The following is a 115,343-nucleotide window of genomic DNA, read 5'->3' as shown; positions in this document are numbered from 1 at the left end:
ACGTCTCCGCCCGCCGTCATCCACGCGCTGCGCACCGGCCAGCCCTTCCTGCGCGCGGACGTCACCGACTTCATGCTGCGCGAGCACGGCCACGGCCCGGAGTATGTCGAGCGCCTGCGCGAGCTGGGCTCACAGGCGGCCATGCACGTGCCGCTCATCGCCGGAGGCAGGACGCTGGGCGTCGCGACGTTCGTCTCCGGCACGCCCGGCCGCCGCTACAGCGAGGTGGACCTGGGCCTGGCGCAGGAGCTGGCCCGCCGCGCCGCCGTCTGCATCGACAACGCCCGCCTCTACCGCGAGTCCCAGGACGCCATCCGCCTGCGCGACGAGTTCCTCAGCGTCGCCTCCCATGAGCTGAACACCCCGCTCACGTCGCTGCGCCTCATGGTGCAGACGCTCTTGCGTCACACGCCCCAGGGGCTGCCGCCCGTCGCCATCCGCGGACTCAAGACGCTCGACAGCCAGAGCCTGAAGCTGGCCACGCTGGTGGAGGAGATGCTCGACATCTCCCGCCTCCAGGCGGGGCGCCTGGATTTGCACCTGTCGCGGGTCGACCTCGTGGAGGTCCTCGACGCTGTCACCCGGCGCATGCAAGAGCCCCTGAAGCGCGCCGACTGCGAGCTGGCGCTTCATGTCGCGGGAGGAGCGCTGGTCGGCCGCTGGGACGCGGCGCGGCTCCAGCAGGTGTTCGTCCACCTCGTCTCCAACGCGCTCAAGTTCGGCGCCGGCAAACCCATCACCCTGCGGGCCTGGGGCGACGCGGACGTCATCCACGTGAGCGTCCGGGACGCGGGCATCGGAATCGCCGCCGACCGGCTCGCCTACATCTTCGAGCGCTTCGAGCGCGCCGTCTCCGTGCGCGCCTATGGGGGGCTCGGGCTCGGGCTCCACCTGGTGCGGGAGCTGGTCACCGCGCTCGGGGGCACCATCCGCGTGGAGAGCACGCCCGGCGAGGGCAGCACCTTCACCGTCGAGCTGCCCCGCGAAGGACCTCCGGACACGCCCGCGTGACGGGAGGGCTGGCGGACAGGTGCCGCCCCAAAAAGACAGCACCCGGGTGGCCGCCACGAAGGCCCCCCGGGTGCTTGCTTCAGACCTGCGATGTGACGTGAAGGACTAGTACGCGCCCTTCAGCGTGACACCGGTGTAGGCCGAGTAGCCACGCACCATCACGTAGTACTTGCCCGCCGTGGTGTTCGTCAGGGCGCACGTCTCGACGTTGCCCGACAGGTACGGACGGCAGTTGTACGTGGTGGTGGTGGGGGCCGCGTTGAAGCGAACGTACAGGTCCGCGTCGCCCGTGCCGCCCGTGGTGGTGAACGTCACCCGGGTGTTGGCCGGCACGTCCATCGTGTAGTTCACGGAGGAGCTGGCGGCGCCCGCCAGGCCCGTCACCGGCACGTTGTTCTGCAGCACGTTCGGCGGAGGACCGCCCGTGGTGAACGAGCCCGTCAGCGTCGCGCCGGAGTAGGTGGCGTACGCGCTGATGAGCACGTGGTAGACGCCCGCCTGGGCGGTGGTGATGGTGCACGTCTCCGTGTTGCTGCTGCTCTCCGACTTGCAGTCGTAGGTGGAGGAGCTCGGCTGCGAGCCGAACCGGACGAACAGGTCCGCGTCACCCGTGCCACCGGCGAGCGTGAACTTGAGGTTCGTGGCGCCGGCCGGGACGGTCAGGTTGAAGAACTTCTGGTTGCCCGTGGCACCGCCCAGGTTGTTCACCGGGATGCCGTTGGTCAGCACGACGGACGGCTGGGGAGGCAGGGTGACGCCCACGCCCACCGCTTCCCACGCGGCCTTCACGGCATCCTGCGTGGCCTGGTCATAGCCGAGGTCCAGCGCGGCCTGGATGGTCCACGTCTTCGCCTGAACGAAGGTGGTGGAGGCCGTGTAGATGTCGGTGTTGGCCTTGTACCAGATGCGGGCGGCCTTCTCGACGCCGATGGCCGGCACGGAGATGGTGGAGCGGCCGCGCGGGTGCGTGCCACCCTTGGAGAGCAGCGCGAACGCCAGGTTCGGGATGCCCGAGCTGTAGTGCACGTCCGTGCTGGAGGTGAAGTCGGAGGCGAAGTCCAGCGAGGCGCCGTCCTTCTTCGGGTCATCCATGTAGCGAAGGGCGTCGTTCGCCGTGCCCGGCGTCCACACGTCCTCGCCAATCATCCAGATGGCGGGCGTGGTGGCCCAGGAGCCGGAGGCCCAGCTCTCGCAGATGGCGGAGAAGGTGTCCGACATCGCCTCGTTCAGACCGCCAGACTGGCCGGAGTACGTGAGGTTGGACTCGTTCTCCGTCACGGCGTGGGTCAGCTCGTGGACGGTGACGTCCGCGTCCTTGCCCAGTTCGATGGAGTTCACGCCGTCGCCGTCGCCGTACACCATCTGGGTGCCGTCCCAGTACGCGTTCACGTAGTTGCTGCCGTAGTGAACGGTGCTGATGAGGGTGGCGCCCGCGTTGTTGATGGAGTCGCGGCCGAACAGCGTCTGGTAGCAGTTGTACGTGTACCCGAGCTGGTCGTAGTTCATGTCAACGTGGGCGTCGCCGATGGCGGCCTGGCCCTCGCTGCGCTTCAGCGTCCCCGGCGTGGTGCTGCCGTTGTTGGCGCTGTACACGCGGCGGTTGAGCGCGGAGTGGATGCGCGGGTGACGCGCGACCACGCCGGCCTGGCCACGGGCGTCGACGAACACGTCGTCCACCAGCGGGATGCCCTCGACCTGGGTGCCGACGACGCGCACCTGCCACGCCAGGAAGAGCTGCTCGTTCACGTCACGCACATAGACGAGCCGGGGCTCGCCCTCGGTGGAGATGCCGGTGCCGGCCGTGGCGCGGGCCGCCGCACGGGCCGCCGCGGACCCATCCACGCGGGGAACCGCGGGCAGGTCCTGGCCGTCACGCGCGGAGCTGTTGGCCGCGTACACCTGGCCGTCCGGGCGAACGTGCAGCACGAGCTCGCCGTTGACGACCTCCAGGCCGTTCTTCGTCTGCCGGTAGCGCAGGTGCTGGTTGCCCTGGGCGTCGGTGCGGGCCTTGTTGAGGAACATGTCGTCCGCGCTCAGGCGGAAGATGGGGGCGATGCCCGACAGCGCGGGAGCCGCGGCGAAGGCCGCGTGGCCCACGGAGAGCGCGGACAGCGTGCGCTCCACCTTGCCCAGCTCACCGACCACCGTGAAGGGGATGCCGTCGGAGTGCACGCCCGCCACGCCCGCACCCGGCAGCTTCCCGAGGGAGCCCTGGATGTCGCCGCCGGACTTCGCTTCAGGAGCCTTCGTCTCGTCTCCCGTGGAATCCACGGTGCCGCACGCAGTGAGCGCTACTCCCAGCCAAGCCGCACCAATCGTCTTCAGGACTCGATGAGCCAAACGCACTACCTCCGGTAGAAAGACGGGATAGTCGTGACACACCTGGAATCAGGATTTCAAATACAAAATCGAAAATTCATGTTTCCGATTATTTCCTGACATGATTTGTAAAGCATATTTACGCGTTTTTCCTTGTTGAGCAAGAAACGTCCAGACCGGGTGCGGGGTAGCAGCTCGCAGGGAGAAGCGGGCGGTAGAAGTCGACCCTGCCTGAAACACGGGCGCGTCTGTGAGGAATTCGAACGTTTTTGAGAGACATTGATGTCGAAGAAATGAGCCGATGTGACGACGGGGGGAGGCGGGCCGGCCTCGCGGAGGTGGGTGGCCTGCTACAGTGACGTACTTGTCCGGCGCGAGGGCTTCGCGCCTGGTGCCTGGGGGGCGCGCGCCATGGGGCATCCCGCCGTCGAGAACGAGACTCCGTTCGCCTTTGACCTGATGGGGCTCTGCGACGAGGAGGCGCGTCCGTTGCTCCTGCTCGTGGTGAAGGCGACGTATGGATTCGGCGAGACGGGGCTGACGGGGGTGAAGGAGCAGCCGAAGGTGAGCTGGCAGGGGCAGCCCTGGGGCGAGCCCGGGGAGTCCAGCTACCGGTACGAGGTGGAGGGCGCGTTCATCAAGCCCGCGACGGACGTGGTGTTGCTGGGCCATGCGCATGCGCGGCGCAAGGGGGACACGGAGGTGCTGGTGGCGCTCCAGGTGGGGCCGCTGACGAAGGCGGTGCGGGTGTTGGGGGAGCGCACGTGGTTCCGGAGCCTGGGGCGGGTGTCGGCGACGAAGCCGCTGCCGTTCGAGCGGATGGCGTTGCAGTGGGAGCGGGCCTTCGGTGGGTGGGACAGGACGGATGCGGGGAGGCCGGCGTTCGAGCCGCGCAACCCGGTGGGCACGGGCTTTCGCGCCAGCGCGAGGCACTTCGAGGAGGGGTTGCGGTTGCCCAACCTGGAGGACCCGGCGGAGCCGCTGCGGGAGTTGGGGCAGCGGGTGACGCCGGTGGGGTTCGGCTTCACGTCACCGGACTGGCAGCCTCGGGCGAGGTACGCGGGGACGTATGACGAGGCGTGGAGCAAGACGCGCAAGCCGCTGTTGCCCAAGGACTTCGACCGGCGCTTCTTCAACGCGGCCGCGCCGGGGCTCGTGGCGCCGGGGTACTTGAAGGGGGACGAGGCGGTCATCATCGCCGGGGCCTCGCCGAAGGGACGGCTGGCCTTCTCGCTGCCCGGGCAGACGCCGCCGGTCGTCACGGTGGAGCTGGCGGGCACCGAGGACGCGAAGCCCGCGATGCACCTGGACACCGTCATCCTGGATGCCGACGCGGAACAGGTGACGCTGCTGTGGCGAGGGCATGTCCTCCTGGGGGACGGCCTGCACGACGTGCGGGGACTGCGTGTCACGGCGGAAGGTGTGTCGAAGCCCACATCGGATTGAGGGGCCGCGCTGGCCGATTCCGCGCACGGCGAGGGCCCTCCGGCACCTGTCAGGCGGCCTCTCGCATGAATGCGCTATCATTCGTCGTCAGCCTGGTCGCGGCTGAGAGCTTTCGTCTTCATCCACCTCGTTCGCCAGGGCCTTCCGCATGAGCTCACACCCCGCCAGCAAGTCGAGCCAGCCCGGCCCCCAGGTGCGGGAGCCCATCCTCGGGAGTCGTTCCGGACAGCTCGTGGGACTCGAGGCCTCGGGAGCACCGCTCGTGGATTTTCCTGGCAACTCCACGGGCCCCGTCACCGCGCGACTGGCGGTGGCCCTGGAGCCCCGGGGCCTCCAGGAGGCCGTGGCCCGACGCCAGAAGGTGGTCCTCCTGTTCGAGAACGGAGACCCGGCGCTGCCCTTCATCATGGGCCTCATCCACGAGCCCAGCCCCACGCCCTTGCTGGATGCCTTGCTGGAGACCGCCGAGCCAGCGCCACCGCCTACCGAGGCACACGTCGACGGCAAGCGGGTGGTCATCGAGGGCCAGGACGAAGTCGTCCTCAAGTGTGGCGAAGCCAGCATCACCCTGCGCCGCAATGGCAAGGTCATCATCAAGGGGACCTATCTGGAGTCGCGAGCCACGGGCACCCACCGCATCAAGGGTGGCTCGGTGGAGATCAACTAGACGACATCCAGCGCGCCCCAGGACGCTCTCTGGGGAGGGGGACTCGAACCCAGACTCACGCGCAGTGTATCCTTGACGGACCTGGAGGTGGGGCCATGGCCGTCAACACAGGCGTCAACAAGATGTCCGTCGTCACCAAGGACAGTGGGGGCGTGACCACGGCCTTCCCGGATGTGTGCAAGACGCCCAGCCCTGCGGGGCCCGTCCCCATTCCCTATCCCAACGTGGCCCAGTCCTCCGACACCGACAAGGGCACGAAGAAGGTGTCTGTCGCGGGCAATCCCGTGTGCGTGAAGGACTCCAACTTCAAGACGAGCACGGGTGACGAGGCGGGCACGGCCGGTGGCGGCGTGGCCTCCAGCAAGACAAAGGGCAAGGCGGAGTTCATCAACTTCTCCTTCGACGTGAAGTTCGAGGGGAAGAACGTGGCCCGCGCCTTCGACCTCATGCTCCACAACGACAAGAACACGCCGCCGTTTCCTCTCATGCAGGGACCAGTGGTCGCGGGCGCGGGGAGCAAGGAGGAACCCAAGTGCCTCGTCTGCAAGAAACACCTCTAGCAGAGTCCACCCCGCCGAATTGTCTGTGGATTCAAAGGGCCTCAACTTCAAGAGCAGCCATATGTGGCCCTGGGGAGATCCCCACCGCCCACGTCAGACAGCGCCCCATCACTCATGAGCTCCTCATCTCTTTTGAAGCCCGCGCGGTGGGATATCTACGAAGAGCATCTCGGCGAAGCGGCCTTCCGGTGGAGCCAGTGGGAGAAGGCGCTCGACTCGCCTGACTACTCACTCGCGGAGCTGGCCGAGCTCGAAGAGTCGGGTGCGGCCCATCTCGATGCCCTGGTGTTGGGCGGCGAGCCCGTGGCCCATCGGCTGCTCATCCCCGCGCTCGCCGATGAGCCCGAGCACATCCTCGCCGGGGCACTCGCCCTGCTTCGCGCGGAGTCACCTCCCGGCCCTTCCGCCGTGCTCACGGCGCTCGCCGCCGCGGAACCCGATGCACTGGCTCCCTTCCAGCGGGCGCTCGAGCTGGCACCCACCCCCTGCATCCCACCGGAGTTCGCTTCGCTGCTGAAGAAGGCGGATGCGGCGCCTGAGCTGTGGGCCTCGGTGGTCGACGTGCTTGGCACCCATGGTCGGGCCACGGCGGCGCTGTGCGCTCCGCTCCTGTCGCACCCCGAGCCCCACGTGGTCGCCGCCGCCCTGCGCACCCTGAGCCGCGCACGCCTCCACGTGGAACCCTCCGTGCTCCAGCGGGCGCTCGGCTCGGACGCACCCGTCCTCCGGGATGTCGCGCAGACCGTGGGACTGATGAACGGACACCTGGGCGCCTGGGCTGCCTGCCAGTCGGCGGTGGACTCACCCGCGCCAGGCAATCGACACCCCCTGCTCCTGCTCGGACTGAGCGGTGATGAGCGGGCCGTGACGCGGCTGGTGGGCTTGCTGTCTCACGAGAAGCTTCGGCCCGATGTGCTGTGGGCGCTCGGCTTCTCTGGGCGCATCCAGGCTGCGGACGCGTGCGTGGAACTGATGCGCCACAAGCCCGTGGCAGCACTCGCCGCAGAGGCTTTCAGTGCCATCACCGGGCTCACCATCGAAGGTGGCTTCGCCGCCGCGAAGGAGGACGCAGCGGACGAAGCCCTGACGCCATTGGAGGAAGACCTCGAACGAGACCTCTCCCCCAAGCCCGAGGACGACCTGCCCCAGCCCATGGCCGAACAGGTCGCGGCATGGTGGAAGGAGACACGGCCTCGCATGGACCCGAAGCAGCGCCATCTCTCCGGCCAGCCCTTCACTCCGCAGGGGCTCGTCGAGGCGTTGCTCAACGCCCCCCTCCGCAGGCGTCATGCGCTGGCATTGGAGCTGGCACTGCGCAGCCGAGGGCTGCATCAGGTCCCGACACGCGCTCCCGTGGAGCAACAAGTGCTCGCGTGGAAGAGTGTCCGCGCGGCCCCTGCGTCCAGCTTCAATAGGCCCTTCGCGGAAGGACTTCGGGGCTGAGACTGCTCCGCGAGGGTTGCTTCACGGACCCGACGCCGCTCCGTCTTCCACGTCGCCGTGGATGAGCCAGTGACGCGCGGGAGCGTCTTCCCAGAAGCGGCGCAGAATCTTGTCCGTGTGGCTGTTCTCGGCGACCCGGTTGAGCTGGAGCGCGACAATCTCGCTCTCCACCAGCTCCGCGACTCGCACCACGCCAGAGCGCAGTCCGTACTCCTGCACCCGGCGAATCATGTTCGTCGCCTCCGGTGACGCGGGACGGAACGTTCTCAGGTCCGCCTTGATTTTGATGTCGCGCCCCGCAAGCGAGTCTGTCGCCGCCTCCAGCTCCGACACGAACACTTCCATCTCCTGGACCCGGATGTAGCCCTCCAGGACGAACTCCACGATGGAATGCTCGACATCCACCCCGATTCGGAACACCGGGCGCTCCTTCGCCACACGGACACACGGAGGCACTTCTCTCCGACGTCCTACAGCGTAGGGGTCACCTCGACGGGTGCCCAGACACCCGGGAGTGCGGGGTGAACGTCCAGTTCAAGATTCGACGTTCAACCGCGCCAGCAACAACACCAGCGCACGTCGCGCCACCGCGTGCCGCACTTCACTCCGATTCCCCTCGAAGACGTGGCGCTCCACCGTGGCCGTCCCGCCTCGACGCAGCACCGCGATGAAGGCCAGTCCCACGGGCTTCAGCGGCGTGCCTCCGCTCGGCCCCGCGATGCCTGTCTCCGCCACCGCCCAGTCCGCGCGCGAGTGCGCAAGCGCCCCATGCGCCATGGCCTCCACCGCCTCCGCGCTCACCGAGCCGTGCTCTTGGAGCAGCGCCAGCGACACACCCAACTGCTCCACCTTGGACTCATGCGAGTACGGCACGAAGCCGCGCTCCACCACCGCGGATGCGCCCGGTACGTCCGTCAGTTGCGCGCAAATCAGGCCCCCGGTGCACGCCTCCGCCAACACCAGCCGGCCCCCCGCGCGTCGACAGCGCTCCAGCACCTGACCGGCCAGGTCCTCACGTCCCTCGTCCGTCACCTGTGCTCCTCCGACTCCATGACCTCGACCTCACGTGGCCCCGACGTTCATGCCGCGCGCGTCACATCTTCGCGAAGCCTCGGTTCCCACGCTCAACGCACCCCATCCTCGCACGACCCGGACGCCCAGGCCTCGCCGGACCACGGCCTCACGAAGCACTCGCACCACGCGCCGCGCCCTCACGCACGTGCCCCCTCCGGCCTCACCCCCATCACCGCCACCAGCACTTCGTTCTTCCAGCTCAAGCCCACCAGCCCTGGCTCCCGCCGCAACTCCAGCACCGGATGCACGCCTTCGGGCTCCACCTGCTCCAGCAACTCCAGCGGCACGAAGCCCGCGCGCTTCAGCCTCGCCATCCACGTCTCCGCCAGCTCGTGTCGCTCGCAGCGCGCCGACTCATCCACCGTCCCCACCACGTCCTCCACCTCCCTCCCGAAGAAGCGCTTGATGGCGGCTCGCTCCTCGCGAGGAACCTCCAGCGTGTCCAGCAGGTGGAAGACCTGCGTGAAGTGCTTCCACGCGTTCAGGAAGCGCTCCAGCGGCGGCGCGCGGAAGTGGTCCGTATTCGGCTCGCACAACACCACCCCCGACGGCTCCAACGCTCGCAGCCGCCGCAGCACCGCGTCTCGCACCGCTCCCACGCTCCCGGGCTCCTCCGCCACATGGTGCAGCGCGAAGGCCGCGTTCACCACCCTCGGCCCCGGCAACCCTCGCAACACCGACCAGGTCGACTCGGACAGGCTCTCCACCGGCGCCTCCACCCCCACGAAGCGCACCGACGCTCCCACCTCACGCGCCACCTTCGCCGTCGACTCCTCCGCCTGCGCGAGGCTCGCTCCGCTCGGGTCCACGCCCACCAGCGTCAACCTGCGCGGCAGCGCCCCCTGCTCCGACAGCGCCTTCAACAACCGCCCCTCCTGCCGCCCCTGGCCGATTCCCACGTCCACCAACGTCGCCTCGTCCCGCTTCCCCAACAACTCCACCAACACCGCGTTCGCCAACGCATCGGCGGCGGAGGCCAGCGGCATGTGCGTCATCAACAGCCGGAACAAATCAATCTGCCGCGCCCCCTCTTCGGGATGCGGATACAGATAGGGATTGCGCGCCCCCACCCCCACGCCCTCCAGGCGATGCGACACCGCCGTGGCGAAGAGCAGGTAGCCCAGGTCCTCCGGCACCGAGTCCACATCCAGCAACGTCTCCAGCGACGCCAACTCGTGCGCCGCCTCGATGGGCTGGCCCGACAGGGTGTGCTCCACCGCTCGGAAGAGCAGCTCATCCTTCACCGTGCGCATCGCCCCACGACTCCTTCCCCCAGAGACCCCTGCTCGACTCAACGGTAGTGGTGCCCTCCAGGGACCTCCACCCGGTCAGCCCGCCTGCACGCGCTCTTCGTGAAGCGCCATACACGCGAGCAGACGAACGGACAGGCCAACGTCCTGGCGCTTACGCCTCGCTTGTACCTTTCGCACAGACAGCCGCAGGTCCCGTTTCCGGGACCCCGGGCCATTCGTGCAATCCCATGTCGAGAACAGTGGACGCCCGTGCCCGGGGAGGTGAGGCTGCGCGGCGTGAGAGCACACCGGCCGGGGTGACAGTTCTCTGCCCATCCGGTGTTGAAGGGTTCCCATGCGTCTTGAGCGCAGCTCTCTCCTGCCACTGCTCGTCCTGGCGGCAGTGCCCTTCCTCGTACGAGCGCAGGGCCTCCCCGCCCCCTCCGCCGAGTCCCGCACCGTCGAAGTCGAACTCCAGTCCACCGACGGCGGCACCTCCGTGTCCGCCGAGGACGCCACACGACTGGGCCTCACCACCGATGGCGGTGAAGCCACGCTCGTGCCACCGACCCTCGTCGCTGACGCACCCGCCGCATGGCCCGTGGGCCTGGAGGGCACTCCCGGTGAAGTGACCCTGGAGCTGCTCGTGGACGAACAGGGCGCGGTGGCCGAGGTGAAGGTCGTCGACGCACCGCACGAGCCCCGCCTCACCGAGGCCGCGCTCCAGGCCGCACCGGGTCTGCGCTTCACTCCCGCCACCCTCGCCGGAGTGCCCGTGGCGGTGCGCCTGCCCTTCGTCTACCGCTTCGTGCCTCCAGCCGCGCCCGTCCCCGTCTCCACCGCGCGACTCACCGGCGAGGTGCGCGCGCGAGGCACGCGCCGTCCCCTCGCCGATGCGCTCCTCTTCGTGGACGGGAGCACGGAGCCCGCGGGCACCGTGGACGCACAAGGGCGCTTCACCCTGGAGCTGCGCCCCGGCACCCACCGCGTGGAAGCGCGCGCCCCCGGACACACGCCGAGCACCTTCGAGGAGACGCTCTCCGAGGGCCAGTCGCTCCAGGTCATCTACCGCTTGCAGCCCGGGCGCGTGAATCCCTACGAGACGGTGGTGCGGGACGACCGCCCCCGCACGGAGGTGACGCGCATCACCCTGCACGAGCAGGAGCTCCGCGAGGTGCCCGGCACGCTGGGAGACCCGTTCCGTGTCGTCATGTTGATGCCCGGCGTGGGCAGCCTCGCCTCGGGCATCAGCTACCCCGTGGTGCGTGGCAGCCAGCCCGCCGCCACCGGCTTCTTCCTCGACGGCGTGCGCATCCCCATGCTGTACCACCTGATGCTCGGGCCCGCGGTGATTCACCCGGACTTCATCGACACCGTCGACTTCTTCCCGGGCTCGCCGCCAGTGCAGTACGGACGGCTGCTGGGCGGCGCGGTGGAGGGACGGCTGAGCCGACCGCGCGAGGACCGGCTGCACGTCACCGCCTACGCGGACCTGCTCAACAGCGGCGGCTTCATCGAGTACCCCTTCGAGAGCACCGGCACCTCCGTCAGCGTCGCCGGCCGCGTCAGCTACTCGGCGTTGTTGATCTCCCTGGGGTCCAAGCTCCTCAGTGGGTCCGACGCGGAGAAGGTGCACGCGAACTTCTGGGACTACCAGGCGCGCATCGAGCAGAAGGTCGGCGAGGGCCGCGTGCGCCTGTTCGCGCTGGGCAGCTCGGACGACGTGGGCTCCAGCCCTTCGACCTATTACATCGGCTCCACCGGCGGCAGCATCGTGTCCCGCTTCCACCGGGTGGACCTGCGCGGAACCCATCCGCTCGCGGGGGGTGATGCGGAAGTGGGCCTCACCGTGGGCTCGGACGCGCTGGGCCTCGACGGAGAGGAGTCGGAGCGCCTGCCGAGCGGCGCCATCTCCTTCCGCAAGGTGGGCGAGTACGCCCTGCGCCAGACGACGTTCGCGATGCGGGCCGGCTGGAAGCGCCGCCTGGACTCCACGCTGGAGCTCGCCGTGGGCGGCGACGTGGAGCACCGGCGCGCCGCCACCGACATCACCGGCACCGGCATCCCCCCGGGCACCAACCCCGACGACCCGGTGGACCCCATCAAGAGCCCCTCCTCGCTGGCGACCTTCTCCGGCGTCTACGCGGCGGTGACGTGGGTTCCCGCCGAAAAGTGGGTGCTCCAGCCGGGCGTGCGCGTGGACAACTACCACCTGTCCCCCGGCATCAATCACGCCGTGGTGGAGCCTCGGCTCACCGTGCGCCACCAGCTCACGGACGCGCTCGTGCTCAAGGGCGGCGCGGGCGTCTTCCACCAATCGCCCACCGTGCTGGTGCACCTGCCCGCCGTGGACACCTCCAGCCTCCGCTACGGACTCCAGGAGGGCCTCCAGTTCGACGTGGGCGCCGAGTGGAAGGCGATGGACGGCCTGGAGCTGAGCGGCGACGCCTTCTACAACCCGCTCACCCGCGCGGTGGAATTGGACCTGCAGCAGGTGGTGGAGAACCGACGACGCCGGGGACTCGCGACACCGGACCCCTCCACGAGCGGCTACGCGTATGGCTTCGAGCTGATGGCCCGGCACCCGCTGGGCCGCGACTGGTTCGGCTGGGTCTCCTACAGCTTCCTCCAGAGCAAGCGCCGCGTGCTCATCGACCGCTACGGCGACGATGACCACGTGGTGAGTACTCAGAAGGGCACGCTGCCCTTCGCCTTCGAGCAAGCCCATGTCATCAACGCCGCGCTCAGCTACAAGTTCGGCAACAACTGGACGGTGGGCACGGTGGTGCACTTCAACACCGGCCGCCCCGAGTCCGGCGAAATCACCACCCTCACCCAACGCATCGTGACGACGCCGGAGGGGGAAGCGCACTGGGTGCGACAGGACCGGGACAAGTCCGAGCGACTGGACGCGTTCTTCCGCGTGGACCTGCGCGTCGCCAAATCATGGGCCATGGAGGACTTCACGCTCGACGCCTACCTGGACGTCCTCAACGTGTCGGCCCGGCAGGAGGTGATTGCCTATGACTATGGCTTCGACCGCCAGGGAACTCCCCAGCGCAAACCCCAGAGCCTGCCCATCATCCTCCCGCTCCTCGGCGTGAAGGGGACCTACTGACATGCGCCACCTGCTCCGCTCCCTGCCCCTGCTCGCGCTCGTCGCCGCGGGCTGCGACCGCAAGCCCGAAGACCCCATCTTCGTCTATGGCCGGCTGCAACACCTGGACGGCTCTCCGAACTCCGACACGACGGTGACCGTGGAGCGCAAGGTCCACACGCGCTCCGGCTTCGTCGACCCCACGGTTGGCGAGTTCGAGCGCTACGGAGAGAGCCGCAGTGAGCGCTCGGGGGCCTTCACGCTGGAGGTCCTCTACGGCGACTCCATCGACGAGCGCCTCTCCGACTTCACCCAGTATCGCTTTCGCGTGGCGGCGCCGCTGGAGGAAGGCCACGGCGTCTTCAGCTCGTTCGTCTTCTACGACGACGCGGAGCTGCCACCGCTGCGGCCCTGGGCCCCCCAGCTCGCGCTGGCCCTGGGCGCGGAGGGCCCCGAGTTCTCCTTCGCCTCGGCGCCTCCACCGCCCGCGCTGCCGGCCTCCGCGGAGCTTCCGGAAATCTACTTCCAGGACAACGGCGACCCGACGCCCGTGGAGCCCCTCACCCCGTACCCCGTGCTGCAGCTCCATGGTCCCGGAGGCCGCGTGTGGGAAGTGCACGACCCCACGTCGCCCTGGCATGCCAATCCCTATCTTCTGGAGGACTTCCCGGGCGTGGAGGCGCAGGTCCGCGCCGTGACACTGGGCTCGTGGCTCTTCTATCCCCTGGCCGCCAACAGCAGCAGCGTGTCGTTCCGGGTGGAATGGCGTGGCCCTTGGCTGCCCGTTCCCAGCGGAAGCCTGCGCCCCATCAGCCGCGGCGCCTCGTGCGTCCCGACTCCCACGGGAGCGCCGTGCCCGTACACGGATGGCTCACTGCTGACCGTGCGGACGGACCTGACTCGCGAAACGTCGGGCGTGAACAACGTGACGCTCCAGTGGGAGACCGCCGTGCGGCCCCGGCGCGCCGTCATTCGCGACCTGCAGATGGTGACGGGGTTCGACCCCATCATTCAGGTGCGCGTGGAGGGCAGCGCGGATGGCGCCACCTGGTCGACGCTCGCCGAGGTGCCCTACGTGAACCACGACCCCTCGAGCCCGTTCGACCCGGTGTTCTCCACCACCATCGAATCGACGGGGGAGGACAGCCCCTATGGGGATGGTCCGCTGGACATGGAGCGCAAGGCGCGCTTCCTCGACGTGCCGCTCACGGGTGACGCGCCGGTTCGTCAGGTGCGGCTGCAGGTGAGGGCGGGGAACGCGGGAGGACCCGTCCTCATCTACGCGCTCTCCGAGTTGTCCATTTTCGAGTAGCGCCAGCGCCCCCAATCACCCTGGAGAGCAGGTTGCTGCGCGGGGGACACGTGCCGACGTTTCCGCGAGGAAAGCCACACTGCCTTGAAGGAGCAGGCCCTTGCGTACGATTCCCTCGAAGAAGATGTCCCTGTTGTCGGAAACCGAAGCCAGGCTCGTGTTGTCGAGCGCCCCGCGCAACCTCACGGAGCTGTCGACCCGGGAGCTGCGCGGTCGCGTCCTGCGCGCGCGGCGATTGATGACCAAGTACGAGAGCCTGGCGCGCCGTCAGCGGCGTGAGGCCCTGGGCCGGCGGCAGCCGACCCGTGCCCGTCGCGCCGAGGGCAACGCCAACACCCTGCGCAAGGCGACGTACTTCCGTCAGGCCCTGATGCGCTTCGAGAAGCGCCTGGCCATGATGGAGCGCCGCGAGGCGGTGGCGGCCAAGCGGGCTCGCACCGTGCGAAAGGTGAGCAGCACGCGGAGGACTCGCGCCTCGGCGCCGGCCCGTCGGGCGACGAGGACCGTGGGTGGGCGCAAGCCCGTGCGCCGCGCGCGCACCGCCGGACGCACCGCCACCACGTCCGTGCGAGCGACGCGGGCCCAGCGCCGCAAGGGCGGTGCGCGCAAGCAGCAGCGCTTCGGCGCCGTCCGTCGCAACGCGCACACCACCTCTCGCAACCGTCGCACCCAGGCCCGGAGCGACCAGCGGCGCTGAAGCACGGCGGACCACGGGGCGGGCGGTCATCCACGCCCGCGCTTGAGGCGAACTCCAGCGACATCCCGTTGCCCCGACACCGGATGGAATGTCTCCATCTGGAGGTCTGGGGCGCGTCATGTCTCGTTGGAGTGTCCACAAGCGCCGGGCGTTGTCCCGCCCTGCTCCCAGCCCCTTGAGCCGAGCCCCTTGCCTCAGGCCCGGCGACGCCGCGTCAGCGCGGTGAGTCCCGCGAGCGCCAGCATCAGCCACACCGCCATCGCGCCGGGGCCCGAGGCGCTGCACCCGCCGCCACTGACACGCGGCGCCTCCGAGTCCCCCGCATCCGGCACGAACGGGCCCGCATCCGGTTCGCCCGAGCCCGCGTCCGGCTCACCCGAACCCGCGTCCGGCGGTTTCGACAGCGTGCTCTCATCCAGGTACGCGCCACACGCCGGGTCCGCCGTGCCGTCCGCGCGGTGCGCCAGCGCGAGCGCGTACGCCCCCGCGCCAAAGCCCACCATGGGCGAGTTGAACTTGTACGTGCCGTTCAGCTCGTCATACGTCTCCGACACCGCCAGGTAGTTCTTCAGCGACTGGTCCGTCACCCACTTGAGCACCCGCTCCGCGCGCTCCGAGTCCCCCGCCATCCGCTTCACCATCGCGCCGCGCAGGCTCACGATGACCCACTCCGCGCTGTCGTACTCGCTGCCCCACGGGCTCATGTCCGCGCCACCCGTGTGGTCATAGCGGTCATCGTTGCGCGACCAGCCCGCGCCCGCCGGAGACGACAGCCTCAAGTCCAATCCGCGAATCGTCTCCCGGGCAATCTTCCCCGCCGGGTCGAACAGCTCGAACGCGAACGCGTCGAACACCGCCGTGTCCCAGTACCCCCGGCCCGACTTCAACTCCTCCAGGTTGGAGGCCAGCGCGAAGTTGCCGTCCGTCAGCTTCTCCGCCATCGCCCGGCGGATGGACTCGCCCGCGGCGCGGTAGCGCGTCGCACGCTCGGCGTCACCCACGCGCTCGGCCAGCACCGCCGCGTCACACAGGCCGCGCGCCGCCGTCAGGCTCGTGTACGCCCACGCGCGCTGCCGCCCGTTCCAGTGCGTCTCCCAGATGGACGAGTCCGGCCGGATGAGCCCCGTCTCCGGGTCGATGAGCGCCACCAGCGCGTCGCCCACCTTCGTCGACACCGTCTGCCAGTGCTGGTCCACCAGCGTGACGTCCCCCGTGGTGCGCTCGTAGTGCCGCAGCGCCCAGAGGAAGAGCCCGAAGCCGTCGAACTCGAGGTTGGGCCCCGCCTCGTTGAAGTCCGTCTCCTCCACACCGAAGCCGTGGTAGCGCGTGAGCGTGATGAGGTACGGCGGCATCGAGTACGGCTGCAGCTCGCGCCAGTTCTGGAACCGCCCGCTGTCCGCGTTCAGGTAGTACGTCAGCGCCTCGCGTGCGTCGCTCCGCATGCCCAGCGTGGCCATCGCCGCCGCCGCGTAGGCGCCGTCTCGAATCCACGCATACGTCCACTGGCCCGGCGGAAGGCTCGCCAGCACCGCGCCCTTGCCCGCGTGTTTCACCATGCCCGGCAGCGTCGCCGGCGCGCCGTTGGGCGCCTTGAAGCGAGTCAGGCGCGTCTCGCCATCCCGGCTCAGCGACTCGCGCATGAACGACTCACCCTCGCGGACCTGCGCCATGTGCAGCACCACCGCCGAGTGGCGCACCAGTGATTCCTCGTTCTCCACCGTGCCCGTCGGCACCTTCACGGTGTCCGTCTGGAAGGCCGCCCAGCGCGCGACCTCCGCCTCCACCAGCGCCTTCGCATCCAACGCGCCCACGTAGTCCGTCAGCCACTGCCGCGCCGTGGCCGTCCCCTCCGGATTGCCGAAGTGAACGAAGGCCACGCCGGCCCACTTCTCCGCGCCCGCCGCGATGTCCCCCAGGTTGAACTGATACGCCGTGGCCCAGCCCGTCCCCGCCGACGGCTGCGCCGTGAACTCCTGCAGGTCCTGCTGCCCGCCCCCCTGCACCACGTTGAACCCGTTGCCCGCCCCCGTCGCCCCCGACAGCCACGCCGCCTTCCGAGTCACCGTGCCCAACGGCCGCCCCACCACCACGCCCGCGAAGCCCTTCTCCACGAAGTCGCTGCCGCTGACCTCCACCGTCTCGCCGTTCTCATCCAGGTCCGCCAGCACGCCGGGCCGACCGAAGCCGACATGGAAGTTGTGGAGCGAGAACACGCTCACACCCGTGGACGCCGTCGCGCCCGTGTTGCGCACCCGCACCGCCATCACGAACGATGCGTGCGGCACGGACTGGGGCGCGAAGACATACGTCGTCACCTCCAGCGTCCCCACCCGCTGCACCATCGTCGCCAGCCCCGTGCCGCCCGTCTTCCCCGGCGCCCACGTCGCGTAGCCGCTGGCGTCCAGGTCCGCGTCCTGCGTGCTCAACCAGCGCTGCGTCCCGCCCGAGCGCAGGCCGAAGAACGCGTCGAACAACACGTCACGCGAGTGCACCACCTGCGGCTGCCCGCGCACGAAGACGTCGTTGCCCAGCGCATCGATGACGGGCTCCTCCGTCGCGAAGCTGTGCTCGCGGAAGTGCGACACCTTCTTCTGCTCCAAATCCAACATCACCGCGCCATGCCCATTGGAGGACGGCAGCTTCAGGAAGGTGCGCCGGACGGCGACCTCCGCGTGCGCGTCCGACGCCAGGCCACACAGCAGGGAGGTCAGGAAGAGGGCCACGGCACGCGCGACACTCGAGGTCGCCCGGCCAGGGCCCAGACACAGGTGGGGGAAACGCTTCATCCGGCGGATTCTGGAGTGCTTCCCTCCCCGGGCCAACGGGGACCTCCCAACCCGGTGACGCCCAAGGGTGCCCGAGGACCCCTCGCCCCCTTCCGCGACCCGAGTCAGCCGCTCGTGTTACAGGTCCATATTTGTCAGAATAATCTGACTTAACAGACTTAGTGGAATTCTCCATCCAGAGCGAGCCGGGTGCTCGAAGCCAGGGGGTCCCATGTCCGTTGTCCGCAGGGTGCTGGTCGCGTTGTTGCCGTGCCTCGTGCTGCTGGCGAGCGCGTCCCGGGCGCAGTCGCCGGGCGCGTTCGTGAACTGGGAGCATCCGCATGTCCATCCGCTGGAGCTGACGCCGGATGGCACCCGTCTGCTCGCGGTGAACACGGCGGACAATCGGCTCCTGGTGTTCTCCGTGTCGAGCGGCACGCCCGTGCTCACCGCCTCCATCCCCGTGGGCCTGGACCCCGTGTCCGTGCGAGCCCGGAGCAACACCGAGGCGTGGGTGGTCAACCATGTCTCCGACAGCGTCAGCATCGTCGACCTCACCACGCTCAACGTGAAGGTCACGGTGCCCACGGATGACGAGCCCGCCGACGTCATCTTCGCGGGCTCGCCGCAGCGCGCGTTCATCTCCTGCTCGCAGGTCAACCGCGTGCTGGTGGTGGACCCGTCCACACCGCTCGCCGCGCCCACGCGCATCGCGCTGCAAGGCGAGGAGCCTCGCGCGCTGGCCGTCAACGCCGCGGGCACGCAGGTGTATGTGGCCTTCTTCGAGTCTGGCAATCGCAGCACGGTGCTCGGGGGTGGCAACGCGATGGGAGGCGGGGGCTTTCCGCCCAACGTGGTGAGCAGCAGCGTGGGGCCCTATGGGGGCGTCAATCCTCCGCCCAACTCGGGCAGCACGTTCAAGCCGCCGAGGAAGAGTGGCAACCCGGCGCCTCCTCCCGTGGCCCTCATCGTGAAGAAGGACGCCAGTGGCCGGTGGATGGATGACAACAGCCGTGACTGGTCGAGCGTCGTCTCGGGGAGCAACGCCGCCGCGTCGGGGCGCCGCGCGGGTTGGGATTTGCCGGACCGGGACGTGGCCATCATCAACGCATCCACGCTGGCTGTGACGTATGCCAGCGGGTTGATGAACCTGGACATGGCGCTGGCGGTCCACCCGGGAGGCCATGTCGTCGTGGTGGGCACGGACGCGGTGAACGAGGTCCGCTTCGAGCCCAACCTCCAGGGCCGCTTCCTGCGCGTCATGGCCGCGTCGTTCGACCCGGCGATTCCGTCCGTCGTCTCCCGTTTCGACCTCAATCCGCACCTGACGTACACCACGGGCACGGTGCCGCAGGCGACGCGGCAGTTGGCGCTCGGAGACCCTCGGGGGCTTGCGTGGAACGCGGAGGGGAGCCGCGTCTACATCACGGGCATGGGCTCCAACAACGTCGCGGTCATGGACGACGCGGGCGGCCGGATTACCCAGGTGGCGGTGGGTGAGGGGCCCACGGGCGTGGTGCTCTCCGGGACGCGGCTCTACGTGCTCAACAAGTTCGCGGCGAGCGTGTCCGTGGTGGATACGGTTTCGAATACCGAGGTGGCGCGGGTGCCGTTCTTCGACCCGTCCCCGGGTGCCATCAAGGTCGGCCGCAAGCATCTGTATGACACGCACCGGAGCTCGGGCCTGGGGCATGTGTCGTGCGCGTCGTGCCACATCGACGGACGGCTGGACCGGCTCGCGTGGGATTTGGGAGACCCGGCGGGGGACCTCAAGTCCGTGACGGGGCAGAACCTGGGCATGGGTATTCCCGGACTGACGGGGGGCTTCCAGCCGTGGCACTCGATGAAGGGGCCCATGACGACGCAGACGCTCCAGGACATCATCGGCAAGGAGCCGCTGCACTGGCGTGGAGACCGCGCGGGCATCGAGGAGTTCAACGGTGCGTTCCTCAGCCTCCAGGGTGATGACACGCAGCTCACCGTCATCGAGATGCAACAGTTCGAGGACTTCCTCGCCACGCTGACGTTCGCGCCGAATCCGTTCCGGAACCTCGACAACTCGCTGCCCACGAGCCTGCCGCTGCCGGGGCACGTCACGACGGGACGGTTTGGCACGGCGGGGTTGCCGCTGCCCAACGGGAACGCGGTGAACGGGCTGCAGATGTATCGGCCGCCGCGCTTGCTGGACTCGGGGGCGTTCGCCTGTTCGACGTGTCACACGCTGCCCACGGGTTTGGGCGCGGACGTGCGGTGGACTGGGAGCCAGTTCGTCACCGTCTCCGCGGGCCCGAGCGGCGAGCGTCACACGGGGCTGGTCTCCGTGGATGGGTTCACCAATGTGACGATGAAGATTTCCCAGTTGCGCAACCTCTACGAGAAGGTGGGCATGGACTTCACGCAGACGTCGAACCTGGCGGGCTTCGGGTTCTCGCATGACGGCAGCGTGGACACGATTGCGCGCTTCCTCACCGAGCCGGTGTTCACGCTCCAGAGCAACCAGGAGGTCGCGGACATGGTGGCGTTCATGCTGGCGTTCTCGGGCTCGGATTTGCCCAAGGGCTCGGCGACGACGGTGGGAGAGCCGCCGGGGCCGGACAGCAAGGACACTCATGCGGCGGTGGGGAGGCAGGTGACGCTGACCACGGCGAGCCCCACTCCGGCGCAGCTGAGTACGCTGTCCACGTTCCAGGCGCTGGCGGACAGCGGCAAGGTGGGCCTGGTGGTGAAGGGGAACCAGGGAGGCATCGCGCGTGGGGCCACATACATGGGCGGCGGGTTGTTCCAGACGGACCGCGCGGCGGAGACCGTCACTGCGTCACTGCTCCAGACGCTGGCGCTCGCGGGGAGTGAGCTGACGTACACGGTGGTGCCCAAGGGCTCGGAGGTGCGCATCGGCATCGACCGGGATTTGGACGGCGCGCTGGACCGCGATGAGCTGGACCGTGGCACCCGACCGGATGACGCGACGAGCCGGTAGGGCTGCGTGAGGTGTGACCGTGGACCTGGAGTGATGGGGTCCACGGTGCTGCCTCGGAGGGACCTGGGGGGCCTGGCTTTCCTTCGTGCGCGTGACGGTGCCAACATCGTTGGCGCAGTGCATTCGCGCAGGGGGGGACATGCAACGACCGGAAGAGGATGAGAGCGTCGAGGCGGCCGAGGACTCTGGGCCGCGCATGGTCCGCTTCCAGGACATGGATACGGGTGCGGTGACGGAGATGGGCCCCGTTTCCGAAGATTTCGCCACGCTGCTTGGACGCGCGGCCCAGCTCTCCGTGGCTACCGATGATCGCCCCTCTGCGCTGTCCCTCAGCGCTGCTCGAGCCCACATATCCTTCGCATCATTGATGGGCGCCGTTGGCAGATCAGATGACCCAGTGTCTACCTGGATGAAGCGGGTTGCTGAGCAGCCCAGCGCCGGCGGCATGCCTCGCCTCCTATCTACCGCACACTTGGCTTCCCCTCAGATTTCGCATCTCGAATCCATGGAACATCCCATGGAGATGCTGAAGGCTCCCCTGACGTGGACTGCCTCGGCACGACGCGCCTTGCATGAGGCCGAAAAGCTCCGCACCAGAGTCCCTCATAGTCCTCAACAGTTTCTGGATGTGCGCCATCTCGTAGCGGCGTTCCTGTGGCTACCAAAATTCCACGACAGCGACTTCTACGAGATGCAACTGGACAGACAGCAACTCCGCAGCCAGTTCGCCGAGTTCGTATCCACGTTGCATCCCGAGGAGACGACGTTCTGGATGGGGATAATCCCTCTCAAATTCTCCAGAGGACACCCACAGACAGAACCACCGCCCACACCAGCCTCGCCCCTGAGCTGGCTGGACAACGACACTCAGCGCACTCTCTATTCTCCTCGCTACGACGCCGACGGGCGGGAGAACGAAGACCTCCTGGACATCGACCGCGACGTCGATGCGCTCAGTGCGCTGATTGCCTCGCGCACCATGGCGCCGCCGCTGTCCATCGGTGTGTTCGGAGACTGGGGCTCGGGCAAGTCGTTCTTCATGCACCACCTGCGCAAGCGGGTGGAGGAACTCGCTGGCCGGGCCGTGAAGTCCCAGCGTCCCCAGCGGGAAGTGGCCTTCTACAAGAACATCATCCAGATCGAATTCAACGCCTGGCACTACGCGGAAGGCAACCTGTGGGCCAGCCTCGTCGAACACATCTTCCGCAACCTCCGGAAGCGACAGGACGAGCCCGAGGCCGAAATCGGCAAACGCCGGGATGACCTGCTGACACGGCTCGCCCAGCGGGAAGCGGAGCTGCTCAAGAAGCAGGCCGAGGTCACCGCGAAGGAAGCCGAGGTCGCGCTGGCGCAGCAGAAAGTCGGCGAACTGGAGCAACAGAAGGAATCAAAGCGCGTCGAGCTGGAGCAAGCCCTCTCCGAAAAGCGCACCCTGCTCGAGTTGATGCCCGCCACATTGAAGCTTGAGGAGGGTGTCCAGCAGAGGGCCACCGCATGGCTCGCTGAAACAGGCTTCAGCTCCCTGGGACGCACGGCCTTCGATTTGCGGGATGCCCTCGGCAATGCCCAGGCCGAGCTGAGACAGACCGGCGGATTCGTCGCATCCCTCTTGGATACGCGGAGCGCGAACAAACGACTGCGTCCTCCCGCCATCATCTTGATCGTCTCTCTCGCCGTGAGCCTGGCGCTTCCGTTCGTGCTCGACGAGTTCGGTAAGCAGGACCTCGCGGGCCTGATGGCTGGACTCACGACGCTGACAGGCCTCGTGGGCTCCGTGACGCTCTGGCTTCAGCGGCAGACCGCGTGGCTGAGAGAGCGGCGGGAGCAGAACGAGAAGCGACTGCGCGAAGTCGAGCAGGCCATCGAAACCGAACTCCAGAATCGACTCAAGCCGCTCGATGAAGCCGCACAGGTCGCTCGGGAGCAGGTCGCCTCACTGGCCCAGGCGGAGGAACAGCAACGCGCGTCCATGGCCAAGGCCCAGGACGAAGTCCTCCAACTGAAGCAAGCCATCGCCGAGCTCTCCAGCGCGCGGCTGCTGGACAAGTTCATCGAGAACCGCACCGGCAGCGACGACTACCGCAAGCACCTGGGACTCGTCGCCCTCATCCGCAGGGACTTCGAGGAGCTGTCCCGACTGATGGAGGCGGTCAACCGCGACGAACAGACGGACCCGAACGTCCCCGCCATCAATCGCATCGTCCTCTACATCGATGACCTGGACCGCTGCTCGCAAGACACCGTGGTGAAGGTGCTCCAGGCCGTGCACCTGCTCCTCGCCTTCCCTCTGTTCGTCGTCGTCGTGGGTGTGGACTCGCGCTGGGTGGCGCGCTGTCTGAACCACACCTTCAAGGACCTGCTGAAGATGGAGGACCCGAAGGCTCTGCCCCTGGATGCGATGACCCCGGGTGCCACGGCCTACGACTATCTGGAGAAGATCTTCCAGATTCCCATCTGGCTGCGGCCCGTGAGCAGCGACCATCGCACGAGCATGTTGCGCGGGTTGCTGGCCCGTCCTTCCGCGGAAGAGCACTCGCAAGAGGCCACGGTCCTGAAGCTGAAGCCCAGGTTCGTCGTCGACACCCCAGACACCGTCGACCCGATGGAAGAGTGGGACTACAAAAAGGGCTCACCGACCTTGGTGAACGTCGCTCGGGCCGCACGCACCGAACCGCAAGCAGCAGTCGCCGGACACGGCAAGCCGAAGTCCTCCGCATCCTCCAGCCACGCCCAGGTCGCGTCGAATGAACAGGAGGAGCTCAATCCTCCCGGCCTCGTCATCAGCGAGAGAGAACTGGCGTTCATCGACTGTCTCGGCCCGCTGCTGAGCCCCACGCCTCGTGTGCTCAAGCGCTTCGCCAACACCTATCGACTCATCAAGGCGTGTGTCCCGAGTGCGGGACAGACCGAGTTCATGGGCGACGGACAGGAAGGAACCTCTCCGTCCCAGATGTGCCTGTTGCTGCTGGCGCTGGTGACCTCGAAGCCCCAGCTCGCCGAGGAGTTCTTCGCGCGGCTCAAGCGCTACGAACACAACGAGGAGATGCTCACGCTCCAAGCGCTCGACCTCGCCGCCGACGAGCCCGAGCACGTCATCTCGGAGCTGTTCACCTGGCTCCGCGCCATGCCGCCCGCCATCCAGAGCACTCCGCTCACCCTGGTCCGGAAGCTCGTCCCCTGGGTCACCCGCTTCAGCTTCCGGTAGGCACGCGCCTCACGACGCCCGTCGCCTTCGCAGCCGTGAACGGATGCGACTGAGCGCCACGGGCGTGACGCGGATGTAGCTCGCGATATCCCGCTGCGACAGCAGCGGCGCCAGGTCCGGGTGCTCGTCCAGGAACCGCTGGTAGCGCTCCTCCGCGGACAGCGTGAGCAACTCCATCTCCCGCTTCTCCTTGCGCAGCCCATAGACCTCGAAGGCCCGGCTCACCGCCCGCTGCCACTCCAGGTGGCGCGACGCCAGCCTCCGCACCTCGCCATAGTCGAGCTGCTCCACCCGCGACTCCACCACCGCCTGCGTGGAGAAGCTCGTGACGCCTCCCGGCGCCAGCGCCACCAGACTCGCGAAACACGTCCCCTCCCCCGCGAACGCCTTCACCCAGGCGCCACCCTCGCTCGTCTCGTAGACCATCTTCACCAGCCCGCGCGTGACGATGAAGATGCTCGGCCGCGCCTCGCCCACGTGGAAGAGGTACTCGCCCTTGCGCAGCGTCTTCGCGCGCAGCAGCGGCGCCACCGCGTCCCACCCCGGCAGCGCGCTCCCCGCCAGACCCCGCAGCACCTCCCTCGCCGTCGTCACGGACACCTCTCAACGTAAACCCGGGTTAACGACGCCGCTCCCCCGCACCGGAAGACTGCGCGCCACCAACGCACGGAGACATCCACGATGCGAGCCCTCTTCCTTCCCCCCGTCGTCCTGCTGGCGTCCATGGGCGTCATGGTCCTCCTGAACAGGACCGCCCCGCTGCACGAGCTGTGGGGGCGCCCCTGGAGCTGGCTCGGAGGCGCCTTGCTGCTCGCGGGAATCGCCGTCGCCCAATGGCACGCCCGACTCTTCAAGAAGCTGGGCACCAACATCAACACCTTCGGGGACCCCGGCACCCTCACGCGCGAGGGCCTGTTCCGCTTCACCCGCAACCCCATGTACCTGGGCTTCGTCGCGAGCCTCGTCGGCCTGGGCATCACCCTGGGGTCGGTCTCACCCTTCGTCGTGCCGCTCGCCTTCGGCCTGCTCACCCACTTCTGGTACATCCGCGTCGAGGAACAGGCCCTGCTCCAGAAATTCGGCGGCCAGTACGTCGAATATCAACGCGCTGTCCGCCGGTGGCTTTGACGCCCGGCGTCGACCGCATCGAGAGGCGTCAACTCCCGGAGTCTCCTCGGGTTTCCGCTCCGGGCCCTTCGCCGACGGCTGAATCCGCGTTCAGCCCGGCGCAACCCCCGTGGCGTCAGGACACAAGCGGTTGTCGCCCACGATGTTTCAAGACATGGGACTCATCACGTTCTGTCAGATGAACAGCCCTCGGTCGCCCAGGCCGAAGCACGGGGGGGAACACATGGTTTCGCTCGACGGGTCCACGCTGAGACTCTGGAAGACGCTGAGTTGCTTCCTCCGAGTCCTCATGACGCAGGTGCTCTACGTCGCACCGCTCTTCTGGTTCATGGAGCTGTCCCAGAACGTGGCCTGGCGCTGGATGAACAAGGACTGGGGCTGGTACTACCCCGAGTCCCCGTACCACTGGTTCTCCTTCGGCAGCATGATGCTCTGGGCTGGATGCGTCGGCCTGCTGTGGACCCTGCACTACTTCTGGTTCTACCCGCAGCGCGTCAAGGTCTGGACGCGCGTCGCCATCGGGGCCCTGGTCTGCTGGATGGGCGAGTGGTTCGGCGGCTACATGGCGGCCAACGTCTTCAACCACCCGCTGCAAGTGTGGCCCGGCTCGCCGCTCGTCTACGTCCACTACGCCGCCATCTTCTTCTGGGTGAGCAACGTCATCGTCTACCACCTCGTCACGGTGAACGTGGTGGACCTCACGCCCACGTATGACGCACCTCCGGACACCGGCGCCCAGGTGGCCTGAAGTCTCCAAGGCCCGGGAGCTCGAGGGCCCGACGTCTCAGCCCACGGCCTGCGCCGCGGTGCTCGCACCGTGAGCTTCCAGCGGCAACTTCAACCGCGCCCGGCACCCACGTCCCTCGGGACGGTTCTCCAGGCGCAGCGTGCCGCCGTGCGCCTCCGCGATCTGCCGACACAGCGCGAGGCCAATGCCGCTGCCCTGCGGCTTCGTGGTGAAGAAGGGCACGAAGAGGTTGCCCGTGTCCGCGAGGCCCGGGCCCTCGTCCTCCACCCAGACCTCCACCGCGCCCGGCGTCAGCACCGCCCATGACACCCAGACCTGTGCGCCCGGGGCCTCGCCCAGCACCGCGTCCACCGCGTTGCGCACCAGGTTGATGAGCAGCTGCTCCAATTGGTCCGAATCCCCGCGCACCGCCAACGCCGGCCCCGCACGCACCGACACCGGCCGCCGCTTCTCAAGCGCCGCCACCCGCCGCACCCAGCCGTCCACCTCCACCCCCGCCAGCACCGGCGGCGGCAGGCGCGCCAGCCGCGCATACGCGGACATGAAGCGCGCCAGCGCCTCCGAGCGCCTCGCGACGATGCCCAGGCCGCTCTTCGCGTCGTCTTCCCAATCCGAGGGACGCGGCTCCATCAACAGCGTGTCGCGCAGCGCCTCGGCAATCGATTGGATGGGCGCCAGCGAGTTGTTGATTTCATGGCTCAGCACCCGCACCAGCCGCCGCCACGCCTCGCGCTCCTGCTCACGCAACGCCAGCCGCAGATCCGCCAGCACCACCAGGTGATGCGGCAGGCCGCCCTGACGGAAGCCGCCGCGCCGCAGCTCGTACGGACCGCCCTCCTCCACGAAGGAGCGCGACAACCTCCGGGGCGCCGGGCCGTCCAGCAGGTCCGCCAGCCCCAGCGAGCCGGCCCCCTTGCCCATCAACTGCGAGCGCGACTGGCCCAACAGCTTCTCACCCGCGCGATTCACCAGTCGCAGCGTGCCCGCGACATCGAAGGCGAGCACCGCGACGTCAATCTCCTCCATCACCTGCTCGAGCAGCGCTCCGGCCTCCAGCGCCCCCAGGCGCTGCTCGCGCAAGGTGTCGCCCAGGGCGTTCACCTCCAGCAAGACTTCGCCCAGCGCATCACCCACCCGCGCGCCGCGACCGCGCGTCGAGTAGTCCCCCTCGCGCAGCGCCGCCAACAGGTTCGCCAGCGCGTGCAGGGGCCGCATCACCCGCTCGCGGACCAGGAGCCCCACGCCCAGGAAGACGCCCACGACCAGCGTGGACAGCGTCCAACGGACCTTGGATGAAAAGTCTCCCGTCCACACCAGCGCGAGCGAGACCACCCCTCCCGGCAGACCCGCCAGCCACGTCAGGGCGAGCATCTGCAGGTCATGTGGCCAGGGCTCGCGCTTGCGTCTCACCGGGCTCCCTTGATTCCGTAGTACTGGAGCCGACGGTACAGCGCGCTGCGCGACAGGCCCAGTCCCTTCGCCGCCTCGCTCACGTTGCCCTCATGCCGCGCCAGCGCGCGCTCGATGAGGTAGCGCTCCACCTCTTCCAGCGTCATCTCCTCCAGCCGCGACAGGCCCTCGCGACCCGCCCGGCGCAAGAGCAGGTCCTCCGCGGACACATCGTCCCCCACCGCCATCAGCAGCGAGCGCTCCACCGCGTGCTCCAGCTCGCGCACGTTGCCCGGCCACGGGTAGGCCAGGAGCGCCTCCAGCGCCCCAGGCGTCAGCCGCGCCGCGTTGCGCCCGTAGCGCTTGCCGTGCTCGGCCAGGAAGTGCGACGCCAACAGCGGGATGTCCTCGCGGCGCTCACGCAGCGGCGGCAACGGCACCTCCACCGTGTTGAGGCGGTACAGCAGGTCCTCGCGGAAGCGGCCCTCGGCCACCGCCTTGGCCAGGTCCACGTTGGTGGCGCTCACCACCCGCACGTCCACGCGCCGCGTCTTCGACGAGCCCACCGGGTGCAACTCCCCCGTCTGGAGCACGCGCAAGAGCTTCGCCTGCTGCGACAACGGCATGTTCCCAATCTCATCCAGGAACAGCGTGCCGCCATCCGCCAGCTCGAAGCAGCCGATGCGGTCCGCCTTCGCGTCCGTGAAGGCGCCCTTCACATGGCCGAAGAGCTCGCTCTCGAAGACACCCTCGGAGAGTCCTCCCGAGTTGACGGCCACGAAGGCCCGGTCCGCGCGCGTGGAGGACGCGTGCAGCAGCCTGGCCACCACTTCCTTGCCCGTGCCGTGCTCACCCGTCACCAGCACGTTGGCCCCAGACGGCGCCACGCGCTCAATCATCCGGCGCACCGGCAACATGGCGCGCGACTCGGACACCATGGTGGGCAGGCCGCCCTGGCCGCGCCGCAGGTGCTGGTTCTCCTCTTCCAGCCGGCGGCTGCGCTTGAGCGCCCGGCCCAGCTCCAACTGCGTGCGCAGCGTGGCGAGCAGGCGCGTGTTGTCCCACGGCTTCTGCACGTAGTCGCGCGCGCCACCACGCATCGCCTCCACCGCGCCCTCCACGCTGCTCCACGCCGTCATCACCACGACGGGCAACGCCGCGTCCTGCGCGCGGATGCGGCCAAGCAGGTCCATGCCCTCTCGCCCGGACGTGGTGTCCCGCGCGTAGTTCAGGTCCATCAGCACCAGGTCCACGTCCTCGGCTTCCAGCGTGGCGAGCGCTCCAGCGGGCGACTGCGCGGTGACGATGGTGTGCCCGTCCCGCTTCAACAGCAGGCGCAGGGCCTCCAGCACGTCGGCCTGGTCATCCGCGATGAGGATGCGCGAGGGACGCGTGGCGATGGGAGCGGAGACAGGGGTGACGACGGAGACAGGGAGGGGTTCGGACACGGGGAACATCCAGGAAGAAAGAGTGCCAGAAACAAAGAGGCTCAGCCGCGACGCAAGACGGCGGCGGGGTCCGCGTTGGCGGCCTTGCGCGCCGGCAGCCAGCTCGCCAGCCAGGCCGTGCCCAATAGCAGCAGCGAGACAGAAGCCAAGACCGAAACATCCAGCGCCCCCATCCCGTAGAGCAGACCTTCCATGATGCGGTGGGCCGCCAGCGCCCCGAGCAGGCCCAGCACCAACCCCAGCCCCACTCGCCGCAGCGCCTGCCCCACCACCAGTCTCAGGACATCCGCCGCGCGTGCGCCCAGCGCCATGCGCACGCTCATCTCGTGTTCGCGCTGTGACACCGAGTAGGACATCACGCCGTAGATGCCCACCGCGGCCAGCACCAGCGCCAGCAAACCAAAGGCCCCCAGCAACACCGCCCGGAAGCGCGGCTGCCCCAGGTCCGAGGACAGCCGGTCCTCCAGCGTGCCCACACGCGCGAGCGCCACCATGGAGTCCACCGCGCGCAGCTCCTCGCGCACCACCGACTCCAGCTTCCTCGGGTCCAGGCCCGGCGCCGCCCGCACCGCGAGCTGCCCGTCCGTCGTCGGCTCCTGCGCCATGGGGACGTACGCGGTGGGCTCGTGCCCCACCTCCACGCCCGCGTACGCCACGTCCGCCACCACGCCCACCACCGTCGTCCACAGCGGGTTTCCATCCGCGTCGTCGCCCCCGAAGGAGACTCGGCGGCCCAGCGCGTCCTCGCCGGCGAAGACCTCGCGCGCGAAGCGCTCGCTCACCACCATGACCCTTGGCGCGTTCGCTCCGTCCGACTCCGTCAGCAGGCGCCCCGCGAGCAGCGGCACGCGCAGCGCCTCCAGGAAGCCCGGCGTGGTGACGTTGATGAGCGCGTCGGGCCGCACCGGCGGGTCCTCGGTTCCCTCCTTCCAGTAGCCCGAGCGCGAGAGGGAGCCGCCCGCCGGGAGGCTGCCGCCCACGCCCACGCCAGCGACCTCCGGACGCGCGGCGAGCCGCGCCGTCAGCTCCCGGTGGAAGGCTTCCGTCCGCTCCGGCGTGTCATAGCGGCTCTGCGGCAGCGCCAGTCGGGCCACGAAGACACCCACCGGGTCCAGGCCCGGGTCGGCCTGGTACATCCGCCAGAAGCTCTTCAGCATCAACCCCGCCCCGGTGACGAGCATCAGCGCGAGCGCCACCTCCGCCACCACCAGCACCGCGTGCGTGCGGCCCCGCGACTTCTCCGTCGCCCCACGCCCCAGCACCGTCGCCGGCGAGAGCTGCGAGCGCTGGAGCGCCGGCACCAGCCCCACGCCCACGCCCGTCGTCAGCGTCACCGCCAACGCGAAGAGCAGCACGCGGCCATGCACCGCCACCTCGCCCGCCCGGGGCAGCGTGTTGGCCCCCAGCATCATCAACAAATCGGTGGCCCACAGCGCCAGCAGCACGCCGCCCACGCCGCCCAGCAGCGCCAGCAGCACGCTCTCCGTGAGGAGCTGACGCACCAGCCGGCCGCGCCCAGCGCCCAGCGCCACGCGGATGCCCAGCTCACGCTGCCGCGCCGCCGCCCGCGCGAGCTGCAGGTGCGCCACGTTGGCCGCCGCCAGCAGCAACACCAGGGACACCGCGCCCAGCAGCACCCACAGGAGCAGGCTGACGCCCTGGGTGAGGGAGTCGGCGTAGCGGACCACCCCCAGCTTCAGGGTGGCGTCGTCTCGTGAGAGGAGCTCCTCGTTCAGGCTCTTCAGCTCGTGGCGGACCGACTCGAGCGTCGCGCCTGGAACAAGCCTCGCCGCGACGGCGAAGGAGCGGAAGCCCCGCTCGGTGCGCTCCTCCGACGTGGCCGCGCCGGGCAGGCTGTCGAAGGGCACCCAGACCTCGGTGGTGTGGGCGGGCACGTCGAAGGACGGCGGCATCACCCCAATCACCGTGTAGGGCTGACCGCCCAGGGTCAGCGTGCGGCCCAGCACGCCCTCGCCGCCGCCCGCCTTCATCCAGCGCGAATGCGAGATGACGGCCAGCCGCGCGTCGCGCTCCTCGGGCGCGAAGGTCCTCCCCAGCATCGGCTTCATGCCGAACGCCCCGAAGAAGTCCCCCACCACCACCGCGCCGCGAAGCTGCTCGGCATCCCCGTGGCCCGTGAGGTTCATCAACCGCTGGCCGTACGCGGTCATCGAGCGCAGCCGCGTGGAGAGCCGCGCGACGTCCTCGTAGTTGGGCAGGCTGTAGCGCGCCAGCAGCTTCCCGGGCTTATCGGTGGACATCACCACCAGCCGGTCCGGCTCCGGAAACGGCAGCGGACGCAGCAGCACCGCGTCCACCACGCTGAACAGCGCCGTCGTCACCCCGATGCCCAGCGTCAGCACCAGCACCGCCGCCAGGGTGAAAACAGGCGACTGGCGCATCGTTCGCAGGGTGTACCGCACATCCATCGACACATCGCTCAGCATGGTGGCCTCGTGCCCTGCTCAGGTCTTCTGGAGCCAGCCGTCCGCCAGCTGGATGATGCGGTGGCCGAAGGCCGCGTTGGCCTCCGAGTGCGTCACCTGGATGATGGTGGTGCCCGCCTTGTTGAGCGTCTGGAACACCTCCATGATGTGCTTCGCCTGCTGCGAGTGGAGGTTGCCCGTCGGCTCGTCCGCCAGCAGGATTTTCGGCGTGGCGATGAGCGCCCGGGCGATTCCCACCAACTGCTGCTGTCCGCCGGAGAGCTGCGCGGGGAACAGGTCCTTCTTCCCCACCAGTTGGAAGCGGTCCAGCATGTCGCCCACCAGCGCCTCGCGCTCACCGCGCTTGAGGTTGCGGTAGGACAGCGGCACCTCCAGGTTCTCCGCCACCGTCAGGTTGTCCAGCAGGTGGTACTGCTGGAAGACGAAGCCGATGGTGCGCCGGGACAACTCGCCGCGCTCCTTCGGCTTCATCGCGTGCACGGCCTGCCCGTCCAGGACGTACTCACCCTTCCACTCCGCATCGAGCATGCCGAGCACGGCCAGCAGCGTGGACTTGCCCGCGCCGGACGGGCCCATCAGGGTGACGAACTCGCCGGGCTGGATGTCCAGGTCGATGTTGCGCAGCACCCAGGTGCGGCCCCCCGCCAACGGGTAGGACTTTTCGACCTGACGCAGTGAGATGAGAGGTGAGGACATGAGAGGTGCTTTCGTGCTCACTCGGAGCGCAAGGAAACGATGGGGTCCACGCGAGAGGCCCGCCGCGCCGGCAGCCACGTCGCCAGGAGCGTCACGCCGCCCAGGAGCGTCGCCACCGCGGTGAAGGTCCACGGGTCATACGCCGTCACGCCGTACAGCATGCTGCCCAGGAAGCGGGCCAGGCCCAGCGACATCACCAGCCCCACCCCCACGCCCAACCCCGCCAGCTTCAAACCCTGCCGCAGCACCATCACCAGCACGTCGGAGCTGGCCGCGCCCAGCGCCATGCGGATGCCCATCTCCCGCGTGCGCCGTGTCACCGAGTAGCCCACGACGCCAGCGATGCCCAGCGCCGCCAGCAACAGCGCCGTGCCGGCGAACAGTCCCATCAGCAGGGCGGACAGGCTGCTGGAGCTGATGGACTCATCCACCAGTCGCGCCAGCGGCGCCACGCCGAACAGCGGCACGTCCGCGTCCACCGCGCGCAGCTCCGCCTCGATGGACGCGCGCAGCGCCTCCGGCTCCCCCGCCTTCACCCGGACCACGAGGCCCAGGTACGACGCGGGCGACGTCGGCAGCGACCAGTAGGCCGCGGGCCGCGCGGGCGAGGACAGCCCCCACTCGCGCAGGTCGTCCACGATGCCCACCACCGTCGCCCACTGCTTCCTCGGCTCGATTGACAGCCTCTGTCCCAGCGCGTTGCCCTGGGGCCAGTACACGTCCGCGAAGCGCTTGTTGATGACGACCTCCGGCACCGCGCCCACCTCGCCGAGCCCCTGGTGCAAACGGCCCTGGAGCAGCTTCACGCCCAGCGTGCTCAGGTACCCCGGGCTCGCCAGCCGGAAATCCACCGCGGGCAGCAGCTCGCCCTGCACCTCCGGCCGGCTCTCGAACTCGAGGCCGCTCGTGGAGATGCCACCCAACGGCAGCATGTTGGTGAGCCCCACGGACTCCACGCCCGGCAAGGCCTCCAGGCGCTCCAGCAGCTCGCGCTGGAAGGCCAGCTTGCGGGCGGGCTCCGCGAAGCGCGCCTCAGGCAGCGCGAGCCGACCGGTGAGCACACCCTCGGGCTTGAAGCCCGCGTCGACGCCGCGCAACGCGAGCAGGCTCTTCACGAACAGGCCCGCACCCACCAGCAGCACCAGCGCGAAGGCCACCTGCGCCACCACCAGCCCCGAGCGCAGCCGGCCCGAACGGCCACTTTCCGAGCCTCGCGAGCCCTCGCGCATCGTCGCATTCAAGTCCGCGCGACTCGCCTGGAGCGCCGGCACCAGTCCGAACACCAGGCCCGTGAGGACGGAGACGCCCATCGTGAAGCACACCGACGTCACATCCAGCTTCACGTGCGCCATGCGCGGCAGTCCGTCTCCCATGAAGGCCAGGAGCGCATCCGTGCCCCACATCGCCAGGAGCAACCCCAGCGCGCCACCCGCCAGGGACAACACGAGGCTCTCCGTGAGGAACTGCGCCACCAGCCGGCCACGGCTCGCGCCCAGCGCCGCGCGGATGGACACCTCGCGCTCACGCGCCGCCGCACGAGCCAGGAGCAGATTCGCCACGCTGCTGCACGCCACCAGCAGCACGCAGCCCACCGCGCCCAGCAACAGCCACAGCGTGCCGCGCACGTCGCCCACCAGCTTGTCCTCCAACGAGGTGACGCGGATGGACCAGCCAATCCCCTGGTAGCGGGACTCCACCGCCTGCATGTCGAGGGCGACCCGAGCCATGTCCGCGCGCGCCTGCTCCAGCGTCACGCCCGGCTTCATCCGCGCCAGGCAGAAGAGGTAGCGCGTGGTGCGCTCCGAGACATGCTCCGGCAGCGGCACGAAGGGCACGTAGAGGTCGGCGCGCTCCGGGTGCACCACGCCGCGGGGCAGCACGCCCACCACCGTGTAGGGCTTGCCGTCGAGCTGCATCGTCTTGCCCAACACGCCGGGGTCCTCCGCGAAGTGCGCGCGCCACACCTTGTGCGTCAACACCACGACCTTCTCCCCACCCAGAGAGGCTTCCGCCTCGGTGAAGTTCCGGCCGAGCATCGGCGTCACGCCGAGCGTGGGGAGCAACGTGGCGGTGCCCTGCACCACGGCGAAGCGCTGCGCGGCGCCGCCTCCGGTCAGCGTCATGTCCCGCCAGTTGTAGGCGGCCACCGAGCTGAAGACTCGCGGCAGCGTGCGGAAGTCCTGGTACTCGGGCGTCGAGATGGAGATGCCCTCCAGGCCCACCGCCTGGATGTCGTTGGACACGGTGACCAGGCGCTCCGGCTCCGCGAGGGGCGGCGGCGTGAGCAGCACGCCGTTCACCACGCTGAACACCGCGCTGTTGGCGCCGATGCCCAGCGCCAACGCCAGCACCGCCACCAGCGTGAAACCCGGGCTCTTGCCCAGCGTGCGCAGCGCGTACCGCAGGTCTTGAATGAGGGTCTCCATCGACGCGCGCTCCTACTCCGCCTTCAAGGCGATGATGGGGTCCACCCGCGTCGCGCGGTGCGCCGGCAGCCACGTCGCACCCAGGGCCACGCCGCTCAGCAACGCGGCCACCCCGACGAAGGTCCACGGGTCATAGGCCGTCACACCGAACAGCAGCGTGCTCAAGAGCCGCGCCAACACCAGTGACAACACCAGCCCCAGGCCCACGCCCAACCCCGCCAGCGTCAGGCCCTGGCGCAGCACCAGCGACAGCACATCCGACTTCGTCGCGCCCAGCGCCATGCGGATGCCCATCTCCCGCGTGCGCCGCGCCACCGCGTAGCCGATGACTCCCGAGATTCCGAGCGCCGCGAGCAACAGCGCCGTGCTCGCGAACAAGCCCATCAGCACCGCCGTCAGCCTGCGCGAGCTGATGGACTCATCCACCCGCTGCACCATGGACGCCACGTTGAACCAGGGCAATTGGCCATCGAGCGCGAGCACCTCCGCTTCGATGGCCGTGCGCAATGACTCCGGGTGGCCCGACTTCGCCCGCACCGCCAGGTGGAGATTGGAGAGCGGAGTCTGCGCCACGGAGTAGTACGCTGTCGGACGCGCGGGCGTATCCAGTCCCCACTCGCGCAGGTCGTCGACGATGCCCACCACCGTGGCCCACTTCGCATCCGGCCGGTGCAACTTCAGTCGCTGGCCCAGCGCGTTGCCCCGCGGCCAGTAGAGGTTCGCGAAGGTCTGGTTGATGACCAGCGCCCCCGCCGCGTCCGGTCCATCCGTCTCCTGGAGCATGCGCCCGTCGCGCAGCCGCACCCGCAGCGTGCGCAGGTAGTCCGCGCTGGCGAAGCGCGTCTCCACCGCCGGCCATATCTCCCCCGGCGCCCGCATCCGCCCCTCGATGTCGAAGCTGGTGTCCGTCCTTCCACCCAAAGGCAGCCTGTTCGTCACCCCCGCGGACTCCACGCCGGGCAGCGCCTGCACGCGACGGAGCAGCTCCTGCTGGAAGGCCCGCTGGTCCTCCGGCCTCGCATACCGGGCGGCCGGCAGCGAGAGCTGACCGGTGAGCACGCCCTCGGGAGTGAAGCCCGCCTCCACCTGGGTCAGCGCCTGGAAGCTCCGCAGGAAGAGACCCGCGCCCACCAGCAACACCAACGCCAGGGCCACCTGCGTCACCACCAGCCCCGAGCGCAGCCAGCCCGCGTTGCGTCCCTCCGTTCCTCGCGAGCCCTCGCGCATCGTCGCGCTCAGGTCCGCACGGCTCGCATGGAGCGCCGGCGCCAACCCGAAGACCAGGCCCGTGAGCAGCGACACCCCCAAGGTGAAGAAGACGGAGGCCGCATCCAGCCCCACCTTCTCCGCCCGAGGCAGCCCGTCTCCCACCATCGCCACCAGCGCGTCCGTGCCCCACACGGCCAGCAGCAGGCCCAGCGCGCCGCCCAACGCGGACAGCGCGAAGCTCTCCGTGAGGAACTGCGCCAACAACCTGCCGCGCCCAGCGCCCAGCGCCGCGCGGATGGACACCTCGCGGCCCCTCGCCGCCGCCCGAGCCAGCAGGAGGTTGGCCACGCTGCCGCACGCCACCAGCAGCACGAAGCCCACCGCGCCCAGCAACAGCCAGAGCGTGCCGCGCACCCGGCCCACCACCTCGTCCTCCAGCGACTTCACGCTGATGGCCCAGCCGTAGCCCCCGTAGCTGCTCGCGTACAGGGTCTCCATCTCCTGGCCCACCCGCGCCATGTCCGCCCTCGCCGCCTCCAGCGTCACGCCGGGCTTCAACCGTCCCACCATGCTGAGGTAGTGGTTGCCGCGCACGTCTTCGGCCGCCTGCGCGGGCGTGGGCGCGAAGGGCGCGTACATGTCCGTGCCCGCCGGGTACTCCACGCCGGGCGGCAGCACCCCCACCACCGTGTACGCGTTGCCATCCAGTTGCAGCACTCGGCCCAGCACCCGCGGGTCCCTGGCGAAATGCGTGCGCCACAGCTTGTCCGTCAGCACCAGCACGCGCTCCCGGCCCGGCGTCTCCTCTTCATGGGAGAAGGTGCGGCCCAGCGCCGGAGCCACGCCCAGGGTGGGGAACAGCGAGGCCGTGGAGAACATCACGGTGAGCCGCTCCGGCACGTCCCCTCCGGTGAGCGTGATGTCGCTCTCCACATAGGCCCCCACCGACGAGAAGGACTTGGGCATCGTGAGGTAGTCCCGGTACTCGGGCACCGACACCCAGATGTCCTTCAGGTCGGACCTGGCGTAGTTGCCCCAGACGTGGACCAGGCGCTCCGGCTCCGCGAACGGTGGAGGCCTGAGCAGCACGCCGTTCACCACGCTGAACACCGCGCTGTTGGCGCCGATGCCCAGCGCGAGCGCCAGCACCGCCACCAGCGTGAAGCCGGGGCTCTTGCCCAACGTGCGCAGCGCATACCGCAGGTCCTGGATGAAGGTCTCCATCGACGCGCGCTCCTACTCCGCCTTCAAGGCAATGATGGGGTCCACCCGCGTCGCGCGGTGCGCCGGCAGCCACGTCGCGCCCAGGGCCACGCCGCTCAACAACGCCGCCACACCCGCGAAGGTCCACGGGTCATACGCCGTCACGCCATACAGCAGCGTGCTCAACAGTCGCGCCAGCACCAGCGACAACACCAGTCCCAGCAACACGCCCAGCCCCGCCAGCTTCATGCCCTGGCGCAGCACCAGTGCGAGCACGTCCGACTTCGCCGCGCCCAGCGCCATGCGGATGCCCATCTCCCGCGTGCGCTGCGCCACCGAGTAGCCGATGACGCCCGAGATTCCGAGCGCGGCCAGCAGCAGCGCGGTGCCCGCGAACAGGCCCATCAACAGCGCCGTCAGCCTCTGCGAGCCGATGGACTCGTCCACCAGCCGCACCATGGACGTCACCTTGAACAGGGGCAGGTTGCCATCGAGCGCGCGCACCTCTGACTCGAGCGCCGTGCGCAGTGACTCCGGGTCGCCCGCCTTCACGCGCGCCACCAGGTGGAGGCTGGAGAGGGGCGTCTGCACCGCGGAGTAATACGCTGTCGGACGCGCGGGCTTGTCCAGGCCCCACTCGCGCAGGTCGTCGACGATGCCCACCACCGTGGCCCACCGGGCGTCGGACCGGTGCAGCTTCAGTCGCTGGCCCAGCGCGTCCCCCTTCGGCCAGTAGAGGTCCGCGAAGGTCTGGTTGATGACCACCGCTCCCGCCGCGTCCGGTCCGTCCGTCTCCTGGAGCATGCGCCCGTCGCGCAGCCGCACCCGCAGCGTGCGCAGATAGTCCGCGCTGGCGAAGCGCGTCTCCACCGCCGGCCACATCTCTCCCGGCGCCCGCGTCCGCCCCTCCACGTCGAAGCTGGTGTTCGTCTTGCCGCCCAAAGGCAGCATGTTCGCCACCGCCGCGGACTCCACGCCGGGCAGCGCCTGCACGCGGCGGAGCAGCTCCTGCTGGAAGGCCCGCTGGTCCTCCGGCTTCGCGTAGCTCGTGGCCGGCAACACGAGTTGACCGGTGAGCACGCCCTCGGGAGTGAAGCCCGCCTCCACCTGGGTCAGCGCCTGGAAGCTCCGGAGGAAGAGGCCCGCGCCCACCAGCAACACCAGCGCGAACGCCACCTGCCCCACCACCAACCCCGCGCGCAGCCGGCCCGCCTTGCCACCCTCCGTCCCTCGCGAGCCCTCGCGCATCGTCGCGCTCAGGTCCACACGGCTCGCCTGGAGCGCGGGCACCAGCCCGAAGCCGACGCCCGTGAGCACCGAGATGCCCACGGTGAAGAGCACCGAGGAGACATCCAGCCCCACCTCCGCCGCGCGAGGCAGCCCGTCCCCCACCATCGCCACCAGCGCGTCCGTGCCCCACACGGCCAGCAGCAGCCCCAGTCCGCCGCCCACCGCCGACAGCACCAGGCTCTCGGTGAGGAACTGCGCCACCAGCCGCCCACGGCTCGCGCCCAGCGCCGCGCGGATGGACACCTCGCGTGCACGCGCCGTCGCCCGGGCCAGGAGCAGGTTCGCCACGCTGCTGCACGCCACCAGCAACACGAAGCCCACCGCGCCCAGCAGGAGCCACAGCGTCCCGCGCACCTGGCCCACCACCTCGTCCTCCAGCGACTTCACGGTGATGGTCCAGCCGTAGTCCTTGTAGCTCTGCTCGTACAGGGTCTCCATCTCCCGCCCCACCCGGTCCATGTCCGCCTTCGCCGCCTCCAGCGTCATGCCTGGCTTCAGCCGCCCCACCACGCTGAGGAAGTGGTAGCCACGCGAAACCTCCGCCGCCTGCTCCTGCGTGGGCGCCAGGGGCGCGTACAGGTCCGTGTCCGCCGGGTACTCCACGCCGGGCGGCAGCACGCCCACCACCGTGTACGTGTCCCCGTCGAGCCGGAGTTCGCGGCCCAGCACGCTCGAGTCCGCCGCGAAGCGCGTGCGCCACGTCTTGTGCGTCAAGACCACCACCTTGTCGCGCCCCAGCGCCTCCTCCTCTTCGGAGAAGGCGCGGCCCAGCACCGGAGACACGCCCAGCGTGGGGAACAGCGAGGCCGTGGAGCGCGTCAACTGGAGCCGCTCCGGCGCGTCGCCTCCGGTGAGCGTGACGTTGTTCGCATCGAACGCCGCCAGCGAGCCGAAGGCCTTGGGCATCGTGAGGTAGTCCCGGTACTCGGGCACCGACACGACGATGTCCTTGATGTTCGCCTTGGCGTAGTTGCCCCAGATGTGGACCAGGCGCTCGGGCTGCGTGAAGGGCGGCGGATTCAACAGCACGCCGTTCACCACGCTGAAGACCGCGCTGTTCGCGCCGATGCCCAGCGCCAGCGCCAGCACCGCGATCAACGTGAAGCCCGGGCTCTTGCGCAATGAGCGCACCGCGTAGCGGACATTCTGGAGGAAGGTTTCCACGACGACTCCGAGTGATTCAGGACGCGGTCCTCCCGAGAGCCGCCCCGCCCGGAGCGACCCGGGCGAGGCCCACGAGAGGAGAAGAGGTCAGCGGCGCTGCTCGTCCTGCACGATGCGACCGTCGAAGAGGCTCACCGTGCGCGTCGCGGTGCGCGCGTGCGCCGGGTCGTGCGTCACCATGCAGATGGTGGCGCCCGCCTTGTGCAGGTCCGACAGCAACTGCATCACCGCCTCGCCGTTCTTCGAATCGAGGTTACCGGTGGGCTCGTCGGCCAGCAGGATGAGCGGGTCTCCGGCCACCGCGCGCGCCACGGCGATGCGCTGTTGCTGACCGCCGGAGAGCTGGCCCGGCATGTGCCGCGCGCGGTGCGCCATGCCCACCCGCTCCAGCGCCTTCTCCACCCGCTGCTTGCGCTCGGCGGCGGGCATGCCCCGGTACGTCAGCGGCAGCTCCACGTTCTCGAACACCGTCAGGTCGCCGATGAGGTTGAAGCTCTGGAAGATGAAGCCGATGTGCCGGTTGCGCACCAGCGCCCGGTCCGACGCCGACAAATCCAACACGCTCTTTCCATCCAGGAGGTACGTGCCCCGCGTCGTCGTGTCGAGCAACCCCAGCACCGCCAGCAGCGTGGACTTGCCGGAGCCCGAGGGGCCGACAATCGCCACCCACTCCCCCTGGCGGATGTTGAGGTGGATGTTGGAGAGCGCGTGTGTCTCCACCTCCTCCGTCTCGAAGACCTTCGTCAGCCCTTCCAGCGTGATGAGGGACTTGCCCGACTCCACCTTGGCCGCACCCGACAGCACCGCCGCGTCCTCGGAAGCAGGCGTCTCCGCATTGTTGTTCGTCGTCGTCATCATCGCAGCCTCACCCGCTCGACCGCATCCCACGCGGCCATGTCCGACAGCACCACCTGGTCACCTTCCGCGAGGCCCTGAAGCACCTCCACGGCATTCACCGAACCCCGGCCCAGCTGCACCGGCACTCGAATCGCTTCGTCACTGCCCGGCATCAACCGGAACAGCGACATCGTCCCGTTGGGCTGCGCACCGGCCGGACGACCCACCGACAGCACGTTGCCCAGCCGCTCCAGCTCCACGGTGCCCTCCACCGTGAGGTCGGGCCGCGCGCCCTTGGGCAGCTCGTCGGGCAGCGACACCTCCACCCGCACCGTGCCCTGGCTCGCCGCCGGCGCCACGCGCGCCACCGTGCCCTCCACCACGCCGTTGCGCGTATCCACCAGCGCCTTCTGGCCCTGGACGATGTCGCGCGCCTGCGTCTCGGCGATTCTCAGCTCCGCCTTGAGCCGCTCCGGCTTGACGACCTTCGCCAGCAACACGCCCGGCGTCACCCACTGACCCAGCTCCAGCGGCAGCTCCTGCAGCACTCCGTCCTCCCCGGCGAGCACCTTCATCGACTCCACCTGGGTACGACGGAAGCGGGCCACCGCTTTCAATCGCTCCACCTGTCCCTGCAACGCCACCAGCTGGTCCCTCATGCTGGAGGCGACGACGGACAGCTTCTTGCGCTCCAAATCCAGGCGGCGCGTCATCTCGCCCGCCTTCTCGCCCGCCTGCCGCGCGTCGAGCGCGGGGATGAGGTCCTTCTCGACGAGGACGGCGTTGGCGGTGGCGCGGCGCTCGGCGTCGGAGGACTCGGCGGTGAGGGTGGCCACCGCGGCCTCCTGCGCCAGCCGCTGCGTCTCCAGCGTCATGCGCATCTGGATGAACTCCGCCTCGGCGCTGGCGAGCTGCCGCTCCGCCTCCAGCATCTGGAGCTGCACGTCCGGGTTGGCCAGCTCCATGAGGAGCGTGTCCGCCTTCACCGTCGCGCCGGGCCGCACGTGGATTCGCTCCACGCGGCCCGCGGTGTCCGCCGTCAGCCAGCGGATGTACTCGGGCACCAGCGTGCCCGCGCCCTTCACCTGGCGCACCATGGGGCCGCGCTTCACCGTATCCAGCCACACCGAGGCCCGGTCCACCGAGGGCGCCGCCGGACGCAGCCGACCCAGACCCACCGTGACGAGGATGAGCGCGAACGCGCCGCCGATGGCGAACAACCAGGGTTTACGGCGCGGCTTCTTGGCTTTGGGAATGTCCACGGGCCACCCCTAGAGCGAGCCGCGTGCCAACCGTTACACGCGACTCAACCCCAGGAAATTGCTCGGACCCCGCACGCCCCCTCGTGGGCCCGTGCCCGGTTCCGCGAAGTGCTGTCCCAGAAGCGAACAGCACCCCGCCCCGCCCGGCCCCCAGGCGGGTTCACCGTCAGGGGAAGGCGTAGCCCAGGAGCTGCTCGGTCACCTGCCCCTCGCAGTTCGACGCGGGGGAGATGAAGTGGTCCCTGCCCTGACCCAGGTTGCAGCGGTAGAGCGGAACGGTGCCCGGCACCTGCTGCAGGTGGATGTAGCCCACCGGCCCCAGGGGCGGCAGGCCCTCGCAGCCCACGTCCGGGCTGAGCAGGTTGTGGTCGCCCACGCGGCACTCGTACAGCATCCGCATGCCCGGCATGCCGTCGCGCAGCAGCCGCCACGAGGACTCCTGCCGGAAGCCCGGAGGCAGGAGCCGCGACGACGCCCAGTGGCCTCGCGTGGCGTGGTAGCCCCGGCGCAGGCGCGTGTACGGCAGCTCCTCGAAGCCGCAGGAGAGCTGGGGCGGGTTCAAGTCACTGCGGTTGGCCAGCGCCCATGTGCTCCACGACGGCTTCGCGCTCCCGTCAACACGGCGCAGCCCGAGCGCCAGTCCACCCTCCGCCGCGTTGTCGTGCATGCGGTGGTAGATGTAGCTCTCGATGCCGGGCGTCCCCAGCACGTTGCGGAACGAGTCGCACACCGCCGTCTGCTGCGCGGCCTCCGACGACTGCGGCGAGCCGGAGTGGATGCCGCTCTCCGTGAGCTGGATTTCCCACGCGTGCTGCCGGGTGGGGAACGTCTTGCGCAGCCAACCCGCCAGCACGCCCAGGTTGCCGTACGTCACGCGCGGGTAGTCATCCGCGGAGAACTGCGGACGGAACAGGTCCGGCGCGTACGGGTGGTACGCCACGCGCCACGCTCGCGAGCCCACGCGCGCCGCGAAGCCATTCAAGAACGTCGTCGCCGACAGGAGCGGGCTGCTCGCCCCCGGCGCATCCAGCTCCGGACCAAAGTGGTGCGTCAGCGAGATGAGCACCTTCGCCGCCGACTGCCACGTCATCACCTGGTCATAGGCGGCGTTGTAGCTGGCCGCGTACGTGTCCAGCCACGCCGTGGTGTTGCACGCGCCCGCGCCCTGACCGCAGCCGATGTCGAACCAGTCGTTGGAGTTGACCTCGTTGTGGATGACGAAGTCGGCGATGCGACCATGGCCGTTGAGCCCGTTGTAGCGCTGCGCGAGCAGGCCCACGAAGCGGCCGTAGTCCGCCGCGTTTTTGGGCGCGCAGAAGATGTCGAAGCCCGCCGCCGCGGGCGTACACGTGCGCCCCGCGCGCGCCCACGCGGGCACGCCGTACACCACGGCCGTCACCACCACGCCGCGCGCCGTCCACTCGCGGATGGCCGCGTCCACGTTGGCCGCCACCGCGAAGCAGTGCCCCGCGTACTCCACGCGCCCTCCGGTACACGGCGGCGCCTGCACCGACGGCTCCCACGAGGCCCAGACCAGGTTCATCGCCACGCCGCCCGTGTTGTTGCCCGCGAGCTCGTCGTAGCCAGGCCAGAAGTCCGGCTGCACGCCCTTCAGGCGATACGCGGTGCGCGTCGGATACGGCAGGTTCGCCCCCGCCACCGCCGGCAGCAGTCCCACCACGGCCAGAGCCAGCGCCAACCCAAGGGCCCGGCCTCCAAACAGTCCTCGACGCAAGTGACACCTCCCGTGCGCGTCGAGCCCGCCGAGGACCCACTCCCTGTCTCGCGTCCTCAGGCCAACTCAACGAGATAATCAGATTATGCAGTTAAAACCATTCTATGTCGTCAAAATTGACTCACAGCTTGTCTTGATTGGAAGTGAGGGAAGTAGGCTGCGCGGCTCATGCCTTCGTCCCTCCTCGAAGTCTTCTTGGAACACGCCCACGACGCGCCGGGCCGGCCGCTGCTCACGTTCGAGCGCGAGTCGACCTCCCACGGCGAGTTCGCCGCGCACGTCGCGGCCTTCGCGAAGGGGCTGCGTCAGCGCGGCCTGCAGCCAGGCGAGCGCGTGGCGCTCTTCCTGGAGAACAGCCCTCGCTTCATCGTCGCCTACCTGGGTGTGCAGCACGCGGGCTGCGTGGTGGTGCTCGTCAACACGGCGTACCGCCAGGTGGAGCTGGCCCACATCCTCGCGGACGCGGAGGTGCACACCTGTGTCACCAGCGCCTCGGGAGTCGCCGAGCTCATCCCCCTGAGAGACCAGCTCCCGTCGCTGCAGTGGCTCGTCACCGTGGAGCCGACCACCGTCGCGCCTCCGGCCTCGCTGGAGGTCATCGACTTCGACACGCTGCTCGAGGAAGGCACGACGTCACCGGTGGCGCTCGCGCTGCCGCGTCCGGAGGACCTGGCGGTGTTGGGCTACACGTCCGGCACCACCGGCCGCTCCAAGGGCGCCATGCTGCTGCACCGCAACCTGCTGGCCAACGTGAAGGCCGTCACCGAGGCGTGGCGCTGGACGGCGGCGGACCGGCTGCTGCTCGCCCTGCCGTTGTTCCACACGCACGGCCTCATGGTGGGCCTGCACGGCACGCTGTACACCGGAGCGAGCCTGGAGTTGCACCGGCGCTTCGTCGCCACGGAGGCGCTGGCCACGTTGCGCGATGACGCCTCGCTGACGATGTTCTTCGGCGTGCCCACCATGTACGGACGGCTGCTGGAGGAGTCACGGCGCACGGGCGTGAAGCCCCGCGAGCTGCGCCTGTGGGTCTCCGGCTCAGCGCCCTTGAGCCCCCAGCTCTTCCACGACATCGAGAAGGACTTCGGCGCGCGCATCCTGGAGCGCTACGGGATGACGGAGACCCTCATGAACACCACCAACCCGTACGACGGCGAGCGCCGGCCGGGCACGGTGGGCTTCCCCTTCCCCGGCCAGCAGGCGCGCGTGGTGGACGTGCGCACGCGCCGGCACCTGCCCCCGGGGGAGATGGGGGAAATCGAAGTCCAGGGCCCCCACGTCTTCGCCGGCTACTGGCGCCGGCCGGATGCCACGTCGGAGTCCTTCGACTCGGAGGGCTGGTTCCGCACGGGCGATTTGGGCGAGCTGGACGCGGACGGATACCTGCGCATCACCGGGCGGGCGCGGGAGCTCATCATCAGCGGCGGCTTCAACGTGTACCCGCGCGAGGTGGAGGAGGTGCTCGCCACGCACCCGGGCGTGGCCGAGGTCGCCGTGCTGGGCCTGCCGGACGCGGACTATGGCGAGCAGGTGGTGGCCGTCGTGGTTCCCCCCGCCGGCGTCCACGCCCCCGAGGCCCAGGCGCTGGTGGACTGGTGCAAGGACAGGCTGGCCAGCTTCAAGAAGCCCCGTCGCGTCGTCTTCATGGACTCGCTGCCTCGCAACGCGCTAGGCAAGGTCCAGAAACACCTGTTGCGAGCCCGACTGCGGTGAGACCCCTGGTCCGCAGCATTCCGAACACACCGCGCTCAAAACCATGGCTTGCGCCGCGCCGTGTCCTACCGTCCCGCCCTGGGGTGGCCGGAGCCGGGGTGGTTCCGCTGAACGAGGCCCCATGTGGTGACCGCGCGCGAAGGGAGGGTGTGCGTCGATGAAGCGGCTGCTCATCGTGGATGACGAGCTGGCCATCGTCGAGGCACTCCAGGACATCCTCTCCGTGGAGGGCTACGGCATCCTCACCGCCTTCAACGGCGCGGAGGGCCTGCAGCGGATGGCGGAGGTGCGTCCGGACCTGGTGCTGCTGGACTTGATGATGCCGGTGATGGACGGCCGGGAGATGCTCCGTCGCATGCGCGACGACGCCTCGCTGCGCACCATTCCCGTGGTGGTGATGAGCGCGGGCCGCATCTCCGAGGAGGAGCGCCGCTCCAGCGCCCGCTTCCTGGCCAAGCCCTTCGAGCTCGACCTGCTGCTGGAGACCATCACCGAGCTGCTCGGCGGGCCCGACGGGCCCACGCCCGGCACTCCAGGGACGGCGGGCTGAGGCACGCCGTCCCGGCGTCGCTCAGCCCGGCGTCGCGCGGAACAGGATGTCGCGGTAGTACTGCAGCTCGTTGATGCTGGAGCGCAGGTCCGCGAGCGCGGTGTGACCGCTGGGCGGCTTTCGCGGCTCCACCAGGTTCGGGTACCACGCGCGCACGAGGACCTTGAGGCTCGTCACGTCCACCATGCGGTAGTGCAGGTAGCGCTCCAGGAGCGGCATGTACTGGAACAGGAAGCGGCGGTCGGTGTGGATGGAGTTGCCAGCCAGCACGCCCTCGCCCAGCGGGCAGTGTTCCGCCACCAGCGCCGTCACTTCCCGCTCCGCCACCCGCAGCGACGTGCTGGAGGCGCGCACCTTCTCGAGCAGGCCGTTGCGCGTGTGCATCTCACGCACCACGGGCTCCATGCGCAGGAGCACTTCCTCCGGCTGCCAGATGACGCGTTCGAACTCCGCGATGGGGCGCAAATCCGGCCCGGTGATGATGACGCCAATCTCGATGATGGCGCACGACTCGGGGTCCAACCCGGTCATCTCCAGGTCCAGCCAGACAAAGCGGGGTTCACGCGAGCGCATTCCGATGCCTATACCAGCCCCCGCGCCCATGCGGGGCCTCAATACTCCGCTTCAGACTTCCACCTCGCATTCGGCGGTCCACCGACCGTCCGCGCTCCGGCGCACGGTGGGTCCGCTCAGGGTGACGCCTCTCACGTCCCGAGAGGGACGGTGCCTCACCGGGTCCAGGTGCTCACCGTAGCCACGGCCGAACAGGCGCGGCCCATCCAGGCGCACCGCGAAGCAGCGGAAGCGCAGTCGCCGCGAGCCCATGAGCTGGACGACGGAGCGCAGCCAGTCCATCAGCAGCCCCTCCCGGTCGACGGCGTCGCACACCACGTCCACCTCCTCGCGCACCTCCACGGTGGACGGGTCCGTCACGCGCGTGCACAGCGCGAGCGCGACCTGCTCGAAGGCCTCCTCGGGCGTGCGGCCCTCGCCTCGCACCGCGACTTCGCCGCCCCGGGAGAAGACCTCCCAGCGCGGGGGCGGCGACTCTTCGCCTGTCCACGACTCGGTGCTCATTCACGCGCCTCCAGTCGAGGTGCATCCAGGTGGCGCGTGAACCAGTCCGCCGCGCGGCGCGCCACCTCCTCCAGCGTGCCGGGCTCCTCGAACAGGTGGGTGGCGCCGGGGATGACGATGAGGGACTTGGCGGCGGACAGCTCGTCGAACGCGTCCTGGTTCAGCTCCAGCACGTCCACGTCCAGGCTGCCCACCAGGAGCAGCGTGGGCGCGCGGACCCGGGCCAGCGCGGGACCGGCCAGGTCCGGCCTGCCACCGCGAGACACCACCGACTGGACGAGCTCCGGGTGCAGCGCGGCCGCCACCAGCGCCGCGGCGGCGCCGGTGCTGGAGCCGAAGTAGCCCAGGCCCATCCCGGACAGCTCCGGCTGGGCCTGCGCCCACCGCGTCACGGCGATGAGCCGCCGCGCGAGGAAGGGGATGTCGAAGCGCAGCTCGCCGGTGCCCGCGTCCATCGCCTCCTCGTCCGCGCCGAGCAAATCGAACAGCAGCGTGGCCAGCCCCGCGTCGCGCAGGCTCCGCGCGACGGCGCGGTTGCGGGGGCTGAAGCGACTGCTGCCGCTGCCGTGCGCGAAGACCACCAGCCCGCGCGCGCCCGGAGGAAGCCCCAGACTGCCGCCCAGCTCCACCCGCCCGGAGCGCACCGCCACCTCGTGGACCTCTTGGTCCTTCGGGTCGTCCTGCCACATGGAGCCGCCCTCCTCGCGTCACGGGTTCACATCGTCACAAGCCCAAGGCTTCACGACTCACGGCGCACGGCTCACATCCAGGACCCACCCGGGTCCGTGGACTCCAGCACCGCCTGGGAGCGCCATGGCGGCTGGCGCGAGCGCTCGACCAGGTTCTGCAGCTCCACGTCCGGGAACGCGCGGAAGTCGTCGTACGCCTCGGCCACGGAGCGCATCCCCGCCTCCGTCGAAACGCACGCCACCGCGTCCGCCTCCCTTCGCAGCACCTCCAGCCCCTGGGGCGAGGCCACCGGGGTGCCCATCACCAGCCGGGCCGGATGCAGGAGCCGCAGGGCCCTCAGCGCGGCGGCGGCGGTGGCGCCCGTCAGCACGCCGTCATCCACCAGCAGCACCGTGCGGCCGCCCAGCTCCGGCGGAGGACGTCCGCGCAGCCGCCGCACCTGCTCCTCCACCACGCTGGCCTCTTCGCTCACCAGCGAGTCCACCTCGCTCCTGGGCAGGGGCGCCAGCCGCAGCGAATCCGAGAGCAGATACTGGCCGCCTCCCTCGGACACCGCGCCCAGGGTCAGCGCCCGTCCGGGGATGCTCAGCCGCCTCGACACCCAGACGTCCAGTGGGACTTCCAGCGCGCGGGCCACCTCGTACGCCACCCGAAGCCCCCCGCGAGCCACCCCCAGCACGCGCGCGTCCGAGCCCCGGTAGGGCAGGAGCATCGTTGCCAGCCGTCGCCCGGCGTCCGCTCTGTCGCGAAAGCGCATCATCACTCTCCTTGTCCCTAGGAAAAGCACGCCCGGGCTCGCTGGCGGCGAAGGGGCGGACAACGGCTCTCCCGGAGGCACGTCGCCAGGGGAGGCAGCGAGCGCCGAGCCCCCGGGCCACCGGGCGCGCTAGGGTTGGGCCATGGACCCCATCCTCCTCATCGGCACCGCCAGTCCCCACCTGGGACGTGAGCTCGCCCTGGCCCTGGGCGTGGCGCCCGCTGACTGTCACTTCGAGCGGTTTCCCGATGGAGAGATGCACCTGGAGGTCCCCGCCGCCGTGCGAGGGCGCACCGTGGTGCTGGTGCAATCGCTGACGCCTCCGGCGGGAGAGCACCTGCTGGAGCTGCTGCTGATGGCGGACGCGTGCTGGCGGGCCGGCGCGGCGCGGCTGGAGGCGGTGGTGCCGTACCTCGGTTACGCGCGGCAGGACCGACGCGCACGGCCGGGCGAGCCCCTGGGCGGTCGCCTGGTGGCGGACATGCTGTCCCAGGGCCGCTTCGCGCGAGTGCTGGTGGTGGACCTGCACAGCCCCGCGCTGGAGGGGTGCTTCGGCGCGCCGCTGGAGCACCTCACCGCGCTGCCGGTGCTGGCGGAGGCGCTGCGGCCCCACGTCACGGACACCTCGGTGGTGGTGGCGCCGGACCTGGGCGCGGTGAAGCGCGCGGAGGCGCTGGCGCGGCTCCTGGGCCGTCCGTGGGCGGTGATTCACAAGGTGCGGCTGAGCGGCGACGAGGTGCACGCCAGCGGCCTCATGGGCGAGGTGCGCGGCAAGCGGCCCATCCTGGTGGACGACATGGTGTCCACGGGCGGCACACTGGTCGCGGCGGCGGGCACGCTGCGCGCCGCGGGGTGCGCGGATGACCTGACGGTGGTGACGACCCACGCGCTGCTGGTGGGCCCGGCGGTGGAGCGGCTGAGCGCGCTGCCGGTGACTCAGCTCGTGAGCACCGACAGCGTGGAGCCACCCTCGGGGCTGCCGTTCGGGCACCGGGTGGTGACGCTCGCTCCGCTGGTCGCCCGCGCGCTGCGGCCGTGAGCAGTTGGGAGCATGCGTGGGAGAAGTGGGCACACGAGGGCCCGGCGCTCGCGGGCCGGGCGCGGCGAGGGATGCAAGTTGAGCCCGCGCCGGGGATGGACTCGGTCTAGGCTTGCCCCATGTCCGACACGTTGCTGACGAAGCGGGAAGCGGGGGTCCTCACCCTTACCTTCAACCGACCCGAGAAGAAGAACGCCTTCACGCATGCGATGTACGAGGCGGCCACCGCCGCGCTCAAGCAGGCGGCGACGGACGACGAAGTCCGCGTGGTGCTGCTCACCGGCGCGGGCAGCGTCTTCACCGCGGGCAATGACATCGGCGACTTCATGGAGCACCCGCCCGCGGGCGAGGACAGCGCGGTGTTCCTCTTCCTCAAGGCGCTGGTGGACGCACCCAAGCCCGTGCTGGCGGCCGTGGATGGCCCCGCGGTGGGCATCGGCACGACGATGCTGCTGCACTGTGACTACGTGGTGGCGAGCGAGCGCGTGCGCTTCCACATGCCCTTCGTCCAGCTCGGTCTGTGCGCGGAAGGCGCCAGCAGCCTGCTGATTCCGCGCATGGCCGGCTACGCGCTGGCCAGCGAGCTGCTGCTGTTCGGCGAGCCCTTCGACGCGGCGACCGCGCTGCGCGCCGGCATCATCAACAAGGTGGTGCCCGCCGAGAGCCTCCAGGAAGTGGCCGCCGAGCGCGCCCGTACCCTGGCCTCCCGTCCCGCCGAGGCCGTGCGCGTGACGAAGGAGCTGATTCGGGGACCGCGCCGCGAGGAGACGCACGCCACGCTGGCGCGCGAGGGCGCGAAGTTCATCGAGCGCCTGGGCTCCACGGAGGCGCAGGAAGCCTTCATGGCCTTCATGTCGCGCGGCAGCAAGAAGTAGCCGCCCTCGGGGACCTCATGAGCCCGGAGCCAGCGCTGGCCCCGGGCTCGAACTCCGGACTCCGGACGTGGGTCAGCGCGTCGTCGGAGCCTGCGGCGGACGAGGCGTGCCGCGCCCGGTGAGGAAGGACTCGATGCTGGCCGCCTGCGCCGACTTCAGCGCGACGCACTGGTCCACCGACTCCAGAATCTGCGCCAGCATGCGAGGCCCGCCCGGCGCGTTCGCGTTGCGCGTCGTGAAGAAGTCCGAAATCTCCTGCCGCCGCTCCGGACTGCAGAAGCCGCCGGCCACGAAGACCATCCGGCCAGCGGCGTCCTTCGGCAGGAGCGCGTCGGGCGAGTCCCCCACCAGCCGGTCGTAGTTCTCCTTCACGAAGTCGAGCGCCACGCCCTGCGTGCCCGCGTGCTGCGTGGCCCCGAACACCATCCACATCGTCTCACGCGGGTCCAACGCCTTGTCGAACACCAGCGACAGGCCCTGCTTCACCAGCACCGGGTCCCTGAAGCCGCTCAGCGCCCCCAGCAGGTGCTGACGCGTGGAGCGGTCCTTCTCCGAGCGCACCGCCGTGAGGAGCTTCTGCTGGAAGGCCGCGTCCCCGTGCGCCGCGGCGACCGCGAGCACCGCGTCCACCATCTCCGGTTCAATCGCGCGCTTGTCGGTGAGCCACTTGTCCGAGAGCGCCCGAGCCTCCGCGACAATCTTCGGGTCCGCGCCGTCGCGGCCCGCCACCCGCACCAGGCGCGGACGCAACAGGCGCGTGTCCTCGCTCTCGCCCTTGCGCGAGGCGAAGCCCAACTGCCGGGCCCGGGGGCCGTACGTCTCACGCAGGAAGCGCGCACGGTCCGGAAGGCGCGCCTCCGGCAACAGCCGCGCGCTCGACAGGTCCAGCATGTCCATCGTGCTCTCGACGATGACGCGGTCCGGGTCCTGGGCCATGCGGGCCGCCAGCGCCAGCGCCTCGGAGGCCGGCAGCGCCCCGGACAGGGCCAGCGCCTTCACGTCCCCCAGCAGCGCCACGCGCTCCGAGCGCGACAGCTTCGCCACGCCCGTCTTCAGGAGCTTCGTCGCCGCGTCCCCCGCCAGCTGCATGCGGAAGAAGCCCGCGCCCTCCGCGTTGGGGAACACCCAGGCCGGGCACGTCTTCGCCTCCGGCAGGACGACCTCGGCGCGCTCTCCCTCCAGCACCGTGCAGGCGCGCGCGTCCTTGTTGCCCGCCGCGTACTCCACGCACACGGGCACCTTCCACGTCTGCGGCCCCGGCGCCTGCGAGCCCAGCCGCAGGTAGCGCTGCTGGGTGAGGACCACCTTCGGCTGACCCGCGCCACACTCCAGCGACGCGGTGACAAGCGGCGCGCCGCCCTGGTCCAGGAACGTCCCCAGCACGCCCGTCACGTCCTTGCCCGCCTCGGCGGACAGCGCGTCCAGGAAGTCCTTCGCCGTGGCGTTGTCGTGCGCGTGCTTGCGCAGGTAGCGCTGGATGCCCTTGCGGAACACCTCACGCCCCAGCCACTCCTCCGTCATGGTGAGGACCGCGGAGCCCTTGCCGTAGGTGATGCCGTCGAACGCGTTGTGGATGTCATTGGCCGTGTCGATGGGCTGACGGATGCGGCGCGCGGACAGGAGGCTGTCGGAGTCCAGCGAGCGGCTGCGGTCCTGCACGCGCTCCACCGGCGCGTCCCACGACGGCTGCCACGTCTCGATGATGCGCGGGGTCACCCAGGTCGCGAAGGATTCGTTGAGCCACAGGTCGTCCCACCACGCCAGCGTGACGAGGTTGCCGAACCACTGGTGCCCCAGCTCGTGCACCTGCGTGTCGGAGAAACCGCGCTGCCGGCTGAGCGAGTCCTCTTCCGGCTTCGCCAGCATCATCCGCGAGTTGAACGTCACCAGACCCGGGTGCTCCATGGCGCCACCGAGCAGCGGCACCGCGATGACGTCCAGCTTCTCGTACGCGTAGGGGATGCCGAAGTAGTCCTCCAGCGCGGCGAGGATTTCGGGCGTCACCTTGGCGGCGTAGGTGCCTTCGACGGCGCGGCCCTTCGGGGTGATGATGCGCGTCTTCACCTTCTTCTGGCCGGAGTCCGCGGCGGCGAGGAAGTCGAACGGGCCCACGCCGAAGGCGATGAGGTAGGAGGGCAGGGGCTGGGTGCGCGCGAAGCGGTAGGTGCGGCCACCGTCCGGGCGGGCCTCCTCGGCGAGCTGCGGCGTGTTGGTGACGGCCACGTTGCCCGCGGGCACATGGAACGTCAGCTGCCAGGGCACCTTGAACTCGGGCTCGTCGAAGCACGGGAACACGCGCCGCGCGTCGATGGGCTCGAACTGCGTGTAGACGTACCAGTCGCCGCCCTCGTTGACGCGGAAGGCGCCGTCCGTCTCCTTCTCGGAGGCGGTGCCCTCGTACACCACGCGCAGCTTCGCGGTGCCGATGGCCAGCGGCTTCGCCAGCGAGAAGCCGAGGAAGTCACCCTTCTCGCTCTTCAGCGGCGTCACGTCGATGGTGGCGCCCGCCTGCATCAGCGAGGCCTCCTTCACCGTGAGGTTCTTTCCGTGCAGCCACACGATGGAGGTGGGCTGGGCCACGTCGAGCCCGATGCTCGCCGTGCCCTGGAAGGCGGAGACCTTCGGGTCCAGCGTGAGCTCCACCGCATAGCCATTGGGACGCACGTCCTTGGGCAGACGCAGCGTGGGCGGCGTGGGAGCGGCCGAGGCCGCGGAGGATGAAGCGGGAGCAGTCGCTGCGGGCTCGGCGGCCGGAGGGTTCTGCCGGGCACCGCACGCGCACAACAGGGCAACGGTGGACAGAACCACCGCTCGGAGCAGGTTGGGCATGGCGCGCATAGTGGCCCATGCCGGGCAGCCAGGGTAGCGCCGCGCATGAGTGTGTTCTTGCCGTAATCTTCACTTCGGGGTGGAGTGCCTCCGTGTCCTCGCCCGCTCCCATTTCCGACCAGACAGTCCCGCCAGCGAACGCCGCGAAGGTGCCCTCCGAGCATCTGCGCCGTGTCATCGGCACGCCTCCGGGCCCGGTGGTGAAGTTCGTGACGCGCTTCGTCTTCGCGTTCCTCACGTGGCTGTCGTTCGCGTCACGCGACGCAATCGCCCGCTTCGTGGGCAACCTGGCGTACACGCTGGGCATCCGCCGCCGCGTCGCGCTGGACAACCTGGCGCACGCGCTGCCGGAGAAGACCGACGCGGAGCGACGGGACATCGCGCGGGGCGCGTACATCAACATGTCGCGCGTGGTGCTGGAGTCGGTGCCCTCGGGAGACCGGCTGACGTCGGACTGGGCCGAGCAGGGCGTCGAGGGCACGGAGGCCTGGGAGGCGCTGAAGGCGCGCGTGGCCACGGGCAAGGGCGCGCTGATGGTGACGGCGCACTTCGGCAACTGGGAGCTTTTGGGAGACATGCTGGTGCGCCTGGGCGTGCCACTGGTTGCGCTGGTGCGTCCGTTGAAGGGCGCGCTCAACACGCGCATCGCGGAGAACCGGGTGCGCCTTCCCGCGGGGCTCATCTATCCGCGCGGCGCCATCCAGGAGCTTTCGGAAGCGGTGGAGCGCGGCGAGTCGCCCTTCATGCTGCTGGACCAGGCGCTGCCGGCGAAGGCGGCGGTGTTCGTTCCGTTCTTCGGGAGGCTCGCCTCCACGACGCCCGCCATGGCGGTGGCCGCGCAGCGCACGGGCGCGCCGGTGTTCGTGGTGATGGGCGTGCGCAACGGCAAGCTGGGCCCCAGGCTGCGGCTGGAAGTGGAAGGGCCCATCCTCCCGCCCGCGCCTGGCGAGTGCGAGGACCCGATTGCGGAGCACACCGCGCGCGTCACCGCGGCGCTGGAGCGCTGCATCCGCAAGTACCCGCACCAGTGGATGTGGCTGCACCGCCGCTGGAAGGTGCAGCCTCCCAGCGCGACGGACGCGAAGCGCTGAGCGTCGCTACTCCACCACCACGCGCCGCAGGTGCGCGCCCAGGCGCGCGACAATCTCGTAGTGCAGCGTCTGCGCCCAGCCGGCGAGCGACTCGGCGCTGATGGACTCGTCGCCTTCGCGCCCCAGCAACGTCGCCGTCACGGGGCGCTCGTCATGCGCGGCGCGCGTCACGTCGACGATGAGGTGGTTCATCATCACCCGGCCCAGCACCGCGCACCGCCGCCCGTTCACCAGCACGTGCGCCTTGCCCGAGGCCAGCCGTGGATAGCCGTCGTAGTAGCCCACGGGCAGCACCGCGATGCGCGTGGGCTCCGACGTCCGGTAGGTGCAGCCGTAGCCCACATAGCTGTCCGCGGGCAGCCACTTCACCACCTGGCTGCGGCACCGCCACGACAACACCGGCTTGAGCACCGGCACCTCGCCCAACACCAGCCGCGCCGACAACCGCGTCTCCGCCGACGGCCACAGCCCATACAGCGAAATCCCTACCCGCTGCGCCTCGTAGCGCGCCCGGGGCAACACCAGCGCCGCGGCGCTCGCGGCGATGTGCCGCTGCAGCACCCGCCCCTCGCCCAGCTGTCCCGACAAGAGCCGCAGCCCCGTCTCGAACGCGTCCACCTGCGCCAGCGCGTAGCCCTGCTCCGTCACGTCCTCCGTGTTGGCGAAGTGGCTCAGCCCGCCCACCACCTCCAGCACGTCCCGCGCGTCGACCAGGAACTGTGTCTCGCGCGGGAGCTGCTCCAGCGTGAAGCCCTCGCGCCCCAGGCCCGTGTCGATGTGGACGTGGACCCGCAGCGGCCGCTCCAGCTTCGCCGCGCGCAGCACCGGCACCGCGTCTTCCCAGCCACGGTCCGCCACCACCACCTCCACCCCCTCGCGCGCCAACACCACCGCCTCGTGCGGCGCCACCGCGCCCAGCACCACCACCTGCCGGGGAGGCAGGCCCTGGGCCCGCTCGTACTCACGCACCTTCAGCGCGTCCTGCGGCGCGATGAAATACAGGAGGTCCACCAGCCCGTGGACCAGCGGCAGCACCTGCGCCAGCCCGTGCCCATAGGCGTTGCCCTTGAGCACCACGCCCAGCGACTGCGACGTCCCTCCCCGCCCCTCCAGCGCCCGGAACACCTCCACGTTGTGCCGCAGCGCCCCCGCGCTCAGCTCCAACCACGAGGTATGGGCCGCATCCCCGGGCCCGCCGCCAATTGACTCCACGTTCACCTCCACCACGTCGACTCCCGCCCCATACCAGCAATGGACGGGCCATGGGCTTCGCGGCCCCTGGGACACAGGCGCCCGCGTATGGAGCAGGCGCACCGGGGGACCGTCCGGGCCCACCCCTTGTCATACCTGTTGTCCCGGAGCCCTCCTCCATCAGCGAACCCAGGCAAACAAGAGTTCACTTCGGAAATGGTTGAATCCGGATTACGCGAGGGGGGTGCTATCGTCCCACGGCGTGTCCCCCCCGGACGTTTCCCTGGCCCAGGCCTTCATCGCCGCGCGTGGTGTTTCCTCCGCGCCGGAGCCGTCGCTGCCCCTGCTGCAGGAGCGGCTGACGCGCGCGTTGTCCACCGCGCGCGCGGCCTGGCCCGGGGTGGAGCTGGAAGGCGTGCGCTTCGTCAGTCATCTGGCGCGGCTGCTCCCCACGCAGGCGCCCTCCGAGGACGTGGAGAAGTTCCACCTCCCGGACGTGTACCTGGCTCGCGCAGCCGCGGACCGGCTGCCCTCCGCGCTGAACGCCTTCGAGTCGAGCTTCCTGCCCGAGGTGAACGCGGCCGTCGCGCGGCTGAAGCTGCCGCCCACGGGGCTCGACGAGGTCCGCCAGCTGCTGCGCCAGCGCATGCTCGTGGGCAGCGCCGACTCTCCCGCGCGGCTGGCCGCCTACCCGGGGACGGGTCCGCTCAGCGGGTGGGTGCGGGCCGCGGCGCTGTGGCTCGCGCTCGACTGGCAGCGCCAGCGCAGCGGACATCCCCAGGCGGATGACGGTGACTTGTCGCTGCTCGTGGCGCCGGGGGACGACCCGGAGCTGCTCTATCTCAAGAACACGTACCGCGCGGAGTTCAGCACCTCGTTCTCCGCGGCGCTCGGAATCCTGGAGCCCCGTCAGCGCAACTTCCTGCGCCTGAAGTACCTGGACGGGCTGAGCATCGACCAGCTCGGCGCGCTCTACGGCGTGCATCGCTCCACCGCGGCGCGGTGGGTGGTGGCCGCGCAGGACGCGCTGCTCCAGGAGACCCGACGGTTGCTCACCGAGCGGCTGCGCCTCACCGGCTCCCAGCTCGACAGCGTGTTGCGCCTCATCTCCAGCCAGCTCGACGTGAATCTCAGCCGCCTGCTGCGCTCGAAAGCGGACTGACGCCGCGGCCCCCGCACCTCCCGGGAGGGTTCCCCGGGACGTCGAAGCGAATTAAAGAAGAGGCGGGATGCGAACGCTCTTCATCGGAGACGTCCATGGCTGCGCGGAGGAGCTGAACGCGCTGCTGGCCGCGTGTGGCTGGCGGCCGGACGACCGCGTGGTGCTGGTGGGCGACCTGGTGGCGAAGGGGCCGGACTCCGCGGGCGTGGTGCGGTGCGCTCGCGAGCGCGGGCTGCTCGCGGTGCGAGGCAACCACGACGCGCACGTGCTGCGCTGGCACACGGGACGCGCCCCCGAGGGCAAGAAGCTGGGCAAGGAGCACCGCCAGGTCCTGGAGACGCTGACGGCCGAGGACTGGACGTACCTGGAGGCCCAGCCGCTGTACCGCCGCTTCCCGGACCTGAATGTCCTCGCGGTGCACGGAGGGCTGGTGCCAGGAGTCCCGCTGGAAGCGCAGCGCGCGGATGAACTGCTCAACCTGCGCAGCATCGCCCCGGACGGGACGCCGTCGAAGCGCGTGGATGGCGGCGTGCCCTGGGCCAGCTGCTGGAAGGGCCCGGAGCTGGTCATCTTCGGCCACGACGCCATGCGCGGCGTGCAGCAGCACTCGCATGCGGTGGGCCTGGACTCGGGCTGCGTGTACGGCGGGCGCCTCACGGCCTACGTGATGCCGGAAGGACGCCTCGTCTCCGTGCCAGCCCGCCGCGCCTACGTGGACGTGAACGGCTCGCCGTGAGTCCGCGCCCCGCGCTCAGATGATTCCGCCGTTGGCGCGCAGCACCTGCCCGTTGACCCAGCCGGCGTCGGGGCCGGCGAGGAAGGCGACGGTGGCGGCGATGTCCGTGGGCTGGCCCAGTCGCTCCAGCGGCGCGAGCTTCGCCATGCGGTCGACGAGGTCCTGGGGCTTGCCCTTGAGGAACAGGTCCGTGGCGGTGGGCCCCGGGGCCACGGCGTTGACGGTGATGTTCCGTCCGCGCAGCTCCTTGGCCAGCACGCTCGTCATCGCCTCCACCGCCGCCTTGGTGCCCGCGTACACGCCGTAGGTCGGCTGCAGCAGGCCCACCACGCTGGAGGAGAAGTTGATGATGCGCCCGCCGTCGCGCAGCCGCCGGGCTGCTTCCCGCAGGGTGTTGAAGGTGCCCTGGAGGTTGACCGCGATTTGCCGCTCGAACACGGCGTCGTCGGTGTCCGCCAGCGTGGAGAGGCTCATGATGCCCGCGTTGTTGACGAGCACATCCACGCCGCCGAAGGCCGTCTGGGCCGCGTCGAACAGGCGCCGCACGTCCGCGCTCTTGCTGACATCCGCCTGGGCGGCCAGGGCCTTGCCGCCCGCCTGCTCAATCTCGCGGACCAACGCCTCCGCGGGCGCGGCGGACTCCGCGTAGTTGACGATGACGGTGAAGCCATCCTGGGCCAGCCGCTTCGCGACGGCGGCGCCGATACCTCGGGAAGCGCCGGTGACGAGGGCCACCTTCGGGGTCTGTGCATTCATGTCGTTTCTCCTGTCCGGCGTTTCGTCGCCGGCATGGGAGAAACAATGGGCCTTCGCCCCCGCGAAATAATGCCCTGGGAACCGGCATCACAGTTCCACCAGGGCGAACAATCGGGCCGGACGGAGGCCCTGCGGTGCCCCTCTCAGTCCAGACGAGGGGCACCTGGGGGGCGGCTAGAAGTCCCGGGCCCTGGAGCGACGCTGCTGCCTCTGGAGGCGCTCCAGCCCATCGCGAATCGCCTCCGCGTACTCGGGGCTCTCGTAGTGGAGCGTGAGCAGCCGCTCCCGGGAGAACTGGTAGCCCACGAGGCGGACGGTCGTCTCCCACGCCTTCCAGTTGGCGACGACCACGAAGCCACGGCGGGAGATGCTCACCTCGGGCTCCGAGATGGGACCGAACAACTCGGGCGCCTCCGACTCGGAGGCGGCGCTCTCTTCAGGCGCCGAGGCCACGGCCGTGTCCCGCGAGTCCTCCTCGTCCAGCGAGTCCCCCGCCGTCGTCGCCTCGACCAGCGGAGGCTGTCCCTCGGACACCCGCGCTCCCGACTCCGTGGGCGCGGGGAAGTTCGTGGGTGCGCCGTCGGGCGGAGCTCCCGCGACCTGCGCTCCAGACTCCGTGGGCGCGGGGAAGTTCGCGAGCGCCCCGTCGGGCGGAGCTCCCGCGACCTGCGTTCCCGACTCCGTGGGTGCGGGGAAGTTCATGGGTGCACCATCAGGCGGAGCCCCCGCGACCTGCGCTCCCGACTCCGTGGCGGCGGGGAAGTTCGAGGGTACGGGCGGAGCGCTCTGGGAGAGCAGCCACGCGAGGTCGAGCGACTCGCGGTACCTCTGCACGCGTCGCGATGAGCCGCGCTTGGCGGCGCGGCCGTACTTGGAGGTCAGCAACTCCACCACCTCCTGGTGGTCATTGCGCACGTCCGAGGGGGTCGCGAAGCGCACGAAGACGGAGCCCAGGCGCCCGTCCGCGAAGAGGAAGAACACCTGGGCGGGGTGCTCCGCCAGTGCCGTGGTGAGGACCAGGTCTCCGCGCGAGGTCTCCTGCGTGCCCGGGTACATCGCCCGGACCTGGTCACGCGTCATGCCCCAGGACGTGGACTGGAAGCCGTCACTCGAACCGTACTTCTGCGCATGCACGGCGCGAATGGCGGCACGGCGCTCATGCACCGTCGGACCGTGGTGTCGTGAGCCGCAGCCGACGAGCACGAACAACAACAACGACAAACACCCATTGCGAAGCATCGAGGCCATCTTTCCGTTTCCCCGAAAGGACGGCGTCCGGAGCATCAGCCCGCGACCCTCCCCCCGAGGAATCCATGTTCGACCACCGGCACCCTGGGCGAAGCGTATGGCAAATGGCCCGCCAAGGGCTACGTGCCCGAGCAGTCTGGTACCCGCGCCCGGTCCATTCGTTCAACACCGGAGGCCCGCCGTCGCCAGCCTCCGGTGAAGGACTTCCGCCTACCGGCTACAGCTCGTCGAAGATGAGCAGGCCCCGCGAGGTGTCGATGACATAGACATGGCCATCGCCCGGGATGCGCATGCCGATGGCGCCGTCATAGAACAGGGTGCCTCGAGCCCGGTCCGTCCCCCGCCAGGTATTGAAGTAGGCGACCTCCCTCATCTCCGAGGGACGCGACACGTCCAGCACCCGCACCCCGTGCTGATAGTGGGCGAGATAGAGCAGGTTGCCCTTCAGCTCCATGTTGTGGATGGAGACGCCCGGAGAGAGGCGGTACTCGCCAATGAGCACGGGCTTGTCCAGGTCGGTCATGTCGAGCGCCCGGACATGCCCCCCCCAGTCCTCACCGCCCTCGAAGACGATGAGCCGGTTGTTCACGTAGTGCCAGCGGTTCGTGTGGCTGGTGGCGCGCGGATAGACATACTCCCCCCGCTTCACCACGTTCGTCGGGTCGCTCACGTCGAGCACCAGCAAGCCCGCGGACCAGTGATTGACGAAGAGGCGATCTCCCCACGACGTGGCGTCATGGGGGAACGAAGCGACCAGGGGGTTCACACTCGGGTCCGCGTAGCGGCCGAGCAGCACGGGCTCGCGCGCGTTCTTCACGTCGAAGATGAGCGTCTCCGGCGTGGGCGAGGCGGACATGACATAGAGCCGGTTGAGGTCGCCATGAATGGTGTGCGCATCGATGGGGCGACCATCGGGCAGCGAGCGCAGCAGCTTCGGGTTCGCCGGCTCGGCGATGTCGAAGACGAGCAGGCCCCGGGCCGCGCTGGCGACGTAGAGCGCATCGTCCTTGGCCCACACGGCGTTCCAGTAGCTGTCGCCCGGGTACGTGATGCTGCTCACGAGCCGGGGCGCGGAGCGGTCACTCAAATCATAGACGAAGAGCCCGCCGGGCCCCGCGAGGGCGCTCTCCAGCGAGACGACATACGCATGCCCCTTGGTGACGAAGACGTCCGCGACGATGCCCTGGTTCACCACGCCCTCACCCACCAGGGTGAGCTTCGAGGCCTCCGCCTCGCCCGCGCGCCACTGGACCTTCTCCGCCTCGAAGGTGGCCTGGAAGCTGGGAACGCCGGCGAGGCAGACCGCGTAGCACCCCGTCACCCGGCTCGGGTTCGGCGCCTTGCAGCCCACGAAGGAGGACCGGAAGGCCCTGCCGTCCGGGAGCGTGCCGTGGTTGGAGAGGAAGAACGCGTTCCCGTCCACCCGGGCCTCGCGCATGGGATATCCGCCGTAGCTCACCACGCCCCCCGGCCGGAAGTTCATCGACCCGGTGAACTGGCTGTTGGCATTCTCTCGGATGTCGTTGCCAATGCCATGCACGGTGAAGTGGCCGTTGGCCTCCAGCCTCGTCAGCGAGTCTCGCTCACACGCGGACAGGTCGAAGGACTCCAGCGTGCCGCACTCGGCGGCGGCGCCGTCACGAGGCAGCAATGGACAGACGGCCAGGGGCTCCGGGGCCCAGTCCCCGTGGTCCTCGAGGACCTGCGAGGGACCCAGATTGACAGGCACTCCCTCGACGGGGACGACCTCCTGCGCACAACCCCCGCCAACGCTCAGGAACAGCGAGGCCACGAGCGCACCTCTCACGACATTCGTCATGATTCTCCATCCATGATGTCGGCCCCGGCCCTGACATCAACGCGATGAAGGTCTGCCCATATCGACGGAAGGTGCGGCTTTCTCCGGCGCCCTGCGGGTCAGCAGCGCCACGTCGAGCCCCACGCCCAGCAGCACGCCGACCGAATAACAGACGAGGTCGCTCCAGAGGAACCCCGCCCCCAACACCAGTCGCCCCGGCAGCGTGCGGCGCGCGGCATCCAGCCAGGGCGCGTGATAGCCCTGGCTGAACTCGATGCCGAAGGAGAACGCGAGCGCGACGGCGGCCACGGTGAGCGCGGCGCGGCGTGGGGCGAGGAAGCGCAGCAGCAGGAACACCAGGAGCGCCCACAGCGTGTCGCCCGCATAGGTGGCGAAGAAGGAGGGCCACGGCAGCGACTTCCTACGCGACGCCAGCCCCAGCGGAATCACCAGCACCGCCAGCCCCAGCGAGAGCAGGCGGGTGCGCGACGGGGAGGACGGGACAGGCGAAGGGCTCGGAGCGGACGTCACGCGCCCAAGACTACCCGAGCCGCGACGCGCGCCTCAGGGTTCGGCGGGATAGAGCTGCCCGCGCATCTCGCCGTAGTAGGTATGCGCCTTGGTGTGCAGGTTGAAGTAGAGCACGCCCTTGCGCGCGAGCGACTCCAGGCTGGCCAGCGTCTTCGTCTGCGCCAGGAAGCCCAGCTCGGCGGGACAGCTCTCCGGCAGCCCGGGCTTCATGCCCTTCATGTCCTTGATGAAGACGACATTCGCGTGGGTGAGCTCCACCGTCAGGCGGCCCTCCGCGAGCGTCTTCGACAGGTTGCCCAGCTCCCCGAAGTCCACCACCACGGGCCCGAGCACGCCGGGCGGACCGCAGTGGATGTGGAACATGAGGATGTCGGCGGGGTTGACGCCCTTCATCTCGAACTCGACGTAGGCGCGCGTCAGGTCCTTGGAGAACTTCAGCACGCCATGGCCCCGGGACTTGCGGGCCTCGCGAGGCGTCGAGGGCGCCGTGGCCCCCAGGCTCTTCTCCAGGAGCTTCGGCGTCTCGGACTCCTCGCCGGGCTCCTGCGCGGGGCTGAGGAAGGCCTCGTAGACAGTGAAGGTCGTCGCGCCGAGCGCCGGGTCCTTCGCGTGCGCGGACAGCGTCAGCAACGTGGTGGTGGCGAGGGTAAAGAGCAGTGGCGTTCGCATGGCGGGCTCCGGCACGAAAGGACGCCCTCATCCGTAGCGTGGTTGTCCGAAGCCGGGGATGGCCGAAGATGGACACCCGATGGCCGGATTCGCCCCACGAGCCTCACCTCACAGGGGTTCGAGGAAGCGGCGGATGTGTGAGAGCACCTGCTTGATTTTGGGAATCTCAGAGAGCGCCTCCGGGACACTGAGGCGCAGGGGCCGCTCGCGGCCCACCGCGTCCGCGAGCACGGGCACCAGCGCGCCCTCCCCTTCGCCCGGGTCCGCGAACGCCACGCTGGGAATCAGGCCAATGCCCTGCCCGGCCAGACAACACACCCGGATGAAGTGGATGTCCGACGACACGAGGGCGGGCTCCACCTGGAACGAAGGCCCCCGGAGCTGGGGCCACAGGCACGCGTCGTCGCCCGGCGCCTGCCAGGACAACAGCTCATGACCCTCCAGCTCCTCCACCGTGCCAGGGATACCGCGCCGACGCAGGTAGTCCTCGCTGGCCAGGAGCCCCTCGCGCACCCGCAACACCACCTGGGACATCCAGGGCCCCCGGGGCAGCCCCTCTCCGAAGTGCGCCGCCAGGTCCACGTTGTCGAGCGGCTCCGCCAGCGGATCATCACTGAAGCTCGCATGCACGCGCAGCAGCGGATACGTGGCCCGCAGCAGCGCGAAGAGGGGCGCGAGCAGGTGCGGCGGCAAGCCCACCGGCAACACCACCCGCAGAACACCGGAGGGCGCCTGGCCCACCTCGCGCAGCGAGGCCACCAGCGCGCTCGTCTCCTGCATCATCAGCCGGCCACGACGGGCGAGCATCTCCCCCGCCTCCGTCAGGACGATGCCCGTCCGGGTGCTCTTCAGCAGCGGCACCCCGGCACGCGCCTCCAGCGCCTCCACGCGTCGCCGCAAGGTCGTCCGCGACACCGCGAGGGAGTCCGCCGCGGCCAGGAACGAACCCGTCTCCGCGACACCGACAAAGGCACGCAACTCTTCCAGGTCCATGCTCTCGCCCCGTCGGTGCGGGCTCGCCGGCCCCCACCATGACGCCTCCCGGGGACGAGCATCCTCGGGCCCCTCCAGGACCGCAAGGCGGGGAGTGATGCCTGGAGGACACTCCCACCACCCTCCGGGGCAGCCCCGCAATGACATCCACGACATACCGCTGAAGCCACGCAACCTGGAACCGATGTGGGCCGATAACCCAGACAAGCGCAGTTCTCACACCCCTTCCATTCCGGGCCTTCACAAGCCAACGCCACGCGCGGGATGGACTCCGTCGAGGTCTCGTCACATGGGCACTCCTCCCATCTCCGGAAGCACCCCGAAGAAGGTCTACCTCCCGCCTCCCGAGGAGAAGCCCACGCCGAAGCCCGTCGTGGACAAGAAGGCCCAGGTCAACGCACCCAAGGACGAGTTCGAGACGGCGGACGCCGCGGCCAAGAGCAAGCCCGTGGAGCTCCTGGCCGGCTCGCCTCCCGCGGGCGGAACCAACCCGGTGGTGCCCACCAACGGCACCACCTCCGCGAAGTACCAGGTGGGTCCGGCCACGCGCCCGCCCATCCACCACGACAACGGCTTCCTTCAGAACCCCGCGGACCCGAAGGACACCAAGCCCATCGCCACGAAGGACCCGTCCTTCTCCGACTACGCCGCCAAGGCGAAGTGGGAGCTGAAGCTCGAGGCCGCGAAGACCTTCCGGCCGGACCTCCGGGACGGCACCGCCGCCTATGACCACTTCCTGCACGGCAACGGGAAGGACCGGACGTTCAACTACGAGCGCTTCGTCACCCAGGATGAGTCCGGCAAGCAGGTCCTGAAGAGCGCCACCCAGGACACCCAGAAGGCCGCCGAGGCCCAATACGCGGCCATGGTCGCCAAGGACCCCTCCCTGGCTGGCAAGCCCGTGACGTTCCAGCTCACCGGCGGCCCCATCGGCGTGGGTGGCAACGACGGCAAGTTCCCGTATCCCCAGTCGGAGAACTGGCAGAAGGCCATCGGCGGGCACAGCATCTGGAACAGCGCCACCGTCACCGTCACGCCGCCGGCCAAGCCGGGTGACAAGCCCTCGTTCTCCATGGACATGACGGTCCACGCCGAGGACCGGTATAACTTCAATCCCAATCAGAAGGACATCGCCACCGGCATCCCGGACTCGGACAACGGGCGCTTCGAGCAGACCGGACTGGCGCACCAGTACACCCAGACAGGCACCGTGCAGCGCAAGGTGACCTGGGGACAGGGCGACATCGAGAATGCCACGTCGACTCCCATCGAGACCGGCCGCTGAACCCACGACGTTCCGACATATCCTCGGGGGAGTCCTGGTCCTGGCGTGTGCCGCCTCGGGCTGCAAGGACTCGGACTCCCCACCCACGAGCGTCCCCATGAGCCAAGTTGCGACCTCACCCGCCAAGACGGGCACCGACCTCGCTTCACTCGAGCAGGTGGTGAACCTTCCCCGGCGCCCCGTGTCCGTCCAATGGCGCAAGGCCATCCGGGGCAAGGTGGGCATGGGCCCCACCGACTGGGAAGTGATTGCCGTGCTGGAGTACTCGGAGGCGGATGCCCAGGCGCTCCTGGCCACGCTGACGCCCACGGAGCTCGCCCCGCCCACGCTGAACGACGGGGGCTGGCTGTCGGCCACCACGCGCAAGTCCCTGGAGCGCGCCCGGGCCTACGACGCCTCCGCCTTCTACCGGCCCCCGCTGCAGAACGGGACGGTGCTCCACGTGCCGAGCACGAACACCTTCGTGCTCTCGCTCTTCACGCTGTAGTCCGAAGGCCCGCGCGGTGGCGGCGCTCGTCGAGCCGCGCGGTGCCTTCCAGCGTCGGATGGCGGCTCAGTACGCCGCGTCCGTGGCCGAAGCGCCGTCGCTGGCCTTCTTGTCGCTGCCGCCCTTGTCCTGCTCGGTGAAGAAGTCGGCGCTGATCTGCTCGTACAGGGACTCCACCGCGTTCGCCGCCAGGACCGTGGCCGCGCGGTGTAACCCCGCCGAGCGCTTGGACATCACCGTCCCGCTCGAACGCTTGAGCACCTGGCCCTGGGCGTCCACCAGCCGCGCCTTGTAACGAATCTGCGCCTGGACGGCCGCCACGCTGGCGTCCGTGACGGCGAAACTCAGCTCCGCCTCGAGCACCTGGAGCTTCAAGTCCGCCGGCGTGGCATCCAGCCGGAAGGCCGAGCCGAACCCGACGCGAAAGCCATCCTCGAGCGTGCCGCGCCACTGGTCCACGTCCAGCTTGTTAGCCGCCTCATTGGAGACGACGAAGTGGTCCCGCACCGCCGACTCCAGCACCAGCCCCAGGGTCGCCTGCTGCTCCGCGAGGTCGATGTTGGGACGAGGGGCTCCGCGTTTGACATACACCGTGCAACCACTGGCGAGCAGCAGCGCCGCGAGGGCAACCACGATACGGAACCCGGATACGGAACAGGCTGACATGCGACGACCCCCACGAACACAGGAGGCGTCTGCCTAACAGCCCTCGCCCGCGCATGGCAAGCCGCCCATCCTCCACCTTTATTTGCAACATGATTACTCAAGTATTGAATTGGCGTTTTCGCCGGACAGATTCGCGCCCATGGGACGCTTCAATTCGATGTTCGGCGGCGGCACCGGTACCGGGTTGGCAATCTCGCGGTCGGGAGACACCGTGATGGGCGGCCAGGCGCTGGCCCCCTGAGCTCTCCCGGGAGCGGCCGGGCCATACCCGGCGGCGCTGCTCGCCGCTGGTGCACGGGTGCTAGCATCCCGGCACTCCCCTGTCGGGAATCGCCATGGCCCCCACTCCTTCTGGAAGAACTTCGTCGAACGGGCGCGGACGCTTGAAGACGTCCACCCCGCCGAAGTAGCGATGCGCGCGACGATGCCAGGGCTGTCCACACATCGCGGGAGCACGGGGATGCGCGCCGCCGGGGGCATGCTGGCCCTGCTCGCGCTCTTGCTTGGCACGGTCGCCGTCGCGCAGGTGAACGGGCGCGAGCGACGCATCGGTCAGTTCTACCACTCGCGCTGGACGGTGAAGGACGGCGCGCCGGGACAGGTCTCCGCCCTGGCGCAGACGCCGGACGGCTTCCTGTGGATGGCCTCGGCGGCGGCGCTGTACAGCTTCGACGGCGTCCACTTCCGGCGCTTCGAGCCGCCCGATGGCCAGCCCTTCAGCAGCATCCAGACGCTGTATGTCGCCCCCGACGGCGCGCTGTGGGTTGGCTTCATCCATGGCACCTTGGCGCGCCTGAAGGAAGGCCAGGTCACCCGGTATGGCGAAGCCCAGGGCCTGCCCTTGTCCCAGGTGACTTCGTTCGCCACCGATGCCCAGGGAGCGCTCTGGGCCTCCACCAGCCTTCGCGGCGTGTACCGCCTGAACGGGAGCCAGTGGGAGCGCATCGCCGAGCCCTGGGGCCTGCCCGCGGCGGAGCAACGGGGCCGCGCGATGTTCGTCGACCGGGACGGCGCGCTCTGGCTCGCGCTCGCCGACAAGGTCTACCACCTGGAGAAACACGGCCGCGCGTTCCGCGACACGGGCATCACCGTGAAGTGGGTGAGCCTGATGTCCCAGGCACCCGACGGCACGCTCTGGGTCGCCGAGCCCACCGGCGCGGTGCGCCCCATCGGACTGCCGGGCGGCAAGCCCTACCCTGGCGCGGGGAGGCTGGAGGTCCAGTCCGCGGGCGTGCTGTTCGACCGCGAGGGGAGCCTGTGGGCCACATCGCTCGGTGACGGCGTGCGCCGCATCGCGCATCCCGAGCAGTGGGGTGAGCGGCGCATCACCCGGCTCGACGAGGCCGGAGAGCCCTTCACCGAGAGGGACGGCCTCAGCTCCGACTACACGTGGCCCATCATCGAGGACCGGGAGGGCAACCTCTGGGTGGGCACCAGCGGCGGGCTGGACCGCTTCCGTCACAGCACCCTGGTGCTGGCCGAGTTCCCTCGCGGCTCGCATGACTTCGCCATCGCGGCGGGAAACGACGGCGCCCTTTGGGCGGGCACCACCAACCGGCCGCTGATGCGGCTGCGCGACAGGACGGTGGACACCTTCGACATCGGCGCCCCCATCCTCGCCACCCACAGGGACCGGGATGGCCAGGTGTGGCTGGCCGCGGAGAACGGCCTCTGGCGCATCCAGGACGACAAGCCCCTGCGCGTCGCGGACCTCCCGGCACCTCCTCCCGCGTACATCCACGCGATGACGAAGGACGCGCAAGGCACGCTCTGGGCCGCGCTCGTCGGAGGGGGCCTGTACCAGTTGCGGGATGGGACCTGGACGTCGCTGGAGGCGCGCACGGAGCTGAGGGCCCGGGAGCGCATCATGGCCGCGGCCACCGACCCCCAGGGCCGTGTCTGGCTGGGGCAGACGCAGGAGCTCCTCCGCGTCGAGGGGACGGACGTCCGTCGCTTTGGCCGCGCGGACGGCCTGGAGCTGGGCATCGTCACCTCGCTGAGCGCGGGCCAGCGACTGTGGGTGGGTGGGCAGTTCGGCCTGGCGCACTTCGACGGGCAGCGCTTCCACACGCTCGACGTGGAGGACGAGGAGCCCCTGCGCGGCGTCTCCGCCATCGTCGAGCTGCCAGACGGAGGCCTGTGGGTCCACGCGATTCCCGGCATCCTGCACCTGCGCGCGGACGAGCTGGCGCGCGTCGTCGCCGAGCCCGGCCGTGCGGCGCGGTGCGAGCGCTTCGACTTCCTGGATGGTCTTCCGGCGCGGCCCACCCTGCTGCGCCCGCTGCCCACGGCGGTGCGCGGAACAGATGGACGGCTGTGGTTCGCCACCAGCAACGGCGTGGTGTGGATAGACCCGACGCGCATCTTCCGCAATCCGTTGCCGCCGCCCGTGGCCATCCATGCGGTGCGCGTGGATGGACAATGGCTCACCCCGGGCCCTGGCGCGCTCAGCCTGCGTGAGCAGGCGACGAACATCGAAATCGACTACACGGCGCTCAGCCTCTCCATCCCCGAGCGCGTGCGGTTCCGCTACCGGTTGGAAGGCGTGGACACGGCGTGGCAGGACGTGGGCGGCCGGCGCGAGGCGTACTATTCGCACCTGTCCCCGGGGCGCTACCGCTTCCAGGTGCTCGCCACGAACAACGACGGCGTCTGGAACGAGACGGGGGCGGCGCTCGAGTTCGTCCTCCCGCCCGCCTTCTTCCAGACGTGGTGGTTCCGCGCGGTGTGTGGCGCCGCCGTCGCGGTGGCGCTGTGGCTCTTGTACCTGCTGCGGCTCCGGCAGGTGCGGGCCCGCCTGCGGCGACTGCTGGAGGAGCGCCATCTGGAGCGGGAGCGCATCGCGCGCGAGCTGCACGACACGCTGCTGCAGGGCATCCACGGGCTGGTGCTGCGCTTCCAGGCGGCGGCGGAGATGGTGCCCACCGGACACCCGGCTCGCGTGGCCATGGAGAAGTCCCTGGAGCGCGCCGACCAGGTGCTCGTCGAGGGGCGCGACAGGGTGATGGACCTGCGCGCCACGACGGTGGACCCGGGGGAGCTGTCCACGGCCTTCACCCAGTTGGGAGAGGAACTGGGGCACGAGCGGCGCTCCGCGCTCCACGTGGTGGTGGAAGGCACGCCCGTCGCGTTGGACCCCGTGGTGCGTGACGAGGTCTTCCGCATCGGTCGCGAAGCCCTGGCGAACGCGTTCCAGCACGCCGGCGCCCGGCGCATCGAGGTGGTGTTGACGTATGACTTCGCCCAGCTGCGCCTGCGCGTGCGCGACGACGGGCGCGGAGTCGAGGAGGCCTTCCTCCTGGCGGGCGGCAAGCCCGGACACTGGGGCCTGTCGGGCATGCGCGAGCGGGCCGTGAAGCTGGGCGCGCGGTTGGACATCCGGGGCCGGGAGAACGCGGGGACGGAGGTCGAGCTGCGCGTCCCCGCGGCGACGGCGTATCAGGACTTTCCGCAAGGCACCTGGCACCGGCTGCGGCGGCTCGTGGGCGGGCTGCGCTGAGGACCCGCCCCGTCGCACAGGCCCGGTGAGCGCGGCCTCCCTCCATCAGGGGAGGTGCGCGAGGTGGCGCGGGAGCACAGTGGAAGCGAGCTTCCCTCCTCCTGACTCGAGAGCGCGATGAGCACGACGTCCCCCGATACGATTGTCTTGATTCACGGCCTCTGGATGACGCCCCGGAGCTGGGAGCACTGGGTGGAGCGCTACAAGGCGCGGGGCTACAAGGTGCTCGCGCCCGCCTATCCAGGCCTGGAAGTGGAGGTCGAGGCGCTGCGCGAGGACCCGTCCCCCATCGAGAAGCTCACGATTGAAGAGACGGCCCACCACCTGGAGACGGTCATCCGGGGGCTTCCGCGTCCGCCCATCCTCATCGGCCACTCGTTCGGTGGCGCCATGGTGCAAATCCTGTTGGACCGGGGGCTCGGGGCCGCGGGCGTGGCCATCGACTCCGTGCAGGTGAAGGGCGTGCTGCGGCTGCCGTTCACCACGCTCAGGGCCACCTTCCCCATCCTCGCCAATCCCGCCAACCGTCACCGCGCGGTGCCCTTCACCCACGAGCAGTTCCGCTACGCCTTCACCAACACGCTCACGGAGGCGCAGTCGCGAACCGTCTACGAGCGCTACCACGTCCCCGCGCCGGGCCGCTTCCTGTTCGACGGAGCGCTGGCCAACTTCAACCCGCATGCGGCGACGAAGGTGGACTTCGACAAGGAGGACCGCGCGCCGCTGCTGTTCATCGCGGGGAGCGAGGACAACATCATGCCGGCGTCGCTCAACAAGTCGAACGCGCGGCACTACAACAGCGGAGTCGTGGCCTACAAGGAGTTCCCCGGCCGCTCGCACTACATCTGCGGCCAGGAGGGCTGGGAGGAGGTCGCCGACCACGCGCTCTCCTGGGCCCTGAATCCCACGGTGTGACGCCACTCGCGCCCTGCTAGCCTCGCCGCGTCTATTTCTTCCCGGCGAGGCACCATGAAGAAGCTCCTCATCATCGCGGGTGTGCTGTTCGTGGCGGTCGGCGGACTCATCCTCAAGACGTTCTCGGACGCCGGGCAGTTCAAGAGCCTCTCTCCCCACGCCCCCGGAAAGTGCAAGCCCGTGTCGGGCATGCCGGGCGCGGAGGACATCACGTTCCATCCGGGCCTGGGCTACGCCTACGTCTCCTCGGACGACCGGCGCGCGACGATGGCGGGGAGCCCCGTGACGGGCGGCATCTACCGCTACGAGCTTTCGGGCACCGCGCCCCCGGTGCTGCTGACGGGCGGCTTCTCCCCCGACTTCCATCCGCACGGCATCAGCCTGCACGTGGACCCGTCCGGCGCGCAGACGCTGTTCGTGGTGAACCACACCCAGGCCGAAGACAACCGCATCGAGCGCTTCGAGGTCGGCGAGGACGGCCTGCTGGTCCACCGGGCCACGTTTCGCGACGCGCTGCTCGTGTCGCCCAACGACGTGGTCGCCATGGACGCCCAGCGCTTCTACGTGACGAACGACCACGGCAACCCGCCGGGCATGAAGCAGCGGGTGGAGGACTACCTCCAGCTCGCCCAGGGCAACGTCCTCTACTTCGATGGCCAGCGCTTCCAGGAGGTCATCCAGGGCACGAAGTACGCCAACGGCATCAACCGCTCCCTGGACGGGAGCACGGTGTACGTGGCGCAGTCCGTGGGCCGCTCGCTGAGCAGCTACGCGCGCGACCCGAAGACGGGCGCGCTGACGCTGCTCAAGACGCTCGACCTGGACTCCGGCCCGGACAACATCGAGCTGGATGCCGAGGGCAACCTCTGGATTGCCTCCCATCCCAAGCTGCTCGACTTCGCCTCCCATGCGGGCGACCCGACGGGAAAGACCCGGTCACCCGCGCAGGTGCTGCGCCTGACGGGCAAGGGCGCGGACCTGAAGGCCTCGGAGGTGTTCCTGGACGATGGCAGTCAGACGTCCGGAACGGCCACCGCCGCTGTCTTCGGCAAGCGGATGCTCCTGGGCCCCGTGTTCGAGAAGGACTTCCTCGACTGCGAGCTGCCCTGAGCCGCGCGTCAGAATCCAACGGGCCATCACCCCCGAGTCCCAGCCGGCTTGTCCTGACTTGAGAGCCTCCCCACCCTCCTGGCTGCCAGGACAGGGGGCGGAGGCTTTCGCCCGGGGGAGAGCGGCGACATGGGCGGTGGGCTGAGTTGGAGGGGGAAGGTCGGAGTGGGTGGGCTCTTCGCGGCGCTCGCGGCGTTCGCTCCTGGGAGCGCGGAGGCGGACGCGGGCGACCTGGCCCTGGGGCATCACCACAAGGAGAAGCACGAGAAGAAGAAGAAGGAGGATGCGGCTGGCACCGGTGGCTCGGGTGCGGCGGCGATGATGGGGCCTCGCGTGGGCGGGCACGTCGCCGCGGTGATTCCCTTCCTGAGCGTCACCGACGAGGACACCACCGTCATCTTCGGGGACTTCTTCGACCTGGGTCTGGCGCCGGGCATCACCCTGCACCTGAACGAGCGCTGGGCGCTCGACTTCGAGTTCATCGCCTACAGTCGCTGGCGGTTCGAGGATGGCGGCAGGCCCGCGAGCGTCAGCACCAGCATCGTGCTGGACCCGGGCGTCATCTACGACTTCGGGCAGTTCAAGGGCGGCCTGCGGCTCGCCATGCAGGTCGGCGCGGGCGTGCCGTTCAACATGGGCGTGGTGCCCATCATCATCAAGGGCTTCCCCATCACCGAGCACCTGAAGTGGTTCGTGGAGCTGGACCTGCCCTTCTTCGTCACCGGAGCACCGGGCGACGGGGGCTTCAGCTTCTCGCCGCAAATCCAGACGGGCATCGCCTTCTGACGACACCCGTCCCAACACGCATCCAGAGCCGCTTCACGGTGCTCGATGAAGCGGCGCTGGGTGTGGAATCAGCGCGCCTTGAGGTTCTGGGCGACGAAGTCCCAGTTGACCAGGTGCGTGAGGAAGGTCTCGATGTACTTGGGCCGCTGGTTGCGGAAGTCGATGTAGTACGCGTGCTCCCACACGTCGATGGTGAGCAGCGCCTTCTGGCCGTGCTTCATCGGCAGGTCCGCGTTGCCCGTCTTGGTGATGGCGAGCTTGTCCTTGTCCAGCACCAGCCACGCCCAGCCGGAGCCGAACTGCGTCGCGGCGGCCTGGGAGAACTCCTCCTTGAACTTCTCGAAGGAGCCGAAGTCGCGGGTGATGGCGGCGGCGAGGTCACCCGTCGGCAGGCCTCCACCGCTCGGCTTCATGCAGTGCCAGTAGAACGTGTGGTTCCAGACCTGGGCCGCGTTGTTGAACACGCCGCCGTCGCTGGAGAGGATGACCTCCTCCAGGGACTTGCTCGCCTCGGGCTTGCCGTCGAGCAGCTTGTTCAGGTTCGTCACGTACGCCTGGTGGTGCTTGCCGTAGTGGTACTCCAGCGTCTCCTCGCTGATGTGAGGGGCGAGCGCGTCCTTGCGGTACGGAAGTTCAGGCAGCGTGAAGGCCATGAGTCAGGTCCTTTCCAGGGTAAAGGGATGCGGAGAACTATCACCCTCCTACCCGCGAAAGGGGCACGACTCCAATGCATTGGCGGCCCGCCAAAGCACTGGACGCCCGGGATACCGACGGGTCAACACTCCGCGCGGACACCCGGGGCGGCGCTGTTTCAGGTGACCCGGGCACATTACGGAACTGGACACCTTAGACTTCCTCGAAGTCCGCTCCCGTCACCCTGGCGCGCTCCAGGACCAACTTGATGTGCTCCGAGACGATGAGCGCCTCGGACCAACCCCAGGTGCGAAACACCTGGAAGCCTCCGACCTTCATCGGGTCAATCCGCATCCCGATGACGCCGCGGTAGTGGTCAGCCTTGTCCGGTCGCGCGTCCTCTGGTTTCCAGACCTGTATCTCCTTCGAGGCCTTGTCATCGATGCACCGGATGAGCCTCGTGGCCACGAGGACATGGTACTCACCTGAGCCGCCCTTGACGTTCACGGGCAGCAGCTGAACTTCCTGGGGGGCATACTCCGCGAAGAGACTCGACATCCTGAGGTGGACCACGGGAGTCCTGCCGGCGCCCACCATGTTGAAGTCACGCCGACGCCCCTGCTCTCGAACACGAAGCTTCAGGGTGGCAGGGGCATGGACAACGGGCCGGCCCGAGGTGAACTCCGTCGTGTCCTCCAGTTCCTGTCCCTGTCCGTCCATCAGGGCTCCCAGGGACCAATGACCGGCCTGCACGGCTTCGTTGAGCCTGAAGTATCGAGTCGGCATCGTGGACATCCCTACGACCTCATTCGCCTTGAGTCAGAGGCTTCTGGAGCTGCGTCGCCGGAGTCTGGGCTCCTCGGGCGCGACTGTGAAGCGCTCGTGATGACACCGGGGCCCTTCATGCCCTCCAGCGCCTCTATCGTGACATGTGTTTGAGGCCGTCACACGCGCGGCCCCTCACACCGTGGGTGGGCGCACCAGCAGCACGGGCCGCTCGGTGCGAGCGAGGACGGCCTGCGTCACCGAGCCGAGCACCGCGCGCTTCAGCCCCGTGCGCCCATGCGTCCCGAGCACGAGCGCGTCCACGCAGAGCCGCTCCGCCGCCTGGGCCAGCGCCGTCACCACGTCCTTGCTCCCGGTGACGACCTCCACCCGCGCGTGACGTCCCGTGGCCTCGGCCTCGCGAGGCACCAGCGCCTCCAGTCGCCGCCGCTCGGTCTCCACCGACTGTCCCGCCTCCGCGACGTGGAGCAGATGCACCGTGCCGCCCGGAGCCACCAGGCCGAAGGCGTGCGCCACCGCGCGGTTGCCCGTCTCCGAGAAGTCGGTGGCCACCAGCACGTCGCGGAACGAGGGCAGCGGCGCGTCCACGCCCGTCGGCACCGCGCGCGAGGACACACACGCCACGGAGATTCGCGCCAGCCGAAGCGCATGATGCGACACGCTCCACATCTTCCCGAGCGCACGCCGGTGATGTGTCCCCACCACCAGCAGGTCCGCGCGCTCCCGCTCGGCCAGCTCCACCAGGTGGTCGGCGATGCGCCCCAGCGAGGGCTCCAGCACGGTGCGCGGCGGCGCGCCTCCCGAGGCCAGCGGCGCCATCAACGCCTCGGTCTCCCTGTCCAGCACCGCGCGCAGCTCCGGCGTCATCTCCGCGAGTTCCAGCGGACGCGACAACCCCAGGCGCCGGTACTCCTCATCCGGCCACACCACGCGCGCGCCCACCACCTCCACCGTGCCCCACGCGCGCAGCCCGCGCACCCACTCCCGCGCGGCCTCGAAGGGAATCGAGCGGTCCACGCCGAGCACCACGCGCAGGGCGCGCCTGCCCTGGACCCACGCCTCCATCACCTCCGCGTCGCGGACCGCCAGCAGCGGCACCTCCAGCGACTGCGCCAGCCGGTCCACCGTCCCGCCGACGCCCAGGAACGGCGCTTCCTGCGTCGGGGGCGCCGTCACCACCAGCGTGGCCGCGCGCTGGCGAGCCACCTCCGCCACCTCCGCCGACGCCTCGCCGGTGCGCAGCTCCTGCTCCACCCGGGCGCCTGACTTCGTCAGTCGGCGGACCTCATCTCCCAGCGCGGCCTCGGCCGCCTGGAGCAGCGCCTTGCCGAAGGCGCGCGCGGAGTTGGGATTGAGCACGTGCACCAGGTACAGCGGCACGTCCGCCTTCCGAGCCAGCTCGGCGGCGAGGTCACTGGCACGGCGCGCGGCATCGGAGAAGTTGGTGGCGCAGACGATGGACATGCGTGATTCCTCCCCGAGTCGGACACGGCTCGGCGGCTCCCTCGGGAGCCCTGTCGGACGGGCGTCATGCCCATCCGCCCTGCTCATACGCTCCGCCTTCATCCTCAGGCGGGCCGCACCTGCTCGACGCGCACCTCGTGCACCAGGGGCTCGCCATGCTCGAAGGCCCGGACGCTCGAAAGCGTGGTGCGGGCGATGCTCACCAGCGCCTCCCGCGTGAGGAAGGCCTGGTGCGACGTCACGAGGACATTGGGAAAGGTGAGCAGGCGCGCCAGCACGTCGTCCTGGAGCACCTGGCCGGAGAGGTCCTGGAAGAAGATGCCTTCCTCCTCCTCGTACACGTCCAGGCCCGCCGCGCCGATGTGGCCGGACTTGAGCGCGTCGATGAGCGCGCGGCTGTCGATGAGCGCGCCCCGGCCCGTGTTGACGAGCACCACGCCGCGCTTCATCCGCGTCAGCGCCTTCGCGTCGACCATGTGCCGGGTGCCCGGCGTGAGCGGCACGTGGAGCGAGATGACATCGGAGGCCGAGTACAGCTCCTCCAGCGACACGTAGCGCGCGCCCACGTCCCGGGCGAACTCCTCATCGGGCGCGGCGTCGAAGCAGACGATGTCGCAGCCGAAGCCCCGAAAGATGCGCGCGGCCACGCGGCCGATACGGCCCGTGCCCACCACGCCCACCGTCTTGCCCGCGAGGTCGAAGCCCACCAGCCCATCCAGCGAGAAGTTCCAGTCGCGCACGCGCGCGAAGGCCCGGGGGATGTGGCGGTTGAGGGAGAGCACCAGCGTCACGGCATGTTCGGCCACCGCGTGCGGCGAGTACTCCGGCACGCGAGTCACCCGCACGTCCAGCCGCCGCGCGGCCTCCAGGTCGATGTGGTTGTAGCCCGCGGAGCGCGTGGCCACGAGGCGCACGCCGCCCGCTCGCAGCACCTCCAGCGTGGGCGCATCCAGGCGGTCGTTGACGAACGAGCACACCGCATGGAAGCCCTCCGCCAGGCGGGCCGTCTGCAGCGTCAGCCGAGGCTCCAGGAACGTCAGCGAATGGCCGAACTCCGCGTTGGCGTCCTCCAACGCGCTCCGGTCATAGCGATGGGTGTCGAAGACGGCCAGCCGCATGCCTGCTCTCCCGCCGACAGGCCGTGTGCCCGCCGCGTCCGGTCGGTTGCCATTGCAACGCTCACACCACGCACGCCCTCGGGTGAGCGAGGCGGAGGGACCGCGCAAAAGCTGCACACGTCCTGGGGTGAGCGCAAAAGCCACGGATGCCCCAGGGGCTGGCGACCAGGCGGGTGCGCCGTTAGAAGCACGTCGCGCAAGCCGCGTCCGGAGCCGACACGGCCTACCTTTTCGAACGAGAGGCTCCGAGGAGGCGTCATGTTCCGATGTGCAGCCTGTGGTGCGTTCAATCGCGTACGAGAGCCCCGTCCTTCCGGGGCACCGGAGTGTGGTCGCTGCCACAAGGCGCTGGACCTGTCGGGCGCGCCGCAGGAGGTGGATGGCGAGGGCCTGGACCGCGCCGTGCTCGGCTCTCCCGTGCCCATCCTCCTGGACCTGTGGGCGCCGTGGTGCGCGCCCTGTCGCGTGGCGGGCCCCATCCTGGATGAGGTGGGCCGCGCGAAGGCGGGACAGCTGCTGGTGCTCAAGCTGAACACGGAGCAGCACCCGCGTCCCGCGAGCGCCCTCGGCGTACAAGGCATCCCGACCTTCATCGTCTTCTCCGGTGGGCGCGAGGTGGCGCGGCGCAGTGGCGTGTTGCCCAGGCCGGAGATGGAGCGGTGGGTGTCGAGCGCGACGGCGGGCCCGCCGGGCACGGGGGCCACGGCCTGAGTCCCGCTCACAGCGCGCACGCGGAAGGAGGAGACCAGCCATGGAGCCCGAGGCCGCGCTGCTGACGGACCTCTACCAGCTCACGATGACGGAGGCGTATCTCGCCGAGGGCCAGTGGGACGAGGCGGTCTTCAGCCTCTTCGCGCGCGGGCTTCCGGCGAGGCGCAACTATCTGCTGGCGGCGGGCCTGGAGGACGTGCTCGACACGCTGGAGCACCTGCGCTTCCGCGCGGAGGACCTGGAGTGGTTGGCGTCACAGGGGCGCTTCTCGGACCGGCTGCTCGGGTGGCTGGAGCGCTTCCGTTTCAGTGGCGACGTGGACGCGATGCCGGAAGGAACTCCGGTCTTCGGCCAGGAGCCGTTGCTGGAGGTGCGCGCGCCGCTGCCGGAGGCCCAGTTGGTGGAGACGTACCTGCTCAACCAGGTGCACCTCCAGACGCTCGCGGCCTCCAAGGCGTCGCGCGTGGTGACGGCGGCGGCGGGACGCCCGGTGATGGAGTTCGGGCTGCGGCGCATCCACGGAACGGATGCGGGGATGAAGGTCGCTCGCGCGACGTACCTGGCGGGCGTGGACTCCACGTCCAATGTGCTCGCGGGGAAGCGGTATGGGATTCCGCTGTCGGGCACGATGGCGCACAGCTACGTGCAGTCGCATGAGGACGAGCTGGAGGCCTTCCGGGCCTTCACCCGCGTCTATCCCGACGCGACCCTGTTAGTGGACACCTACGACACGCTGCGCGGCGTGCAGCATGCGATTCGACTGGCGAGGGAGCTGGGCGAGGACTTCCGCGTGCGGGCGCTGCGCCTGGACTCGGGCGACCTGCTGGCGTTGTCGCTGGCGGCGCGCGAGCTGTTGGACGAAGCGGGTCTGGAGCGCGTGCGGCTGATTGGAAGCGGTGGGTTGGATGAGGACGCGGTGGCGGGGCTGCTCGCGCGGGGTGCGCCGCTGGATGGATTCGGCGTGGGCACGGCGATGGGGGTGTCCGCGGACGCGCCCTCGTTGGACATGGCCTACAAGCTGGTGGAGTACGCGGGCAAGGGCCGCGTGAAGCTGTCCGCGGGCAAGGTGCTGCTGCCTGGGGCGAAGCAGGTGTATCGCCAGGAGGAGGACGGCGTGGCGAGAAGGGACCTGCTCGTGCGGCGCGGAGACGTCGCGCGTGGACATCCCCTGCTGCGTCCGGTGATGCGAGCGGGGCAGCGCCTGCCCGGAGCCACACCGTCGCTGGAAGAGGTCCGCCAGCACGCGCGGCGGGAGCTGGCCCGACTCCCCGCCGAGGTACGCGCCCTGGAGCCCGCGAGACCGCCCTACTCCGTCGTCATCGGCGACGGGCTCGCGAGGGCACGGGCTCACGAAGTCGAGGTCTGGGCGGCCGAGCCCTGAGCGGCGCTCTTGCGCGACAGGAGGCCGTCTACCGCGAACGCACCATTGCCCAGCAGGGCCTGGGCGATGAGCGACAGGATGAGGAACGCGACGTACTCCCAGCCTCCGCCCTCGTTGGTGAACATCCAGCCCAGGGAGACGTGAGACTTGAGCGCGCCGAGCATCACCGGGAGCAGCGCGAGCGCCACCCATCGGACGCGAAGCCCCGCGAGCAACGCGAGGCCGCCGAGCAGCTCCGCCGCGAACACGGGCCCGGCCGTCCAGCCGGGGAAGCCATGGGCCTCGAAGAAGCGGGCGGTGCCGTCGAGCGTGAAGATGAACGCCTTGGCTCCCGCGTGCGCGAGGAAGACGGCGCCCAGTGCTACACGGAGCACGGTGGCGGCCAGTTCGGAAGAGGAAGGAAGCGAATCGCTGCAACGCATGAAGGCGGCTCCTGGAGTGGTGGAGGTACGCCGCATGAAATGCGCGCCTCGCGGGCGCGGCGGAAGGTCAGCCTCGCGAACGAATTGTTCTGGTGGCAGGACAATCTGCGCGGGGGGAGTTCAGCTTCAACGAGCGGAGCGGAACCAGGAGGCGGCGCGTCGAGGTCCAAGCGCGGGTCGCGCTCACTCCCTGCGGGCGAAGCGGAACTCGGAGGACAGCGCGTCGAGGTTCGCGCGCGGTTCGACTTCAGTCCCAACGAGAGGAGCAGAACTCGGAGGCCAGCGCGTCAAGGTCCACGCGAGGGGTCGACTTCAGTCCCAGCGGGAGGAGCAGAACTCGGAAGCCAGCATGTCGAGGTTCGCGCGCGGTTCGACTTCAGTCCCAGCGGGAGGAGCGAAACTCGGAGGCCAGCGCGTCGATATCCGCGCCGGGGTCGACTTCAGTCCCAGCGGGAGGAGCAGAACTCGGAAGTCAGCGCGTCGATATCCGCGCGGGGTCGACTTCAGTCCAGCGGGCAGCACGGAACTCGGAGGCCAGCGCGTCGAGGTCCACGCGCGGTCCGCGCTCACTCCCTGCGGGCGAAGCGGAACTCGGAGGCCAGCGCGTCGAGGTTCGCGCGCGGGTTCGACTTCAGTCCCAATGAGAGGAGCGGAACTCGGAGGCCAGCACGTCGAAGCCCGCGCACTGGTCGAGCCCAGTCCCAGCGAGCGGAGCGGAACTCAGCGGCTACCGTGTCGAGGTCCACGCGCGGGTCGAGTTCACTCCCACCGAGCGGAGCGGAACTCGGAGGCCAGCACGTCGAGCAGGGCCCTGACGAGCGGTGGCGGGGAGCGGCCCGCCGCATGGACCGCGTGGATGCCGACGGGCCTGGGAGCGAAGCGGTCCAGGACGGTGACGAGCCGGCCGGAGCGCAGGTCCTCGTCCACCATGAAGCGAGGTAGCACGGCGAGACCGATACCGTGAGCCACGGCCTCGCGCAGCAGCGTCCCGTTGGCGGCGGACAGCGGGCCCGACACGGGGACAGGCACGGGGATGCGTCCTTTGGGGCCGTAGAAGCGCCACTCGTCCTCGGCGCGCAGGTGCAGGTAGCGCAGACAGTCGTGGCGCAGCAGGTCCTCGGGATGCTCGGGGGTGCCCCGGCGCTTCAGGTAGGCAGGTGAAGCGCAGACGCACAGCGCGGTGGTGGCGAGCTTCCGCGCCACGAGACTGGAGTCGCGCAAGCGAGTGATTCGCAGGGCGACATCCACCCGGTCCTCGACGAGGTCGACGAGCCTGTCGCTCAGCATGACCTCCACCGACGTGCCCGGATGCGCGGCGAGGAAACGGGCCAACGGGCCAGCGAGGTACATCTGCGCGAAGCTGATGGGCGCGTTGATGCGCAGCGTGCCTCGGCCCGCGTCCGAGGCCCCGCGCGTGGCGGCGCTCGCCTCCTGGAGCAGTTTCGAGCAATGGGCGTACACACCCAGGCCCGCGTCGGTGACGGAGAGCTTGCGGGTGGTGCGGATGAGCAACCGCTGCCCCACCCGGGACTCCAGCCGTGAGACGCGCGCGCTCACCACGGACTTCGACACACCGAGCACGGCCGCCGCCCGGGTGAACGAGCGGTGCTCCACCACGCGCGCGAAGCACGCGAGGCCCAGCAGGTCATCAAACAGAGGCTCCGTCACCCGCCGCAGGCTGCCATGGGGGCCCGTGTAGGACCAGCGGGGAGAGAAGGAGCACGCAGTCCCAGGACTGGGACCAGAGACTGTATTTCCAGTGCAATCCAGTGGCTGTTAAGTCGCGTCGTCACGCGATGTTGACGAGGAAGGTCGGGCAGAGCGTCGGCCCCTCTCGTCACAATGCGGACCTCACCCCATCACCACGAGGAACGGATGACACGAGTAACCACAGCGAAGACGTGGCTCAGCCTGGGACTGTGTGGAGCACTGGCGACGATGGCCGGAGCCTCCACGGCGTTCGCGGAAGCGCCGCGCGCCGAGACGCGCACGGCATTGCTTTCACCCTGGTCTCAAGCGGCGTCGATGAGTCAGATTCGCGCGTTTCACACGGCGACGCGACTGCCGTCGGGCAAGGTGCTCGTCACGGGCGGCAATGGCTGGGGCACGGTGACGGCGTCGACCGAGACGTATGACACGGCCACCAACACGTGGAGCGCGGCGGCTGCGATGAGCCAGACGCGAGCACACCACACGGCGACGCTGCTGGCATCGGGCCAGGTGCTCGTCGTCGGTGGACTGGGCGCGGGAACGTTGGCGAGCGCGGAGCTCTACAACCCCACCACGAACACGTGGAGCGCCACGGGCAGCCTGGGCACGGCGCGCAGGGCCCATCAGGCGGTGCTGCTGGCGTCGGGCAAGGTGCTGGTGTTCGGCGGCTTCGGGCCGGCGGCGCTGAAGAGCGCGGAGCTGTACGACCCGGCGACGGGGACGTGGACGGCGACGGGCTCCACGTCTGTCGTCGCGGGGAAGGTCAGCGCCACGCTGATGCCTTCGGGCGACGTGCTGGTCATCAATGACGACGGCGTCACTGGCGCGGCGGAGGTGTACGACGTGAGCACGGGTGCGTGGAGCCGCGTGTCGGACCCGCCGGCGTTCTATGGGCACGCGGCGCTCCTGTTGAATCAAGGCGCGGTGCTGGTCACGGGACAGGAGACGGGGCAGTACGCGAGCGGCGCGTGGCTGTTCTGGCCGGAGGACAACGAGTGGGAGTACGTCTCGTACGCCACCGAGGAGCGGCGGCGGAACCACTCGATGACGCTGCTGCCGTCGGGCAAGGTGCTCGTCGCGCGCGGTACGCGCAACCAGATGGGCGGCACCACGGAGATGTTCAACCCGGCCACGTGGCAGCTGTCCGTCGTGGGCAATGACACGCCCACGCAGGGACATACGGCCACGCTGCTGACCAACGGCAAGGTGCTCGTCGTGGGAGGCTCCAGCCAGGAGGAGCCGGAGCTGTACTCGTCCGGCGAGCTGTTCACCGAGTAGCGCACGGTCCATGCCTTCAGGCCCGCCTGTCTCCCAAGCCGAGACAGGCGGAGCCTGGGACTGTTCACCGAATCGCGCGCGACTCATGCTTCCCGGCCCGCCTGTCTCCCAAGCCGAGACAGGCGGAGCCTGGGACTGTTCACCGAATCGCGCGCGACTCACGCTTCCCGGCCCGCCCACCTCCCAAGTCGAGACAGGCGGAGCCTGGGACTGTTCACCGAATCGCGCGCGACTCATGCTTCCCGGCTCGTCTGCCTCCCGAGTCGAGGCAGGCGGAGCCTGGGGCTGTTCACCGAATCGCGCGCGACTCATGCTTCCCAACCCGTCCCCCTCCCGAGTCGAGGCAGGCGGCGCCAGGGGGGCTGTGCTACGCAGGGCGGGCGATGGCGACCAACGTCCCCACTCTTCTCATCGAGGGCTACTCCGCCGACGAGCTGCTGCGGATGCCTGCGGAGGAGCTCGAGGCCTTCGCGTTCACCGGCGAAGCGTTGATCCTCCGGGTGGGCAGCGGCGAGTTGCTGGGCCGCTTCCGGCGCCTTCCGGACCGACTCGAGGTGGAGCTCGCCCAGGTCGACCGTGGTGGCGAGGGGATTCTGCTCGCCCTGTGGCGACTGGCGCGTCAGCTGGCGAGCGCGCGCGGGTTGACCCAGGTCGAGTGGATTGTCCACGCGGTGCATTGCGCCAGGCCCAACCTCAAGCTGCGCCGCGTGCTCGAACGTCGTGGCTTCGTGGTGCGTGAGCTGCCTGGACGCGGCTCGGCCTACCACTTCATCGACACGGTGTAGGCCCCGGCATCCACTGTGTTCGCCGGGCCCACCGGTCCGCGTCACGGGCCGACCGTCCTGTCTCGCGGACAAGGCGTGTAACGGGCGACGTGTGTGTCCCTGGCTCGCGGCGTGGGTGACAGAGGGGAAGACACGTCGACCGTGTCCCCTCGTGATTGGCCAGCGAATTGAAACCGGAGCCTCCGGGGCTCGCGTCGACCGTGAGCCCGCATTCGCTCACGAGTGGACAGAAGCACCCTTCCGGACACGTGGACCACGCGACCTCAAGTCCTGACTACTTCACAAGTCACCCTCACTTCAAACAACCTATAAGGGCACAAGCGTGTCCTGGCGACCCGTGTGGACGCATCCAGGTCCGCACTCGATGTCAGAGCGCAACGCCAGGATTTGGGTGCTTGGCTGGGGGGAGGCATCAATGATGTTGGTGGATGTCTGGGAAGAGCACCTCGATGAGGCCTCTTTCCGGTGGGAGCAATGGGAGCAGGCCCTCGTGGCTCCTGATGCGACGCTATTGGCGACAGCGGAGCGGGAGGAACGCCTGCTGGGTCATCTGGAGGGACTGGCGGAGCAGGAAGCACTCGAGGCCGTGGTGCGGCCGGCGTTCGACTCGGAGGAAGCGGCTCGCGTCTCCGTCGCCACCCATGTGCTGCTGAGTCAGGGCGCCGTGGACGAAGTGTTGTCGCGACTGCGTGGGTCGGAGGTCGAGCTCCGTGCCGCCATGTGCCGCGCCCTGGAAGTCAGCGAGGTCGCGGGGGTGAGCACGGCGCTCGAGTCACTGTTGAAGCTGGGCGATGTGGACCTTCAGGCTCGCGTGTTGGAGGCGCTGGCCGGCAGACAAGGCACGTCGCCCGACGTGCTCGCGCGGTACTTCCCGCATGACGAACCGAGGGCGCGAATCGCCGCACTCCAGGGAGCAAGGCCACTGCCCGAGGAGCTTGCGCGGCGGATGTTGCCCGCACTGCTCGCCTCCGCGCATCCCGACATCCGGCTGGCGGCCGTGGAGGCAGGGCTGACCGCGGGGCTGCGTCTGGCGTGGGAGGCGTGTGGAAGAGAGGCACGGGCGCTCACACCGGAAGCCATGGTGCTGCTCGCGATAGGGGGCGGTGAAGAGGACACGGACTTTCTGGTGGGACTGGCGAAGGACGACGAGCTACGTCCCGAAGTCGTGTGGGCGCTGGGGTTCAGCGGGCGGCTCGCGGCGATGGACTTCTGTGCGGAGTTGCTCAACGTGCGCGGAGTGGCCCGGCTCGCGGGAGAGGCGTTCTCGGCCATGACGGGACTCCAGTTGGAGGGGCCGTACGCACTGCTCGAGGAAGAGGAATCCGACGAGTCCGAGGACCCCGAAGCGGATCTCACGGTGCGCCCCGAGGATGATTTGCCGTGGCCGAACGTGTCGGCGGTCCGGGGTTGGTGGGCGGAGTCACGCAGTCGCTTCGTGGAGGGACAGCGCTATCTGCTGGGGCAGCCCTTCAGCGGGGTGGTGCTGATGGAGGCCCTGGAGTCGAGCTCGATGCGACGTCGGCACGTGCTGGCACGCGAGCTGGCCATCCGCACGCGCGGGCAGCACGTCATTCCCACCCGAGCCTTCACCCATCGCCAGCGCGAAGCCCTCGCGCGGGCCCGAGGGGCGAGACTGGTGCTGGGAAGCGGGCCCCTCGTTTCCACGCTTCGCTGAGCGCGCCGAGGACTCACACCATGCCCGCGCTCGAGAACCTCACTCCGTTCGCAGCCACTGATTTCCTGACGCAGACAAAGGAAGGAGAGGACGGCCTCATCCTCATCGTGGCTGGCAGCTTCACCCTCCCCGCGCCTGGACGAGCCTCGGTGGCTCCGTTGGCGTTGAGCGATATCCAATCCGCGCCACCGAGGATGGACGCGTACTGGGGACCACCGGAGACATCGAGCCTCCGTCATGAAGCACCGTCGTCCTATGCGCGGCGTGCGACGGACGTGTTGTTGGACGGGCGAGCGTGGGCACCACGCGGCCGCAAGGTGACGGGGACTCAAGTGCGAGTACGCGTGGGGCCCGTGGAGAAGCGGGCACAGGTCTGGGGCACGCGCGTCTGGTATCGGGGGTTGGTCGGGCTGAGCGCCTCGGCCCCGCTGCCGTTCGAGTCCCTGCCGCTGCGGTACGAGTACAGCTTCGGAGGCACACGAGCGTCTGGGTACGAGCCGCGCAATCCGGTGGGACGCGGCTTCTACACGAGTGCGAAGGAGGCGCTGGAGCAGCCGTTGCCATCCATCGAGACGCCGGAGGCACCGGTGCGCGGGTGGTCGGACAGACCGCCTCCATGTGGCTTTGGACCGGTGGCTCGGCACTGGCAGCCACGAGTGGGGTGGGCAGGGACCTACGACTCCTCATGGGTGGAGAAGCGAGCCCCCCTGTGGCCCGCGGACTTCGACGAGCGCTTCTTCCAGGTGGCGCCCGAGACGATGCGAGCCTCATCTCACTTGCGAGGAGGAGAGCCCGTGGTGCTGGAGGGAGTGTCCCCGGACGGACCGCTGGCGTTCCATCTGCCCGAGTACAGGTTGATGGCGCGCTGCATGTTCGCGGGGCAGCGAGAGAAGCGACGCATGACATTGGACGAAGTGCGGTTGGAGCCCGAGGAGCGCCGGGTGGTGCTCACCTGGCGGGCGACGTTTCCGGCGCATCGGAGGTTGGCGACACATGAGGTGAGCACGGTGCGCCTGCTGGAGTCGTGGGAGGACGTGTCATGAGCGGAGCGAGGGTGGTGGGGCTGGGGTTGTGTACGCCCATCGGGACGACGACACACCTGACGCTCGCGTCACTGCGAGCGGGCCTCGTGCGCTTCGCGGAGACGCAAGTCGAGGACGACCTGGGTGAACCGGTGAGGGCGTCTCGGCTGAGTCTCCTGGACGCGGCGATGACACGGACAGAGCGCATGTCCGCGTTGGCGCGACAGGCCCTGGTCGGGGTGCGGCCCGTGCTGGAGCGATTGCCACCGAGAGGACGTGTGCCTGTGTATCTCGGGCTCCCGGAGCCTGGGTTGGGGGCGGAGGTGGAGCGGGAGTCACTGGTGTCCGCGTTGCTGGCGGAAGCCGAAGGGCGACTGGAGTTGGTGAAAGTTCACGAAGGAGGAAGAGCGGCCTTCTTCGAGGCGCTGGCCACGGCCACGAGAGACCTGCAGTCCGGTCGAGCCGGGGCAGTCGCCCTGGTGGGGGCGGTGGACTCGTTGGGGGATGCGGTATCACTGGAGGGGCTCTCGAAGGCACGGCTCCATCTGGGGCGGCAGAACCCGGACGGACGGATTCCTGGCGAGGCCGCGGGCTTTGTCGTGCTCACTCGGACAGGGGCGGCGAAGTCACTCGGGTTGGAGGAGGTGGGTGTCGTGCTGGGAACCGCGTTGGCGGTCGAGCCTCGACCCTTTGCGCGGACGGCGCCCAGTCTGGCGGAAGGGCTGACGGAGGTGCTCCAGAGCGTGCGGGGCGACGGGGTGATGGGCGGGCGGCGTGTGGATGGAGTGTTGGCCTGTCAGCCGGGGGAGTCCTTCTGGGGGACGGAGTTCTCGCGGGCGTACCTGCGAAACGCGGGGCTGATGCCGGAGCCGTTGCGGGTCCACCTCGCGGGAGAGGGGCTGGGGGACGCGGGGGCTGGGGCGGGGCCTGTGATGCTGGGCGTGGCCTTGCACCGAGCGAGGTGGAGGGAGCCAGCGGCGCGGAGGACGCTCATCTATGGGAGTGCGGATGGGGGGCGTGTGGGGGCGTGCGTGGTGGAGATGATTCCGAAGTCGTGAAGAGGAGGAACCATGGGTCGCGTCTACGCGAATGGCCGTTCGATTCTCCACAAGGGTGACGGCAACACGCACACCTCGGCGGCGCCCGATGTTTGTAAGGTGCCGACACCGGGAGGACCTGTGCCGACGCCCTTCGTCAACTCAGCGCAGGACTCGATGCTCACGAAGGGGAGCACGAGCGTCACGATTGAGGGCCACCCCGTGGCGCTGACGAGTTCGGAGCTGAGCACGAGTTCGGGTGACGAGCCGGGGACAGCGGGAGGCCTCATCTCCTCCAAGTTCAAGGGGAAGATGGCCTGGGGCAGCGGCAGCATGGACGTGAAGGTGGAGGGAAAGGGCGTGGTCCGCTACCTCGACGTCACCCTGCACAACGGGAACACGTACAACACCACCTTCATCTCCGACGGGCGCACCGCCTGGGCCTACGGAGACGACTCGCAGTGCACCGCGTGCGGCAAGTCGACAGAGAGTCACCGTGTCCACGAGATGAATGACGTCGTGGTGCACATGGACACGGTGTTCTTGAAGCTCATGGAGCTGCTCCACGAGCAGCGGCCCCTCATCGAGAGGCACCTGCAGCTTCAGAAGAAGAAAGAAGAAGTGACCGCAAGAGCACAGGCGGATATGGACGCACTGGATGACCAAGTCCAAATTTTCGTGGACAAGCTGAAAGCCAAGGTCATTCAACTCAAATCCAAGTCCCCGCCTCCAAGAGAAGAAGCGAAGGCGGACATCATCCGACTTCAATCCTCACTCGAACATGAGCGCCAGCACGCCAGCACTCAAAAAGCACAGAAGGCCCTCGAGCGCGACGGGCTTATAGCAACGCTCCTCGAGGAGATGCGCCAACTCAACGCAACACTCGAGAGCATGAAGCCGGTCTTGCGAAAGCATGGAGACAACGGCACCTACAACGAAGGATACATGGTTGGAATCTGCATCAGCAGATGCGCCAAGAAGCTCTTGGTCACCTGTTCTGGTTCCGAAGGTGCCACTCCAGGATTTCTTGAGGCTACAAAGGCGACGCCATTCAGTTACGTCAGAGGGTTTCAAGCGAGTGCTCAACAAGTCAAAGCGCTTCAAAAACTCAAGCGAACCAGCAATACGTGGATGTGCGCAGCACCACAACTCATTCAGGAAGGAAGGAAAGGCGGCCACAACATCCGAACCATGACTGAACGCTACTTCACCCCGATGCGCGAAGTCACTACGATGCCAATTCCCATCTCGTGGACAGACGAGGCAGGGGCACGTGAGGAGCAAAAGCGTTACGGCCACGGGGAAACAGTCCCCTCTTGCACATCGTGCCAGCAACTCCTTCCAGAGATGCTTTGCAATAACAGCAAGGACTGTGCCTAAATCATGAATGAGCGCGAGCTAAATACACTCATCGAGGAGTTCTCGCCAAATCGCATGGACGAACTCCTGACCCTGATTGAGCGTTATTCCCCAGGCCATCGCGAAGAGGTTGCGGGATGGACCAGCCTCTTCATAGACGATCTTGAAGAAGCCTTCGGGCGCCCTCTCCCCAGTTTCTATCGGGAGTTCGCTGGCGCCATGGGAAAGAAGGGGGGCCGCCTTCTCTCCGACGTCAAGAACTACAACACATACTCCGATGTCAGGGAATACTACGCGCCGCCCTACAACGGAGAGAGCCTGCCCCCTCGCCGGTTCTTGTACATTCTCGGAGATACGACAGAGCCCGACCCGGTCAATTACTATCTCGACCTGGAGGCTCCGTCGGAAGACGGCGATGCACAGGTCGTCCGCATTCCCTATGGCAAAGACGCCTGGAAGACAGTCTCGGGGGCCTCATTCATCAGCTTCCGCGAGATGCTCTACCTCTGGGCCATGGACAAGTTCCTCCTGTCTACATTTCCCCATCAAGCAAACTATTCACAAGACAGAAGCGCTCCTCTTCTGACCCCCGATGCTTTCGCCCAGACTCTTGAGAAACTCGGCTTCTCTCGACTTCCGTACCCTCAACACAGCATGCTTTTCGAGCGAGCCGATGCGGCCCTCGAACTCTATCGCCCACCCGACGGACAAATCCTCTTCACACTACGGGTAGGATTCAGGAGCCTGAAGGGGCTCAAGCAGTTGCAGTCCATCATTGAGGACAATACGAGCATGGAGAGGTTCACATGGCCGGGACAGAAACGGGAAGAATGAGGGGAACCGTTCAGGTTTCGGCGCAGCCGCCCCTTGACGCTCCGGAGCACGCGGGCTTCGGTCTTGATCGAAAGTGCGTTCCGACGAGGTGACCCGCGAGCGATCCGATGGATAGGTCCATCACAGCTCTGCGAGAACGCCAAGGAGTGCGCCTGACCTATGGAAGAACTCCTGAATCTTCTTGAGCGATACCTTCCAGGATACCGCCAGCAGGTTCGCGGGTACCCAGACCTGGTTGTCGACGAACTGGAAGAAGTCTTTGGCCACCCGCTGCCAGAGTCCTATCGCCAGTTCGCCAACGTCATGGGGGCCCAAGGAGGACCCCTGTTTCAAGAGATGTCCTCCTACGACCCCATCCAGGGAGTCGCGGAGAACTACCGGCTGGCGCCAGAGAGCGTGATGCCGCCCCGGAGATTCCTCTTCCTCTTCGGAAGTCGTGACCCATTGGTCTCGGACTGCCATTGGCTTGACCTGGATGCACCAACGGAGGACGGGGACTATCAGGTGGTGCTCATGCCTTTCGGCGAGCACGCCTGGAAGAAGAACCTGAGGCGCATCTACAGCGGATTTCGAGAAATGCTCTTCCTCAAGGCGATGACCGACATCTGCCTGCCAACCTTCCCCCATCAGGTCAAATTCAGCGGCGGGCACGAAGGGAAGGCCTCGTCCGTAGATGAGGTCGCTCGCATCTTCGAGAGAGGGGGTTTCATCCGACTACCGCACCCGCATCACAGTATGATCTTCGAACGACCTGGTGCTGCCATCAGGCTCTATCGGCCTCCAAGAGGCTCACGGTTCTACATTCATGCAGGGGCGCATCGTCTCGATGAACTTCATCACCTGCAGCGAGTTCTCGAAGACAACACCGATGTTGAACATTCATCGAGCAGCCCAGTCAGGTGAGGTGCGCCTGAGCCATGAACGAACTGTTAGCGCTTCTCGAGTCGCCCCCTCCCCTGTCGATGGCGGGCTTGCTCGCGTTCATGGAGCGGTGGAAGCCCGGGAGCACTCAGGGGTTCGAACCAGCCGCTGCGGAGCAGATTGCCGCTCTGGCGAAGCCACATGGAGGCCTCCATGCGTTGCCTCGCGTGTATCGCGAGTTCCTTGAGACAATGGGCGCATCGACTGGCGACTTGCGGTTGACGTTTGGCACGACCTCCATTTCGGCACTGCTCAAGGATCGCGAGGCTCCTCAACGAGAGCGGCCCGATTCTCGTCGCTACCTCAAGTTCGCCATTGGAGAGGATGATTATAACGGCCGCCACCCCGATGAATTCTTCGAGCTCACTCGCCCAACACCCGACGGACGTGATGCGGCAATCCTAAGCATTCGCGAAGAAGACCTCGTGAGCCACAAGGAAGGTGCCGAACTGCTCTTCCCGACGTTCTCCGACTTGCTGCGTTCCATCATTGCATCGAGAGTGGTCTTTGAGGTCGGCCCGGAGAAACAAACGCGGTATTACAGTCTCGGAGAGCAGCCTGGGACCCCACGCAGGGTCTATGAGTTCTTCTCTCGATTGGGATTCTCGCTCACCGAACTCGGAGCCTCGGCTGATGTTGTTCTTCTCGAACACTCGGAGCGGATGGCGATTGCCCTGCTCAGTGCTCCTTCAACGTGGATTCCAAGAACGGGCGTGCAGTTGCGCGCACGAGACAAGACCCAGCAATTGCTTCTCGAGGAGATCTTCAGCGACCACGAGGAAGCATTGAGTGGCGGTTGACAAGGTCCTCATCCACACCTTGTGACCCCGCCAACTTGACTCTCCCCACCCCATGGCGATGTTGAGCCGGAATGCACGGGCACCCCTCCCACCTCCTGCGCTGGCTCAGGCTCTTCCTCGCCTGCCTGACGCTCGTTGGTAGCGGTGCCTCGGCGCAGGCCCTGCCCCGCCCGGCTCCTGTCTCCGCCTCCCAGTCCAGCGGCTCCGCCTCCACCCCGCGCGCCCCCGAGCTGGTCCGCTACGCCTGGCACGCCACCCCCGGCCAAGCCCAACCCACCGCCTCCGCCACCTCGACCTCTCCGGTCCACGGTCGCGTCCAGAGGCATCCCCCAGGCCCCACCCGGCGCCTCTTCCTGCTCCACAGGTCGCTCCTCCACTGAGCCCTCCCGGAACGCCTCCGCCTTCCGGCAGTCCCCTCAGTCCCAGGAGCACCCATGTCCCGGTTCCTCTCCCGGGCGCTCGCCTTCCTGCGCGCGCTCGCGCGATACATCCGTCGCGCCTTCCGTCTCCTCTTCATCCTCATCCTCGTCGCCCTGCCCATCCCCGTCGCGCCCGTCGTCGCGGCCCTCCTGCGCCCCTTCCGGCGCAACCTCCCCGCCGAGGTCCTCCGCAAGAAGAAACAGCCCTGAGACACAGGGCCCCGAGCCTCACGGCTTCGTCCAGCCCTCGTCCTCGCCAGGCCCGCCGAAGTCGTCCCCCTTCCGGGGCGCGTCGCGCGTGCGCTTGACGGGCAGCCTCCATCCCCGCCGCACGGAGATGAGCCGCACCGCCGCGCCCACCGCCATTCCCGCCACCAGGGCCAGCCGTCGGTGCCCCGTCAGCGAGAATGCCAGACACACCAGGCTCGCCGCGAAGGCGGCGAGCGCGTAATACCCAGGCTCCGGCCTCATCACCGTGGGCGTGCGCCGGATGAGCACGTCGCGGATGATGCCGCCCCCCGCCGCGGTGATGATGCCAATGAGCACCGCCGTCCCAGGGCTCAGCCCCACCTCCAGCGTCCGCTGCGTCCCCGCCACCGCGAAGGAGCCGAGCGTCAGCGCATCCAGCGCGGACAACAGCTTCACCGTCGGCCCGTGCCGCAGCTCGAAGAGGAACGCGGCGAACGCCCCCGTGAAGGCCGCGACCAGATAGGCGGGCTTCACCAGCACCAGCGGCGGCCCCACCTGGAGCAGCGTGTCGCGCAGGATTCCGCCCCCCACGCCGGACACGAGCCCCAGCACCAGGAAGCCCATCAGGTCCATCTTCCGCCGCTCGGCCAGCAGCGCCCCCAACACCGAGCCAGAGAACACCCCCAACAGGTCCGCGACGAGCGTCCCCAAGGAGATGACCTGCTCCTGCACATTCGGTTCAGTCAGGTCGAGTGACATGGCGCGCGGCGGCCCGTCAGCACACCGCCATCCACCAGCGTGGGGACGCCGCGGTCCACCAGCAACCCGCGCCGGGAGGGTCAGGGGCCGCATGCCCGGCATTCCCTCCCCAGCGGGCTGGCACTCGGGCGACAGGACAACATCTCCCTGCCCCCATGGCCGCGCCCTCCGCGCGAACGCAACTTACCTGTCTACCCGCGTCTCCCGGAGCGAAGGCCATGAATCCCTCCCGACCCGCTGACCGCATCTTCGAGGGTGGAACCCTGCTCACCATGAACGAGCATCAGCCCACCGCCGAGGCCCTGGCCCTCCAGGACGGCCACATCCTCGCCGTGGGCACGCGCGCCGAGGTCCTCGCGCTGCGCGGCCCCGACACCGAGGTCATCCCGCTCCAGGGTGGGACGGTGATTCCCGCCGTCGTCGACAAGCTGTCGAGCGGCAACTCGGACGAGGAACCCGAACCCCAGGGCACCCTCGCGCCAGGCCAGCGCGCCAACTTCGTCGTGCTCTCCGGCAACCCGCTCATCGTCACGCCCCGTGCCCGCGAGGACCTGCGCGTCCTGCACGTCGTCAAGGACGGCCGCAGCCTCTACTTCGCGGACACCCCACCCGCGCGCGAGAAGAAGGACGAGGACCCCTTCAGCGAAGCCCTCTTCCTCGACGAGAGCGGCTGGCTCGTCTGAGTCTCGCGGTCAGCGGCGCGGACAAGGCCTGGCGCGTCGAGTAGCTCGGCGCGCACCCTCCGAGAAATTGTCCTGCAACGAGCACCTCGACACGGCAGGCGGGGTGAATGACACCCATCCACGCGTGGGCTATTGAAAGTTCTGCGCTGTGTACTCCAGGGGTGACTTCCTCCCACTCCCGGCGTTCTGCGATGGTGAGAGGGAACCCGCACCGGAGAGCCTCATGCTCCGCCGCCTTGGCCCCGCGTTCTTCCTCGGAACCCTGCTGCTCGGGGGTGCCTGCAAGAAGTCACAGGACCCCGCGCCCGCGACTCCGGCGCCCCCTCCGTCCGCAGAGCCCGCCCCCACCTTCGCGCTCTCGCTCCTCCAGGACGCGTCCCCTTCGGGCTGTACCTGGATGCGCCAGGACGCCACGGGCCTACGCAAGGCCCTGGCCACCGTGGAGGCTCCCTGCGAGCGCCTGGGCATGGCCTGGAGCCCGGACGGCAAGCAGGGCGCGCTGGTGGACCGGGGCGGAGGCACCGTGCCGCCACGCGCCTGGAAGGTGGAATTCGACTCACCCCAGGGCCTTGTGTCACTCGCACTCCCAGACGAGGGGCACACGGACTCGCTCGGCTTTGACGCACAGGGCCGTGTCGTCGCCCTGGTGTCGCAGTTGGAGGGTCTGACGCGGAAGGAAGAGCGAGGCGAGGAGGTCTTCGTCGTGGATGGCCGGCGGCTGCCCGTGCCGGAAACGGAGGGCAGCCCGGGCCTCGCGCATGCGTACCGCCGCGAGGGTGAGGCGTGGAAGCGCATCGAGTCCGTCGCGACGGTGTACGAGCGAGAGGACGCGGCGGGCACGACGGCGCTGGCCACCGCCAGCCAGTTGGTGTCCTCGACGTTCGGCACGGACCCGGATGCGCCCACGGCGACGGAGCTCTCCGAAGGCAGCGAGGACGCGGTGCGTCTGGACGCGGTGGTGAAGGACAAGGGCCACACGGAGTACGGCGCCTGGGTCTCGCTGGAGACGCATGGAGGACCGCTGTACGCGTGGCGCGCGGCGCGCGAGTTGCCGGTGCTGATGCCGCCGCTGCGCTGGGAAGCGAATGATCGCCTCTCCGAGCCGGAGGCCCTGTCGCTGGAGCCCACGTCGGTGGTGGAGCTGCGCGTGCGAGGCGCGCTGTTGCTCGTGGCCTCCGACCACAGCGCGCGCATCTACGACGCGCGAAGCAAGAAGCGCATCGCCCAGCTGGACGGCGTGCATGGCGCGCGCTTCTGGCCCAAGCAGCGCACCGTCACCGCGGCCCTCCCCTCGGGGACCTCCGCCGGGCAGTAGCGACTGCCTGGAGGGTGAGCAGGCTCTCGGGCCTCTCGCCAGCCCGGCATGCGAGCGTCCGCGCAAGCAAGCCAACCCTCCCGCTCATGCCCATCCCTTGAGGGATGCACGAGCGTTTCCACAAGTTCGCCCAGGGCGTGTCCGAGCGCGTGGGCTCCGTCCAGGCCCTGCTGCTCGCGGTGTCCGTGGTGGTCATCTGGGCGGTGACGGGGCCGCTGTTCCACTTCAGCGACACGTGGCAGCTCGTCATCAACACCTCGACGACCATCATCACCTTCCTGATGGTGTTCGTCATCCAGGCCACGCAGAACCGCGACGCGAAGGCCATCCACCTCAAGCTCGACGAACTCATCCGCGCGCAGAAGCACGCGCGCAACGAGTTCACGGACCTGGAGGACGCCACCGAGGAGGAGCTCGCGGAGCTCTCCCTCCAGTTCAAGCGCGTGCATGAGCGCGCCCGGGGACGCCACGTCGCCCAGGGGCACGATGACCGGCACGAGCCCGCATCGGACCCGGGCTCGAAGCACTGAGCCTGTGCGACTAGGGCGACTTCACCAGCGACATCATCATCGCGGCATAGCCGCCCACGCCCAGGCAGCAGGAGAGGACGGGCACCAGCAGCGCGCCAAGGGCAGCCTGTCCCCAACCCACGCGGTACAGCTTCTGGTACGCGGCCACTCGCACGCCAGCGCTCCAGAAGGGCATCACATACATGCCGCAGAAGGGCACCAGGCCCAGCAGGTAGACGCCCTGGGACAGGGCATGTCCGCGCAGCGTCGCGGCGAACGTGCTCGGCGCTCCCGCCAGCCGCAGCACCACGTGGTCCAACGCGGAGGCCACCACCGTGATGACCATGCTCAGCACGGGCATCACCACCACCCAGCCGAAGAAGAAGAAGACGACGAGGCCCCGGAAGAAGGAAGGGCCCGGCTCGCCCATCCCTCGGGACGCGAGGTTCTCGTAGGGGACCACCAGCAGGACGGCGAAGTAGAACAGGCTGGTGACGAAGTAGCCGACGAACGCCGTGAGCAGGGCGAAGAGGAGCGAGCTGCCCACGCTCCCCTCCGGTGACATCCGTCCGAAGGTGACGCCCGGACGCAGCATCACCTCCACGCACGTCTTCCAGAACGCCTTCGCCCAGCCCAACTCCTCGCGCTGGTCCCACGGGAGTGGCGCGTGCGGCGAGCGCTCATGACACCGCGCGCAGACCAGCTCGCCGCGAGGACCCTCGCGCAGACACTGTGAGCAAGCGAAGGCGCCACAGCGCGTGCACGCATGAAAGCTCATCCACTCCGGATGGATGGCGCAGACGGCCACGTCCGAGTCGGCGGGAGGAGCAACCAGCAAGGAGGCGCCACACGCCGGACAGCGCTGAGCGCCGGGAGCGAAGGAGGCCTGACAGAAGGGACACGGGATGCCGGACACGAGAGGCATCCTCGCACAGTCCTCCCGGACGACCTCGCCCAAGCGAGACTCGTGAGGGCGCATGAGGCCGTGGTCATCCAGCACGAGGCTCGCGCCACACCCATCCCAGCTGGCAGGCGATGTCCTCGCCTCAAAGCGACTGGCACGGGCGCACGGCACGAATCCATGGGACACCCGGCACGAGGCTCGCGCAACACGCCAGCTCGATAGGCCGGCGCCATCCTCGGCTCAAAGAGACTGACGAGGGCGCACGAGGCCGTGGTCATCCGGCACGGGGCCCGTTCCACGGTCCACGCCTGCCCGGTTGGCCGGCTCGGAGGTCGACTCCGGAGGACGGGCCTCGCGCGCGCGACGGGCCTGACGCAAGGCCGCCTTCGCTTCGGCAGGGTGGCCCTGGGCCTTCTCCCGCTTCGCCAGGGCCTCCCACAGCTCCGGTGACTCCGGGTGCAGCGCCACAGCCGCGCGCACCAGGCCCAGCCCCACGCGCGGCGTCTCCGAGTCCATCACCACGCGCTTGAGGAACGACATCGGCGCCAGCGCCAGCGCGCCCTGCGGCGTCGCCAGGGCCTCCTGTAGATGCGCCAGCACCTCCCCGTCCCGCTTCACCGTGAGCAGCGCCTGCGACAGGGCCCACCGGGCATCCACGCTCCTCGGCTGCAACTCCACCGCCCGCTCCAGCCAACGCACGCGGTTCGCGGACTGCTTGCGCCACGCGAACCCCTCGGCGACGCGCAGCAGCTCGTCCGAATAGTCCGGCCGCACATCCGGCGACAAGACCGCCGTCTTCTTCAGCGCGGGCCAGTGCGCCTCCGGGTTCTTCGTCTCATCCAGCCGCAGACGAAGCAACTCCGGTACCTCCGCCCGCTTCCACCCGGCGACGAAGCGCAGCAGGTCCCCGCGCAGCGGCTCGCCGAAGCGCTCCGTGTCCGGCACACCCTGAGCTTCACACGCGGCCAGATAGTCCGCGAAGAACGACAGCGGACCTTCCGCCGGGTACGCCAGCAGTCGCTCCGGGCCATGCGCCTTCTCCAACGTGCGCGCCATCTGCGCGCCCACGCGGATGAAGACGGAGCCCAGCTTCGGGTCATGCCCGCTGCGGATGCGCTCCAGCGCCGCCTTCGCGTCCTTGCCGATGAGCTTGCGGTCCAGCAGCTCCGACACACGCGCGAAGGCACCCGGCAGGTCCTCGTCCGGCGGCAGCGTGCCCGGCCCTCGCGTGGCCCACAGGTGATACGCCAGACCATAGCTGGCGATGCGCCCCAGGCCCTCGTACACCACCGAGTCCACCGGGTCCGTGAAGTGCGCGTCCCTGCGCGTGACACCACTCTCCAGCACGCCCTCCATCAATCGGATGGACAGGCGCCGCAGCCGCTTCGCCTCGCCCTCGATGTTGGTGGCCAGCGCAATCACCGTGTCCTCGGCGGGGAACATCACCAGCAGCGTCGTCGTCTCCGGCTGCCCACCCGCGTGCGCCACCAGGTAGTGGCCGCGCAGGGGATAGGTCGCGAAGCCCATGCCGTAGTCCGTGAGGCGCCCATCGCGCGTGGCCATGGACGCCTGCATCTTCCCCATGGTGTCCCGCTTCACCAACCGGTGGGCCAACACCGCGCGGCCAAAGCCGAGCATGTCCCCCACCGTGGCCCGCGTCCCACCTCCACCGAAACGACTGGACACATCCAGGAAGCGCGAGGGCTTCAGCACGCCGTCCTTCACGCGGTAGCCCACCGCCTGGTGCTCGTCGCGCGTCGCGGTGACGTCCAGGTCCGCGTGCTCCATGCCCGCGGGCTGGAAGACATTCTCACGCAGGTAGTCGCGATAGGACTTCCCCGACGCCGCCTCCACCGCCGCGCCCAGCAGGTTGTAGCCCCAGGTGCTGTACAGGTAGCGGGTGCGCGGCTCGAAGGCGAGCGGCTTCTCGGAGAAGGCGGAGATGGCCTCGCCCGTGCTCACCGGCTTCACGTTGTTGCTGGAGGCCAGCCCGTCATACGTGGGCACCCCGCTCAGGTGTCCCAGCAAATCCTTCACCGTGACGGTCCACTGCTTCGCCGGGTAGCCCGGCACCAGCGTGTGGATGTCCGCGTCCAAATCCAGCTTCCCCTGCTCCACCAACTGCAAGACGGCGACGGCGGTGAAGGACTTGGTGACGGACGCCATGCGGAACGTGGTGCGCGGCGTCGCGGGCAGACGTTTGGCCACGTCCCGCAGGCCATAGCCACACACCCAACGCTGCGCCCCGCGCGTGACACCCACCGTCAGCCCCGCGACGGGCCCCTGGGACAGCTCCGAGCGGACGATGGCATCCAGCGCCTGCGTTACCTCGGGAGAAAATCCGCGCGGGCCCTCGGCGGCCTCCGCGCTCACGGACTCGCACACCGGCGTGAGGCGCGGCGCCGACAGCGCCGGAGTCGCGAACAGCCACAGCGCGGCGAGGAGCCCCCTCAGCATCATCATGGCGCGGCCTCCACGGTCGAACCAGGCGGGCTTCCGGCGGCGGGCGACAGCGCGGCCACGCGGCGGGAGGCCGGCGGCGTCTCCACCCAGGCGCGCAGCAACGCGTCCGTCACCAGGTGGCCCAGCACATCCAGCCCCCGTCCGCGCGGATGCACCAGGTCTTCGTGCATGAACCCGGACTGGTGGAAGCGCGACAGCGCGCCCTTGCCCCCCATGGCCGCGTAGAGGTTGAAGAAGGCGCACCCTTCCGCCTGCGTCACCTCCCGCTCCGCCTCGACGACAGCCTCCAGGAAGGGGCGCTGCGTGAAGGCCTTGCCCCGGTCCTTCGTGTCCCGCACCGCGTCCATGGGCCCCACCACCAGACAGGCACTGCCCGGCGCGGCGGCTCGAGCCCGACGCAGCAGCGCTCCCAAGTCCTTGCGCAGCGTCTCCAAATCCGTGCGCTTCCACTCCAGGCGCTTGGACTCGTTGCCCCCCAGGAAGAAGACGAGCAGCCGAGGGTCGCGCTCCGCCAGCTGCGAGCGCAGCGCCGCGTCATCCAGCCGCGAATAGAGGCTCGCATCCGCGGACGGCACCCCGAGCATGTCCAGGACGATGCCAGGACGCGCGTGCTGCAACACCACGCCCTGCACCACCGCGCCCTTCGCCTCCGCCACCACGTCCACCGATGTCGTGCCCGCGGGCAGCTCGAAGCGCGTGGCCTTCGATTCACCACTCCCCGTGGGCTCCGTCCGGGCCAGCACCGTGTCCCCACTCAGGACGGTGAGCGCGCCGCCATGCGGGACATCCAGCCACCACAGGGTGCCTCGCGGCTCGCCCTCCAGCTTGAAGCGGCTGCGCGCCTTCGCGACGGTGGCCACGTGGTACACGCCCGTGACTCCAAACAGGTGCGGGGGCTTGCGCAGCTCGCCCAGCGTGCGGGGCTCCCACCCGCCCTTGCTGTAGCCGGTGCGTCCACGCCCACCATAGGGCGCCATCCGGTCCACCAGCAGCACGCCCCGGCCCGCGGCGCCGAAGCCCGCGCCCAGGTCGTCCCGGAGGATGTCCACGATGCGGTCCCCTGCGATGAGCGAGTTGCCGAGGGCCTCGATGACCGTGGGCCCGGACGCCGTGCCGGCGGACAGGGAATCCAACGATTCGAAGAAGGACGCCAGCGCGGTGCGGGCGCAGCCCGTGCCCACGGGCGCCACGCACGGGTCATCCACCTTCGCCCCGAGCGCCCCGAGCTTCACCGCCAGCGCCTGCGTCGACCGCGTCCGCTCCGTGGGCTCCGGCGCCACGCGCCGTGGCACGGGTTCGGGCTCGGGTGGCCTCGGAGCTTCAGACGGAGGGCGCGCCACCACCGCCGCCGGAGGGGCCGTGACAGGCTCCGGGGCGGTGAGGGGGCGAACCTCGGAACCGATTTCACAGGCGGCCAAGAGGCCACAGCAGGCCAGGACGTGGAACACGGCCCGCCGTCCACCCCACCCGACTTCCGAATGCGTCATGCGGCGTGCAGCGTAGACGAACTCTTCCGCTCGCGCATTTTCCCGGCCCGCCAGCCTCCCTGCTCCTCAGGGAAGCGTGGGCGAGGGATGCGCTCGCACCTTGCCTCCTGGTTTCCCGCAACCCTGCGACACACAGGGCCTCCGAGTTGGCGGACGGGCGACATCCGAGGTCCAACCGACAACACCTTCACTTCACTTGGGACGCGGAGTCCCCAGATTACCCGTCACCCACTATGGAGAATGCGAAGAACAAGGTAGCGAACTGGACGAGGTTCCATCGCAAGTTCGGCGGCCATGTGCGCCAGCTTCGCAACAACCGGGAGCTCACCCAGGAGGCACTCGCGGAGCGGTGCGAGCTCTCGGTGGATGCCATCCGTCGCATCGAGCGCGGAGCGTTCTCTCCGTCGCTGGATACGCTCGGCAAGCTGACGACAGGCCTGGACGTGTCACTCAAGACGCTCTTCAACGGCTTCGAGCAGGAGCGCACCGAAGAGGTGGCGGAAATCTGCGACTTCCTGTCCAGCCTCTCCGGCCCGGAGGTGAAGCTCGCCTGGAGGGTGCTCCAGGCCATGTTCGAGGAAACCTGAGGACCTCTTCTGCCGGTGCGAACCGGCAGATGTTCCCTGTACCCCGCGCCCACCATGACCTAGGGAGACGACCTCTCATGCCAGGAGCCTCCGAAGGAACGCTGCTCGTCGTGGAGGATGACGCGGACCTCCGCGCCTCCGTGGTCGACGTCCTCACGAGCGCGGGCTATCGCAGCGCCGTGGCGAAGGACGGCCTGGAGGCGCTCACCTGGCTGGAGGTGCACGGGCGCCCCTCCCTGGTGCTGCTGGACATGGAGATGCCGCGCATGGACGGGTACGCCTTCCTGGAGCGCCTCGCCCGACACCCCGCATGGACCGGGCTGACCGTGGTGGCCCTGACGCCCCGGCGGGTGCTCCACCCGGCCGTGCTCGACACCCTCCTCAAGCCCTTCGACGGGCACGACCTCCTGGAGCGCGTGCCCCACTGGCTGCGCGGCTCGCGCCTTCCCGGAACGTCCTGAAGCGCGATTCCATTGCGCGCAATGGACCTGGGCCGCATGTTGCGGGGAGGAACCGCCATGCCCCTGCCCAAGAAGCGCGTCGACGCGCTCCACCTGAACGAGCAGCTCTGCTTCACCCTCTACTCGACGGTGCACCTGCTCAACCGCACGTACCGGCCGCTGCTGGAGAAGCTGGGCCTCACCTATCCCCAGTACCTGGCGATGCTGGTGCTGTGGGAAGAGGACGACGTCACGGTGAAGGCGCTGGGGGAGCGGCTGCTCTTGGACTCGGGGACGCTCACGCCGCTGCTCAAGCGGCTGGAGTCCGCGGGGCTCGTCAAGCGCGAGCGGGACGTGCTGGATGAGCGGCAGGTGCGCATCCGGCTGACGACCTCGGGGCGAGGCTTGCGCGCGAAGGCGGAGTGCGTGCCCCCGTCCATCCTGGAGGCGTCGGGCTCATCGCTGGAGGAGTTGCAGGACCTCAAGGCCCGCGTGCTCGCCATCCGCGAGGCCCTCAGCTCTCGACTGGAGCAGGAGCCGCCGCCCGCGCCCGCGAGCAAGCGCCGCAAGACGGGGTAGCTACACCTGCGTCTTGAGGACGTCCTTCAGCCCGCTGGTGCCCTTCTCGACGACGCGACTCACCAGGTCCAGGGACTGCGTGTAGCGGTACATGGACGCCTGGAGCGCCAGCAACTCCGCGTTGGAGTAGTGCGCTCCAGAGGACGCGGACTGGATGATGTCGTCCAGCACGCGCTGGCCCTGCTCCAGCTCCTGGACGAAGCGGGAGATGCCGTGGAGCACCGTCCGCTCGGTGCTGGCGACCGGGGACACCGCGCTCGAGGGAGCGACCTCACGTGGAGCGCTCGGGCTCGAAGGGGCGTTCGCTTTGTCCGCGAGGACGCCATCGAACCGGGACGCTTCGTGCTTCTCGGCCGCGACACTCACGGGTGGCGGCGTCACCTGCGGCGGAAGTGGAAGTGGTGCCGCGGTCAGCGGGCTCGTCATGGGGACCGTCTCCTTCGTGCGTGGAGCAAGGCGTCACCCGCGAGTATCTCCGCCAGGGCTGACAGCCTCCGGGCGCGGCGCGAGGGCCCTTCCCGAAAGGTCGGGCCCTCGTCCACGCGGGAGACACTTCACCGAGTCACGCGCGCTGAATCCGCGTGCCCCACGCCTTCAGGCGCTCGACGACGTGGGCCGGGTCCAACACCCCCTCGGGCGAGTACAGCCCCGGGGCCACGGGAGCCCCTCCCACGAGCCCCAGCAGTCGCTCCACCGCGAGCGCCACGCCCCGCCCGCTCAGCCCCGAATGCACATCCCCATCCACCAGCGTGTGGCGCACGCGCGTCGTCGTCCCGTCCGGCAACTCTCCGATGAGTTCGATGATGACCTCGTGGCCGGGACCCTGACCGGCCGGGCGGCTCGACGCGGCCCGCACCGCGAAGTCGAGTCGCACCGTGCTCGCGTCCGTCACCGCCGCGAGGGTGGCCACGTCCAGCAACGGATACGCCCGGCCCTTCCACTGCGTGCCGTCCGCCCCCTGGAAGGTCCGCGTCGTGTCCTCCTCCGTGGTGGCCCAGAGGAACTTCCCGTCCTTGCGAATCAGCGGGCTGGGCACGCCCTTCGTCAGCCGCTCCATGTCTCCGCTGGCGGCGGGCCCGCCCACGTCCTCCTCGTCGAAGACGGCGCCAATCAGGATGGAGTGGACCTTCTTCAGCTCGCGAGCGAACTGGAGGGTGGACATGGCCACGGTGCCGCCCAGGAAGTGCCCCAGGAAGAGCACCGGAGCGGCCGTGGGTTTCTGGATGTGGAGCGCGACCTCCGGGCCGATGTCGAAGACGAAGTCGGAGAAGGAGACATACGGCAGCCCGTGCGCCTGCGCGTACTTCATCGAGCGCAGGGTGTCGTCCTTGAGCAGCACCACCACGGCGCTGAAGGCGGCGTCTGGAGCCAGGCCCAAATCATCGCGCTCCAGGTCGATGCGCACGGCCTCCGCCCGGCCGAGCTCCCTGGCGAGCGCGGCGGCCTTGCTCACATCACGTCCTCCAATCCGGAGAGCCAGCTCCGGGTGCAATTCGCGCAGTGCTTTCACGGCCCGGCGTCCAACAATGCCGGAGCCTCCGATGACGAGGACGGGCTTCAGGTTCGATGCGTTCATGATGGGATTCCTGTGTGTGGAAGAGAGGGGAAGGTCATGCGCGACGAAGCCGGGCGCCGGACTCCTGGAGTCGGCGCAGCAGGTACTCCGGCTCGATGAGGACATGGGGGAGGTAGAGCCCCGGTGCGACGGGTGCGCCTCCCGCGAGGCCGAGCAACCGCTCGACGCCCACGGCCACGCCCACCGCCGTCATCGGAGCCTGTCCCTCCGGGTGCATCAACTCGTGACGCACGCGCGTCCGGGTGCCGTCGTGCAGCGTGCCTTCGAGCTCGAAGATGATTTCGGTGGAGAAGGGCTCGCCACGGCGGCGCGGCGCGGAGGTGCCGATGGCGACATCGAAGCGGATGGACTTCGCCTGCGTCGCGGCGGCGAGGCTCGCGGGGTCCAGCATCGTGTACGCCTGCCCCTGGACGTCCTGCCCTTCTCCGTCGCGGAAGGTGCGCAGCGCCGCGTCGCCTCCCACCCAGCGCCACTGTCCGTTCTCCAGGATGAGGGTGTTGGGCGTGGCCTTCGACTGCCGGTCCAGGTCCGCGTACGCGGCGGCCCCGCCCACGTCCTGCTCGTCGAGCACGGCGCCGATGGCGATGGACTCCAGCGCGCGAAACTCCCGGGCGAACTGGAGCGCGGGCAGCGTGGCGGCGCCCACCAGCCAGGCGCTGCCCAGCAGGATGGGCGAGCGCGTGGGCTGGTGCATGTGGAGGGCGACCTCGGGAGCGACCTCGAACAGGCTCGTGGAGATGCCCAGGTACGGCAGCCCGTGCGCCTGCGCGTACCGCAGCGAGTTGAGCGTGTCGTCCTTCACGAACAGGACGACGGCGCTGTAGGCGCGGCTCGAGGGCTGGCCCAAATCGGGCCGCGCCAGGTCCACCGTCGTGGCGTCGGCGAGGCCGACCTCGCGGGCCACCGCCTGGGCGCGGGACAAATCCCGGCCGCCAATCGTGAGCGGCAGGTCCGGTTGCAGCCGACGCAGGGCCTTGGCGGCCAGGGAGCCGACGACGCCCGAGCCACCAATGATGAGGACGGGTTTCCGAGGGTTCGAAGACATGACAGGTGCGCTCCCCTGCCCCGAGAGGCAGTGGTTGAGGGTGCCGGAGGGCCGGCGGGAAATGGTGCCGCGTTGACCCTACTTAAAGTAAGTTACCAAAAGTAGGTTCGCCACGATTTCGACGACGAGAGGTCCGGTTGCGCGTCCGCGTCGAGGCAGCTAAGCCCCAAGGGTGCCGCCGCGACGTCCCATGAGTGAACCCGCCCCCAAGAAGCTCCCCAAGGCCCAGCGACGCGAGCAGTTGCTCGACGTGGCGATGGCGGTGGTGAGGAAGGAAGGCACGGACGCGCTGACGCTCGCCCACCTGGCCGAGCGCGCGGGCGTCAGCAAGCCCATCCCCTACGAGCACTTCCAGTCACGCGCCGGGCTGCTGATGGCGCTGTATGAGCGCATCGACGCCGCGCAGCTCGCTGAGTTCGAGGAGGCGATCCAGCGCACGCGACGCAAGCTCGAGGACGTCGCCAGGGTGATGAGCGGCTCGTACATGCACTGCTACCTGACCATCGGTCCCGAGCAGCACGCCATCTCCGCCGCGCTCAAGGGCGACGGGCAGATGGAGACCTTCTATCAAACGATTCTGGACCGCTATGTGGACCTCTACCGGGACGCGCTCGCGCCCTACTGCGAGCTGCCGAAGGAGACCCTGCGCCTGCGCTGCGTGGGCATCATCGGCGCGGCGGAGGCGATTTCACGCGACATGCTCCGGGGCGCCATCTCGGAGAGCACCGCCGCGACGACATTGGGCTCGCTCATCGTCTCCTGGCTGTCGGCGCGCAAGTAGGGCAAGGCCCGCCACGCGTGCAACGCCCGCGTCGATGTGATGCAGTCGCGCGGTGCTCGACAGCGTCACCATCGACCAGCTCCGGACGCTCCGCGCGGTGGCCGAAGAGGGCAGCTTCTCCGCGGCGGCCCGGCGCCTGGGCCAGGGACAACCCGCCGTCAGTCAGGCCATGCAGCGGCTGGAGAAGCAGCTCGGCATGCGCCTCTTCGACCGCAGCAGCCGCGTCCCCCGCCTGACGATGAAGGGCGAGGCCGTGGTCGCCGCCGCCCAGCGACTGCATGACGACCTCGCGACGTTCCAGACCGTGGTCAGCCGCCTCAAGAACGGCGAGGAGACGAAGCTCGCGCTCGTCGTCGACGCCATGTTCCCGACCTCCGCGCTGCTGTCCTTCGTCAAGGAGCTGGCGCAGACGCACCCCGGCGTGGAGCTGACGCTGGAGGTGGAGCTGCTCGCCGCCGTGACGGAGCGCCTGCGCGAGCGCAAGGCCACGCTCGCCATCGCCGGCGCGGACCTGGACCTCTCCGGCCTGGAGCAGCGCCCCATCGCGCTCTTGCGCATGCTCCCCGTCGCCGCGCCGTCACATCCCCTCGCGGCGGTGAAGGGCGTCATCACCGACGAGCACCTCGCCACCACCACCCAGCTCGTCCTCAGTGAGCGCCTGCCCTCCGGGAAGACAGGCACGGCGGACCGGGGCGTCTTCTCCGCGAAAAGCTGGCGCGTCGCGGACTTGATGACGAAACATGCACTCATCCTCGGCGGGCTCGGCTGGGGCCACGAGCCCGAGCACCTGGTGAGCGAGGACCTGGCGGCGGGGAGACTGGTGCGTCTGCGGCTCGCCGCCTATGAGGGCGGGCCTCCGCCACAGCGGCCCCTCGCCCTGGTGCGCCGCAAGGGCACGCCGCTGGGCCCCGTGGCGACGTGGGCCTCCAACCGGCTCACCTCCCTCTGCCAGCTCGCGCTCGGGGACCATCACACGACGTGATGATAAGCATCATGCGCGGGAGCGATTTACACCTCCGCTTCCACCCTTACGTTCTGTGTCATGAGCACCACGACACAGACACTGACTCCCCCCACCGTTCCCCACGCGCTTCCCCGTGCGCGGACGCTCGAGAGCGTCCACGGCGGCGGGCCCTTCCACTGGGTCGGCGACGGCTTCCGCGTGAAGACGCTCGTCCCCAGCGGGGGCGTGTCCCAGGAACGTGTCAGCCCCTTCCTGCTGCTGGACCACCATCCGCCGCATCACTACCCGCCCCTCGCGAAGGGTCAGCGGGGCGTCGGCTGGCATCCGCATCGCGGCTTCGAAACCGTCACGCTCGCGTTCGAGGGCAACGTCGCGCATCGAGACAACGCGGGCCACTCGGGCGTCATCGGCCCGGGTGACGTGCAATGGATGACGGCCGCGTCCGGCATCCTCCACGAGGAGTACCATGAGCATGCCTTCTCCCGACGCGGTGGCGTCTTCGAGATGCTTCAGGTCTGGGTGAACCTTCCCCGCGCTCACAAGCGGGCCGCGCCGGGCTACCAGCCCATCACCGCGGCGCAGATTCCCACCGTCCCCGTCGAGGGCGGAACGGTGCGAGTCATCGCGGGCAACTTCAACGACACCCAGGGTCCCGCGCGGACCTTCACGCCCATCTCAATGCTCGACGTGCGACTGCGCGCGGGGACGGACCTCCAAATCCCCTTGCCGAAGCACCACAACGCCATCGTGCTCGTCGCCTCCGGTCGCGTGACTTCCGGCGGTGAGACGGCCACCGAGGGCGAGCTCGCGCTCTTCGCCAACGACGGCGAGTTCCTGTCCCTGCGTGCCGAAACGGACACGCATCTCATCGTCCTCGCGGGTGAGCCCCTGCGCGAGCCCATCGTCCATCTGGGCCCGTTCGTCATGAACAGCCAGCGCGAAGTGCTCCAGGCCATTCACGACTTCGAGTCCGGCAAGTTCGGCGAGCTCCCCGAGGACGCGGCGAGCACTTCATGACAGCGCGGGACTGAAGCATGCGGGCGCCCCCGGACCACCGAGTCCGGCGGGCGTCAGCGGCTCCGGGCGCGGCGCGCGGGGCTCGTGGGCGGCTTCGCTCGCGGCTCCGCGCGAGTCGCCGGCATGTCCTTCAGCACATCGAACAGCAACTGCCGGAAGTAGCGCGAGCCGGGGTCCGCGTCCGTACGGGTGTGCCACATGAGCGACATCGTCATGGGCGGAGGCGCGGGCATGAACCGCAGGCGCTTCAGCGGGAGCATGGCGCAGAGGACCTCCGCCGTGCGTCCCGGCATTCCCGCGACGTAGTCCGTGCGCGTCGCGGCCATGCCCGCGGCGATGAAGTGGGAGACGGCGAGCGCCGAGCTGTACTCCAGGCCGTTCTCCTTGCGGAACCGCTCGAACATGGAGCGCCCCACGCCCGGACGGCCCTGGGTGATGACGATGTCGATGTGCTTGCAGGCGTTGAACGCCTCCCGCGTCAGCACCGTCCCAGGGATGAGCGGGTGGTCCTTGCGCACGACGAAGGCCACCTCCTCCAGGTACAGGTCCTCCACGCAGAAGCCCTCCCGAGTGGCCACCATCCGGGGCCCCAGCGCGACATCCACCTCCCCCGTCCCCATTCCATCCGACGCGACCAGGAAGTCGATGCTCACCACGCGCAGCTGCGCCTGCGGCATGCGGTGCGCGAAGGCCTCGACGATGCGGGGCACGTCGCAGACATCCTGATTGTCACCGCAGGCCAGCGTGAAGCGGCGCGTGCTCTCCTCCGGCTGGAAGCGCTGGCCATCCACGGCCACCTGGAGCTGCGCCACCGCGTTGTTGAGCAGCGGCCTCAGCTCTTCACAGCGAGGCGTGGGCACCAGCCCCTTTCCCTGACGCACCAGCAGCGGGTCTCCCAAGAGTTCCCGCAGCCGGGCCAGCGCGTTGCTCACCGCCGACTGCGTGACGTGGAGCTGCCGCGCCGCACCCGTGGCGCTCCCCGTCTCCAGCACCGCGTGCAGCACGAGGAACAGGTTGAGGTCGATGGCCGAGAGATTCATCGCGGGGCTGGCATACCGCACCCGCCCGCATCACCGGAACACCCGGCCCCGCGTACTCAGGAGCGCTGCGCGCCCGACAGCATGGCCGCCACCTGGGGGTCCAGGCGGAAGGACTCGAAGAAGCCCTCCGCGTCCTGGGGCGGCTTGCCCTCGGGATGCAGCAGCAGTTGCTGATAGAGCCGGGGGCCCACCAGGTAGAAGCGGCCTCGCAGCCGACGCGGCCCGGAGACTCCTTCCACCTCCCAGCCCGGAAAGCCCTCCAGCGTCAGGGGCTTCGAGGAGACGCCCGTGGCGCCCAGGGCCTCCAGCGCACCCAGGCTGGCGCGGGACACCACGTCGCTCGGCTTCGCCTGCGACACGGCCGCCGCGGGGAAGTCCGTGTACGAGACGTAGTACGCCGTGTCCGACTCCGGACGGACGGCGATGAACGTGTGGAGTGTCACCTCGCCCACATCGGTGACCTGGGAGCGGCGCTCCTCGCTCACCGGCCCTGGCAGGGCGACGGAGAAGCCCCCTTCCGTGGACTGGATGACAGAGGCGGGCGTGGCGGAGGCAGGCCGCGCGGCCTGGGCCTCGGGCGCCGGTTGGCGGGAGGCACACGCCCCCAGTCCTCCCACGGAGAGCAGGATGGCGAGCGGCGCGACTCGGCGCGAAATCTTCATGTTCCAGGCGACTCCTGTCATGGAGCCCGGAAGGTACGTCCGACGCCTCCCTGGCGCACCCAGCCTCTCCGACGGAAGCGCGGCACGCAACGCTTTGCGTCTAGTGCAGGGCGTCCGGAGGCACCGTCGCCGTGGCCTCCGGGAGCTCCACGGCGCCCCCCGCCGCCTGGGTGGCGAGGGCCAGCCGGACACAGAACGTCGAACCCACTCCGGGCGTGCTCTCCACCTCGATGCGCCCGCCATGGGCCTCGACGATGCGCCGCGCGACGGACAGCCCCAGCCCCACCCCCGGCGCGCGCTTGCTCCGGGCATCACCCAGCCGCTGGAAGGGGGCGAACAGCATGCCCTTCTCCTCCTCGGTGACGCCGATGCCCTGGTCCTTCACGAGCAGGAGCACGTCCTCCTGCTCGCGGCGCACCGCCACATCCACGCGACTGCCGGACGGCGAGTACTTCAGCGCGTTGCTGACCAGGTTGGCCATGACCTGCTCCAGCCGGTCCGGGTCCACGCGCACCAGCAGGGGCGTCTCCGGCACGTCGAGCTGGAGCACGTGCCCGCCGTCACTGGAGCGGTACAGCTCCACCACGCCCCGCGCCAGCTCGCGCGCGTCGCGCACCTCGGGCCGCAGCTCCAGCTTGCCCGCCTCGATGCGGGTGGAGTCGAGCAGGTCCCCCACCATCCGGTCCAGGCGCTCCACCTGCCGCCCCACCAGCGCGAGCGTGCGCTGCATCCGCTCCGGCGTGAGCTGCGCGCGCGTTCGCTCGGTGAGGGCGGTGGACAGCTTCAGCGCGGACAGCGGATTGCGCAGCTCATGCGCCACGCCCGCGAGGAAGGCGAGCTGCTGCTCCTGCTGGTGCGTGAGGCTGTTGGCCATCTCGTTGAAGGTGCGCGCCATGTCGCGCAGCTCGGTGGGGCCCGCCACCGGCGCGCGGGTGCGCTTGCGTCCCGCGCCGAAGCGGCGCATGGACTGGCTGATGTCCCGCAGGGGTTGCCAGGCGATGCGTCGCAACAGGTAGGTGCCGGTCACCAGGCCCACCAGCAGGAGGCCACACAGCACCAGGCCCACGGTGTTGCCCATCCGGTTGAGGTCCGCCGAGGACTCGCGCGCCGTCCGGGCCTCCTCCACGTTGAGCTGGACCAGCCGCTCCAGCGAATCCAGCGAGGCATCCAGCGCGGGAATCACCCGCTGGGCGCGCTGTCGCAGGGGCAGCCGAGCGGCCTCTCGCTGGGTGGCGAGGTACTGCCTGAAGTGCTCATCCACCTCCCGGATGAGCGCCTGCTCCGGGGCGCCGAAGGCACTGCGATTGAGGCCCTCCAGCAACCGGGGGAACGAGGACTCGATGCTCTGGAGCGTCCTGCCCCGGATGCGCTCGGACGTCACCTCCACCGGGCCCGTCACGCCGCTGAGCCGGAAATGGATGAGCAGGTCGATTTCCAGCTCCTCCGCCAGATGGAGTCCCTCCACGGAGTTGCCGAGCGTGTTCGCCGAGTGGTTCTGCGCGTTCGTCAGGACGATGAGCGCGGTGGCGGCCACGAGCGTCAGCAGGGCGAGGCCACCCATGATGGCGGCGAGCCAGGCGCGCAGACTCATGTCGCCTCCTGGCACGGCGGACGGACTCCACGAACGACCTGGCTCTGGGCGGGGAAGCTCACGATTGGGACCTCGCTGAAGCCGGGGACGGATGTGGATGGGACGCCCCCTTCATGACTGGAGGAACAAGCCCAGGACGTGGGGGATTCACGGAGTGGACAGCAGCCGGGCATGGTGGGGGGTTCCCCGCACGGCGTCAGCACCGGGCGAGGGCAATCGTGCTAGGGAAGGCCGGACGTGGCGGGCGAGCGTGAGCCCCCCTGCCCCCCGCGCGCGAGGTCACCATGGACATGCTCCCCCAACCGGTACGTACCCTGAAATTCGATGGTTTCTGGCGCTGGCTCCAGGAACACACCCAATGCATCCTCCGGTGCGGCTCCGTCGACGCGATGCTGTATGACCACGACGACTTCCACTGGCTGCTGCTGGAGGAGGAGCGTCAGCACATCATCCAGGTGCTCAAGGGGAAGGTGCTCGTGGGGGAGCTGGTGCTCGCGGGCCGCGAGGTCACCGAGGTGAACGTGGCCCCGGACCCGGACTCAGGCACGCAGGGCCACTTCCTGGTGGAGCTGATGAGCGGGCCGAAGGAAGACCCGCAGGTCGTCTACCACTTCATCATGGCGCACGGCATCGACCCGGCGCCGGGCCACAAGGACCTCAAGCATTGAGCAAGGTGCGCTCGATGAGCGCCACCGCGTCCCTGGCGCCCCCGGAGTAGGTCTCCGGCGCGCGCGCGGAGCGGGGCCCCACCAGCGCGGCGACTCGCTCCATCAACTCCGCTTCGGTGCGGGCCAGCTCCTCCGGACGCAGCCGCACCGCCTGCCTGTCGTAGCGGCGAGCGCGAGCCAGGGCCACCAGCGGCGTGCCCGTCACGCGTGCCTCCTGCACGGTGTTGTACCCGCCCGCGCCCACCAGGATGTCCACCCCGGGCATCACCGCCAGCGCGGGCCACACGCGCACGGGCTGGAGCAGGTTGCGCTCGGGCGCGCCGCTGCTCGGAGCGCGGACGGGGAACCAGGGCCCCGGAGGCGCCAGCCACCGCACCGGCGCCGAAGCCCCGAGTCGCTCCTGGAGCCGCGTGGCGATGGCGCCCGCCTCCGCCACCTCCTCCGCGTTGCCACTGCCCATCACCGCGACCAGCGGACGGAGGTCATCCGCGGCCACGCCCAGCCGCTCACGGGCCTGCGCGCGGCTCAGCCATTCATCGCGCTCCAAGAGGAGCCAGGGCGCGGTGCGCACGGCGCGCGGGTGCTGGGAGAAGGGCGCGTCCTCACCGGGGACGAGCAGCAGGTCGAAGTCCTCCACCGCCGCCGCGACGTTGAAGCGCGCCACGTACGTGGGATTCAAGTCCCGGTGCACCAGCACCTTGCCCATGCGCAGTCCGGGCAGCATGGGCGCCAGCTCCCCCGCGAGGCCGCGCGGGAAGGTGTCCACCACGAGGACCTCCGGACGCACGCCGTCGAGCAGGCACTCCACCGCCTCGCGCACGGCGGATTTGGCCAGGTCCGGGTTCAGCCGGTGCACATGGGCTCCGGCGCCCAGCACGTCCTCCAGCGGCACGTCCGGAGCGAAGACGCTGTTGGTCACCACGGTGACGCGGTGTCCCCGTCGGGCCGCCACGCGCGCGAGTCCACAGGCCCGGGTGAAGTGACCCATGCCTCCGCCCAACGCGTAGATGAGCCAGCGCGCGCCCGCCATCAGCTTCCGCCCAGGTCCTCCTCGAAGGAGGAGTCGTCCTCGTGCCGCAGGCTCTCGCCGTCGGCCTCGGTGAAGTCGTGCGGGTCCTTCGAGGAGCCCCGCGCCCACGAGGAGCCCGACCCGTAGTAGCCGTAGTCGTCGTAGTAGGCGCTCGCGTCGTCCGAGTCGGTGGTCGTCGAGCCGTCGTCCTCCGGGTCCTCGTCGCCCAACATCGCGCAGCCCGTGCAGACGAGCGCCTCTTGCTGGGTCGTCAGGTGCGCGTCACAGACGCTCTTGCCGCAGCGCGGGCACAGGGCGCCCGCGGGCAGTCCACACGGATGGGAGAACAGGAAGCCCGTGCTCACCTCACAGCCCTCGTTGGAGAAGGGGCTCATGGCGCGGACCCGGACGGCGGCGTCTGGATTTGATGGAGCAGCGCCACGCGGAAGGGCAGGTCCAGCTTCTCGAAGGCGAGACAGGCCGCCGCGTCCGCGCGCACCAGCGACTTGGTGGCGAGCAGCGTCTTGCCACCGGGCTCCCGGAGCGACACCTTGCCCTCGCGCACCTTCACGCGGGCGACCTCGGCGCCGGAGGCATCCTGGATGCGCGCGCCCTCGTCGTCCGAGGACACGGTGTAGAGCAGCGCGCCCTTCGCGTCGGTGAGCCGCCAGCCGGAGCCCTGTCGCGCGAGGGTGTAGAGCACCTGCCGCTGCGCTCCGTCGCGCACGGTGAGCGCGCCACCCGCCGAGCCGAGGACGTAGCCCAGCGCCGTGTCATCCGGGCCGGACACCTTGAGGGCGGTGCCCTTCCACTTGAAGCGGGCCAGCTCGCGGTCGTCGCCGTCCACCAGCTTGGCGCCGTCGTCCGTGGGCTTGAGCGAGAAGCGCTCGCGGTCGTCCGCGTCCTTGAACTTGAGCTTGCCCGGGAGGGGGACCTCGTCGCCCGCGGAGGCGGACTGCGTCTGGGTCGACGGGGCCTCGGAGTTCGAGGGACGCGAGCAGGCGGCGGTGAGGAGGAGGCTCAGCAGGAGCGCGCGGAACGTCATCGGGAAGCCCTCGCGGGGTGGTGCTTGCGCTGGGAGGTGGAGAAGTTGAGCACCTGGTAGAGGCTCAACAGCATCATGAGGCACGCGCGCGTCGCGTCCCGCGACTGCGTGGACACGGTCTCCGTCGCTTCCCAATCGGAGTCCATCCGGGCGCGGAGGCTGAGCCGGTCCTCGGACACCTGCAACTTCGTGAGCGCCACCGTCGGCGGGAGCTTCACCGCCTCGCGGGCCGCGCCTTGCAACCGGGTGAGCTCGGGGTGGCGCTCCGGCTTCACGCGAAGCTGGACCTGGAGGTACGAGCCGCTCTTCTGCTTGCTCTTCATCTTGTACTTGCCCCGCGCATTGCGCCTGGTGCGGGAGCGCTTCTGGAGCCACTCGGTCATGCCGAGGCGCAGGTGCGTGCCATCGCGCAGGCGCGCCTGGAGCGACAGCCACGGGTCCTCGAACTCATTCGTCTTCCACGTGCCCGCCATGCCCTTGCGCTTCCACTTGGCCTTGTGGTCGATGGGATGGAAGTCCAGCTCCAGTGACACGGGCTCCTCGGGGGCGATGTCGCGGCGCAGCCGTCGCAGCAACAGCGTGGGCAGCCCGTAGCGACGGTCCTCCAGGTCGTTCCGGCCGAACCGGGAGGCCTTGACCAGGAGGACGACCGCGACGACCAGCAGGCCGATGCCTCCTGGCACCAAGCCGTTCAGCCACGAGGGGGCGGGCTGCTCGGAGTCGAGGAGGTTGTTGGCGAGGGACGACAGGAAGAACAGGCCCACGCCCACGCCGCCCACGATGAAGGCCCGTCGCTGCCACTGGCGCTTGAGGACAGCCATCTCCCCGTCGAAGCGCGCGAGGAAGCCCAGGTCTTCCATCAGCTCGGAGACGGGCGCGGTGTTGCGGTAGCGCTTCTCCACACGGAAGCGGTCGATGTCGAAGGCCAAGGCGGAAAGCTCCCCTTCGGAGCCAGGAACGAGCGCGGAGTGTATGGGTCGGCGGGGAGAGGGGCAAACCTCCCGGTTTGCCGAGCCGGGTGAGCCGCGATACCACGCGGGCCGTGGCTTCCGCGTCCGGCATCGTCTACGCCTCCTTCGACCGATTCCCCGCGCCCAAGGGAGCGGCCGTGCACATCCGGGCCTTCGTGGAGGCCCTGGGCGCGGCCTTCGGGGGCGTGGACCTGCTGGCGCTCCGAGACGGACCCACCGCGAGCGCGACCCCGCATCCACTCGTGGAGGGAGTGACGTATCACCCGCTGGACGCGCGGGGGCGAGACCTGGTGGCGCAGGCGCTGTCGTTCCGCACGCACCTGGCGGCGTGGTGGAGGGACAGGCCCCGGGCCTCGGTGGTCCACGTGCGCTCCATCTTCGAGGGTTATCCGGTGGCGCGCAGGAAGGAGGCGCTGACGGACGCGCTGGTGTTCGAGGTGAACGGGCTGCCGTCCATCGAGCTGAAGTATCACCACCCGGACGTGGCGGAAGACGCGGAGTTGATGCTGAAGCTGGTGGCGCAGGAGGACGTGTGCATCGCGCGCGCGGACCTGCTGGTGACGCCCAGCGAGGTGACGGCGGAGTACCTGGTGAAGCGGGGCGCGGAGGCTTCGCGCGTGCGGGTGATTCCGAACGGCGTGGAGCTGGAGGTGTTTCGTCATGCGCCACCGCGCGGGCTGGAGCCGGGGCGGCCGGTGCGACTGCTCTACAGCGGGACGATGACGTCGTGGCAGGGAGTGCACCACGTCATCGAGGCGCTGAGGCTGCTGCGCGCGGAGGTGCCCGCGGTGCTGACGCTGGTGGGGCCATTGCGCAAGCACCAGCGACGGGTGCTGTTGGAGCGGTGTGGAGACCTGCTGTTGGAGGGCGCGGTGGAGCTGCGCGAGCCGATGCCGCAGGACGCGCTGGCGGCGTTGCATCATGAATGCGACGCGGTGCTGGTGCCGTTGCCGGTGAATGACCGCAACTGCGTGCAGGGGTGCTGTCCGTTGAAGTTGCTGGAGGCGATGGCCTCGGGCACGCCGGTCATCGCGTCGAACCTGCCGGTGGTGCGGACGCTCGCGGGGCCTGATGAGGTGTTGCTGGTGAGGCCGGGCTCACCGAAGGCCATCGCGGAGGCGGTGAAGGACCTGCGAGCGAATCCAGCGCTGGGGCCCGCGCTCAGCATGAGAGCCCGAGCCCGCGTGGAGCGCGACTTCACCTGGGCGCGCGCGCGGGAGGCGCTGGTGGTGGCGTATGAAGAGCAGCTCGGGATGAAGAGAAAGCGCGAGGGCCTCAGTCCCGAAGCTGAGCACGGTTGAGCTGTCGCGCGGGGAAGCCGCGGCGAGCTCTCACCCCACCCTGGGCACCGCGCGAGCCAGCACGCGGCGAAGCACCTCCGCCTCGGCGTCGGATTGAAACCGCTCCAGGATGCGCCTGCGCGCGGCGGCGCCCATCGTGGCGCGGTGCTCCGGAGACAGTGACAGCACGTCGAGACAGGCCTGCCCCAGATGATTCAACAGGGCCTTGGACACGATGAAACCGTTGCGCTGATGGTCGACAGCCTCGGGGATGCCGCCGGCGTCACTGGCGATGACGGGGCAGGCGCACGCCATCGCCTCCAGCAGCGCGTTCGGCATCCCCTCCCAGAGCGACGGTTGGAGATACACATCACACAGGCGCAGGTGCGCGGCGATGGCCTCCGGTGTTTCGAGCGCGCCGGAGACGAGGATGCGAGCACCGTCCTCGGGATGCTCGGCACGGTAGGCAACGAGGTGCTCCGCGTCGCGAGGACGCACCTCGCCGATGACGAGCAGACACGCGGGCCGGGCACGCCTCACCTCCGTGAGCGCGGAGAGCAGGAACGGCAGTCCCTTCTTGTGACGCAGCTCCCCCGAGAAGCCGAGTACCACCTCACCCGGGGCGATACCGAGCCGCTCGCGCAGCACCGGGTCCGCCGGGCCCGGTGAGAAAACCTCGGTGTCGACGGCGTTGGGGATGACCTCCACCCGAGCGTCCTTCCCGAGCAACAACCCCATCTTCCTCCCCAGGTCCGCGGAAGCGGCGGTGAGCACATCCGCGCGCTGGAGCGTCCATAGGAGCCGGGCGAAATCCCCGGGAGGAAACATGTGTTGGTCCACGTCATTGCCCCGAGCACTCACCGTGGACGCAATCCCCACCGAGGCGGCGAACACGACGGCGAGGAACCCCGGTGGCGACAGGTAGTGTCCCCACACCAGGTCATAGCGCCGCTTCGAGTGCAGATAGTCGAGCACGTCCAGCGTGTGTTGCATCGACAGGTCGCTGCTCCCGAACAGCCCCAGCCGATGCAACGTGACACCGCGAGCAAACGGCGTCACCTCGCCCGCGTCATCCAGCGTGCTCAACGCTCCAGGAGCCGCCGTGCGTGTCCACGCCAGCACGTCCACCCGAGCCCCCAGCCGAGCCAGTGCGCCAGCGGTGCGAGCGCCACTGCGAGCAAGCCCTCCGATATCGGGCGGGAAGCGTTCAGCGAGGAGAAGGACGCGAGGTGAGCCAGCCATGGGACCGAATCTACCCGGCTCCGGGCGACCCACCCGACGGGAATCTCACCGAGCCATCCCCCACCCATGGATAAACAAAACACCACGACGCGCAAAGCCAGATGATTTCATTGGACACCCGCGACAAATCAACCACACCATTCAAAGGCCCTCACCCCCGTGGCAGACCGACTGCGCTCAAACCTCCCCTTGGTTTGAACTGGACCCATTCACCGTGTCGTGGGTGTCGACCCAACCCCACGCCCCCACGGGAGGTCCGTCCCCCATGCTCCTCGCCCGAGAGGCCGGGCTCTGGAGCACCACAGGAGCACCCCTTGAGAAGGCAATGCCCGCGACGGCCGGAAAATCCATTTGTTCGATACGTGGTTCCCCTGATGCTGGTCGCAATGTCTTGCGGTGACCCCGCCCCCATGTCTGACAATGGGTCGGAGCCGACCACGACCCATCAAAAGCTGTCGTCGCCGGTGAAGGTGGACCGGGCCGTCGCGGCGGGTGCCTACCACTCGCTGTTCGTGCAGAGGAATGGCGAGGTCTGGGGCTGGGGACAGAACCTGTCCGGCCAGCTCGGCACGGGGAGCCCGAACAACAACACGCCGGTGACCAGTCCGACGAAGGCCATCGGGCTGCCGTCCATCAAGGCCGTGGCGGCGGGCCAGACACACTCGCTCGCGCTCGGCACGAACGGCGAGGTCTTCGCGTGGGGCAAGAACGACTTCGGGCAGGTGGGCCTCGGCATGGCGGGAGGCACGGTGCTTCTGCCCACTCAGGTGGCGGCGCTCTCCGGCATCCGAGCCATCGCGGCGAATGGGAACTTCTCGCTGGCGCTGGGGCAGGACGGCCGGGTCTGGGCCTGGGGACAGAATGCCTCCGGCCAGGTGGGCAAGGGCACCGCGCCCACGAGCGCGGAGCCGACGCCGCGTGAGGTGAACAGCCTGCCGACCA

99 protein-coding genes (2 of these 99 running past the window's edge) are annotated in these 115,343 nt (G+C 69.3%); 49 read left to right on the top strand and 50 right to left on the bottom strand.

Features of this window, described 5'->3' with window-relative positions; genetic code table 11:
- Positions 1–1,011: the final stretch of an AAA family ATPase gene (locus HUA76_RS09115; protein ID WP_174460614.1), read on the top strand. The gene continues 4,704 nt to the left of window position 1, outside the view; only the last 1,011 of its 5,715 coding nucleotides appear in the window; its start codon lies beyond the left edge, outside the window; it ends in the stop codon at positions 1,009–1,011.
- A gap of 105 nt (positions 1,012–1,116) precedes the next feature.
- On the opposite strand, the gene HUA76_RS09110 is transcribed toward HUA76_RS09115, so the two are convergent.
- Complete coding sequence (locus HUA76_RS09110) at positions 1,117–3,282, bottom strand: M4 family metallopeptidase (RefSeq protein WP_371823452.1); 2,166 nt, start codon at positions 3,280–3,282, stop codon at positions 1,117–1,119.
- A 459-nt stretch (positions 3,283–3,741) separates the two neighbouring features.
- On the opposite strand from HUA76_RS09110, the gene HUA76_RS09105 reads away from it, so the two are divergent.
- The 4 genes from HUA76_RS09105 to HUA76_RS09090 all read left to right on the top strand — a co-directional run bounded on the left by HUA76_RS09105 (position 3,742) and on the right by HUA76_RS09090 (position 7,446).
- Positions 3,742–4,776, top strand: coding sequence for a DUF2169 domain-containing protein (locus HUA76_RS09105; RefSeq protein WP_174460613.1), 1,035 nt, complete (start codon positions 3,742–3,744; stop codon positions 4,774–4,776).
- 148 nt (positions 4,777–4,924) lie between these two features.
- Complete coding sequence (locus HUA76_RS09100; RefSeq protein ID WP_141645435.1) at positions 4,925–5,443, top strand: DUF6484 domain-containing protein; 519 nt, start codon at positions 4,925–4,927, stop codon at positions 5,441–5,443.
- Between the two features lie 95 nt (positions 5,444–5,538).
- A complete protein-coding gene (locus HUA76_RS09095; protein ID WP_174453774.1) occupies positions 5,539–6,003 on the top strand; it encodes a DUF4150 domain-containing protein in 465 nt (154 codons plus the stop codon).
- A 114-nt stretch (positions 6,004–6,117) separates the two neighbouring features.
- Positions 6,118–7,446, top strand: coding sequence for a TIGR02270 family protein (locus HUA76_RS09090; protein WP_174460612.1), 1,329 nt, complete (start codon positions 6,118–6,120; stop codon positions 7,444–7,446).
- Positions 7,447–7,467: 21 nt separating this feature from the next.
- On the opposite strand, the gene HUA76_RS09085 is transcribed toward HUA76_RS09090, so the two are convergent.
- From HUA76_RS09085 to HUA76_RS09075, 3 genes are all read right to left on the bottom strand, one after another.
- Positions 7,468–7,866, bottom strand: a complete 399-nt coding sequence (locus HUA76_RS09085) for a hypothetical protein (protein WP_141648584.1) — start codon at positions 7,864–7,866, stop codon at positions 7,468–7,470.
- Between the two features lie 114 nt (positions 7,867–7,980).
- Entirely contained in the window at positions 7,981–8,478 is a 498-nt protein-coding gene (locus HUA76_RS09080) for a CinA family protein (protein ID WP_174460611.1), read from the bottom strand.
- A 179-nt stretch (positions 8,479–8,657) separates the two neighbouring features.
- Entirely contained in the window at positions 8,658–9,773 is a 1,116-nt protein-coding gene (locus tag HUA76_RS09075) for a GRAS family protein (RefSeq protein ID WP_174460610.1), read from the bottom strand.
- 334 nt (positions 9,774–10,107) lie between these two features.
- On the opposite strand from HUA76_RS09075, the gene HUA76_RS09070 reads away from it, so the two are divergent.
- From HUA76_RS09070 to HUA76_RS09060, 3 genes are all read left to right on the top strand, one after another.
- Entirely contained in the window at positions 10,108–12,870 is a 2,763-nt protein-coding gene (locus HUA76_RS09070) for a TonB-dependent receptor domain-containing protein (RefSeq protein ID WP_174460609.1), read from the top strand.
- A 1-nt stretch (position 12,871) separates the two neighbouring features.
- A complete protein-coding gene (locus HUA76_RS09065) occupies positions 12,872–14,161 on the top strand; it encodes a hypothetical protein (protein ID WP_174453770.1) in 1,290 nt (429 codons plus the stop codon).
- A gap of 100 nt (positions 14,162–14,261) precedes the next feature.
- Positions 14,262–14,858, top strand: a complete 597-nt coding sequence (locus tag HUA76_RS09060) for a hypothetical protein (protein ID WP_174453769.1) — start codon at positions 14,262–14,264, stop codon at positions 14,856–14,858.
- Positions 14,859–15,052: 194 nt separating this feature from the next.
- On the opposite strand, the gene HUA76_RS09055 is transcribed toward HUA76_RS09060, so the two are convergent.
- Positions 15,053–17,644, bottom strand: coding sequence for a glycoside hydrolase family 15 protein (locus HUA76_RS09055; protein WP_174460608.1), 2,592 nt, complete (start codon positions 17,642–17,644; stop codon positions 15,053–15,055).
- Positions 17,645–17,855: 211 nt separating this feature from the next.
- Between HUA76_RS09055 and HUA76_RS09050 the strand changes: the two genes are divergently transcribed.
- On the top strand, positions 17,856–20,600 hold the full coding sequence (locus tag HUA76_RS09050; protein WP_174460607.1) for a YncE family protein: 2,745 nt from the start codon (positions 17,856–17,858) through the stop codon (positions 20,598–20,600).
- A gap of 628 nt (positions 20,601–21,228) precedes the next feature.
- Positions 21,229–23,805: a P-loop NTPase fold protein gene (locus HUA76_RS09045; protein WP_174460606.1), complete on the top strand. Its 2,577-nt coding sequence runs from the start codon at positions 21,229–21,231 to the stop codon at positions 23,803–23,805.
- A 9-nt stretch (positions 23,806–23,814) separates the two neighbouring features.
- Here HUA76_RS09045 and HUA76_RS09040 read toward each other — a convergent pair whose 3' ends face one another.
- Complete coding sequence (locus tag HUA76_RS09040; protein WP_217439508.1) at positions 23,815–24,399, bottom strand: Crp/Fnr family transcriptional regulator; 585 nt, start codon at positions 24,397–24,399, stop codon at positions 23,815–23,817.
- 87 nt (positions 24,400–24,486) lie between these two features.
- Between HUA76_RS09040 and HUA76_RS09035 the strand changes: the two genes are divergently transcribed.
- Positions 24,487–24,933, top strand: coding sequence for an isoprenylcysteine carboxylmethyltransferase family protein (locus HUA76_RS09035; RefSeq protein WP_174453764.1), 447 nt, complete (start codon positions 24,487–24,489; stop codon positions 24,931–24,933).
- A 223-nt stretch (positions 24,934–25,156) separates the two neighbouring features.
- Positions 25,157–25,681, top strand: a complete 525-nt coding sequence (locus tag HUA76_RS09030; RefSeq protein WP_141642623.1) for a hypothetical protein — start codon at positions 25,157–25,159, stop codon at positions 25,679–25,681.
- Between the two features lie 36 nt (positions 25,682–25,717).
- On the opposite strand, the gene HUA76_RS09025 is transcribed toward HUA76_RS09030, so the two are convergent.
- From HUA76_RS09025 to HUA76_RS08980, 10 genes are all read right to left on the bottom strand, one after another.
- Positions 25,718–27,052 carry a PAS domain-containing sensor histidine kinase gene (locus HUA76_RS09025; RefSeq protein WP_217439583.1) on the bottom strand — a complete coding sequence of 445 codons (1,335 nt, stop codon included), beginning with the start codon at positions 27,050–27,052 and terminating at the stop codon, positions 25,718–25,720.
- A gap of 35 nt (positions 27,053–27,087) precedes the next feature.
- Complete coding sequence (locus tag HUA76_RS09020) at positions 27,088–28,527, bottom strand: sigma-54 dependent transcriptional regulator (protein WP_141642621.1); 1,440 nt, start codon at positions 28,525–28,527, stop codon at positions 27,088–27,090.
- 32 nt (positions 28,528–28,559) lie between these two features.
- Positions 28,560–30,965, bottom strand: a complete 2,406-nt coding sequence (locus HUA76_RS09015) for an ABC transporter permease (protein ID WP_174460604.1) — start codon at positions 30,963–30,965, stop codon at positions 28,560–28,562.
- Between the two features lie 18 nt (positions 30,966–30,983).
- On the bottom strand, positions 30,984–31,661 hold the full coding sequence (locus HUA76_RS09010; protein ID WP_141642619.1) for an ABC transporter ATP-binding protein: 678 nt from the start codon (positions 31,659–31,661) through the stop codon (positions 30,984–30,986).
- Positions 31,662–31,678: 17 nt separating this feature from the next.
- Complete coding sequence (locus tag HUA76_RS09005) at positions 31,679–34,087, bottom strand: ABC transporter permease (protein WP_174460603.1); 2,409 nt, start codon at positions 34,085–34,087, stop codon at positions 31,679–31,681.
- Positions 34,088–34,099: 12 nt separating this feature from the next.
- Positions 34,100–36,520, bottom strand: a complete 2,421-nt coding sequence (locus tag HUA76_RS09000; RefSeq protein ID WP_174460602.1) for an ABC transporter permease — start codon at positions 36,518–36,520, stop codon at positions 34,100–34,102.
- A 12-nt stretch (positions 36,521–36,532) separates the two neighbouring features.
- Positions 36,533–38,953, bottom strand: a complete 2,421-nt coding sequence (locus tag HUA76_RS08995; RefSeq protein ID WP_174460601.1) for an ABC transporter permease — start codon at positions 38,951–38,953, stop codon at positions 36,533–36,535.
- A gap of 87 nt (positions 38,954–39,040) precedes the next feature.
- Positions 39,041–39,811 carry an ABC transporter ATP-binding protein gene (locus tag HUA76_RS08990; protein ID WP_141642615.1) on the bottom strand — a complete coding sequence of 257 codons (771 nt, stop codon included), beginning with the start codon at positions 39,809–39,811 and terminating at the stop codon, positions 39,041–39,043.
- Complete coding sequence (locus HUA76_RS08985) at positions 39,808–41,052, bottom strand: HlyD family efflux transporter periplasmic adaptor subunit (protein ID WP_174453758.1); 1,245 nt, start codon at positions 41,050–41,052, stop codon at positions 39,808–39,810. The genes HUA76_RS08990 and HUA76_RS08985 overlap by 4 nt, the downstream gene beginning before the upstream one ends.
- A 166-nt stretch (positions 41,053–41,218) precedes the next feature.
- Positions 41,219–42,751 (bottom strand): DUF5722 domain-containing protein, encoded by a 1,533-nt coding sequence (locus HUA76_RS08980; protein ID WP_174460600.1) that lies wholly within the window; start codon positions 42,749–42,751, stop codon positions 41,219–41,221.
- Positions 42,752–42,955: 204 nt separating this feature from the next.
- Between HUA76_RS08980 and HUA76_RS08975 the strand changes: the two genes are divergently transcribed.
- Both HUA76_RS08975 and HUA76_RS08970 read left to right on the top strand, forming a co-directional pair.
- On the top strand, positions 42,956–44,500 hold the full coding sequence (locus HUA76_RS08975) for an AMP-binding protein (protein WP_174460599.1): 1,545 nt from the start codon (positions 42,956–42,958) through the stop codon (positions 44,498–44,500).
- Positions 44,501–44,657: 157 nt separating this feature from the next.
- The gene (locus tag HUA76_RS08970; RefSeq protein ID WP_141642612.1) at positions 44,658–45,050 is read left to right on the top strand and encodes a response regulator; all 393 of its coding nucleotides are present in this window, start codon (positions 44,658–44,660) and stop codon (positions 45,048–45,050) included.
- 21 nt (positions 45,051–45,071) lie between these two features.
- On the opposite strand, the gene orn is transcribed toward HUA76_RS08970, so the two are convergent.
- The 4 genes from orn to HUA76_RS08950 form a co-directional block, all read right to left on the bottom strand.
- Positions 45,072–45,623 carry an oligoribonuclease gene (orn, locus tag HUA76_RS08965; protein ID WP_141642611.1) on the bottom strand — a complete coding sequence of 184 codons (552 nt, stop codon included), beginning with the start codon at positions 45,621–45,623 and terminating at the stop codon, positions 45,072–45,074.
- Between the two features lie 51 nt (positions 45,624–45,674).
- Positions 45,675–46,127 (bottom strand): archease, encoded by a 453-nt coding sequence (locus HUA76_RS08960; RefSeq protein ID WP_174453755.1) that lies wholly within the window; start codon positions 46,125–46,127, stop codon positions 45,675–45,677.
- Complete coding sequence (locus HUA76_RS08955) at positions 46,124–46,816, bottom strand: dienelactone hydrolase family protein (protein ID WP_174460598.1); 693 nt, start codon at positions 46,814–46,816, stop codon at positions 46,124–46,126. The genes HUA76_RS08960 and HUA76_RS08955 overlap by 4 nt, the downstream gene beginning before the upstream one ends.
- A 71-nt stretch (positions 46,817–46,887) precedes the next feature.
- On the bottom strand, positions 46,888–47,577 hold the full coding sequence (locus tag HUA76_RS08950) for a phosphoribosyltransferase (protein ID WP_246137163.1): 690 nt from the start codon (positions 47,575–47,577) through the stop codon (positions 46,888–46,890).
- 139 nt (positions 47,578–47,716) lie between these two features.
- On the opposite strand from HUA76_RS08950, the gene HUA76_RS08945 reads away from it, so the two are divergent.
- Together HUA76_RS08945 and HUA76_RS08940 are read left to right on the top strand one after the other, a co-directional pair.
- Entirely contained in the window at positions 47,717–48,613 is an 897-nt protein-coding gene (locus HUA76_RS08945) for a ribose-phosphate pyrophosphokinase (RefSeq protein WP_141642608.1), read from the top strand.
- Positions 48,614–48,732: 119 nt separating this feature from the next.
- Positions 48,733–49,488, top strand: coding sequence for an enoyl-CoA hydratase (locus HUA76_RS08940; protein ID WP_141642607.1), 756 nt, complete (start codon positions 48,733–48,735; stop codon positions 49,486–49,488).
- Positions 49,489–49,560: 72 nt separating this feature from the next.
- Here the strand turns inward: HUA76_RS08940 and HUA76_RS08935 are convergent, their stop codons facing one another.
- Positions 49,561–52,317, bottom strand: a complete 2,757-nt coding sequence (locus HUA76_RS08935; protein ID WP_174460597.1) for a M1 family metallopeptidase — start codon at positions 52,315–52,317, stop codon at positions 49,561–49,563.
- Between the two features lie 92 nt (positions 52,318–52,409).
- On the opposite strand from HUA76_RS08935, the gene HUA76_RS08930 reads away from it, so the two are divergent.
- Positions 52,410–53,408, top strand: coding sequence for a lysophospholipid acyltransferase family protein (locus tag HUA76_RS08930; RefSeq protein ID WP_246137162.1), 999 nt, complete (start codon positions 52,410–52,412; stop codon positions 53,406–53,408).
- A gap of 6 nt (positions 53,409–53,414) precedes the next feature.
- Here the strand turns inward: HUA76_RS08930 and alr are convergent, their stop codons facing one another.
- Complete coding sequence (gene alr / locus HUA76_RS08925; protein ID WP_174460596.1) at positions 53,415–54,635, bottom strand: alanine racemase; 1,221 nt, start codon at positions 54,633–54,635, stop codon at positions 53,415–53,417.
- A gap of 226 nt (positions 54,636–54,861) precedes the next feature.
- On the opposite strand from alr, the gene HUA76_RS08920 reads away from it, so the two are divergent.
- Entirely contained in the window at positions 54,862–55,761 is a 900-nt protein-coding gene (locus tag HUA76_RS08920; protein ID WP_371745640.1) for a transcriptional regulator, read from the top strand.
- A 67-nt stretch (positions 55,762–55,828) separates the two neighbouring features.
- The gene (locus HUA76_RS08915) at positions 55,829–56,497 is read left to right on the top strand and encodes a metallophosphoesterase (protein WP_174460595.1); all 669 of its coding nucleotides are present in this window, start codon (positions 55,829–55,831) and stop codon (positions 56,495–56,497) included.
- Between the two features lie 15 nt (positions 56,498–56,512).
- Here HUA76_RS08915 and HUA76_RS08910 read toward each other — a convergent pair whose 3' ends face one another.
- The 6 genes from HUA76_RS08910 to HUA76_RS08885 form a co-directional block, all read right to left on the bottom strand.
- Entirely contained in the window at positions 56,513–57,253 is a 741-nt protein-coding gene (locus HUA76_RS08910; protein WP_174460594.1) for an SDR family oxidoreductase, read from the bottom strand.
- A 174-nt stretch (positions 57,254–57,427) separates the two neighbouring features.
- The gene (locus HUA76_RS08905; protein ID WP_174460593.1) at positions 57,428–58,501 is read right to left on the bottom strand and encodes a hypothetical protein; all 1,074 of its coding nucleotides are present in this window, start codon (positions 58,499–58,501) and stop codon (positions 57,428–57,430) included.
- 217 nt (positions 58,502–58,718) lie between these two features.
- Positions 58,719–60,320, bottom strand: a complete 1,602-nt coding sequence (locus HUA76_RS08900) for an LVIVD repeat-containing protein (RefSeq protein WP_174460592.1) — start codon at positions 60,318–60,320, stop codon at positions 58,719–58,721.
- Positions 60,321–60,356: 36 nt separating this feature from the next.
- Positions 60,357–60,830, bottom strand: coding sequence for a DUF2809 domain-containing protein (locus HUA76_RS08895; protein ID WP_217439505.1), 474 nt, complete (start codon positions 60,828–60,830; stop codon positions 60,357–60,359).
- 33 nt (positions 60,831–60,863) lie between these two features.
- The gene (locus HUA76_RS08890; protein WP_141642599.1) at positions 60,864–61,499 is read right to left on the bottom strand and encodes a CHRD domain-containing protein; all 636 of its coding nucleotides are present in this window, start codon (positions 61,497–61,499) and stop codon (positions 60,864–60,866) included.
- A 108-nt stretch (positions 61,500–61,607) separates the two neighbouring features.
- On the bottom strand, positions 61,608–62,492 hold the full coding sequence (locus HUA76_RS08885; RefSeq protein WP_174460591.1) for a LysR family transcriptional regulator: 885 nt from the start codon (positions 62,490–62,492) through the stop codon (positions 61,608–61,610).
- Positions 62,493–62,781: 289 nt separating this feature from the next.
- Between HUA76_RS08885 and HUA76_RS08880 the strand changes: the two genes are divergently transcribed.
- Positions 62,782–63,777: a hypothetical protein gene (locus tag HUA76_RS08880; RefSeq protein WP_141642597.1), complete on the top strand. Its 996-nt coding sequence runs from the start codon at positions 62,782–62,784 to the stop codon at positions 63,775–63,777.
- Positions 63,778–63,874: 97 nt separating this feature from the next.
- Positions 63,875–64,264 carry a hypothetical protein gene (locus HUA76_RS08875; RefSeq protein WP_141642596.1) on the top strand — a complete coding sequence of 130 codons (390 nt, stop codon included), beginning with the start codon at positions 63,875–63,877 and terminating at the stop codon, positions 64,262–64,264.
- A 66-nt stretch (positions 64,265–64,330) separates the two neighbouring features.
- Here HUA76_RS08875 and HUA76_RS08870 read toward each other — a convergent pair whose 3' ends face one another.
- Positions 64,331–64,930: a hypothetical protein gene (locus HUA76_RS08870; protein ID WP_174460590.1), complete on the bottom strand. Its 600-nt coding sequence runs from the start codon at positions 64,928–64,930 to the stop codon at positions 64,331–64,333.
- Between the two features lie 460 nt (positions 64,931–65,390).
- Here HUA76_RS08870 and HUA76_RS08865 point away from each other — a divergent pair, with 460 nt between their 5' ends.
- From HUA76_RS08865 to HUA76_RS08850, 4 genes are all read left to right on the top strand, one after another.
- On the top strand, positions 65,391–68,429 hold the full coding sequence (locus tag HUA76_RS08865) for a sensor histidine kinase (RefSeq protein WP_174460589.1): 3,039 nt from the start codon (positions 65,391–65,393) through the stop codon (positions 68,427–68,429).
- Positions 68,430–68,546: 117 nt separating this feature from the next.
- Entirely contained in the window at positions 68,547–69,344 is a 798-nt protein-coding gene (locus HUA76_RS08860) for an alpha/beta hydrolase (protein ID WP_174460588.1), read from the top strand.
- Positions 69,345–69,398: 54 nt separating this feature from the next.
- The gene (locus HUA76_RS08855; RefSeq protein WP_174460587.1) at positions 69,399–70,454 is read left to right on the top strand and encodes an SMP-30/gluconolactonase/LRE family protein; all 1,056 of its coding nucleotides are present in this window, start codon (positions 69,399–69,401) and stop codon (positions 70,452–70,454) included.
- Between the two features lie 129 nt (positions 70,455–70,583).
- Complete coding sequence (locus tag HUA76_RS08850) at positions 70,584–71,240, top strand: hypothetical protein (protein WP_174460586.1); 657 nt, start codon at positions 70,584–70,586, stop codon at positions 71,238–71,240.
- 68 nt (positions 71,241–71,308) lie between these two features.
- On the opposite strand, the gene HUA76_RS08845 is transcribed toward HUA76_RS08850, so the two are convergent.
- From HUA76_RS08845 to HUA76_RS08830, 4 genes are all read right to left on the bottom strand, one after another.
- A complete protein-coding gene (locus tag HUA76_RS08845; RefSeq protein WP_174453740.1) occupies positions 71,309–71,893 on the bottom strand; it encodes a superoxide dismutase in 585 nt (194 codons plus the stop codon).
- 193 nt (positions 71,894–72,086) lie between these two features.
- Positions 72,087–72,659: an imm11 family protein gene (locus HUA76_RS08840; protein ID WP_174460585.1), complete on the bottom strand. Its 573-nt coding sequence runs from the start codon at positions 72,657–72,659 to the stop codon at positions 72,087–72,089.
- Between the two features lie 174 nt (positions 72,660–72,833).
- Entirely contained in the window at positions 72,834–74,123 is a 1,290-nt protein-coding gene (locus HUA76_RS08835; RefSeq protein ID WP_174453738.1) for a universal stress protein, read from the bottom strand.
- A 104-nt stretch (positions 74,124–74,227) separates the two neighbouring features.
- Positions 74,228–75,241 carry a 2-hydroxyacid dehydrogenase gene (locus HUA76_RS08830; RefSeq protein ID WP_141642586.1) on the bottom strand — a complete coding sequence of 338 codons (1,014 nt, stop codon included), beginning with the start codon at positions 75,239–75,241 and terminating at the stop codon, positions 74,228–74,230.
- Between the two features lie 258 nt (positions 75,242–75,499).
- Between HUA76_RS08830 and HUA76_RS08825 the strand changes: the two genes are divergently transcribed.
- Positions 75,500–75,952 carry a co-chaperone YbbN gene (locus tag HUA76_RS08825; protein WP_174460584.1) on the top strand — a complete coding sequence of 151 codons (453 nt, stop codon included), beginning with the start codon at positions 75,500–75,502 and terminating at the stop codon, positions 75,950–75,952.
- Between the two features lie 40 nt (positions 75,953–75,992).
- Positions 75,993–77,333, top strand: coding sequence for a nicotinate phosphoribosyltransferase (locus HUA76_RS08820; RefSeq protein ID WP_174453735.1), 1,341 nt, complete (start codon positions 75,993–75,995; stop codon positions 77,331–77,333).
- On the opposite strand, the gene HUA76_RS08815 is transcribed toward HUA76_RS08820, so the two are convergent.
- Positions 77,300–77,755: a DoxX family protein gene (locus HUA76_RS08815; RefSeq protein WP_174453734.1), complete on the bottom strand. Its 456-nt coding sequence runs from the start codon at positions 77,753–77,755 to the stop codon at positions 77,300–77,302. The two genes, HUA76_RS08820 and HUA76_RS08815, sit on opposite strands and share 34 nt — an antisense overlap.
- Positions 77,756–78,514: 759 nt before the next feature.
- Entirely contained in the window at positions 78,515–79,423 is a 909-nt protein-coding gene (locus HUA76_RS08810; RefSeq protein ID WP_174460583.1) for a LysR family transcriptional regulator, read from the bottom strand.
- Between the two features lie 207 nt (positions 79,424–79,630).
- Here HUA76_RS08810 and HUA76_RS08805 point away from each other — a divergent pair, with 207 nt between their 5' ends.
- From HUA76_RS08805 to HUA76_RS08760, 10 genes are all read left to right on the top strand, one after another.
- Positions 79,631–80,743 (top strand): kelch repeat-containing protein, encoded by a 1,113-nt coding sequence (locus HUA76_RS08805; RefSeq protein WP_174460582.1) that lies wholly within the window; start codon positions 79,631–79,633, stop codon positions 80,741–80,743.
- A 383-nt stretch (positions 80,744–81,126) separates the two neighbouring features.
- Positions 81,127–81,528, top strand: coding sequence for a hypothetical protein (locus tag HUA76_RS08800; RefSeq protein WP_141649378.1), 402 nt, complete (start codon positions 81,127–81,129; stop codon positions 81,526–81,528).
- Between the two features lie 415 nt (positions 81,529–81,943).
- Positions 81,944–83,203 carry a TIGR02270 family protein gene (locus HUA76_RS08795; protein WP_174453731.1) on the top strand — a complete coding sequence of 420 codons (1,260 nt, stop codon included), beginning with the start codon at positions 81,944–81,946 and terminating at the stop codon, positions 83,201–83,203.
- 20 nt (positions 83,204–83,223) lie between these two features.
- Positions 83,224–84,246, top strand: coding sequence for a DUF2169 domain-containing protein (locus tag HUA76_RS08790; protein ID WP_174460581.1), 1,023 nt, complete (start codon positions 83,224–83,226; stop codon positions 84,244–84,246).
- Positions 84,243–85,283, top strand: a complete 1,041-nt coding sequence (locus HUA76_RS08785; protein ID WP_174460580.1) for a 3-oxoacyl-ACP synthase — start codon at positions 84,243–84,245, stop codon at positions 85,281–85,283. Before HUA76_RS08790 ends, HUA76_RS08785 begins: the two co-directional genes overlap by 4 nt.
- Before the next feature lie 12 nt (positions 85,284–85,295).
- Complete coding sequence (locus HUA76_RS45195; protein WP_254614107.1) at positions 85,296–86,642, top strand: DUF4150 domain-containing protein; 1,347 nt, start codon at positions 85,296–85,298, stop codon at positions 86,640–86,642.
- Positions 86,643–86,645: 3 nt separating this feature from the next.
- On the top strand, positions 86,646–87,455 hold the full coding sequence (locus HUA76_RS08775; RefSeq protein WP_174460579.1) for a hypothetical protein: 810 nt from the start codon (positions 86,646–86,648) through the stop codon (positions 87,453–87,455).
- Between the two features lie 159 nt (positions 87,456–87,614).
- Entirely contained in the window at positions 87,615–88,358 is a 744-nt protein-coding gene (locus HUA76_RS08770; protein ID WP_174460578.1) for an SMI1/KNR4 family protein, read from the top strand.
- A 14-nt stretch (positions 88,359–88,372) separates the two neighbouring features.
- Positions 88,373–89,176 carry a hypothetical protein gene (locus HUA76_RS08765; protein WP_174460577.1) on the top strand — a complete coding sequence of 268 codons (804 nt, stop codon included), beginning with the start codon at positions 88,373–88,375 and terminating at the stop codon, positions 89,174–89,176.
- Between the two features lie 434 nt (positions 89,177–89,610).
- Positions 89,611–89,805: a hypothetical protein gene (locus HUA76_RS08760; RefSeq protein ID WP_174460576.1), complete on the top strand. Its 195-nt coding sequence runs from the start codon at positions 89,611–89,613 to the stop codon at positions 89,803–89,805.
- Between the two features lie 18 nt (positions 89,806–89,823).
- Here the strand turns inward: HUA76_RS08760 and HUA76_RS08755 are convergent, their stop codons facing one another.
- On the bottom strand, positions 89,824–90,543 hold the full coding sequence (locus tag HUA76_RS08755) for a trimeric intracellular cation channel family protein (RefSeq protein WP_174460575.1): 720 nt from the start codon (positions 90,541–90,543) through the stop codon (positions 89,824–89,826).
- 218 nt (positions 90,544–90,761) lie between these two features.
- Here HUA76_RS08755 and HUA76_RS08750 point away from each other — a divergent pair, with 218 nt between their 5' ends.
- The 3 genes from HUA76_RS08750 to HUA76_RS08740 all read left to right on the top strand — a co-directional run bounded on the left by HUA76_RS08750 (position 90,762) and on the right by HUA76_RS08740 (position 93,071).
- Complete coding sequence (locus HUA76_RS08750; protein ID WP_174453725.1) at positions 90,762–91,226, top strand: hypothetical protein; 465 nt, start codon at positions 90,762–90,764, stop codon at positions 91,224–91,226.
- 223 nt (positions 91,227–91,449) lie between these two features.
- Positions 91,450–92,541, top strand: coding sequence for a hypothetical protein (locus tag HUA76_RS08745; RefSeq protein WP_141646392.1), 1,092 nt, complete (start codon positions 91,450–91,452; stop codon positions 92,539–92,541).
- Positions 92,542–92,645: 104 nt separating this feature from the next.
- The gene (locus HUA76_RS08740) at positions 92,646–93,071 is read left to right on the top strand and encodes a low affinity iron permease family protein (protein ID WP_174460574.1); all 426 of its coding nucleotides are present in this window, start codon (positions 92,646–92,648) and stop codon (positions 93,069–93,071) included.
- Between the two features lie 10 nt (positions 93,072–93,081).
- On the opposite strand, the gene HUA76_RS08735 is transcribed toward HUA76_RS08740, so the two are convergent.
- The 3 genes from HUA76_RS08735 to HUA76_RS08725 all read right to left on the bottom strand — a co-directional run bounded on the left by HUA76_RS08735 (position 93,082) and on the right by HUA76_RS08725 (position 97,904).
- Positions 93,082–93,975: a YIP1 family protein gene (locus HUA76_RS08735; RefSeq protein ID WP_174460573.1), complete on the bottom strand. Its 894-nt coding sequence runs from the start codon at positions 93,973–93,975 to the stop codon at positions 93,082–93,084.
- Positions 93,976–94,194: 219 nt separating this feature from the next.
- Positions 94,195–96,417 carry a serine hydrolase gene (locus HUA76_RS08730; RefSeq protein WP_174460572.1) on the bottom strand — a complete coding sequence of 741 codons (2,223 nt, stop codon included), beginning with the start codon at positions 96,415–96,417 and terminating at the stop codon, positions 94,195–94,197.
- Positions 96,414–97,904, bottom strand: coding sequence for a GDSL-type esterase/lipase family protein (locus HUA76_RS08725; RefSeq protein ID WP_174460571.1), 1,491 nt, complete (start codon positions 97,902–97,904; stop codon positions 96,414–96,416). Before HUA76_RS08725 ends, HUA76_RS08730 begins: the two co-directional genes overlap by 4 nt.
- Positions 97,905–98,137: 233 nt before the next feature.
- Here HUA76_RS08725 and HUA76_RS08720 point away from each other — a divergent pair, with 233 nt between their 5' ends.
- From HUA76_RS08720 to HUA76_RS08710, 3 genes are all read left to right on the top strand, one after another.
- Positions 98,138–98,491 (top strand): helix-turn-helix domain-containing protein, encoded by a 354-nt coding sequence (locus tag HUA76_RS08720; protein WP_174453720.1) that lies wholly within the window; start codon positions 98,138–98,140, stop codon positions 98,489–98,491.
- A 77-nt stretch (positions 98,492–98,568) separates the two neighbouring features.
- Complete coding sequence (locus tag HUA76_RS08715; protein ID WP_217439504.1) at positions 98,569–98,952, top strand: response regulator; 384 nt, start codon at positions 98,569–98,571, stop codon at positions 98,950–98,952.
- 57 nt (positions 98,953–99,009) lie between these two features.
- Positions 99,010–99,510 carry a MarR family winged helix-turn-helix transcriptional regulator gene (locus tag HUA76_RS08710; protein ID WP_217439503.1) on the top strand — a complete coding sequence of 167 codons (501 nt, stop codon included), beginning with the start codon at positions 99,010–99,012 and terminating at the stop codon, positions 99,508–99,510.
- On the opposite strand, the gene HUA76_RS08705 is transcribed toward HUA76_RS08710, so the two are convergent.
- From HUA76_RS08705 to HUA76_RS08695, 3 genes are all read right to left on the bottom strand, one after another.
- Positions 99,511–99,936, bottom strand: a complete 426-nt coding sequence (locus tag HUA76_RS08705) for an ATP-dependent helicase HrpB (protein WP_174460570.1) — start codon at positions 99,934–99,936, stop codon at positions 99,511–99,513.
- A gap of 136 nt (positions 99,937–100,072) precedes the next feature.
- On the bottom strand, positions 100,073–101,086 hold the full coding sequence (locus HUA76_RS08700; protein ID WP_174460569.1) for an NAD(P)-dependent oxidoreductase: 1,014 nt from the start codon (positions 101,084–101,086) through the stop codon (positions 100,073–100,075).
- Positions 101,087–101,120: 34 nt separating this feature from the next.
- Positions 101,121–102,131, bottom strand: coding sequence for an NAD(P)-dependent oxidoreductase (locus HUA76_RS08695; protein ID WP_174453717.1), 1,011 nt, complete (start codon positions 102,129–102,131; stop codon positions 101,121–101,123).
- Positions 102,132–102,321: 190 nt separating this feature from the next.
- On the opposite strand from HUA76_RS08695, the gene HUA76_RS08690 reads away from it, so the two are divergent.
- From HUA76_RS08690 to HUA76_RS08680, 3 genes are read left to right on the top strand one after another with little or no spacing between them, the layout of a single operon-like run.
- The gene (locus HUA76_RS08690; protein ID WP_174453716.1) at positions 102,322–102,912 is read left to right on the top strand and encodes a TetR/AcrR family transcriptional regulator; all 591 of its coding nucleotides are present in this window, start codon (positions 102,322–102,324) and stop codon (positions 102,910–102,912) included.
- 52 nt (positions 102,913–102,964) lie between these two features.
- Complete coding sequence (locus tag HUA76_RS08685; RefSeq protein ID WP_174460568.1) at positions 102,965–103,894, top strand: LysR family transcriptional regulator; 930 nt, start codon at positions 102,965–102,967, stop codon at positions 103,892–103,894.
- 60 nt (positions 103,895–103,954) lie between these two features.
- Positions 103,955–104,893 carry a pirin family protein gene (locus HUA76_RS08680; protein WP_174453714.1) on the top strand — a complete coding sequence of 313 codons (939 nt, stop codon included), beginning with the start codon at positions 103,955–103,957 and terminating at the stop codon, positions 104,891–104,893.
- Between the two features lie 53 nt (positions 104,894–104,946).
- On the opposite strand, the gene HUA76_RS08675 is transcribed toward HUA76_RS08680, so the two are convergent.
- The 3 genes from HUA76_RS08675 to HUA76_RS08665 form a co-directional block, all read right to left on the bottom strand.
- Positions 104,947–105,933, bottom strand: a complete 987-nt coding sequence (locus HUA76_RS08675) for a LysR family transcriptional regulator (RefSeq protein WP_174460567.1) — start codon at positions 105,931–105,933, stop codon at positions 104,947–104,949.
- A 56-nt stretch (positions 105,934–105,989) separates the two neighbouring features.
- Entirely contained in the window at positions 105,990–106,595 is a 606-nt protein-coding gene (locus HUA76_RS08670; protein ID WP_141646378.1) for a hypothetical protein, read from the bottom strand.
- A 100-nt stretch (positions 106,596–106,695) separates the two neighbouring features.
- A complete protein-coding gene (locus HUA76_RS08665) occupies positions 106,696–108,186 on the bottom strand; it encodes a HAMP domain-containing sensor histidine kinase (protein WP_174460566.1) in 1,491 nt (496 codons plus the stop codon).
- Between the two features lie 284 nt (positions 108,187–108,470).
- Between HUA76_RS08665 and HUA76_RS08660 the strand changes: the two genes are divergently transcribed.
- The gene (locus HUA76_RS08660; protein WP_141646376.1) at positions 108,471–108,854 is read left to right on the top strand and encodes a serine/threonine protein kinase; all 384 of its coding nucleotides are present in this window, start codon (positions 108,471–108,473) and stop codon (positions 108,852–108,854) included.
- Here HUA76_RS08660 and HUA76_RS08655 read toward each other — a convergent pair.
- Genes HUA76_RS08655 through HUA76_RS08640 form a run of 4 tightly spaced genes read right to left on the bottom strand, consistent with a single transcriptional unit; the run spans position 108,844 to position 111,837 of the window.
- Positions 108,844–109,884 (bottom strand): hypothetical protein, encoded by a 1,041-nt coding sequence (locus HUA76_RS08655; RefSeq protein ID WP_174460565.1) that lies wholly within the window; start codon positions 109,882–109,884, stop codon positions 108,844–108,846. The genes HUA76_RS08660 and HUA76_RS08655 overlap by 11 nt on opposite strands.
- Positions 109,884–110,258 (bottom strand): hypothetical protein, encoded by a 375-nt coding sequence (locus tag HUA76_RS08650; protein WP_141646374.1) that lies wholly within the window; start codon positions 110,256–110,258, stop codon positions 109,884–109,886. Before HUA76_RS08650 ends, HUA76_RS08655 begins: the two co-directional genes overlap by 1 nt.
- Positions 110,255–110,908, bottom strand: a complete 654-nt coding sequence (locus HUA76_RS08645; protein ID WP_174460564.1) for a hypothetical protein — start codon at positions 110,906–110,908, stop codon at positions 110,255–110,257. Before HUA76_RS08645 ends, HUA76_RS08650 begins: the two co-directional genes overlap by 4 nt.
- Positions 110,905–111,837 carry a hypothetical protein gene (locus HUA76_RS08640; protein WP_174460563.1) on the bottom strand — a complete coding sequence of 311 codons (933 nt, stop codon included), beginning with the start codon at positions 111,835–111,837 and terminating at the stop codon, positions 110,905–110,907. The genes HUA76_RS08645 and HUA76_RS08640 overlap by 4 nt, the downstream gene beginning before the upstream one ends.
- Positions 111,838–111,950: 113 nt before the next feature.
- Between HUA76_RS08640 and HUA76_RS08635 the strand changes: the two genes are divergently transcribed.
- Positions 111,951–113,180 carry a glycosyltransferase family 4 protein gene (locus HUA76_RS08635; RefSeq protein WP_174460562.1) on the top strand — a complete coding sequence of 410 codons (1,230 nt, stop codon included), beginning with the start codon at positions 111,951–111,953 and terminating at the stop codon, positions 113,178–113,180.
- A gap of 30 nt (positions 113,181–113,210) precedes the next feature.
- Here HUA76_RS08635 and HUA76_RS08630 read toward each other — a convergent pair whose 3' ends face one another.
- Positions 113,211–114,401, bottom strand: coding sequence for a glycosyltransferase (locus HUA76_RS08630; RefSeq protein WP_174453707.1), 1,191 nt, complete (start codon positions 114,399–114,401; stop codon positions 113,211–113,213).
- A 410-nt stretch (positions 114,402–114,811) separates the two neighbouring features.
- On the opposite strand from HUA76_RS08630, the gene HUA76_RS08625 reads away from it, so the two are divergent.
- On the top strand, positions 114,812–115,343 hold the beginning of the coding sequence (locus tag HUA76_RS08625; protein WP_174460561.1) for a MopE-related protein. 3,620 nt of this gene lie beyond the right edge of the window; 532 of the gene's 4,152 nt are visible here — the first part of the coding sequence; its start codon is at positions 114,812–114,814; its stop codon lies beyond the right edge, outside the window.

The organism is Myxococcus sp. CA056 (genome assembly GCF_013336715.1).
Classification (GTDB): Bacteria; Myxococcota; Myxococcia; order Myxococcales; family Myxococcaceae; genus Myxococcus; species Myxococcus llanfairpwllgwyngyllgogerychwyrndrobwllllantysiliogogogochensis.
This window is presented reverse-complemented; position numbering and strand designations above follow the sequence as displayed.

Coding starts and splice junctions, on each gene's coding strand:
- HUA76_RS09105 (WP_174460613.1), top strand. CDS start 3,742: ATGGGGCATCCCGCCGTCGAGAACGAGACTCCGTTCGCCTTTGACCTG.
- HUA76_RS09100 (WP_141645435.1), top strand. CDS start 4,925: ATGAGCTCACACCCCGCCAGCAAGTCGAGCCAGCCCGGCCCCCAGGTG.
- HUA76_RS09095 (WP_174453774.1), top strand. CDS start 5,539: ATGGCCGTCAACACAGGCGTCAACAAGATGTCCGTCGTCACCAAGGAC.
- HUA76_RS09090 (WP_174460612.1), top strand. CDS start 6,118: ATGAGCTCCTCATCTCTTTTGAAGCCCGCGCGGTGGGATATCTACGAA.
- HUA76_RS09075 (WP_174460610.1), bottom strand. CDS start 9,773: ATGCGCACGGTGAAGGATGAGCTGCTCTTCCGAGCGGTGGAGCACACC.
- HUA76_RS09070 (WP_174460609.1), top strand. CDS start 10,108: ATGCGTCTTGAGCGCAGCTCTCTCCTGCCACTGCTCGTCCTGGCGGCA.
- HUA76_RS09065 (WP_174453770.1), top strand. CDS start 12,872: ATGCGCCACCTGCTCCGCTCCCTGCCCCTGCTCGCGCTCGTCGCCGCG.
- HUA76_RS09055 (WP_174460608.1), bottom strand. CDS start 17,644: ATGAAGCGTTTCCCCCACCTGTGTCTGGGCCCTGGCCGGGCGACCTCG.
- HUA76_RS09050 (WP_174460607.1), top strand. CDS start 17,856: ATGTCCGTTGTCCGCAGGGTGCTGGTCGCGTTGTTGCCGTGCCTCGTG.
- HUA76_RS09035 (WP_174453764.1), top strand. CDS start 24,487: ATGCGAGCCCTCTTCCTTCCCCCCGTCGTCCTGCTGGCGTCCATGGGC.
- HUA76_RS09030 (WP_141642623.1), top strand. CDS start 25,157: ATGGTTTCGCTCGACGGGTCCACGCTGAGACTCTGGAAGACGCTGAGT.
- HUA76_RS09025 (WP_217439583.1), bottom strand. CDS start 27,052: ATGCTCGCCCTGACGTGGCTGGCGGGTCTGCCGGGAGGGGTGGTCTCG.
- HUA76_RS09020 (WP_141642621.1), bottom strand. CDS start 28,527: ATGTTCCCCGTGTCCGAACCCCTCCCTGTCTCCGTCGTCACCCCTGTC.
- HUA76_RS09015 (WP_174460604.1), bottom strand. CDS start 30,965: ATGCTGAGCGATGTGTCGATGGATGTGCGGTACACCCTGCGAACGATG.
- HUA76_RS09010 (WP_141642619.1), bottom strand. CDS start 31,661: ATGTCCTCACCTCTCATCTCACTGCGTCAGGTCGAAAAGTCCTACCCG.
- HUA76_RS09005 (WP_174460603.1), bottom strand. CDS start 34,087: ATGGAGACCCTCATTCAAGACCTGCGGTACGCGCTGCGCACGCTGGGC.
- HUA76_RS09000 (WP_174460602.1), bottom strand. CDS start 36,520: ATGGAGACCTTCATCCAGGACCTGCGGTATGCGCTGCGCACGTTGGGC.
- HUA76_RS08990 (WP_141642615.1), bottom strand. CDS start 39,811: ATGATGACGACGACGAACAACAATGCGGAGACGCCTGCTTCCGAGGAC.
- HUA76_RS08975 (WP_174460599.1), top strand. CDS start 42,956: ATGCCTTCGTCCCTCCTCGAAGTCTTCTTGGAACACGCCCACGACGCG.
- HUA76_RS08970 (WP_141642612.1), top strand. CDS start 44,658: ATGAAGCGGCTGCTCATCGTGGATGACGAGCTGGCCATCGTCGAGGCA.
- orn (WP_141642611.1), bottom strand. CDS start 45,623: ATGCGCTCGCGTGAACCCCGCTTTGTCTGGCTGGACCTGGAGATGACC.
- HUA76_RS08960 (WP_174453755.1), bottom strand. CDS start 46,127: ATGAGCACCGAGTCGTGGACAGGCGAAGAGTCGCCGCCCCCGCGCTGG.
- HUA76_RS08955 (WP_174460598.1), bottom strand. CDS start 46,816: ATGTGGCAGGACGACCCGAAGGACCAAGAGGTCCACGAGGTGGCGGTG.
- HUA76_RS08950 (WP_246137163.1), bottom strand. CDS start 47,577: ATGATGCGCTTTCGCGACAGAGCGGACGCCGGGCGACGGCTGGCAACG.
- HUA76_RS08945 (WP_141642608.1), top strand. CDS start 47,717: ATGGACCCCATCCTCCTCATCGGCACCGCCAGTCCCCACCTGGGACGT.
- HUA76_RS08940 (WP_141642607.1), top strand. CDS start 48,733: ATGTCCGACACGTTGCTGACGAAGCGGGAAGCGGGGGTCCTCACCCTT.
- HUA76_RS08935 (WP_174460597.1), bottom strand. CDS start 52,317: ATGCCCAACCTGCTCCGAGCGGTGGTTCTGTCCACCGTTGCCCTGTTG.
- HUA76_RS08915 (WP_174460595.1), top strand. CDS start 55,829: ATGCGAACGCTCTTCATCGGAGACGTCCATGGCTGCGCGGAGGAGCTG.
- HUA76_RS08910 (WP_174460594.1), bottom strand. CDS start 57,253: ATGAATGCACAGACCCCGAAGGTGGCCCTCGTCACCGGCGCTTCCCGA.
- HUA76_RS08905 (WP_174460593.1), bottom strand. CDS start 58,501: ATGGCCTCGATGCTTCGCAATGGGTGTTTGTCGTTGTTGTTGTTCGTG.
- HUA76_RS08900 (WP_174460592.1), bottom strand. CDS start 60,320: ATGACGAATGTCGTGAGAGGTGCGCTCGTGGCCTCGCTGTTCCTGAGC.
- HUA76_RS08890 (WP_141642599.1), bottom strand. CDS start 61,499: ATGCGAACGCCACTGCTCTTTACCCTCGCCACCACCACGTTGCTGACG.
- HUA76_RS08885 (WP_174460591.1), bottom strand. CDS start 62,492: ATGGACCTGGAAGAGTTGCGTGCCTTTGTCGGTGTCGCGGAGACGGGT.
- HUA76_RS08880 (WP_141642597.1), top strand. CDS start 62,782: ATGGGCACTCCTCCCATCTCCGGAAGCACCCCGAAGAAGGTCTACCTC.
- HUA76_RS08875 (WP_141642596.1), top strand. CDS start 63,875: ATGAGCCAAGTTGCGACCTCACCCGCCAAGACGGGCACCGACCTCGCT.
- HUA76_RS08870 (WP_174460590.1), bottom strand. CDS start 64,930: ATGTCAGCCTGTTCCGTATCCGGGTTCCGTATCGTGGTTGCCCTCGCG.
- HUA76_RS08865 (WP_174460589.1), top strand. CDS start 65,391: ATGCGCGCCGCCGGGGGCATGCTGGCCCTGCTCGCGCTCTTGCTTGGC.
- HUA76_RS08860 (WP_174460588.1), top strand. CDS start 68,547: ATGAGCACGACGTCCCCCGATACGATTGTCTTGATTCACGGCCTCTGG.
- HUA76_RS08855 (WP_174460587.1), top strand. CDS start 69,399: ATGAAGAAGCTCCTCATCATCGCGGGTGTGCTGTTCGTGGCGGTCGGC.
- HUA76_RS08850 (WP_174460586.1), top strand. CDS start 70,584: ATGGGCGGTGGGCTGAGTTGGAGGGGGAAGGTCGGAGTGGGTGGGCTC.
- HUA76_RS08845 (WP_174453740.1), bottom strand. CDS start 71,893: ATGGCCTTCACGCTGCCTGAACTTCCGTACCGCAAGGACGCGCTCGCC.
- HUA76_RS08840 (WP_174460585.1), bottom strand. CDS start 72,659: ATGCCGACTCGATACTTCAGGCTCAACGAAGCCGTGCAGGCCGGTCAT.
- HUA76_RS08835 (WP_174453738.1), bottom strand. CDS start 74,123: ATGTCCATCGTCTGCGCCACCAACTTCTCCGATGCCGCGCGCCGTGCC.
- HUA76_RS08830 (WP_141642586.1), bottom strand. CDS start 75,241: ATGCGGCTGGCCGTCTTCGACACCCATCGCTATGACCGGAGCGCGTTG.
- HUA76_RS08825 (WP_174460584.1), top strand. CDS start 75,500: ATGTTCCGATGTGCAGCCTGTGGTGCGTTCAATCGCGTACGAGAGCCC.
- HUA76_RS08820 (WP_174453735.1), top strand. CDS start 75,993: ATGGAGCCCGAGGCCGCGCTGCTGACGGACCTCTACCAGCTCACGATG.
- HUA76_RS08815 (WP_174453734.1), bottom strand. CDS start 77,755: ATGCGTTGCAGCGATTCGCTTCCTTCCTCTTCCGAACTGGCCGCCACC.
- HUA76_RS08805 (WP_174460582.1), top strand. CDS start 79,631: ATGACACGAGTAACCACAGCGAAGACGTGGCTCAGCCTGGGACTGTGT.
- HUA76_RS08800 (WP_141649378.1), top strand. CDS start 81,127: ATGGCGACCAACGTCCCCACTCTTCTCATCGAGGGCTACTCCGCCGAC.
- HUA76_RS08795 (WP_174453731.1), top strand. CDS start 81,944: ATGATGTTGGTGGATGTCTGGGAAGAGCACCTCGATGAGGCCTCTTTC.
- HUA76_RS08790 (WP_174460581.1), top strand. CDS start 83,224: ATGCCCGCGCTCGAGAACCTCACTCCGTTCGCAGCCACTGATTTCCTG.
- HUA76_RS08785 (WP_174460580.1), top strand. CDS start 84,243: ATGAGCGGAGCGAGGGTGGTGGGGCTGGGGTTGTGTACGCCCATCGGG.
- HUA76_RS45195 (WP_254614107.1), top strand. CDS start 85,296: ATGGGTCGCGTCTACGCGAATGGCCGTTCGATTCTCCACAAGGGTGAC.
- HUA76_RS08775 (WP_174460579.1), top strand. CDS start 86,646: ATGAATGAGCGCGAGCTAAATACACTCATCGAGGAGTTCTCGCCAAAT.
- HUA76_RS08770 (WP_174460578.1), top strand. CDS start 87,615: ATGGAAGAACTCCTGAATCTTCTTGAGCGATACCTTCCAGGATACCGC.
- HUA76_RS08765 (WP_174460577.1), top strand. CDS start 88,373: ATGAACGAACTGTTAGCGCTTCTCGAGTCGCCCCCTCCCCTGTCGATG.
- HUA76_RS08760 (WP_174460576.1), top strand. CDS start 89,611: ATGTCCCGGTTCCTCTCCCGGGCGCTCGCCTTCCTGCGCGCGCTCGCG.
- HUA76_RS08755 (WP_174460575.1), bottom strand. CDS start 90,543: ATGTCACTCGACCTGACTGAACCGAATGTGCAGGAGCAGGTCATCTCC.
- HUA76_RS08750 (WP_174453725.1), top strand. CDS start 90,762: ATGAATCCCTCCCGACCCGCTGACCGCATCTTCGAGGGTGGAACCCTG.
- HUA76_RS08745 (WP_141646392.1), top strand. CDS start 91,450: ATGCTCCGCCGCCTTGGCCCCGCGTTCTTCCTCGGAACCCTGCTGCTC.
- HUA76_RS08740 (WP_174460574.1), top strand. CDS start 92,646: ATGCACGAGCGTTTCCACAAGTTCGCCCAGGGCGTGTCCGAGCGCGTG.
- HUA76_RS08735 (WP_174460573.1), bottom strand. CDS start 93,975: ATGCCTCTCGTGTCCGGCATCCCGTGTCCCTTCTGTCAGGCCTCCTTC.
- HUA76_RS08730 (WP_174460572.1), bottom strand. CDS start 96,417: ATGATGATGCTGAGGGGGCTCCTCGCCGCGCTGTGGCTGTTCGCGACT.
- HUA76_RS08725 (WP_174460571.1), bottom strand. CDS start 97,904: ATGACGCATTCGGAAGTCGGGTGGGGTGGACGGCGGGCCGTGTTCCAC.
- HUA76_RS08720 (WP_174453720.1), top strand. CDS start 98,138: ATGGAGAATGCGAAGAACAAGGTAGCGAACTGGACGAGGTTCCATCGC.
- HUA76_RS08715 (WP_217439504.1), top strand. CDS start 98,569: ATGCCAGGAGCCTCCGAAGGAACGCTGCTCGTCGTGGAGGATGACGCG.
- HUA76_RS08710 (WP_217439503.1), top strand. CDS start 99,010: ATGCCCCTGCCCAAGAAGCGCGTCGACGCGCTCCACCTGAACGAGCAG.
- HUA76_RS08705 (WP_174460570.1), bottom strand. CDS start 99,936: ATGACGAGCCCGCTGACCGCGGCACCACTTCCACTTCCGCCGCAGGTG.
- HUA76_RS08700 (WP_174460569.1), bottom strand. CDS start 101,086: ATGAACGCATCGAACCTGAAGCCCGTCCTCGTCATCGGAGGCTCCGGC.
- HUA76_RS08695 (WP_174453717.1), bottom strand. CDS start 102,131: ATGTCTTCGAACCCTCGGAAACCCGTCCTCATCATTGGTGGCTCGGGC.
- HUA76_RS08690 (WP_174453716.1), top strand. CDS start 102,322: ATGAGTGAACCCGCCCCCAAGAAGCTCCCCAAGGCCCAGCGACGCGAG.
- HUA76_RS08680 (WP_174453714.1), top strand. CDS start 103,955: ATGAGCACCACGACACAGACACTGACTCCCCCCACCGTTCCCCACGCG.
- HUA76_RS08675 (WP_174460567.1), bottom strand. CDS start 105,933: ATGAATCTCTCGGCCATCGACCTCAACCTGTTCCTCGTGCTGCACGCG.
- HUA76_RS08670 (WP_141646378.1), bottom strand. CDS start 106,595: ATGAAGATTTCGCGCCGAGTCGCGCCGCTCGCCATCCTGCTCTCCGTG.
- HUA76_RS08665 (WP_174460566.1), bottom strand. CDS start 108,186: ATGAGTCTGCGCGCCTGGCTCGCCGCCATCATGGGTGGCCTCGCCCTG.
- HUA76_RS08660 (WP_141646376.1), top strand. CDS start 108,471: ATGGACATGCTCCCCCAACCGGTACGTACCCTGAAATTCGATGGTTTC.
- HUA76_RS08655 (WP_174460565.1), bottom strand. CDS start 109,884: ATGGCGGGCGCGCGCTGGCTCATCTACGCGTTGGGCGGAGGCATGGGT.
- HUA76_RS08650 (WP_141646374.1), bottom strand. CDS start 110,258: ATGAGCCCCTTCTCCAACGAGGGCTGTGAGGTGAGCACGGGCTTCCTG.
- HUA76_RS08645 (WP_174460564.1), bottom strand. CDS start 110,908: ATGACGTTCCGCGCGCTCCTGCTGAGCCTCCTCCTCACCGCCGCCTGC.
- HUA76_RS08630 (WP_174453707.1), bottom strand. CDS start 114,401: ATGGCTGGCTCACCTCGCGTCCTTCTCCTCGCTGAACGCTTCCCGCCC.